This is a genomic window from Kocuria sp. CH-021, from assembly GCF_049716185.1.
GTDB lineage: Bacteria > Actinomycetota > Actinomycetes > Actinomycetales > Micrococcaceae > Kocuria > Kocuria cellulosilytica.
Window position 1 is genome coordinate 35,320 of the sequence record NZ_JBNAFK010000006.1, and the last position, 112,564, is coordinate 147,883.

Consider the following 112,564-nt stretch of genomic DNA (forward strand, 5'->3'; position numbering starts at 1 on the left):
CCAATCACATACCCCCGGTAAAACCTCCGCCCCCTGGTGTCCCCCCACTTTTTCAACCCCCCCCCCACCCCCCGGGGGGGGGGGGGGGGGGCCTGGGGCCCCCCCCGCGGGGGGGGCGGGGGCCCGGGGGGGGGGCCGCGGCCGCACGGTGCGCTATCGGCGGTTGAGGAGGCCGCGCAGCATGCCGCCGAGACCGCGGCCGGACCGGCCCGCGCCCGCCTGGCCGGCGGCGTTCATCCCGCGGGTGCCCCGGCGGCCGCCGGCGGCGCGCCCGGCGGTCGTCCCGCCGGCTCGCCCGGTGAAGCTCCTGATGATGCTGTTCAGTCCCACGGTGGACTCCTTCGTCGTCGGCCTGTCGAGCGACTGTCGTCAGCTCACTGCCGACTCTACGCCCGCAGGACGTCCCGGGCCACGGGTCGTTCAGCGCACCTCGTGGCCGGCCGCGCGCAGCGCGTCCTTGACCTCGGCGATCGCGTGGACGGGACCGAAGTGGAAGATCGAGGCGGCGAGCACGGCGTCGGCGCCCGCGTCCACGGCCGGCGGGAAGTGCTCGGGGGCGCCCGCGCCGCCGGAGGCGATCAGGGGCACGTGCACCCGGGCGCGCACGGCCCGGATCATCTCCAGGTCGAAGCCCTCCTGCGTGCCGTCCGCGTCCATGGAGTTGAGCAGGATCTCCCCCACCCCGCGGTCCTCGGCCTCCCGCGCCCAGTCGAGGGCGTCGAGGCCGGTCAGCGTGCGCCCCCCGTGGGTGGTGACCTCGAAGCCCGAGGCGGTGTTGCCCGTGCGGCGGGCGTCGAGGGACAGGACGAGCACCTGGCTGCCGAAGTGCCCGGTGATCTCGTCGATCACCTCCGGACGGGCGACCGCGGCGGTGTTGATGGAGGCCTTGTCCGCACCGCAGCGCAGCAGCCGGTCCACGTCGGCGACCGCGCGGACGCCGCCGCCCACGGTGAGGGGGATGAAGACCTGCTCCGCGGTGCGGGAGACCACGTCGAAGGTCGTCGCCCGGGCCGCCGAGGACGCCGTGACGTCGAGGAAGGTCAGCTCGTCCGCGCCGGCCTCGTTGTAGCGCTTGGCGAGCTCGACCGGGTCACCGGCGTCGCGCAGGTTCTCGAAGTTCACGCCCTTGACGACTCGACCGGCGTCGACGTCCAGGCACGGGATGACACGTACGGCAACGCCCACGGGCGGCACCTCCTCGGCTGCGGGAACGGGCGGGTGGGCAGGACTCAGATCCGGGCGGCCTGGATCGGGGAGACCAGGATGGCGCGGGCCCCGACGTCGTAGAGGGCGTCCATGACCTTGTTGGTCTCCGACTTGGGGACCATGGCGCGCACGGCCCAGGCGTTGCCGCGGCCGAGCCGGGAGATGGTGGGTCCCTCCATGCCGGGGGTGATCCGGGTCGCGGCCTCGACGTACTCCTCGGCCACGTCGTAGTCCATCAGCACGTACTGCCGGGCCACGAGCACCCCCTGCAGGCGGCGGCGCAGCACGGCCAGGCCCTCGGGCTCGGTGGTGGCACGGCTGCGGATGAGCAGCGCCTCGGAGGTCATGATGGGCTCGCCGAAGACCTGCAGGCCCGCGGCGCGCAGGGTGTTGCCGGTCTCCACGACGTCGGCGATCGCGTCGGCCACGCCCAGCCGGATCGAGGACTCCACGGCCCCGTCGAGACGGACCACGGAGGCGTCCACCCCGCGCTCGGCGAGGTGGTCGCGCAGCAGGCCGTCGTAGCTCGTGGCGATCCGCCGGCCCGCCAGCTCGGCGATCGAGGAGAACTCGCCCGCGGGCCCCGCGAAGCGGAACGTGGACCGGGCGAAGTCCAACCCCAGGTCCTCGTCGGCGTGGGCGCCGGAGTCCAGGAGCAGGTCCCGGCCGGTGATCCCCACGTCGAGGATGCCCCCGCCCACGTACACGGCGATGTCCCGGGGGCGCAGGTAGAAGAACTCGACGTTGTTCTCGGGGTCCACGAGCACCAGCTCGCGGGAGTCCCGGCGCTGCCGGTAGCCGGCCTCCTTGAGCATCGTGACGGAGGATTCGGACAGGGCGCCCTTGTTGGGCACTGCGACACGCAGCATGGGGTTCCTTCTCGGCTTCGGGGCTTCGGTGGGGCGGGGACGCCGGTGCGGCGGGGCGCTCAGAGGTGGCGGTAGACGTCCTCGAGCCGCAGGCCCTTGGCGACCATCATCACCTGCAGGTGGTAGAGCAGCTGCGAGATCTCCTCCGCGGCCTGCTCCGAGGTCTCGTACTCGCAGGCCATCCAGACCTCGGCGGCCTCCTCGACGACCTTCTTGCCGATGCCGTGCACACCGGTGTCGAGCTCGCGGACCGTGCCCGAGCCTTCCGGACGGGTCGCGGCTTTGTCGCTGATCTCGGCGAAGAGGGTCTCGAAGGTTTTCACGACTACCAGGGTAATGGGTCCGCGGGGGCCTCCCGACCGGCAGCGCACCGGACGGCCCGCGGCGCGGGGCTCAGACGCCGAGGGAGCGCAGCAGCAGCGCGGTCCGCACCGCGGCGGCCGTGGCCTCGTAGCCCTTGTCCTCCTGGGAGCCCTCGAGCCCGGCACGGTCCAGGCCCTGCTGCTCGGTGTCGCAGGTGAGCACCCCGAAGCCCACGGGCACGCCGGTGCGCACCGACACGTCCGTGAGTCCCTGCGTGGCCGCCGAGCACACGTAGTCGAAGTGCGGGGTGCCGCCGCGCACCACCACCCCGAGGGCCACCACGGCGTCCAGGCCCGGGGCCAGGCGCGCGGCGGCGACGGGCAGCTCGAAGCTGCCGGGCACGCGCACCACCGGCGCGTCCCGCACGCCGGCGTCGGCCAGCGCGCGGCGGGCGCCGTCGAGCAGCCCGTCCATGATCACCGTGTGCCAGCTCGAGGCGATGACGGCCACGCGCAGGCCGCTCGCGTCGGCGGTGCTGAGGTCGATGTCGGGGGCGCCGTGTCCGCTCATGGGGTGAGGTCTCCTGTGCTGTCGAGATCGTTGTCGAGGGTGCTGTCGAAGGTTCGGTCGAACGTGCTGTGGGCGGTGCCGCCGGTCCGGTCCGCGGGCTCCGGCGCGCCGGGGCGGGGGGCGGTGGTGTCGTCGACGTGGCGCAGGCGGTGCCGCATGCGGTCCCGCTTGGTCACGAGGTAGTCGTGGTTCTCCGGGCGGGCCGGCACCTCGTTGGGCACCATCGCGACGACGTCGATGCCCAGGTCGGCCAGGCGCTCGGCCTTGGCGGGGTTGTTGCTCAGCAGCCGGATCCGGCTCAGCCCGAGCCGGTGCAGGATGGCCGCCGCCGCGGAGTAGTCCCGGGCGTCGGCGGGCAGGCCGAGCAGCTCGTTGGCCTCGACCGTGTCCGCGCCGCCGTCCTGGAGCTTGTAGGCGCGCAGCTTGTTGACCAGGCCGATCCCCCGGCCCTCGTGGTTGCGCAGGTAGAGCAGGGTGCCGCCGTCCTCGGCGATCCGCCGCAGCGCCAGGTGCAGCTGGGGTCCGCAGTCGCAGCGGAAGGAGCCGAAGACGTCCCCCGTCAGGCACTCGGAGTGCAGGCGCACCAGCGGGGGGCGGCCCACGGGCACGCGGCCCGGGGACGGCGCGGTGAGGCTGAGGTGCTCGGCGACCGCGTTCCCGGGTCCGCCCGGCAGCTGCCAGCCGATGACCTCGAACCGGCCCTCGGGCGTGGGCACGACCACGGGCTCCGAGCTGACCAGGGGGGCGTCCGGCCTCATCGGCGGTCCTCCTGCAGCTGCGCCGCCAGGTCCTCGATGCTCACGAGCGGGATGCCGTGCCGGTCGGCGAAGGCGCGCAGGGCGGGCAGGCGCATCATCGAGCCCTCGTCGTGGACGAGCTCGGCGATCACGCCCACCGGCTCGAGGCCCGCGAGGGAGCACAGCTCGACGGCGGCCTCGGTGTGCCCCCGGCGGACGGCGACCCCGCCGTCCGCGGCGCGCAGGGGCAGCACGTGCCCGGGCCGGGTGATGTCCCCCGGCCCGGCCGCGGGGTCGGCGAGCACCCGCGCGGTGAGCGCGCGGTCGGCGGCGCTGATGCCGGTGCTCACCCCGTCGCGGGCGTCGCACGTGACGGTGTAGGCGGTGCCCTTCGAGTCCTCGTTGACGTCGACCATCGGGGGCAGCCGCATCGCGTCCGCCCGGGCCCCGGTCATGGGCACGCACACGACCCCGGAGGTGTGCCGGATCGTGAAGCCCATCAGCGCGGGCGTCGCGTGCTCGGCGGCGAACACGATGTCGCCCTCGTTCTCCCGGTCGGCGTCGTCCACCACGACGACGGGCCGGCCCTGGGCCATGGCCTCGACGGCCGCGCCCACGGGGTCGAGCCGGATCTGCCCGGTCGTCCCGTCCCCGCCGCGGCCCGTTCCCTCGTGGGTGCTGCTGGTCCGCATCATGCTCCTTCTCCTGCCGTGGTCCGGGCCGTCCCCGGCGCCGGGGTGCTGTCGGTCCGGGCGAAGGCCAGCAGGCGCTGGGCGTACTTCGCGAGGACGTCGACCTCGAGGTTGACGGACGCGCCGACGGGGCGGCGTCCGAGGGTGGTCTCCGCCAGGGTCGCCGGGATGAGCCCGACCTCGAACCAGTGCTCCGCGGCCCCGGGCGCGCTGACGGCCGTCACGGTGAGGGACACGCCGTCGACGGCGACCGAGCCCTTCTCGGCGAGGAACGGGGCCAGCTCGGCGGGCACGGCGACCCGGACCCGCTCCCACTCCCCCAGGTCCTCCCGGGCCGAGACGGTGCCCGTGCCGTCCACGTGGCCCTGGACCACGTGCCCGTCGAGCCGCCCCCCGGCGGGCACGCAGCGCTCCAGGTTCACGCTGTCGCCCGCGGCCAGCGCTCCCAGGGTGGTGCGCACGAGCGTCTCGCCGATGACGTCGGCCAGGAACTGCCCGGGGCCGATCTCCGCGGTGCGGGTGGCCGTGAGGCAGACGCCGTTCACGGCGAGGGAGCCGCCGTGCGGCAGGTCCGCGACGAGGGGCCCGGCGTCCACGAGGAGGCGGGCGCTCGTGCCGTCCGGGCCGGGGTCGACCGAGCGCACGGTGCCCTGGCCGGCGACGATTCCTGTGAACATGCGGTGCTTCCTCTGTCTCTCGGTCTGCAGTCCGTCGGTCTGCTGTCTGTCGGTCTTCGGTCTCTTCGTCCCGGGCCCGTGCCCGCGGCGCCCGCGGTACGGTGCGGTGGCCCCGCACCGGGTGCCGCTCAGTCCGGCGGCACGGGCCGCAGGTGGATCCATAGGTCCGGGCCGAGCTGCTGCACGGGCCCTCCGCCGGTGGGGTCGAGCCGCCACCGGGAGGCGTCCGCGAGGGTGCCCACGCCCAGCTCCTCGAAGGCGGGCCGTCCGGCCCCGAGCACGAGGGGCGCCTGGTAGAGGCTCAGCTCGTCGACGAGTCCCGCGCGCAGGAAGCCCGCGGCCACGGTGGCCCCGCCCTCGATCAGCACGTGGCGCACGCCGGCGTCGTAGAGCTCGGCCAGGGCGGAGTGCGGGTCGTGGGTCGTGACGTGCCGGAAGCGCCCGTCGGTCCCGCGGATCGCGGCGTCCGGCGGCACCGGGCGCAGGCCCATGGCGACGCGCAGGGGCTGCCGCGGGACGGCGCCGCCGTCGCCGGTGCGGGCGGTGAGGCGGGGGTCGTCGGCGAGGACCGTGCCGCTGCCCACGAGGACGGCGTCGGCGCGGGCCCGCAGGTCGTGGCCGTGCTCGCGGGCGGAGGAGGACGTGATCCACCGGCTGGTCCCGTCCGCGGCGGCGATCCGGGCGTCGAGGCTCTGGGCGACCTTCAGCGTCACGAACGGCCGCTGGGCGCGCATCGTCTCGCCCCAGCGGTCGTTGAGGGCCTCCGCCTCCCCGGCCAGCACCCCCGGCCGGACCTCGACCCCCGCGGCCCGCAGGGTGGCGGCCCCGCCGGCGGCGGCGAGCGTGCGGTCGGGGGCGCCGTAGACCACCCGGGGCACGCCCGCCGCGATGATCGCCTGGGCGCACGGGCCGGTGCGGCCCCAGTGGTTGCACGGCTCGAGGGTCACGTACATGGTGGTCCCGCGCAGGTCGGTGCCGACGGACGCGGCGCGCTCCAGGACGTCGACCTCGGCGTGGACGGTGCCCGCGCCCCGGTGGTGGCCGACGTGCAGGATCCGGCCCCCGGCGTCGACGAGGACGGCGCCCACGAGCGGATTGGCCCCGCGCGGGCCGCGCGCCGCCGCGTGCAGGGCGGTCCGCATGACCGACCGCTCGGCGTCGTCGCCGCTCCGGTGCTGCGGGTCCATCACGTCGTCCTTTCCCGGGTCGGTTCCAGGGCGCAGGACAACGGTGCGGCCGTCCGGACCCGCGGGTCCGGACGGCGCCGTGGCCGGTGCCGTGGACGGCACGGCACGGAGCCGTTGAACGTGTTGCCTTCCATCCAGACTGTGACTGTCGGTACCGGAGTTCCACCGGTTCGGCCGGGCGACCCGCCGGTGCGGGCGCTGGGCGCCTGCACGGACGTGGTCGTCCGGTTCGCGGACTGTGACCGCCGGTTCGGACTTGCACCGACCCCGGAACACGTTGTTCGTGCCTCGATTATGTCACAGGGGGTGCCGCCGGAGGCCCGCCGGGGCGCGGCGGGGCGCGGCGGGCCGCCGGCTCAGTCCTGGGCGGCGCGGGCCGCCCCGCGCAGCGCGGTGATCGCGGCCTCGGGGTCCCCCGCGCCGTAGACGGCGGAGCCGGCCACGAACGTGTCGGCCCCGGCCTCTGCGGCCCGCACGATGGTCTCCTCCGTGATCCCGCCGTCCACCTGCAGGGCCACCCTGCCCCCGCCCGCCCGGATCGCCTCGGCGGCCCGCCGGATCTTCGGCAGCGTGACGTCGAGGAAGGCCTGCCCGCCGAAGCCCGGCTCCACCGTCATGACCAGCAGCATGTCCAGCTCCGGCAGCAGGTCGAGGTACGGCTCCACGGGGGTCGCGGGGCGCAGGGCCATCCCGGCCCGGGCACCGTGGGCGCGCAGCTCGCGGGCCAGCTTCAGCGGGGCGCGCGCCGCCTCGGCGTGGAAGGTCACCGACTCGCAGCCGAGCTCGGCGTAGCCGGCGGCCCAGCGGTCCGCGTCCTCGATCATCAGGTGCACGTCCAGCGGGAGGGGGCTGACCGCGAGGATCCGCTCCACGAGGGGCATGCCCAGCGTGAGGTTCGGGACGAAGTGGTTGTCCATGACGTCCACGTGCACGGCGTCGGCGGTGCCGATCCGGCCCAGCTCCGCCTCGAGGTTGACGAAGTCGGCGGAGAGGATCGAGGGGTGGATGCAGGTTCGGGACACGGGGACTCCTGGTGGTGGTGGGTCGGTCGGGGCGTCAGCGTTTGCGCAGCAGGGCCAGGAACATCGCGTCCGTGCCGTGCACGTGCGGCCACAGCTGGACGGTCGCCCCGCCGGAGCCGCCCTCCCACGGGCGGGACGGGTCGCGGTCCCCCTCGAGGCTGCCGGGCAGGGCCGCGGCGCGGACCGGTTCCAGGGCGTCGGCCGGCTCGGCGTCCCGGCGCCCGGCCAGCACGTCCTGGACGACGGCGAGGGTCTCGGCGGCGTGCGGGGAGCAGGTGGCGTAGGCGACCAGGCCGCCGGGGCGGGCCACGTCCAGGGCGGCGTGCAGCAGCTCCCGCTGCAGCGGCCCGAGCTCGGCCAGGTCGCGAGGGCTGCGCCGCCAGCGCGCCTCCGGGCGGCGGCGCAGCGCCCCGAGCCCGGTGCACGGGGCGTCGACGAGCACCCGGTCGAAGCCGGCCTGCTCCGCGGTGCGGCCGTCGAGCAGCTCCTCGACGTGGCGGCCGTCCCCCGTGCGCACCGACCAGGCCCGCTCCGGGACCGGTCGCAGGGCCCGGCGCACGAGCTCGGCCCGGTGCGGGGCCACCTCGTTGGCCGTCAGGTGCGCCCCGCGCCGGTCGGCCAGCGCCGCGAGCAGGGCGGCCTTCCCGCCCGGGCCGGCGCACAGGTCCAGCCAGCGCTCGCCCTCCGCGCCGCCGGGACCGCCCCGGTCGCCGCCGGGACCCTGCCCCGCGGCGACCAGGGCGCGGGCCACGAGCTGGGACCCGGCGTCCTGGACGCGGACCCCGCCCCCGCGGACGGACGCCAGCCGGTGCAGGTCACCGCCGCTGCTCAGCGCCGAGTCAGGGACGAGGGTCCCCTGCTCGGCGCCCGCGGCGAGGGCCTCGGTGAGGTCGCCGAGGCCCGGCAGGGCCACGAGGTTGACCACGGGGGCGGCGTTGTCCGCCTCGAGCAGGGCCTCGATCTCGGCGGCGTCCCGCCCGTGGGCGGTCAGCGCCTGGCGCAGCGCCCGGACCACCCACGCGGGGTGGGCGTGGGCCAGGCCGAGGCGGGCGGTCTCGTCCGCGGCGTCGGCGGTCAGCTCCGCGATCCAGGCCGGCAGGTCCCGGGCCGCGACCTTGCGCAGCACGGCGTTGACGAGCCCGCCGGGGCCCGCCCCGACGACGGCCCGGACGAGGCCCACCGTCTGGTCCAGGGCGGCGTGGTCGGGCACGCGCATGGCCAGCAGCTGGTGGGTGCCCAGGCGCAGGGCGTCCAGGACCGCGCCGTCGAGCGCCCCGAGGGGGCGGTCGACGCACCGGGCCAGCACGGCGTCCCAGGTGCCCTGCCAGCGCAGCGCCCCGTAGGCGAGCTCCGTGGCGAAGCCCGCGTCCCGCCGGTCCAGGCGGTGGGCCCGGACGAGCTTCGGCAGCACGAGGTTGCCGTAGGCGCCCTCCTCGGACACCGCGCGCAGGGTCTCGAACGCGGCCAGCCGGGCCGGATCGGCCCGCCGGGTCCGCCGTGCGGGCGCCGCGGCGGAGAAGCTCCGGTCGGCCTGCGCGGGACGGTTGCGCTCGCGTCCCCCGGCGCTGCGCCGTGGGCCCCCGGGCCGCCGGTCGCGCTCGCCCCGCCGGGCGCCGTGCTGCCGGTCCTCGCGCTCGCTCACTCGAACACCACCTCGTCCTCCGTGCTGCGGCCCCGCGCCCAGGCGGTGGCCTCCATGGGCTTCTTCCCCGCCGGCTGCACCCGGGTGAGCTGGACCGCGTACGATCCCGTGCCCACGAGCACGGCGTCCCCGCGCAGCACGCACCGCCCCGGGGCCAGCCCCCGGACGTCGGGCCGCGGCACCACGCGGTCGAGCTTGAGCCTGCGGTCCTCCAGCCGGGTCCACGCCCCGGGCTCGGGGGTCGCCCCGCGCACCCGGTGCGCCACGGCCACGGCGGGCTCCGTCCAGCGGACCCGCCCGTCCTCGGCGGTCAGCTTGGGGGCGTGGGTCACCTCGCCCTGCTGCGGGGCCGGGCGGGCGGAGCCGTCGACCACGGCGCGCAGGGAGTCCGCGAGCAGCGGTGCGGCGGTGCGGGACAGGCGCTCCAGCACCGTCCCGGCGGTGTCCTCGGGGCGGACCACGTCGGTCATGGTGCCGAGGACGGGTCCCGTGTCCAGACCGGCCTCCAGCAGGAAGGTGCTGGCGCCGACCACCGTGTCCCCGGCCATGAGGGCGCGCTGCACGGGCGCGGCGCCGCGCCACTGCGGCAGCAGGGAGAAGTGCAGGTTGATCCAGCCGTGCGGCACGGCGTCCAGGGCGGCCTGCGGGACCAGGGCCCCGTAGGCCACGACGGCGGCGACGTCCGCCCCCAGTCCCCGGATCCGCTCGGTCAGCCCGGCGTCCACCCGGTTGGCCTTGAGCACGGGGATGCCGCGCCGCTCCGCCTCCTCGGCCACGGGCGAGGGCGTGAGCACCTTCTTGCGCCCCACCGGGGCGTCGGTGCGGGTCAGCACGGCCACGACCTCGACGTCGGGCCGCTCGGCCAGGTGGACCAGGGACGGCACGGCGACGGACGGCGTGCCGGCGTAGAGGATCTTCACGGCTCTCCTGACGGGTGGCGGCGGGGCGGGGTTCGGGCGGGGCTCAGGCGGGGCGGGACGGGCCGGCGCCGGGCGAGGAGCCGGCGCCGAAGGAGGAGCCGGCGCCGAACGACGAGCCCACGTGCGCGGCCCGCTGCCCGGCCACGCCGCGCACCACCCCGTCGTAGTCGGCGGCGCGGATGGCCCGCATCGCCTCCTTCTTGGCGGCGCCCACCAGCCGGTCGACGTAGAGCCGCCCGTCCAGGTGGTCGGTCTCGTGCTGCAGGCAGCGCGCCAGCAGGCCGGTGCCCTCGACGGCCACGGGACCGCCGTGCTGGTCGAGGCCGGTGACGCGGGCCCAGTTCCGGCGGGGGGTGTCGAAGCCGAGCCCCGGCACGGACAGGCAGCCCTCGCCGCCCTCCTGGGGCTCCTCGCCCACCTCGAGGACCGGGTTGACCACGTGGCCCTCGCTGCCCTCGACCGCCCAGGTGAACAGCCGCACGCTCACCCCCACCTGGGGCGCGGCGAGGCCCACGCCCCCGACGTCCAGCATCGTCTCGTGCATGTCCGCCACGAGGCGGCGCAGGGCGTCGTCGAACACCGTGACCTCCTCGGCGCGGGTGCGCAGGACGGGATCACCGATGGTGCGGATGGGCAGGACGGACATGGAGGGACCTCGCTCTCGACCCGACAAGTCTACGGGCCGCCCCGTCCCCGCCGGCACGCGGGGCGCGCCGGGCGCTACGGCTGCTCGCGCAGCGGGGGAGGGGGCACGGGCCGCAGGGCGGGGCCCGCCGCGGCGAGGACCGTCTCCTGGGTCCACACCCGGTGCAGCGCGCAGAACTTGTACCAGTGCTGCTCGAGGACCGCCGGGACGGCCTGCACGGGCACGACCTCCGTCTCGCCCACCGCCACGCCCAGCAGCAGGTCGGCGCTGCCGTAGGCCCAGGGCTCCCAGGTGCCGGCGTCCGCGTCCACGAGGGACTCCTCCGCCTTCAGCCCGGCCACGAGCTGGGTCACGACCTTCGGGTCGAGGGACTTCACGCGCCCGTCCCGGTCCGTGCCCTTGGTCTTGTAGTCGATCAAGCACACCTTGCCCGCGATCCGGGCCACGAGGTCGAGGGTGCCCGCGTAGCCCACGGTGGAGTTCCAGACCGTGACCTCCACCGCGAGCGGCTCGGGGGTGTAGAGGTCCCACCACTCGTCGAAGCGGGAGGCGAAGCGCTCCTCGCCGTGCTCCGCCAGGGCGGCCCGTGCCTCGGCCGCCCGGTGGGGCCGGCCGAGGGCGCGCAGGGCGATCTGCTCGGCGTAGGTGTGCACGCGGTCCCCGCGCGCCGCGGCCTCGTCACGGTGCCGTTCGGCGGCCTTGGCCGCGTCGCGCACGACGGCGCGCAGCTGGGCCGGCGAGCCCAGGGCCGCGCGCAGCCGGTCGTCCCGCACCGCGGCCTGCGCGGCGGAGTAGCCGTACCAGCCGTCCAGGTCCGTGGCGGCCCGGGAGAGGACCGTGGTGATGGAGGGGACGGTCGCCTGGTCCGCCACGGACCTCGCGTACATCCGTCCGTACTCGGTCTGTTCCGCCAGCCTGGGCTGTGTCACGCTGCTCGTCGCCTCTCCCTCGCGTCCCCGGCTCCCGGGGCGGGCCCGGTGCTCCGGGCCCTGGTCCGCAGGCTACCGACCGCCTCGGACACGGGACCGGCGGCACCCGCCATGGGTCCCGCGCTCGGCTCCGCCCGGGGGCCGGGCACGACGAAGGCCCCGGCTCGTGGGAGCCGGGGCCTTCCTGGTGGTGCGCGATACTGGGATCGAACCAGTGACCTCTTCCGTGTCAGGGAAGCGCGCTACCGCTGCGCCAATCGCGCTCTACCGGCGGTCTCCGGAGGAGATCGTCGAGCGTGGTGGGTGTGCACCGAGGTGGAGACGGGATTCGAACCCGCGTAGACGGCTTTGCAGGCCGCTGCCTAACCACTCGGCCACCCCACCGGGACCTGGTCCTCACGGACAGGGCCGTCGGTCACGACATCGTTTCATGCCGATCACTGCGAGCGGACGACGGGAGTCGAACCCGCGACATCCACCATGGCAAGGTGGTGCTCTACCAGCTGAGCTACGTCCGCATGTCTTGCTTCGGTCGATCTCTCGATCTTCCGATCAGGAACTCTAGCACAAGCCGTTCCGGTGCTCCTCGCGCCGGTCCGGGGCGTGCCGGGACCGGCGGGATCACGAGCCGTGGCGGCCTGCCGGCCGTTCCGTCCGCAGGAGCCCGTCGGTGTTCCTGACAGGGAAAGACTGTACGGGACGGATTTCCGAAACGCCAAATCCCCCGTGGCGCCGCGGCGGGACGCGGCCGGCGGGCCGCGCCGGGGCCCGAATTGGCCCACGGCGGGGATCTGGGTTATGGTTTTCGAGCAGTGAGCGCGATTGGCGCAGTGGTAGCGCGCTTCGTTCACACCGAAGAGGTCACTGGTTCGAACCCAGTATCGCGCACGAGCAGCACCAGAGAGGGCCCCGGCTGAAGACCAGCCGGGGCCCTCTGTCGTCGTCCTGCCCCTCTGTCGTCGTCCTGCCGCGCCCCCGGCCCGCGCGGGGGCGGAACGCCCACCGGGCGCCGCGGCCCCGGCCGGCGGACGCGCCCGGTCAGACCGCGGAGACGTCCCCGAGGATGCCCTCGCGGGCCAGGGCGGTGAGCCGGGACACGGCACGGAAGTACTTCTTCTGGTAGCCGCCGGCCATCATCTCCTCGGTGAAGACCTCGTCGAAGGGCCGGCCGGAGGCGATGATCGGCAGGTTCTTGTCGTAGAGCCGGTCCGCCAGCACCACGAAGCGCAGGGCCACGGCCTGCTGCTCGATGGTGTGCACGTCCTGCCAGACCACGGCGTCGATCCCCTCGAGGAGCTTGCGGTACCGGGAGGGGTGCACGCCCGCGAGGTGCTCCACGAGGTCGGCGAACCGGTCCGCGGCCACCACCCGGTCCGGGAAGTGCTCCTCCACGGCGCGCTCGAGCTCGGCCTCGGACAGCGGCGCCGGGGCCTGCGGCAGGCCCCGGTGGCGGAAGTCCTCGCCGTCGATGCGCAGCACCTCGAACTGGTCGGCCAGCACCTGGATCTCCCGCTGGAAGTCCTGGGCGGCGAAGCGGCCCTCGCCGAGCGAGCCGGGCAGCGTGTTGGACGTCGCCGCGATCCGCACGCCGGAGTCGGCGAGCTCGCGCATCAGCCGGGACATGAGGACCGTGTCCCCGGGGTCGTCGAGCTCGAACTCGTCGATGCACACCAGGTTGTAGGTGCTCAGGGCGTCGACGGCCTTGCGGAACGTCAGGGCCCCCACGAGGTTGGTGTACTCCACGAAGGTGCCGAACGCCTTGGGCCCGGGCACCGCGTGCCACAGCGAGGCGAGCAGGTGGGTCTTGCCCACGCCGAACCCGCCGTCGAGGTAGATCCCCGTCCGCATCGCGTCCTTGGGCGGGCCCCCGCCGAAGAGCTTGCTGAAGAACCCGCCGCCCGAGCCGGTCGAGCGGTTGACGGAGTCCGCGAACTTCCGCAGCTCCCGCACCGCCTCCGCCTGGGACGGCTGCTGCGGATCGGGACGGTACGTGTCGAACGAGACCTCCCCGAAGCGCTCCGAGGGCCGGAACGCCGCCAGCAGTTCGTCCGCCGACACCTGGGGGCGCCGCTCGGTGAGGTGTTCGATCTGGATGCTCACGTGGGAGACCTCTCTGTCCGCCGTGCCCGGCGGTTCGCTGGTTCGGCGCGCCGAGCGGCGCACGCGCGTGCTCCGGCGATTTTACCGGCTGGCCGCCGCCCGGGGTGCGCCCGCCGCGAAATCCGGCCCCCGGCACGGCCCCGGCGGCGCCCCGGCGGGACCGGGCACCGCCGGGACCACTACCCTGGAGGATGAAGAAGGTCCGGAAGGACCCGTGCCCCGCAACCCCACCCCGGAAGGAGTCCCCATGGGCGTCGCCGTGGAGAACAACCCAGATTTCGCGCAGTACGCGCACCCCGAGCGCCTCGTGTCCACCCAGTGGGTGGCCGAGCACCTGGACGACCCGGGAGTCGTCGTGGTCGAGTCGGACGAGGACGTCCTGCTCTACGAGACCGGCCACGTGCCCGGCGCCGTCAAGATCGACTGGCACACCGACCTCAACCGCCCCGACACCCGCGACTACGTCGACGCGGAGGAGTTCGCCGAGCTGATGGCGCGCAAGGGGATCTCCCGCGACACCACGATCGTGGTCTACGGGGACAAGTCCAACTGGTGGGCCGCCTACGCCCTGTGGGTGTTCGAGCTGTTCGGCCACCCGGACGTCCGGCTCATGAACGGCGGGCGGGACAAGTGGGTCGCCGAGGGGCGGGAGCTGTCCACCGAGAAGGTCGTGCCCGAGCGCGCCGACTACCCCGTGGTCGAGCGCGACGACGCCCCGATCCGGGCCTACCAGGAGGACGTGCTGGCGCACCTGGGCGAGCAGCCGCTGATCGACGTCCGGTCCCTGCCGGAGTACACCGGCGAGCGCACGCACATGCCCGACTACCCGCAGGAGGGCACGCTGCGCGGGGGGCACATCCCCACCGCGGCGTCGGTGCCGTGGGCCCGGGCCGCCGCCGAGGACGCCACGTTCCGCCCGCGCGAGGAGCTCGAGGCGATCTACCGCGACGAGGTCGGGCTCTCCGACGACGACGACATCATCGCGTACTGCCGCATCGGCGAGCGCTCCAGTCACACGTGGTTCGTGCTGAAGCACCTGCTGGGCTTCGAGCGGGTCCGCAACTACGACGGGTCCTGGACCGAGTGGGGCAACTCGGTGCGCGTGCCGATCGTCCTCGGCGAGGCACCCGGCGAGGTCCCGGGGTCGGCCCGATGAGCGGCGCCCTGCCCGCCCAGCTCGAGGAGCTCGTCGCGGACTTCACGGCGGTGCCGCAGGAGGACAAGCTGGAGCTGCTGCTCGACTTCTCCCGCTCCCTGCCGGCGCTGCCGGACCGCCTGGGCGAGCACCCGGAGGAGCTCGAGCAGGTCGTGGAGTGCCAGTCGCCGCTGTTCCTGACGGTCGAGTGGGACGAGGGCGCCTCCCCCGGCCCCGGCGCCCCGGTGCGGCTGTTCTTCTCCGCCCCGGCGGAGGCCCCGACCACCCGCGGCTTCGCCTCGATCCTGCACGAGGGGCTCGACGGTCTCCCGGCCCAGGAGGTCCTCGACGTCCCCGACGACCTGCCGGAGCGCTTCGGGCTGACCCAGCTCGTGTCCCCGCTGCGGATGCGCGGGATGTCCGCGATGCTGGCCCGGATCAAGCGGCGGGTCCGCGAGCTCCAGGACGCCTGAGGGCCCCGGGCACCGGCATGGCCAAGGCGTCCCGCGGCGCGGGCCCCACCGCGGCCGTCGCGCTGCTGGCACGCGAGCGCGTGGCCTTCACGCTGCACGAGTACGCCCACGACCCCGCGGCGGCGTCCTTCGGCCGGGAGGCCGCCGCCGCGCTGGGGCGCGACCCGGAGCAGGTGCTCAAGACCCTGCTGGTCGTGCACGAGCGGGAGTGGGCGGTCGCGGTGCTGCCCGTGTCCGCGCGGCTGTCCCTGCGCGCGGCCGCGGCCGCGCTGGGCTGGAAGCGGGCGGCCCTCGCCGAGCCCCGCTCGGCGGAGCGGCGCACCGGCTACGTGGTGGGCGGGATCTCGCCCCTCGGGCAGCGGACGCCCTCCCCCACCCTGCTCGACGACTCCGCGGCGGCGTGGGCCACGGTCCTCGTCTCCGGCGGGCGGCGGGGGCTCGAGATCGAGCTGCCGCCGGGCGAGCTGCTGCGGCTCACCGGCGGGCGCACCGCCGCGCTGCGGTCCTGAGCGGGCTCAGCGGGCCCGGACCCGAGCGGCCCCGAGGGACCGGGCATCCTGGGCGAGCCGGGCCGGCAGCCAGCGCCGCACCGCGTCCTCCCAGCGCCGCGGGTCCACGTTCCACTCCTTGGTGTGCCGGGCGCGGGCGAAGGGCACGAATTCCACGAGCCGGTTGAGCTCCGCCAGCCGGCGGGAGCTGGCGGCCGGGACGAACTCGTCGTCCACGGAGTGCAGCACCAGGGTGGGCGTGCGCAGGTGCTCGGACCGGGAGAGCCAGTCCAGCGCCCGGAGGTCCACCGGCGCGGCCAGACCCGTCAGCATCCGCCCGGCCGGGTGGGAGATCAGGTTCGTGGCCAGCCGGCCGATCCCGGAGGGGATGCGGCGGGTGCGGGAGTGGTGGGCGATCAGCTCGAACCAGTCCACCACCGGCCCGGTGAGCACGAGGGCGGCGATGTCGTCGCGGTAGAAGGACAGATCCGCCGTCTGGAGCGCGATCGCCCCGCCCATGGACCAGCCGAAGAGCACGATCTGCGTGGCGCCGCGGGACTTCGCGTAGCTGATGGCCGTCTGCACGTCCTTCCACTCCGTGAAGCCCAGCCCGTAGCGGAAGTCGTGCGTGGGCGGCGCCTCCCGGTCGTTGCGGTAGGAGATCAGCAGGGACGTCAGGCCGAGCTCCCGGGCCACCGGCACGGCGCGGACCGTCTCCATCCGGTTGGCGCCGCGCCCGTGCACCATGATCGCCCACGGCCCCGGGAGCACCCGGGGCCGCTCGCCCTCCGGGGTCGGCCCGCCCTCCGCGGGAACCACCCAGCAGGGCGCCGGCCCCACCTCGATCGGGATCTCCACCTCCTCGAACGGCAGGCCCGCCGCCCCGGGGTCCGGGTAGACCGTCCCGGACCAGAAGCCGCGGGTCGCCCGGAGGAGGTCACCCGAGTAGACCTCCTCGACCACCCGGGTCACGGTCCCCTCCTGGGGCGAGTAGGAGCGGATGGCGCCGATCCGGGCGTGCCCGCGGCCCGCGTCGAAGCGCAGGCTGTAGGTCCCCGCGACCGTCGTGTCCACCGTGGCCGGGAGCCGCACGAGCGTCGTCGCGGACGGGTCGCCGTCCTCGCCGGTGCGGGTGACGCCGAGGATCTGCAGGTCCTCGGAGCGGTACTTCGGGGGCACCACCACCTGCCGCGCGAAGTAGGCGGCCGCCGCGCTCGAGAGCCCGAAGGACAGGGACGCCGCCCCCACGGTGACGGCCGCGCCCACCACGGCCCCGCGCGCCCACTGCGTCGCGGACGGGGGCTCGGGGGCGGGGGGGACCGGCGGGGAGCGACGTGGCATGCCCCCAGTCTTCCACGCGGCACGGGCATAACCGGGAGGGACGCGTGGTTGTGCTGGCCGGGCGGTCCGCGCCCCCGCGGCGCCGAGCCGCCCCGTGCGGACCGCCGGGCGGGCCCGCACGGCGCCCGCTCCCGGAGCACCGATACCGACCCGGAGGACGACACCATGAGCGAGACCACCAGCCACGGCGACCACCCCGGCAGCACCGGACGCAGCGAGGAGGACTGGCGCACGATCCTGTCCCCCGAGGAGTACCACGTCCTGCGCGAGGCCGGCACGGAGCGGCCCTTCACCGGCGAGTACTGGGACACGAGGACCGAGGGCGTCTACCAGTGCCGCGCGTGCGGGGCGGAGCTGTTCCGCTCCGAGACCAAGTTCGACGCGCACTGCGGCTGGCCCTCCTTCTACGCCCCGCTGGCCGAGGACCGCGTCCGCTACATCAAGGACACCGCCCTGGGCATGGAGCGGGTGGAGGTCCGGTGCGCCGCCTGCGACTCGCACATGGGCCACGTCTTCGGCGGGGAGGGCTTCCCGACCCCCACCGACCTCCGGTACTGCATCAACTCCGTCTCCGTCCGCCTCGTCCCCGCCGCCTCCTGACCGCTCCCGCCGGGGCGGCGGGCGTGACCCGGACCACGTCGGTCGCGCGCTCGCGGCGTGGCACGGCCGGCCGGGACGCCGGGACGGCCTACCCTTCCAGTGTGAGCGCGGTCAACGGCCTGTCCGAGGTGTACGAGGGGTTCCAGGACGCCCTCGAGCAGCTGCGCCGCACCGGCCGCCGGGAGGGCGTCGAGCTCACCGCGATCCCCGCTCCCACGCACCTCGCCCCGTTCGCCGCCGCGGTGCGCGCCGAGGTGCGGACCCCGCCCGTCCGGCTCCGCGGCGCGCTCCTCCCCGCCGGTCCCGCAGCCCGGCCGACGGGCACCCCGAGCGCGGCGGCCCTGGGCCTGCCGGCCGGCACCGCGGGCGACGAACTGGCCACGGGGCGCTTCGTGCTCCTGCACGACCCGTCCGAGCCCGCGGCCTGGGGCGGGGCGTTCCGGATCGTCACCTGGGCCCGGGCGGCCGCGGACCGTGAGATCGGCTGCGACGACACGGCGGGCACGATCGCCTGGACCTGGCTCCTCGAGGCCCTGGAACGCCACCGGGCCGGATATTCTCGGGAGGGCGGCACCGCGTCCCGGGTCCTCGCCGAGGGCTTCGGCCTGCTCGGCGGCCAGGAGGAGGGAGCCGACGTCGAGCTCAGGGCCTCCTGGACGCCCGAGGGCTCCGACGTGGCTCCGCACCTCGCGGCCTGGGCGGACACGGTCTGCACGTTCGCGGGGCTGCCGCCCTATCCGCCGGGCGTGACCGTGCTGCACCCGCGCCGCTGACCACCGAACCGCACGCGCCCCGCCGGGGCCGACACAGAATCGAAGACGCTCCTTGACCAGCCCAGCCGACCGCCGATCCGCGCCCGACGAGTCCTCGACCCCCGTGGTCGCCGGTTTCGAGGACTTCGAGATCCCCGACAGCGTCCACCTCGCGGCGCCCTTCGACGGGATCCCTCCCGTGATCGACACCGTGGCGGGCCTGCAACGGGCCGCCGCCGCCGTGGCCGAGGGCTCCGGCCCGGCGGCGATCGACACCGAGCGGGCGTCGGGCTTCCGCTACGGGCAGCGCGCGTTCCTCGTGCAGCTGCGGCGCGAGGGCGTGGGCACCGTCCTGATCGACCCGGAGGCCACCGGGTCCCTGGCCGTCCTGGGCGAGGCGCTCTCCGGCGTGGAGTGGGTGCTGCACGCGGCCACCCAGGACCTGCCCTCCCTGCGCGCGCTCGGCATGGAGCCGGACCGGCTCTTCGACACCGAACTGGGCGGCCGCATCGCGGGGCTCCGGCGAGTAGGCCTGGCCGCGGAGACGGAGGAGCTGCTGGGCTACACGCTCGCCAAGGAGCACTCCGCCGTGGACTGGTCGAGACGGCCGCTGCCCAAGGACTGGCTGAACTACGCCGCGCTGGACGTGGAGATGCTCATCCAGCTGCGCTGGGCCATGGAGGAGCTGCTGCGGGAGAAGGGCAAGCTCGAGTGGGCGCTGGAGGAGTTCGAGGCGGTGCGGACCGCCGAGCCGGCCCCGCCGCGCCAGGACCCGTGGCGCAGGACGTCCGGGGTCAACAAGGTGAAGGGCCGGCGCCAGCTCACCGCGCTGCGCGGTCTGTGGGAGGAGCGGGAGCGGCTCGCCCAGCACAAGGACGTCGCCCCCGGCCGGCTGCTGCCCGACGCCGCCCTGGTCGCGGCCGCGACGGCCATGCCGCGCACGGTGCCGCAGCTCCTGGCCACTCCCGGCTTCCACGGCCGGCTCGCGGCGCGGGAGGCCCCCCGGTGGCTGCGGGCGATCGCCGAGGCCCGCAACGCCACCGAGCTGGTCCCCTTCACCGTGAAGTCCGACGCCCTGCCGCCCGTGAAGGCGTGGGAGGTCAAGCGGCCCGAGGCCGCGGCACGGCTGAAGGTCCTGAAGCCGCTGGTGGCGGAGCTCGCCGAGGCGCACGAGCTGCCCACCGAGAACCTGCTCACCCCGGAGCACCTGCGGCGCTTCTGCTGGCAGCCGCCGAAGAGCACCACCGACCAGGCGGTCGCGGACCGGCTGCGGGATCTCGGGGCGCGCCGGTGGCAGGTCGAGCTGACGGCGCCGGTCCTCGGCCCGGCCTGGCGGGAGCTGCGGGCCCGCAAGCGCGCCGCCCGTCAGGCGGAGCGCTTGCCGGCCGGGAGCGAGGACACGCCCGCCGCCTGAGCCGTTCCCGGGTCCGACCCTCCCCGGACCGGCGGGCCCCCGGAGCACGACGACGGGCCCCGGCCGTCCGGCCGGGGCCCGTCGTCGTGGGCGTCCTGGCGCACGGCCCCCTCGGGGGCGGTGCGCCCGGGGGTCAGTTCTGCGGGTCGCCGGGAGCCGGGTGCGGCTCGGCCGGGTCCAGGGGGCTCTCCGGGGTGACCGGCATCGCGTCCTGCAGGTCCGTGTAGCCGGTGCTCGCGGTTCCCGCGCTCGAAGCGGTCGTGCTGGAGGCGGCGCCCCCGGAGGAGCCGGAGACCTTCTCCTTGACGGACGAGGACGCGTCGGAGGCCTTGGTGCCCACGGTGTCGGCCGCCTTCTTCGCGCTGTCGGCCAGCTTGCCGCCGACCACCGGCACCTCGGACTTGACCCAGTCGGTGCCCTCCGAGACCTTCTCCTGGACCTTCGGGTCCTGCCAGGTCTTCACGGCGTTCTGCTTCAGGGCCTCGTAGCTCTTGCGGCCCGAGGCCGAGCCGACCACGAAGCCGACCCCGAAACCGGTGACGAAGATGAGTCGCTTGATCATGGTGCTGTCCTTCCGTCGGTCCCGGCGCGGCGGCCGGGTCCGGGGCGGAGCCGGTGGTGCACGGCTCGTCCCGCTGACTGATGTCTTCATCATCCTACTGACGAACCGGCGCGGCGGACACCGGGGCCGTGCTGCTCCGCTCACAGCGATCACCCGGGGAGCCGCACCGGGGACCGGGCGGGCTCGGGGCCGCGCCGCCTAGACTGGCGGCGGACCCCGAGATCCCCGCCCGGAAGGACCGTCATGGCCGAGCTCCCGCCCCCTCCGTCCGCGCCCTCCCGGCGCACCGTCCTCGGCCTGGCCGGTTCCGGCGCGCTGCTCGCCGGGTGCGCCGGAGAGGACCCGCCGGCGGCCGGCAGCACGGGCGGCACCGGCAGTGCGGCCCCCGTGGACGCGGGCGCCGTCGAGGACCTGCCGGTCGGCTCCGCCGTGAAGGTCGACCGGGACGGCGTGCAGGCCGTGGTGAGCCGGCCGGGACCGGACAGGGTCGTGGCGTTCTCCCCCGTGTGCCCGCACCAGGGCTGCATGGTGACCCCGCGGGAGGAGCTCTACGTCTGCCCGTGCCACTCGTCGCAGTTCGACCTCGCGACGGGCGAGGTGTTGGCCGGTCCCGCCGAGACCGGTCTGGAGCCGTACCCCGCGAGCGTGGAGGACGGCCGCATCCTGCTCGGCTGAGCGGGGCTCAGCCCCGGCGCGAGCGCGGCAGCGACGCCCCGCCGGCGTCCTCGGCGGTCTCCGGCACGGCGTCCTGCGCGGCGGCGGAGTCCTCGCCCGGCACCGGGCGGGCGTAGGGGACGCGGGTCCCCAGCACGGAGGCCAGCGTGTCCTGGGCGACCCGCTGGGCCGTGAGGCCCACCCGCGCCAGGACCTGGGAGCGGGAGCCGTGCAGCAGGAACTCCGTGGGCAGGCCCACCTCGTTGAGGGCGGTGTCGACCCCCGCCGCCCGCATCTCCTGGCGGATCCGGGAGCCGATCCCGCCGGCGCGCACGCCGTCCTCGACGACGACCACGATCCGGTGCTGGGCCGCGAGCTCGATGACCGAGGCCGGCACGGGCAGCACCCACCGGGGGTCGACCACCGTGGCGGAGACGCCGTGGGCCTCGAGCCGTTCGGCCACGTCCAGCGCCAGGCCGCTCATGGCGCCGACGGACACGAGCAGGACGTCCCGGCGGGCGCCGACCGTCCCGCTCTCCCCGCCGCGGCGCGCGAGCACGTCGACCCCGTCCGTCAGCCGCTCGACGGCCGGCACCGGGGCGCCCACGGCGCCCTTGGGGTACCGGATGACGGTGGGGGCGTCGTCGACGGCCACCGCCTCGCGCAGCTCCTCGACGAGGGTCGGCTCGTCGCGCGGGGCGGCCAGGTGGAGCCCGGGGACGATCTGCAGCAGGGCCAGGTCCCACATGCCGTGGTGGCTGGGGCCGTCCGGTCCGGTGACCCCGGCCCGGTCGAGGACCACCGTGACGCCGGCGCGGTGCAGCGCCACGTCCATGAGGAGCTGGTCGAAGCCACGGTTGAGGAACGTGGCGTAGAGGGCCACCACGGGGTGCAGCCCGCCGTAGGCCATGCCGGCGGCCATGGCGATGGCGTGCTGCTCGGCGATGCCCACGTCCACGACGCGGTCGGGGTGGGCCGCCTGCATCTTCTGCAGCCCCACGGGGATGAGCATGGCGCCGGTGATGCCCACGACGTCCTCGCGCTCGTCGGCGATCCGGGCGATCTCGTCGCGGAACACCGCCGTCCAGCTGCGCTCGGAGCTCGTCGCCGTGGATCGGCCGGTGACGGGGTCGATGACGCCCACGGCGTGGAACTGGTCGTCCTCGTTGGCGGTCGCGGGCCCGTAGCCGTGGCCCTTCTCGGTGATCGCGTGCACGATGACCGGCCCGCCGTAGTTCTTGGCGTTGCTCAGGGCCTGCTCGACGGCCTCGAGGTCGTGCCCGTCGACGGGACCGACGTACTTCATGCCCAGGTCCTCGAAGATGCCCTGGGGCACCACGACGTCCTTGATGCCCTGCTTCATCCCGTGCAGGCCCCGGTAGAACATCTCGCCCACCGGGCCGGAGTGCTTCAGCAGGTCCTTCACGGTCTCGAGGGTCTGCTCGTAGCGGCGGTCGGTGCGCACGGCGTCCACGCCCTGCTGCACGCTGGCCTGGAGCTCCGCGAGGTGGTTGGCGAAGCCGCCCACGGTGGGGGCGTAGGACCGGCCGTTGTCGTTGACCACGATGACGACCTTGCGGTCGCGGTCGGAGGCGATGTTGTTGACGGCCTCCCACGCCATCCCGCCGGTCAGCGCCCCGTCCCCCACCAGCACCACCGTGTGCCGGTCGTGCTGACCGGTCATGGCGTAGCCGCGCGAGATGCCGTCGGCCCAGGACAGGGACGAGGAGGCGTGCGAGGACTCGACGATGTCGTGCTCGGACTCCCGGCGGTCCGGATAGCCCGCGAGGCCGCCCTCCTGGCGCAGGGTCTCGAAGTTCCGGCGGCCGGTGAGCAGCTTGTGCACGTAGGACTGGTGCCCGGTGTCGAAGACCACGGAGTCCTTGGGCGAGTCGAAGACCCGGTGCACCCCGAGCGTCAGCTCGACGACCCCCAGGTTCGGCCCCAGGTGACCGCCCGTCGCGGAGACGTGGGTGACGAGGAACTCGCGGATCTCCTCGGCCAGCCGGCCCAGCTCCGCACGGCTCAGCCCCGCGAGGTCCTCGGGCCCGGACACCCGCTCCAGCACGCTCATGGTTTCTCCCGCAGTCCTCGGCGTCGTGGTCGGTGGCGCCGCGTTCCGGGGGACCGGGGCGGCGCGCTTCCCCGATCCTACTCGGTCGTTCCGACAGAGCCGTCAGCGCGCAGGGGCCCGGTCCGTTCCCGGACCGGGCCCCTGCGCGCTGTGCACGCCCTGGGATCAGGAGCCGGCGATCGATCGCCGGCTCCTCCCCGTGCGCGCCGGCGCGCGCACGGGGACCACTACTGGGCGATCTGCCGCAGCACGTACTGCAGGATGCCACCGTTGCGGTAGTAGTCGGCCTCGCCCGGCGTGTCGATGCGCAGGTCGGCGTCGAACTCGACGGTGGAGCCGTCCTCCTTCGTGGCGGTGACCTTGAGCGTCTTCGGGATGCTGCCCTCGTTGAGCCCGGTCACGCCCTGGATGTCGAAGGTCTCCGTGCCGTCCAGGCCGAGGGAGTCCGCGGACTCCCCGGCCGGGAACTGCAGCGGGAGCACGCCCATGCCGATGAGGTTCGAGCGGTGGATGCGCTCGTAGCTCTGGGCGATGACGGCCTTGACGCCCAGCAGGGAGGTGCCCTTCGCGGCCCAGTCGCGCGAGGACCCGGAGCCGTACTCCTTGCCGCCCAGCACGACCAGCGGGACGCCCGCCTCCTGGTAGTTCATCGCGGCGTCGTAGACGGCGGCCTGCGGGCCGCCCTCCTGCGTGAAGTCGCGGGTGTAGCCGCCCTCCACGCCGTCCAGCAGCTGGTTCTTGATCCGGATGTTGGCGAAGGTGCCGCGGATCATGACCTCGTGGTTGCCGCGGCGCGAGCCGTACGAGTTGAAGTCCTTGCGCTGGACCCCGTTCTCGATGAGGTACTTGCCGGCCGGGGTGTCGGACTTGAACGAGCCCGCCGGGGAGATGTGGTCGGTCGTGACCGAGTCGCCCAGCTTCAGCAGCACGCGGGCGCCCGAGATGTCCTCGACCGGGGTCGTCTCCATCGTCATGCCCTCGAAGTACGGGGGCTTGCGGACGTAGGTGGACTGCGGGTTCCACTCGAACGTCTTGCCGGTGGGGGTGTCCAGGTTCTGCCAGCGCTCGTCGCCGTCGAAGATGGTGCCGTACTCGCGGGTGAACATCTCCGTGTCGATGGACGCGTCGATGATCTTCTGCACCTCGGCCGGGTCCGGCCAGATGTCCTTGAGGTACACCTCGTTGCCGTCGGCGTCCTGGCCCAGGGGCTCGCTGTCGAAGTCGAAGTCCATGTTGCCGGCCAGGGCGTAGGCGATGACCAGCGGCGGGGACGCCAGGTAGTTCATCTTCACGTCCGGGTTGATCCGGCCCTCGAAGTTGCGGTTGCCCGAGAGCACCGAGGTCACGGCCAGGTCGTTGTCCTGGATGGCCTGGGAGATCTCGTCCTCGAGGGGACCGGAGTTGCCGATGCAGGTGGTGCAGCCGTAGCCGACGATGAAGAAGCCGAGCTCCTCCAGGGCCGGGACCAGACCGGACTTCTCGTAGTAGTCGGTCACGACCTTCGAGCCCGGGGCGATCGAGGTCTTGACCCACGGCTTGGCCTTGAGCCCCTTCTCGACGGCGTTGCGCGCCAGCACCGCCGCGGCCATCATGACCGACGGGTTCGAGGTGTTGGTGCACGAGGTGATCGAGGCGATCGAGACCGCGCCGTGGTCGAGCTCGAACTCGCGGCCGTCGGGCATGGTCACCGGCACCTGCTTGGCGGGGCGCCCGTCCTCGGCGTAGGCGTGGTGCTCGCGCGGGCGGTCCGCGTCGGACTGGTGGTCGTCCGCGGTGTAGCCGGGGGCGTCCGAGGCCGGGAAGGACTGCGCCGCGACGTCGTCCACGGTGTCGCCGGAGGCGGCGTCGTCGACGTGCGTGGCGTAGTTCTTGATGTCCTCGTGGAACTGCGCCTTCGCGTCGGTGAGCGAGATGCGGTCCTGCGGCCGCTTCGGCCCGGAGATCGAGGGCACCACGGTGGAGAGGTCCAGCTCGAGGTACTCCGAGAAGGTGATCTCCTCGGACGGGTCGTGCCACATGCCCTGTTCCTTGACGTACGCCTCGACGAGGTCGATCTGCTCGTCGGAGCGCCCGGTCAGGCGCAGGTACTCCAGGGTGACGTCGTCGATCGGGAAGATCGCGGCGGTGGAGCCGAACTCCGGGCTCATGTTCCCGATGGTGGCGCGGTTGGCCAGGGGCACGGCTCCGACGCCCTCGCCGTAGAACTCGACGAACTTGCCGACCACGCCGTGGTCGCGGAGCATCTCGGTGATGGTGAGCACCACGTCGGTGGCGGTGGCGCCGGCCGGGATCTGGCCGGTCAGCTTGAAGCCGACCACGCGCGGGATGAGCATGGAGATGGGCTGGCCGAGCATCGCGGCCTCGGCCTCGATGCCGCCCACGCCCCAGCCGAGCACGCCCAGGCCGTTCTCCATGGTCGTGTGCGAGTCGGTGCCCACGCAGGTGTCCGGGTAGGCGCGCAGCGCGCCGTCGACCTCGCGGGTCATGACCACGCGGGCGAGGTTCTCGATGTTGACCTGGTGGACGATGCCCATGCCCGGGGGCACGACCTTGAAGTCGTCGAACGCGGTCTGGCCCCAGCGCAGGAACTGGTAGCGCTCCCCGTTGCGCTCGTACTCGATGTCCATGTTGATCCCGATGGAGTCCGAGGTCCCGAAGGAGTCGATCTGCACGGAGTGGTCGATCACGAGCTCGGCCGGGGCGAGCGGGTTCACGCGGGCGGGGTCGCCGCCGAGGTCCGCGATGGCCTCGCGCATGGTCGCGAGGTCCACGATGCAGGGCACACCGGTGAAGTCCTGCATGATCACCCGGCCCGGGGTGAACTGGATCTCGATGCTGGGCTCGGCCGTGGGATCCCAGTCGGCCAGGGCCTCGATGTGCTCGGAGGTGATGTTGGCGCCGTCCTCGGTGCGCAACAGGTTCTCGAGCAGAACCTTCAGGCTGTACGGGAGCTTCTGCGCGCCCTCCAGCGTGTTCAGTCGGAAAATCTCGTACTCGGTGCCTTTGACGTCGAGAACGCCCTTGGCCCCGAAGCTGTCCACCGTGCTCATATGCGTGGAACTCCTCTCGCCACCGTCATGGAAACGCCCGCGGGAGGACACCGGCGCGTGGCCGGGCGTTCTCCCGTGAACAGTCACTGTCAGTGTAGCCCGTGCGAGCCCTGTGACCCCGAACCTCCCCGGACGCCGCCGTCACGCAGCGGGCGGCGGCCGTCAGGGCTCGAGGACCGCCAGCGTCTCGACGTGGTGGGTGTTCGGGTACATGTCGAACGCGCGCACCTCCCGCACGTGCCACCCGGCGCGGCGGAACCGGCCGAGGTCACGGGCCAGCGTGGCCGGATCGCACGCGAGGTACGCGATCCGGCGCGGCGCGAGCGCCACGAGCCGGTCCACGACGGCCCGCCCGGCGCCCGCCCGGGGCGGGTCCAGGACCACGACGTCGGGGCGGGGCACGGCGCCGCCCCGGGCCGGGCGGCGCCGGCCGCGCGCGGGCGCCGCCTCCGGCCACGTCCGGGCCAGCACCTTGTCGACGCTCCCGCGCTCCACGCGCACCCCCGGCCGGCCGGCGAGGGTGCGCCGGGCGTCCGCGCTGGTGACGGGCGAGCCCTCGACCGCCAGGACGGTGCCCGTCTCCCCCACGGCGTCCGCGAGCGCGGCCGTGAACAGGCCCGCGCCCGCGTAGAGGTCGAGGGCGTGCTCCCCCGGGCGGGCCCCGGCGGCCGCGGGCACCGCACCGTGCAGCAGTCCGGGGGCGGCCCGGTGGATCTGCCAGAACCCCTCCGCGGAGACCTCCCAGCGGTGCGGGCCCGCGTGCTCGACGACGGACGGCCGTCCCGCCCAGGTCTCGGGCCGCCGCTGACCCTCGGCGCGGGCGGTGACGGAGACGTCCCGCTCCGCGGTGAGGCGCGCCAGCTCGTGGCGCAGCCGCTCCCGGTCGGCCCCGGGGGCGAGGCTCAGGTGCACCAGCGGCGTCCCGCCGTCGGCGGGGGCCGCGACGTCGACCCGCTCCGCCCCGCGCAGGTCGAGCCGCCCGAGCCGCAGCCCGTCGATCGCGGGGACGACGAGCGGGAAGGAGTCCACCGGCACCACGGCGGCGCTGCGGTGGGGGTGCATCCCGATCCGGCCCGCGGGGTCGACGGCGAAGTGCGCGCGGGTGCGCCAGCCGCGGCCCTGCGGGTCCTCCCCCGGCATGGCCTCGACGGTGACCCGGGTCTCGAGCCCGGCCAGGCGGGAGAGCTGCTCGGTGACCACGGCGGCCTTGAGGGCGCGCTGGGCCGGCAGCTCGGCGTGGCCGAACTCCGCGCCGCCCACGGGCGGCTCGCCGCGCCGCCAGGTCAGCAGGGGGTCGGCCGGGGCCCACACGTGCTCGGCCCGCCGGTGGGGGTCCGCCTCGAGGACGGCCACGACGTCGCCCCGCCAGAACCGGGCCGCGGGGCCGCTGTCGGTGAGGCGGACGCGGACCAGCTCGCCGGGCAGGCCGTGGCGGACGAAGACCACGCGGCCCTCGCCGGTGCGGGCCACGGTGTGCCCGCCGTGGGCGACGGGGCCCAGGCGCAGCTCGAGCTCGACGGGCTCGGCGGACCCTGCGGATTCTGTGGACCCGGCGGGGACCGGGGGGCGGGACGGGATCACGGCTGGGACGCTCTCTGCTCGGGGGCGGACTCGGGGCCCGTGTCCTCGCCGGAGGCGGAGGACAGGTGCCAGGGCACGGAGGCCGTCATGACCCCGCGCTCCTGGTGCAGGCGGGCCCGCAGCGGCCGGATGGCCTGGTTGTGCAGCAGCCGCTCCCACCGGTGCCGCACCACGTACTCGGGCAGGTACACCACGACCAGGTCCCGGGGGGACTTGCGGCGCACCCCGCGCACGTGGTCGAGGACCGGTCCGATGGTGTCCCGGTAGGGCGCGTGCAGGACCGTGACGGGCACCGGGATCTCGAGGCGCTGCCACTCGGCGAGGATCCGGGCGGTGGCGGACGCGTTCGTGTCCACGACCACGGCCTCGAGGGTCGAGGGCCGGGACGCCCGGGCGTAGGCCAGGGCGCGCATGAGCGGCTTGCGCACGGAGGAGACGTAGATGATGGCGTGCACCCGCGAGGGCAGGGCCCGGACCGGGGAGTCGGGCTGGAGCGCGAGCTCGGCGTCCACGGCGTCGTAGTGCCGGCGCACGCCCGCCATGACCGCGCTGAGGACGGCGATGGCCACGATGGTGATCCACGCGCCCTGGGTGAGCTTCGTCACGAGCACGACGACGAGCACCGCCGCGCACAGGACGAAGGCGATCAGGGCCACGGCCCGGCGGACGAACAGCTCGCGGCGGACCCCCGGGTGCGGGCGCATCCGCCGCACCCGCGCCCAGTGCCGCACCATGCCGGCCTGCGTGAGCGTGAAGGAGACGAACACGCCCACGATGTAGAGCTGGATGAGGCTGTTGACGTTGGCCCCGAACGCCACGGTGAGGACCACGGCGACGAGCAGCAGCAGCAGGATGCCGTTGGTGAACGCGAAGCGGTCCCCGCGCGCCTGCAGCTGCCGGGGCAGGAAGGCGTCCCGCGCCAGCCGGGACGCGAGCGTGGGGAAGCCGGAGAAGGCGGTGTTCGCGGCGAGCACCAGCACGCCCACGGTCGCGGCGACGAGCACGAAGAACCACAGGGAGTCGGTGCCGAAGACGGTCTTGGCGAGCTGGCCCAGCACGGGGTCCTGGAAGAAGTCGGGCCCGGGGAGCCGGCCGTCCACGAGCAGCTGCTCCTCCGGGTCGCCCACGACCACCACGTCCGTGCGGTCCGCGAGGTACATCACGCCGGCCAGCAGGGCGGCCGCGAGCGCGCCGAGCACGCCGAGCGTGGCCGCCGCGTTGGCCGCGCGGGGCTTGCGGAAGTACGGCACCGAGTTGGTGATGGTCTCCACGCCGGTCAGCGCCACGGCCCCGGAGGAGAAGGCCCGCAGCACCACCAGGGCGCCCGCCAGGCCGGCCAGCCCGGCGTCGAAGCCCGCGGCGGGCAGGACCTCCCGGTCCGCGCTGGGGGCGTCGCCGAGGGAGCCGGTGAGGTCCTGGCCCAGGCCCACGAGCAGCAGCGCGGCCAGGACGGCGAGGAAGAAGTAGGTGGGCACGGCCGCGGCCCGGCCCATGAACTTCAGGCCGCGGAGGTTGAGCAGGCCCACGAACAGGATCCCGGCCACGGCCAGCTCCACCCGCCAGCCGATGAGCGCGGGCAGCGCCGCCGAGACGTACTGCGCGGCGGTGGCCATGGACACCGCCACGACGAGGGAGTAGTCGGCCATCAGGGCCGCGCCCACGCCCACCCCCGCGGTGCGGCCGAGGTTCTTGGAGACGATCTCGTAGTCGCCGCCGCCGGATGGGTAGGCGCGCACGTTCTGCCGGTACGCGGTGATCACCACGGCGAGCACCACCAGCACGGCCAGGCCCACCCAGGGGGAGACCGCGACGGCCGTGGTCCCCGCGAGCGCGAGCGTGAGGATGATCTCGTCCGGGGCGTAGGCCACCGAGGAGAGGGCGTCCGCCGAGAAGACCGGCAGCGCCGTGCGCTTGGGCAGCACGGCGTCGACGAACCGCTCGTTGTGGATGGGCTTGCCGACGAGTGCGCGCCGCACGGCCCGGGGAATGCTCTGCACGGCTCCCCACGGTAGTCCGTCCCGCACCGATTGTCCGCCGCACCGGCTGCCCGCCGCGCGCCCGGGCGTGACCTAGGCTGAGGGGCATGGCGCATTTCGTGATCATGGGGGTGGGGCGCGTCGGCACGATGGTCGCCCACACCCTCGAGGACTCCGGGCACACCGTGGCGGTGATCGACCAGGACGACCGCGCCTTCCGGAGGCTGCGCAAGTCCTTCGAGGGCAAGAAGGTCACCGGCCTCGGCTTCGACCAGGAGGTGCTGCGCCGGGCCGGCATCGAGGAGGCCTACGCCTTCGCGGCCGTCTCGAGCGGGGACAACTCCAACATCATCGCGGCCCGGGTGGCGCGCGAGACGTTCAAGGTCCGCCACGTCGTGGCCCGCATCTACGACCCCTCCCGGGCGGAGTTCTACCAGCGGCTGGGGATCCCCACCGTCGCCGCCGTGCGCTGGAGCGCCGACCAGGCGCTGCGCCGGATCCTGCCCGAGCAGACCATCACGGCCGACTTCCGGGAGGCCTCGGGACGGCTGCAGCTGGGCGAGCTGTCCCTGGACGACTCCTGGTCCGGCCTGCACCTGGACGCCATCGAGGAGGCCACGGGGGTGCGGATCGCGTTCGTGACCCGCTTCGGGGAGGGCGTCCTGCCCGGTCCGGACATGAGCTACCAGCAGGGGGACGTGGTGCACGCCATGATGCGCACCGACGACGTCGAGGCCGTGTCCCGCGTGCTGTCCCGCCGGCCCGGACCGGACGTGCTCGACTTCGCCAGCTCCCTGCGCCGGGAGTCCGAGGACGCGACCGGATCCGACGACACCCCGCGGGGAGGAGCCTGATGCGCGTGGTCATCGTGGGCGCGGGCGCCGTGGGCGCCTCGATCGCCCGGGAGCTGCTCTCCCACCAGCACGAGGTCGTGATCTTCGACGAGAAGCCCGAGGTGATCGGCCGCTCGGACCTGCGCGGCGCCCAGTGGATCATCGGGGACGCCTGCGAGCTCTCCACCCTGCGGGAGGGCGGGCTCGAGGACACCGACGTCGTCGTCGCCGCCACGGGCGACGACAAGGCGAACCTCGTGGTCTCCCTCCTGGCGCGCAGCGAGTTCGGCGTGCCCCGCACGGTGGGCCGGGTCAACAACCCCAAGAACGAGTGGCTCTTCGACGACGCCTGGGGCGTGGACGTGGCCGTGTCCACGCCGCGGCTGATGACCGCGCTCGTGGAGGAGGCCGTCGAGGTCGGCGACGTGGTGCGGCTGCTGACCCTGCAGACGGGCGGGGCCACCCTCTCGGCCTACACGGTGCCGCACGAGCACCCGATCATCGCCACGATGGTCTCCCAGGTGCCGTGGCCGCCGGACGTGACGCTCGTGGCCATCCTGCGCGACGGCGTGCCCATCACCCCCTCGGGGGACGACGTGGTCGAGGGCGCCGACCAGCTCTTCTTCGTCTCCACCACGGAGGGCGAGGCGCAGCTGCGCGCGATGTTCACCACCGCGGGCCGGCACGAGCCCCACCGGGACTGAGCCCGGCGGCCGGGCTCAGGGGGTGTCCTGCTCCTCGGCGGCGATCTGCTCCGGGGGCCGGGACACGAGCCACGCGAGCCACAGGGTCAGCGCGTACAGGGGCACGCCCATGACCAGGCGCGCCACGCCGAGCCCGGTGAGGTTCTCCGCCAGGTACAGGGGCACCTGCACGAGCAGACGGGCGGCGAACATGGCCATGAGCATGACCGTGGCCACCTGGTACGCGCGGCGGCGCACCGGGACCTCCCGCCACTGGGTGCCCTCCCCGCGGATGTAGCCGTAGAAGACGCCGAGCAGCGGCCAGCGGGCCAGCAGGGACAGCCCGAGCCCGCCGAACCAGGCCGCGTTGATCCAGAAGCCGGGGACGTAGTAGTCCAGCGCCTCGCCGGTGGCGCGCGCGAACAGCGCGCAGACGCCCACGCCCACGAAGCCGGAGACGGCCTGCACGAGGCTCTGGCGCTGGACGAGGCGCAGCACGGTGAAGAGCGCGGCCGCGCCCAGGGACGCGACGAGCGCCACCCCGAGCGTGTTGCCGACGAGCAGCACGGCGAGGAACACGAAGCCCGGCAGGATCGTCTCGGCGAGCCCGCGCCAGCCGCCGACGGCGTGCAGCACGTCGAGCTGGCCGTTGTCCTTGCGCCGCATCCCCGAGCGCGCGGCGTAGGCGGCCATCGAGCGCTCCACGTCGTCGCGCCGGGGCCCGCCCGCCGTGCTCCCGGGCTCCTGGGGGTCCGTCATCGGCTGACCTGCTTCGCGATGATCTCGTAGCGCGGGTTGAACATGGAGGGGCGCCCGTCCCGGAAGCTGACCACGCCCGCGCAGCGCAGCCGCGTGCCCGCGGTGACGCCCGGCACGGAGCGCTGGCCGTGCCACACGAGGCGCAGGGGCCGGGGGGCCACCGGGCCCTGCTCCCCCTCCGTCCGCGGGCAGTCCGGCACGAGCAGCGCCGTGAAGTTCTGCGCGCCCGTCACCGGCGGCACAGTGACCTCCACCACGAGGCCGGTCGCCATCACCCGGCGGCGTCCCCCGGCCGCGGTCGAGGGATCGAGGTCCCCCGCGCAGACCGGCGCCTCGGCGACCACGTCGATGGCTCCGGTGCCCGGCGCCGGCCGGGTGAGCCCGTTCCCCGTCCTCGTCATGGCTCAGCCGATCTCCGTGATCTCGGGGCCGCGCCGCGGCGGCCGGACGGGCTCCCGGTCCGGCTCCTGCGCCGTCTCCTGCTCCGCGTCCCGCTCCGTCCCCGGGGCGGGGCGGCGCACGGCGTCCTCGGGGACGACCAGCGTCAGCAGCTCCCGGGGCGGCATGGGGCGGTCGCCGCGCACCACCACGAGCTCGCGCACGACCTCGTCGAGGGCGGCGGCCGACTCGGCCGTCACCGCGGCGGTGCCCGTGAAGACCGCGCGCACGAACCAGCGCGGCCCGTCGACGCCCACGAAGCGGGCGAGGCGGAAGCCCTGGGTGCCGTCGGAGGCCGTGGCGGGGAAGCGGGCGACGACCTGGAGACCGAACGGGCCCTCCTCGACCGTCGGCTCGCCGTTGCCCGTGCGCAGCGACTGCACCAGCTCGCGGCGGACCTCGTCCCACAGCCCCTCGGAGCGGGGCGCGGCGAACGCCTGGACCTGGACGGACCCGCCCCCGAGGTCCAGGGCGACCGCGCGGGGGCGCTGCGTGCGCTCGTCGACCTCGAGCCGCACGCCCAGCCCGGAGCGCGGGCGCACGAGAACGGCACCGAGGTCGAGGTAGCCGTCGCGGCCGTCGATCTGCGAGACGTCGAGAGGGCCCTGCGGCTCCCGGCGCCGCGCCGCCGCGGCGTCCTCGGCGCTCGGGACGGCCTCCGGCGGCTGCGGGGCGGCGTCCTGCGCCGGGGGCTGCTTCTTCTTGCGACCGAACATGTTCTCGTTCTCCTCCGCCGGCCCGCGGGCCGGCTCGTGGCGTGAGCTCGTGGGGGGCGGCTCGGGGATCAGGCGGTGCCGCTCGAGCCGAAGCCCGTGCCGCCGCGGGCCGAGCCGGGCAGGACGTCGACGACCTCGAAGACGGCCTGCTCGACGCGCTGGACGACGAGCTGGGCGATGCGGTCCCCGCGGCGGACCGTGAAGGACTCGGTGCCGTCCGTGTTGAGCAGGGTGACCATGATCTCGCCGCGGTAGCCGGAGTCGACGGTGCCCGGGGCGTTGACCACCGTGATGCCGTGCCGGGCGGCCAGACCCGACCGGGGGTGCACGAATGCCGCGTACCCCTCGGGCAGCGCGATCGCCACGCCCGTGGGCACGAGGGCCCGCTGCCCGGGGCCGAGGACCACGTCCTCGCGGGAGCGCAGGTCCGCGCCGGCGTCCCCGGGCTTGGCGTACACGGGCGGCGGGAGGTCCGGGTCGAGGGCCTGCAGCGCGATGCTGAGCGGGCGCCCGTGGCCCGACGGCGGCCGGTGGCCTGTCGACTGGTCGTTCACAGTGCCCCACTCTAACGCGCCGGACCACGGGCGCGGTCGTGAGACGCTAGAGCCATGTCCGACCCTGCTTCCTCCAGTGCGTCCCCGGCCGACGGCCCCCGCCGGTCCTCCTCCGAGCGGCCCGGCGCCGAGATCCTCTACGAGGAGAAGCTCACCCCCGCGTGGTGGATGTGGCTCCTCGTGCTCTTCGCGGGCCTCGTCGCCCTGATCGCGCTCGCCCCCATCGACCTGTGGGTGGCCGGCGCCGCGGCCCTCGTGGTCGGCGGCGGCACCGCCGTGGCCCTCGTCGCCTCCAGCACCAGGATCGTCGTGACCGACGAGTTCCTGCAGGTCGGCCGGGCCCGCATCGAGCGCCGGTTCGTGGGCGAGGCCGAGGCCTTCCGCGGCGACGACGTCCGCCGGGTCCGGGGGCCCGAGCTCGACGGACGGGCCTACATGAACTTCCGGGCGTCCGTGGGGCCGGTGGTGCGGATCCGGATCACCGACCCCGTCGACCCCACCCCCTACTGGCTCACCTCCACCCGGCACCCCGAGCGCGTCGTCGAGGTGCTGTCCGGGCGCCCGTGAGCACGGCCCGGGAACGGAGGAACCCCGCCGCGACGGACGTCGCGGCGGGGTTCCTCGCACTGCTCGGACGAGCTCGGACCGGCGGGGCTCAGCCCACGCACTCGACGCAGTGCTTGACGCCGTTGCGCTCCTCGGCGATCTGGGAGCGGTGGCGCACCAGGAAGCAGGAGCCGCAGGTGAACTCGTCCTCCTGGGCCGGCAGCACGACGACGGACAGCTCCTCGTTGGAGAGGTCCGCGCCCGGCAGCTCGAAGCTCTCCGCCGCGGCCGCCTCGTCCTCGTCCACGGCACCGGACTGCGGGTCGCTGCGACGCGTCTGCAGCTCCTCGATCGAGTCCTCCTTGAGCTCGTCGTCCTGCTTGCGCGGCGCGTCGTAATCAGTGGCCATGTCGGGTCTTCGCTCCCATGGGGTCCGAGGGCGGGCTCGGGCACGGCTCGCCGCCGCCCACCGGGCTCTGTGTCGCGTAGATTGTTCACCATCCGGGGGCAAAAATCCAACCGTGCACGGGCCCGCGAACACGCGGCGGAGGCCCTCCGCGGACGGCCTCCGGCCGGGGTCGTGCGACGGCCAGTAGGATTGGGGGGCGGGACCGGGCCGGCACGTCGGACGCGACCGACGGACCCGCCCCGCAGCGCCCGCTCGACGACCCCGAGCGCACCCGAGAACCATCCCGGAGGAATGACAGCATGGAGCAGTTGCGCCTGGCAGGTGTGCACGACGACGGTGAGCACCTGGTCGTCGAGGACGAGGCAGGCACCCGCCACCTGTTGCGGATCGACCAGGAGCTGCGCCTGGCCGTCCAGCGCGCCCGGCGCCTGCCCGGCGCCCGCCAGCGCGGCTCGGGCCAGTTCGGGCCCCGCGAGATCCAGGCCCGGTTCCGCGCCGGGGCCACGGTCGAGGAGATCGTGGCCGAGAGCGGCTGGGAGTCCGCGCGCGTCCGCCGCTACGAGTGGCCGATCCTCGCCGAGCGGGCCCACGTCGCCGCCGAGGCGCAGAAGGTCGAGATCGAGGACCGCTCCGCCCACCGCGGCTACCACTCCGTCTTCGAGGGCGAGCCCCTGACCCTCGGCCGTGCCGTCGCCCACCGGGCCGCCGACCTCGGCGTGGACCCCTCGTCCCTCGAGTGGGACTCGTGGCAGCGGGAGGACCACCTGTGGGCAGTGGTCGCCCGGTTCTCGGTGGTGGACCCCTCGGCCGCCCCCGCCCACGACGAGCCGCTGGCCGAGTGGCTGTACAACCCCGCGAACCAGAGCGTGCGGCCGGCGAACCCGTGGGCGGAGTCCCTCACCGAGCCCGGCCCCCCGGACACGCCCCTCGGCACGGGGCTCGGCGTCCTGGACGGCGGCCTCGACCCCGAGCTCACGCAGCTGCGCCGCTCGGCCGTGGAGGCCGACGACCTGCTCGACGTGCTGCAGGCCCGCCGCGGGCAGCGCATCGGCGAGGACGCCGACGGGGACGACGCCCTCGCCGAGATCCTGGGCCGTGGCATGGGCCACGTGGAGCGGCGGCCGCGCCCGCTCGCCGCTCCCGAGGACAGCTCCGTCTTCGACCGGCCCTTCCAGCCCGCCACGCAGTTCCCCGAGCCCGGCGCCGCCACGGAGCCCGCCCCGGGCCGGGCCGGGGCGCCCGCCGCCGGCACGGACGAGCAGTGGGCGGAGGCGGCCACCGGCGCGCCGGCCGAGCCCGTCGAGCACTCCCCCGCCCGGGACGGCGCGCCCGCGAGCACCCCGGAACGGGCGCAGCAGCCCGGGCCGGAGCGCACCGGGGGCGACGACGGGGCCGCGCCCGCCGCGGACTCCTCCGCTGCCGAGGCATCCGGGACGGGGACCTCCGAGACCGGGACGCCCGGCACCGGGACGCCCGCAAGCGTGACACCCCGGTCCGGGGCCGACGGAACCGGGAAGTCCCCGTCCGAGGACCCGCCGGGCGAGGACCCCGCCGACAGTACCGCTCCGGCCGCGCGAGAGGGCGCCGAGGACTCCACCGCCGAGGAGGAGTCCGCACCGGAACGGCCCCGTCCGCGCAACAAGACGGCGAAGGCACGGCGCTCCGCGCGGTCCTCGGTGCCCAGCTGGGACGAGATCGTCTTCGGCAGCTCCTCCGACTGAGCCCCGGTGCGTGCCGTCCGGCACCCGCCGCCCGGCACGGGTTAGAGTGCACGCAGCAGGGGACGGCTCCGCGCCGTTCCTCCGGGTCCGCGCGCTCCCCCATCCCGCGCTCGGCCCGGACGGACGACACCACGTCAGGGGCAGCACGACATGGGCAATTCCATCGAGGACGATCTCTTCGGGGACGACGAGCGCGACGCCGCCACCGCGGACGCCGCCACCCCCGGCGGCACCTCCGCCGCGCCGGCGGGACCGGCCGAGCTCGTCCAGGGCTCCGGACCGGGCCGGTTCGTGGCCGGCCTGGTCCTCGGCGCAGTCGTGCTCGTGGTGCTCGCCGGCGTCGGGGCGCTCTATCTGGGCGGGGTGGGGCGCAGTCTCTTCGGCAGCGGTCAGCAGGCGGAGTTCATCCCCGCCCCCTCGATGACCACGTCACCGTCGGCCACCGCCTCGCCGACGCCCACCCGCACCCGCACGCCCTCCCCCACACCCTCCCCGACGCCGAGCCCCTCGGCCGAGGCCCCCGCCCCGCCGCCGCCCGCCCCGGAGCCGGTGCCGCCGGCCCCCGTGGTCCCCGCGCCGGCGCCCGTGCCTCCCGCCCCGGTCGCGCCCGAGCCGGTCGTCCCCGCGCCCGTCCCGCCGCAGCCGGGGGTGCCCGCCCCGGCACCCGCTCCGCCCGCTCCCCCCGCGCCGCAGCCGGCCCCGCCCGAGCCCGGACCCGCGTCGCCCGGGACGCCCGTGGAGGACGAGGGAGGCCCGGTCGAGGAAGACCCGGCCGAGGAGGGTCCGGACGAGGAGGACCCCGTCGACGAGGAGCTCGCCGAACCCGCCGCCGCCGGGGAGGAATCCGCCGAGGGGGGATCCGCCGAGGACGGAACTGCCGACGAGGCCGGCGGGGAGACCCCGGCGGTGCCGTGAGCGAGGAGACCCCGGCGGCGCCCTGAGCGGGGAGACCCCGGCGGTGCCGTGAGCACGGGGAGACCGGGCCGGGCCCGCCAGCGGGCGCTCAGGCGAGGCGCAGCAGCGGGACCTCCCGCTCGGCGCGGGTGAGCGAACCGTGCTGACCCACCATGGACAGGACGCTGGGCCGGAGCCGGCCCAGGTCGAACAGTGCGATCGGGTCCCGGGCCAGCACCAGGAGGTCGCCGATCCGCCCGCGCACCGCCTCGCGCACGAGCTCCGGCGGCCCGAAGTAGCCGGCCTCGAGAGCGGCCTCCCGGGAGAGCAGCCACACCCGGGAGCCGAACTGCCCGCGCCAGGCGGCCACGAGCGCCCTGACGTCCCCGGCCGTGGCGTCCTGCTCCAGGTGCAGCTGCACCGTCCGCGGCTCCCCCGCCGTGTGCCGGACGCCGTCCAGCAGACCCGGAAGCCCGGAGAAGTCGACGCGGGCGTCCCGGGGGACGTCCACCATGCCGTGGTCACCGGTCACCAGCACGGTGGTGCCGGCCGGGACCCGGGCGACCAGCCGGCGCAGGGCCGCGTCGAGCTCCTCGAGCTGGGCCGTCCACTCCCAGGACTCCCAGCCCCGCGCGTGCCCGGTGCGGTCGAGCTCGTCCCAGTAGAAGTACATGAGGGCGTCCCGGCCCGCGGCGAGCTGGTCGAGCGCGGTGCTGACGCGCGCCGCCGGTCCCTCCGCGGCGACGAACCGGCTTCCGCGCAGGGCGGCCTCGGTGAGCCCGGAGCCGGCGAACTTGCCCCGGCTGACCGTGATCACGTCGAGGTGCTCGGCGGCGCGCTCGAACACCGTGGGCAGCGGCTGCCACGTGCGCGGGTCCACGGCGGCGTCCCAGCCCCCGAGCTGGTTCACGACCCGGTCCCGGGCGGGGTCCAGCACGTCGTAGCCCACCAGGCCGTGCGCTCCGGGGGCGGCGCCGGTGCCGAGGGACGCCAGTGAGGCCGCCGTCGTCGTGGGGAACGCGGCGTCCAGGGTGGCCAGGCTCCGGGCCCCGGCCAGGACGGGGGCGTGCCCGGCGCGGGCCCGCAGCTGCGCACGCCCCAGCCCGTCCACCATGACGACGACGACCCGGCGGGCGGCGGGCAGGCCCAGCACGTCCCGGAAGCCGGGCACGCCCAGGGACGCCGCGGCCGAGGACATGACCTCCGCGACCGATCGGCTGCCGTAGCGGGGCGGGCCCGGCAGGTCGGCGGGCAGCGCGGGGAGGACTTCCTGCACCGCCCTCATCGGGCGGCGCCGCCGTCCCGGCCGGTGAACCGGTCGGTGAACCGGGTGCGCGGGGTGGCCGCGGCCGTCCGCCGCGGGGCGGGCGTGCGGCCGTGAACCGGCTGGGCGATCTGCGCGCCGTCGGTCAGGGGGGAGAGGTTGGCCCGGCGCAGCGTGCGCGCGAACTCCCGCGCCCCCTCGACGGCGGCCGGGCCGTCGGCCTCCGCGCTGATCCGCAGCACGATGTCCTCGCGGGCCGCGGTGCCGGTGTAGCCGTGGTCGGCCTGGCACTGGGGGTCCTCGCACAGCGCGGGCGCCAGGTCCACGTGCAGGGTGCCCGTCCACGCGATGGCGAGCGTCACCTCGGAGATGGGGCTGTCCGGCCGGTAGTTGGCCGGCTGGTAGTAGGAGTAGCTGAGCGTCACGGAGCGGATCTGCGAGATCCCCACCGTCTCGGTGGAGACGCGGGCCACCACGTCCCGGCCGCTCTCGTCGAACTCCTCGTCGTCCACGTGCGTCACGTGGAGCACGTCCTCGGCGAGCACCAGCACGGTGGTGTGGCGGTGCACCTCCGTCCGGTCGATGTGGGTCTCCAGCTGCACGAGGTGGGACACCGGGGACCGGCCGTCCAAGGAGTCCTGGACCACGTCGATCACCAGCTGCGGATAGAAGCCGGCCTTGTTGATGTCCTCGACCAGCCGCTGGCCGCGCTCACCTGAATACGTCATGGAGGACATTTTCCCCCACGCGCGCGCCCGCGCCCAACACGGGCCCTCAGGGCACGCGGAAGTAGCAGCGCTCCTCCCCGCCGCCCTGGTCCTCGCAGACCCGTTCCAGCACCACGGGGGTCTCCTCCGGCGCCGGGCCGGGGGGTGTCGGCGCGCTGCGGGTGGCCGTGGGCGTCGGACCGGGAGCGGGGACCTGCTCCGCGGAGCCCAGCGGGTCGAGCAGCAGGTAGCCGCTCAGCAGCGCCGTCATTCCCACCAGGACCACGAACACGCCCCGCACGGCGCTGCCGCGGCGCCGGCGCCCGGTCCGCGCCGTCGGGGTGAACGTCCCCGTCCGCCGTCCCGCGGCCGGCCGGTGGCCCGCGCCGTCCCGGCCCGGAACCGGGACGGGTGCTCCGGCGCCGGCGGGCCCCGGCGTGCCCCGCCCGGGCCCGGACCCGCCGTCCCCGGGCCCCGTGTCGCCCGGACCGGTCGCTCCCGGGTCCCCGGGCCTGCCGCCGTTCGCCCCGGTGCTGCTCGGCCCGCTGTCGCCCTCGCCGGCGTCGTTGCTCCCGGAGCCGGCCGCCGCGGGGCCGTCCTTCCCGGCGCCGGCACTCCCCGCGCCGGCACTCCCGGCGCCGGCATGCCCGGTGCCGCCGCTCCCGGTGCCGGCCGCCCAGGTCCCCGAGGCCCCGGCACCGGCGCCACCGGTGTCCACCGTGTCGGGTCCGTCCGGGAACGGGTCGCCGGTGCGCTCCCCCCGTGTTCCGCCCGCTCCGGAGCCGGGCCCCGCACCGGCCGGGTCCGCCGTGCGCTCCGGGGCGTCCGTGCCGTCCCATCCGGTCAGCACCCGGCTCGCCCACGGCTCGGGCAGGGGGTCGAGGACGTCGAAGACCTCGAACGGCTCCCCGTCCCGCGTGCGGGCCGGGTCGAAGCGCCGCCGTGCCGCGCCCGCGGTGAGCTCGTGCAGCACGGCCACGGCCGCGTCCCGGCGCAGCGCGGGGTCCGGGGTGAGCAGCGCCGCGAGGTGCTCGGCGAGGTCGCCCTGCTCCCCCACCACCGCCCGCGCGTCGTTGGGCCCGAGGCTCTCCTGGGGCTCCAGCGAGGGGTCCAGCATCCGCAGCGCGGTGATCCCCGCGGCGTAGAGGTCCTGCGCGGGGCTCGGGTCGGTGAGCGCGTAGGCCTCCGGGGGCAGGTAGCCGGGGGTGCCCACCACCGTGCCCGTCCGGGTCAGCCGGGCGTCCTGGACACGCACGGCGATGCCGAAGTCGGAGAGGAAGACGTGGGGCCGGCTGGTCCCGGTGCTGTCCAGCATGAGGTTGCCCGGCTTCACGTCCCGGTGCACCCAGCCCTGGGCGTGCACGAACTGCAGCGCCTGGAGCAGCTGGGCCAGGACCTCCTCCGTCAGCTCCGCCGAGGCCGCCCCGTTGTCCAGCAGCGCGGACTCCAGGGTCCCCCCGTGGACGAGCGGCATCGCGATGACCACGTGCGCGTCCTCCGCGGCCCAGCCGTACGGGGCGAGCACGTGCGGGTGCTCCAGCTTCACCGACTGCTCCCGCGCGAAGCGCAGCAGGTCCGCGGAGTCGCGCTGGCGCAGCACCTTGGCCGCGCACAGCTGCTGGAGCCGGCCGTCCCAGGCCCGCCACACGGACCCGCTGCCGCCGCGGGCGATGGGGTCGATGAGGGTGTACCGACCGGCTATGGTGTCCGCCACGAGGTCCGGGCCCGCCTAGCTGCGCATGGCCCGGCGCGCGCTGTCCGTCCGCTGCCGGGCGTTGCCGATCCCGACCGAGGCCCCGAGCACGGTCAGGGAGCCGCTGGAGACGAGCACCGGGTTCAGCTCCACGCGGGCGATCTCCGGGTGCCGGTCCTTGAGCAGCGCCACCCGGGAGACCAGGTCCTCCAGCCGGTCCACGTCCGCGGCCGGGACCCCCTGGTGGCCGAACAGCTTGCGGGAGGCCTTGGGCTCCCGGACCATCCGCCGCACGTCCTGGTCGGTCAGCGGCGGGACCCGGTGGGCCCAGTCCTCGAGGAGGTTCACCGCGTCCCCCGCCATCCCGAACGAGAGCACGGGGCCGATGAGCGGGTCCTCGATGGCCCGGAGCACCACGGCCTGGCCGGTGGGCGCCATGGACTGCACCTCGAGGTCGAAGGTGCCGAAGGGGGCGAGCGCGCGGTGCATGGTCTCGATGGCCGTGCGCAGCTGCGCGTCGTCCTGGATGTTGAGCTGCACGCCGCCCAGGTCGAGGCGGTGCCGGAGGTTGGGGTCCGTGGTCTTCAGGGCCACCGGGTAGCCGAGCCGCTCGGCGGCGGCCGGCGCGTCCGCAGGATCCGTGAACCGCTCGCTGGGCAGCAGGCCGATGCCGTAGGTCGCCAGCAGCGTCCTCGCCTGGTCGGCGTCCAGCTCGAGCAGCTCGTCGCCGGAGACCCGGGGCAGCACCGTCTCCACGAAGGTCTCGGCCGCCTCCGCGTCGATGCCCTTCGGCTCGGCGTGCCGGCCCTGGTCCTGGGCGCGCCACCGGGTGTAGTCCACCACCTTGGCGAGCGCGCGCAGGGCCGCGCCCGGGGAGTCGAAGCAGGGCACGTCCAGGCCGTCGTCGGCGTGGTGCAGGGCGGAGACCGCGCCGGGCTCGGTGCTGCCCGTGAAGACGACCACCACGGTCTTGCCGTGCTCGCGCCCCACGCGGCCCACGAGCTCGGCGACCTCCTCCGGCGTGGTGTCCGGGACCGGCATCAGCGTGACCACGGCGGTGTCGACGCCCTCGGCGCCGAGGCAGCTGTCGACGGCCGCCCGCAGCTGCCCGAGGGCCTCCCGTCCGCCGTCCGCGGTCCGGACGCCCGCCTGGGTCACCGCGACCTCCAGCCCCAGCTGCATGCACCGGTCCTCCATGAGCTGGCCCAGGGCCAGTGCGTTGGAGACGAGGGCCGTGCGGCCGCCCGCGGGCAGGGGCTGGCCGGCGAGGATCCCGGCCACGTCCATCAGGTGCTCGCTCGTGTCCGCGCGGATCACCCCGGCCTGGCGGAACATCGCGTCCAGGGCCCCGGGCGGCGCCTGCGTGGTGCGCCCGGTGTGGCCGGGCGGCAGCCGCAGCCCGGTGACCTCGCTCTTGGCCACGATCACGGGCTTGTTCAGGGACAGCCGGCGCGCGATGCGGGAGAACTTGCGGGGGTTGCCCACGGACTGCAGGTAGAGCCCGCACGCGCGGGTCGCGGCGTCGTCCTCCCAGTACTGCATCATGTCGTTGCCGGAGACGTCGGCGCGGTTGCCGGCGGAGAGGTACGTGGACACCCCCACGTTGTGGCGCAGCGCGGCGGCGTTGAGCATCATGCCGATGGCGCCCGACTGGCTGAACAGCCCCAGGGGGCCCTCGCGCGGCACCGCCGGCAGGATCGAGGCGTTGAAGCGGGACTCCGGGGCCGTGCTGTAAAGCCCGAGGCTCGCGGGGCCGACCACGCGCATCCCGTGCGAGCGGGCACGGCGGACGAGCTCGGTCTGCCGGGCCCGGCCCGCCGCGCCCGCCTCGGCGTAGCCGCCCGTGACGACGACGACGGCGCGCACGCCCGCCGCGCCGCACTGGTCCACGACGTCGGCCACCAGGTCCACGGGCACGGCGACCACGGCGAGGTCCACGCGCTCGGGGACCTCGCCGATCGAGGTGGCGTGGGTCATGCCCTCCCGCTCGAACGGGGTGGGGCTCACGCCGCTGAGCCGGCCGGCGAACCCGGAGGCGACGAGGTGCTCGACCAGCGCGTGCCCGGCGTGGCCGGGGTCCCGCGACGCCCCGATCACGGCGATGGAGGACGGGGAGAGGAGGTCGGCCATGGACAGGGCCTCGGCCCGGTGCTCCCGCGCGGCCATCACGGCCAGCGACTTCTCGGTCGGGTCGATGTCGAAGCCCACCACCACCACGCCGTCGTCGAACTTGCGGGTGAGCTCGTAGCCGGCCTCGGCGAACACGCGCAGCATCTTGCGGTTCTCGGGCAGCACCTCGGCGGAGAAGTGGTCGATCCCGTTCTCCCGCGCCGCGGCGGCGAGGTGCTCGAGCAGGATCGAGCCGATCCCCCGCCCCTGATGGGCGTCGGAGATCATGAACGCGACCTCGGCGTCCTGCGGGTCGTCCGTGCGGTCGTAGCGGCCGACCCCGATGATCTGCTCGCCCAGCAAAAGCACGAAGCACACGCGGTCCCGGTGATCCACCCGGGTGAACCGGTCCAGCTCGCGGGCGGAGAGCGTGGGCTTGTAGGAGAAGAAGCGCAGGTAGATGGAGTTCTCGGACTGCGACCGGTGGAAGGCCAGGAGCGCGTCCCGGTCCTGCGGGGAGATGGGGCGCAGCTGCGCCGTGGCGCCGTCGCGCAGGATCACGTCGGCCTCCCAGTACTCGGGGTACTGTCCGGCTTCGTCCGTGTCCGCGGTCTCTGGAACCATAGACTTCAGGCTAGTAGACAAACCCGCACCGTCAACGGTGCCTCCCGGTGCGTCCCCCGACGTTCTGCAACGCCGAGCGGCGGGGGCCGCACCGGACCGACCCACGACCGAAGGACCCCCCGCTGTGATGGCTCGCCGCCGTGCGCCCTCCCGTCCGTCCGCCGAGGACGAGCTGCCCGCCGACTTCCGGGAGAACATCGTCGACATCGACGTGACCTCCGAGATGGAGACGAGCTTCCTCGAGTACTCGTACTCCGTCATCTACTCCCGCGCCCTGCCCGACGCCCGGGACGGGCTCAAGCCCGTGCAGCGCCGCATCCTGTTCATGATGAACCAGATGGGGCTGCGCCCCGACCGCGGTCACGTCAAGAGCGCGCGCGTCGTCGGCGAGGTGATGGGCAAGCTGCACCCGCACGGCGACTCCGCGATCTACGACGCGATGGTCCGCCTCGCCCAGTCCTTCGCGATGCGCCTGCCGCTCGTGGACGGGCACGGCAACTTCGGCTCCCTCGACGACGGCCCCGCGGCCTCCCGCTACACCGAGGCCCGGATGGCCCCGGCCGCCCTGGCGCTCACGGCCGACCTCGACGAGGACGTCGTCGACTTCGTGCCCAACTACGACAACCAGTTCACCCAGCCGGGCGTGCTGCCCGCGGCGTTCCCGAACCTGCTGGTCAACGGCTCCTCCGGGATCGCGGTGGGAATGGCCACGAACATGGCCCCGCACAACCTGCGGGAGGTCGTCGCGGGCGCCCGCCACCTCGTGGAGCACCCCGAGGCCACGCTCGAGGAGCTCATGCGCTTCGTCCCCGGCCCGGACCTGCCCTCGGGCGGGCGGATCGTGGGCCTCGACGGGATCCGGGACGCCTACCGCACCGGGCGCGGCTCGTTCAAGACCCGCGCGAAGGTCTCGATCGAGCAGGTCTCCCCGCGCAAGCAGGGCATCGTCGTCACCCAGCTGCCCTACATGGTGGGGCCCGAGAAGGTCACCGAGAAGATCAAGGAGGCGGCGCAGGCGAAGAAGCTCCAGGGCGTCTCCGACGTCGTGGACCTGACCGACCGCAAGAACGGCATGCGCCTCGTCATCGAGGTCAAGAACGGCTTCAACCCGCAGGCGGTCCTGCAGCAGCTGTACAAGTACACGCCCATGGAGGACTCCTTCGGGATCAACAACGTGGCGCTCGTGGACGGACGGCCCCGCACCATGGGCCTGCTCGAGCTGCTGCGGGTGTACGTGGAGCACCGGCTGTCGGTGGTCCGGCGGCGCACCGGGTTCCGCCTGGGCAGGCGGCGCGACCGGCTGCACCTGGTCGAGGGCCTGCTCGTGGCCATCGTCGACATCGACGAGGTCATCCAGATCATCCGCTCGTCCGACGAGACGGCCGTGGCCCGGGAACGGCTCATGGCCGTCTACGACCTCAGCCGCGTGCAGGCCGACCACATCCTCGAGCTGCGCCTGCGCCAGCTGACCAAGTACTCGCGGATCGAGCTCGAGAAGGAGCAGGAGGAGCTGCGCCGGGAGATCGCCGAGCTAGAGGAGACCCTCGCCTCCGACGCCCGGCTGCGGGCCCTGGTCTCGGCGGAGCTCGCGGAGATCGCCGAGGTCCACGGCGACGACCGGCGCACCGAGCTGCTCGAGTCGGAGGCGCTGCCGGCGCCGGCCGCCGCGGCGGCGGCCCCCGCCCCGGGGAAGGCCCCGGGGGGCGGGCTCTCCCTCGAGATCGCCGACGACCCGTGCTGGGTCTTCCTGTCCACCTCGGGCCAGCTCGCCCGGACCCCCTCCCAGGTGCCGCTGGTGGATCCGCCGCGGCGGATCAAGCACGACGCCCTGGTCTCGGCGGTGCGGGCCACCGCCCGCGGGGAGATCGGCGCGGTCACGTCGACCGGTCGCATGCTGCGCGTCCAGGTGATGGACGTGCCCGTGCTGACCGCCTTCGAGGGCACCCCCAAGCTGGGCGACGGGGTCCCGGTCAAGGATTTCCTCACCCTCGGCCGCGGGGAGCGGCTCGTGGGGCTCGCGCCGCTCAACGCCGTGCTGGCCCTGGGCACCCGCAACGGTGTGGTCAAGCGCGTCAGCCCGGAGTACCCCCTCAACCGGGAGGACTGGGAGGTCATCACCCTCAAGGACGGCGACGAGGTGGTCGGCCTCGCCGAGTCCGCCGCCGAGGACGAGCTGGTGTTCGTGACCCGGGACGGCAAGCTGCTGCACTTCGAGGCTGGCGCCGTGCGGCCCCAGGGGCGCACCGCCGGCGGCGTCGCGGGGATCAAGCTGGTCCCGGGGGACGCCGTGGCGTTCTTCGGGGCCGTGCGCGATGCGGACGAGACGCCCGTGGTCGTGACCCTCGCCCGGGCGGACGAGGTGCTGCCCGGCATGTCGCAGTACTCGGTGAAGGTCACCCCGTTCTCGGAGTACCCGCCCAAGGGCAGGGCCACCGGCGGCGTGCGCGCGCACCGCTTCCTCAAGGGGGAGACCGGGCTGGCGCTGGCCTGGGTCGGGCACGGTCCGGCCAAGGCCGTCTCGGCCTCGGGCGTGGCCCGGGCCCTGCCCACCGAGCACGGACGCCGGGACGGCTCGGGCGTGCCCACCGACCAGGTGATCGACGCCGTGGGCCCCGCCTACGGCTGAGCCTCAGCGGCGGGGGCCGAGCAGCCCCATCTGCGTCACGGCCGCGCGCTCCTCCTCGAGCTCGCGGACGGAGCGGTCGATGCGGGAGCGCGAGAACCCGCCGAGCTCGAGGTCCGGGACGATGCCGGCGCGCCCGTCCCGGCAGACGACCGGGAAGGAGCTGACGAGCCCCTCCGGCACGCCGTAGGACCCGTCGGAGGCCACGGCCATGGACGTCCACCCGCCCTCGGCGGTCCCCAGGACCCAGTCGCGGACGTGGCACAGGGCCGCGTGCGCCGCCGAGGCCACCGAGGAGCCGCCGCGCACGTCGATGATCTCGGCGCCGCGGCGGGCGACCCGGGGGATGAAGGTGCTGTCCACCCAGTCCAGGTCCAGGCCCTTCTCCGCGAGCGCCTCGAGCGCCGGCCGGCCCCCGACCGTGGCGTGGGTCAGGTCGGGGTACTGGCTCGCGGAGTGGTTGCCCCACACGGCCACGCCCTCGATCTCGTCGACGCGCGCCCCGGTGGCCGCGGCCAGCTGCGCGAGCGCGCGGTGGTGGTCGAGCCGGGTCAGGGCGGTGAACCGCTCGCGCGGGACGTCCGGGGCGTGCGAGGCGGCGATGTACGCGTTGGTGTTGGCGGGGTTGCCCACCACGACGGCCCGGAAGTCCTCGGCCGCGCCCCGGTTGACGGCCCGCCCCTGGACCGAGAAGATCCCGGCGTTGGCCTCGAGCAGGTCCGCGCGCTCCATGCCCTGGGACCGGGGGCGGGCCCCGATCAGCAGCCCCACCGAGGCGCCGTCGAAGGCGGCGTCCGCGTCCTCGAAGACCTCCACGCCGTCGAGCAGGGGGAACGCCCCGTCCTGCAGCTCCAGGGCCGTGCCCTCCGCGGCCCGCCGCGCCTGCGGCAGCTCGAGCAGGTGCAGCCGGACCGGCGTGCCGGGCCCGAGGAGGTCGCCCGCCGCGGCCCGGAAGACGGTGGCGTAGCCGATCTGGCCCGCGGCGCCCGTCACGGTGACGGTGACCGGCCGGGGCCGGGCGGGTGCGGTGGACGGGGTGTGCGGGCCGGTGGCGGTCATGCGGGGTCCTTCCTGGGGGACGGTCGCTCGTCCCTGCCCAGCGTAGCGGCCGGGCCGCCGGGCGGGGCCCGGCCGCTCCCGGGCTCCCGCGCCGGGCCCCTCAGGCGTCGATGCGCTCCTGGTCCAGCTGCGCGGCGCCCTCGATGATGAAGTCCTTGCGCGGGGCCACCTCGGAGCCCATGAGCAGGGAGAAGGCGTGCTCGGCCGCCTCGGCGTCCTCGACCCGGATCCGGCGCAGCATCCGGTGCCGGACGTCCATGGTCGTCTCCGCGAGCTGGTCCGCGTCCATCTCGCCCAGGCCCTTGTAGCGCTGGATGGGCTCCTTGTAGCGCCGCCCCTCCGCCTCCAGCCGGGCGAGCAGGTCCTCGAGCTCGCGCTCGGAGTACGTGTAGACCATCTCGTTGGCCTTGCCGCCGGCGTTGACGATCTCCACCCGGTGCAGCGGGGGCACCGCCGCGTAGACCCGCCCCGCCTCCACGAGCGGGCGCATGTAGCGGTAGAACAGCGTGAGCAGCAGGGTGCGGATGTGCGCGCCGTCGACGTCGGCGTCCGTCATCATGATGACCTTGCCGTAGCGGGCCGCGGCGAGGTCGAAGGTGCGCCCCGAGCCGGCCCCGATGACCTGGATGAGCGCGGCGCACTCCGTGTTGGCGAGCATGTCCGTGATGGACGCCTTCTGCACGTTGAGGATCTTGCCGCGGATCGGCAGCAGCGCCTGGTGGTTCGAGGACCGGGCCAGCCGCGCCGTGCCGAGGGCGGAGTCGCCCTCCACGATGAACAGCTCGGAGCGCTCCACGTCGTTCGAGCGGCACTCGACGAGCTTGGCCGGCATCGAGGAGGTCTCCAGGGCGTTCTTGCGCCGCTGGGTCTCCTTGTGCACCCGCGCGGAGATGCGGGACTTCATCTCCGCCACGACCTTCTCCAGCAGCTGCCCGGCCTGCTGCTTGTCGTGCCGCCCGGTGGACGTGAGCTTGGCGGTCAGCTCCTTCTCGATCACCCGGCTCACGATCTGGCGCACGGCCGGGGTGCCCAGGACCTCCTTGGTCTGGCCCTCGAACTGCGGCTCGGCCAGCCGCACCGTGAGCACGGCCGTGAGCCCGGCCAGGACGTCGTCCTTCTCGACCTTGTCGCTGCCGGCCTTGAGCTTGCGGGCGTTCGCCTCGATCTGCTTCCGGAACGTCTTCAGCAGGGCCGCCTCGAAACCGGCCTGGTGGGTGCCGCCCTTGGGGGTCGCGATGATGTTCACGAACGAGCGCAGGGACGTGTCGTAGCCGATGCCCCACCGCAGGGCGACGTCGACCTCGCACGTGCGCTCCAGCTCCGTCAGCTTGGAACGGCCGTTCTCGTCCAGGACCGGGACGTTCTCCGTGAACCGGCCCTCCCCCTGGAAGCGCCACACGTCCGTGACCGAGCTGTCCGCGGCGAGGTACTCGACGAACTCGGAGATCCCGCCGTCGTGCTGGAACACCTCCTCGTGGGTCCCGAACTCCCCCGGCGTGCCGGGCAGGCCCCGCTGGTCGCGCACGGTGATGCGCAGCCCCGGGATCAGGAACGAGGTCTGCCGGGCACGCTTGGCCAGCTCCTCGTAGCTGAACCTGGCGTCCGTCGTGAAGATCTGCTCGTCCGCCCAGTACCGGATCCGGGTCCCGGTGACCCCGCGCTTGGCCTTGCCGACGACGTCGAGCACCGACCCCTCCACGAACGGCTCGAAGCGCGCGTGCGGGGAGGGCCGGCCCTGGTCGACGAAGCGTCCCGGCTCGCCGTGCCGGAAGGACATCTGGTAGGTCTTCCCGCCGCGGTCCACCTGGACGTCGAGGCGCGCGGAGAGCGCGTTGACCACGGAGGCGCCCACGCCGTGCAGGCCGCCGGAGGCGCTGTAGGAGCCGCCGCCGAACTTCCCGCCGGCGTGCAGCTTGGTGAAGACGACCTCCACGCCGGTCAGCCCGGTCCGCGGCTCGAGGTCGATGGGGATGCCGCGGCCGTCGTCGTGGACCTCCACGGCGCCGTCGGCGTGCAGGACCACCGTGATCTGGTGGCCGAAGCCGGCGAGCGCCTCGTCCACGGAGTTGTCGATGATCTCCCACAGGCAGTGCATCAGGCCGCGGGAGTCGGTGGAGCCGATGTACATGCCCGGCCGCTTCCGGACGGCTTCGAGGCCCTCGAGGACGGAGAGGTGGCGGGCGTTGTACTCGGAACGGGACGGTGTCACGGGGATACGACTCCTGGGGGACGGCGGGATTCCCCACCACTGTAGTCGGGGCGGCGGACACGGCCCTCCCGGGGCCGCGGTCCGCCGGCGGACGGCCCGACCTACGCCCGGGGCGAAAATCGGCTGCCGCCGGGATCGAATGTCCGACGGCCGTGGTTGTATGTAGCAGTACCCCGAAGCGTCCACGAGACCCCGGGTACCCGCACCGGCGGCCCCGTGCCCCGTGCAACGCGTACGACACAGGAGGAGGATCCCGTGAACGCAACATTGGAGAGCCGAGAACTCAATGCGACCGACCGCTGCGACGCGTGCGGCGCCCAGGCCTACGTCCGAGTGATCCTCGAGTCGACGGGCGGTGAGCTGCTCTTCTGCGCTCACCACGCGCGCAAGAACGAGCAGAAGCTGCGGCCCCTGGCCGCCACCTGGCAGGACGAGACCGAGCGCATCGGTTCCTGACCCGTACGCCCGCGACGGGCGGTCGACGCAAGGGATGCAAGGAGGGCCCCGACACCTGGTGTCGGGGCCCTCCTGCGTTCCCGGTGGCGCGGACGCTCCCGGCGGCCCGCCCCGACCGCCGGAGCGGACAGCGGGTCAGGCACGGGCAGCGGCTCCGGCCGTGGGCGTCCCGCGCCCGGACGGCGTCCGGGCGCGGGACGGACCGCTCAGTCGAGGTAGTCGCGCAGCACCTGCGAGCGGGACGGGTGGCGCAGCTTGGACATCGTCTTGGACTCTATCTGCCGGATGCGCTCACGGGTCACGCCGTAGACCTTGCCGATCTCGTCGAGGGTCTTGGGCTGGCCGTCGGTCAGGCCGAAGCGCATCGCCACGACGCCCGCCTCCCGCTCGGAGAGCGTGTCCAGGACCGAGTGCAGCTGCTCCTGCAGGAGCGTGAAGCTCACGGCGTCCGCGGGGACCACGGCCTCCGAGTCCTCGATCAGGTCGCCGAACTCCGAGTCGCCGTCCTCGCCCAGCGGGGTGTGCAGGGAGATCGGCTCCCGGCCGTACTTCTGCACCTCGACGACCTTCTCGGGCGTCATGTCGAGCTCGTTGGCCAGCTCCTCCGGGGTGGGCTCCCGGCCCAGGTCCTGCAGCATCTGACGCTGCACTCGGGCGAGCTTGTTGATGACCTCGACCATGTGCACCGGGATGCGGATGGTGCGGGCCTGGTCGGCCATGGCGCGGGTGATGGCCTGGCGGATCCACCACGTGGCGTACGTGGAGAACTTGAAGCCCTTGGTGTAGTCGAACTTCTCGACCGCGCGGATCAGGCCGAGGTTGCCCTCCTGGATGAGGTCCAGGAACAGCATGCCGCGGCCGGTGTAGCGCTTGGCCAGGGAGACGACCAGGCGCAGGTTGGCCTCGAGCAGGTGGTTCTTGGCGCGCTTCCCGTCATGGATGACCCAGCGCAGCTCCTTGCGGGTCTGCGGGTCCAGGGAGTCCTTCCCGTCCGCGAGCTTGTGCTCGGCGTACAGGCCGGCCTCGATCCGCAGCGCCAGGTCCACCTCCTGCTCGGCGTTCAGCAGCGCGACCTTGCCGATCTGCTTGAGGTAGTCCTTGACCGGGTCGGCGGTGGCCCCCGCGGAGACCACCTGCTGGGCCGGGGCGTCGTCGTCGTCGTTCGCGGTGATGACGAAGCCGGAGGTCTTCTCGTCCTTGGGCGCGGGCGCGGCGGCCGGGTCCTCGGGCGCGGCCTCCTCCTCGGTCTCCTCGTCCTCGTCCACCTCCGGGTCGACCACTCCGGCCTCGTCGGTCAGGCCCGTCTCGAGGTCGGCGTCGTCGGTGACGACGGCGTCCTCGTCGGGTGCCCCGGCGACGTCCTGGGCCTCCTTGGCCGTGGACGCCGCGGCCTTCTGGCGGCCCGTGGCCTTCGGCGCGGCCGGGGCCTTCTCCGCGGACCTGGTCGCCGTGGGCGCCTTGCTCGCGGCGGTCCTGGTCGCGGTCGACTTGCCGGCCGTGGACTTCGTGGAGCCGGCCGCGGCGCTCTTGGCCGCGCCGGAGCGCGCGGCGGTGGACTTCGCCGCCGTGGTCTTCTTGGCGGCCACGGTCTTCTTGGCGGCGGTCGACTTCGCAGCGGCGGTCTTCGCCCGCGGCGACGCGCCCGTGGTGCCGGACGGCGACCGAGCGTCCCCGGTGGCCGGGGCCTCGGCGGCGGTGTCCGTCGTCTTCTTGCTGGCGGCAGGTGACACTGAGAGCCTTTCGTTGAGCGGTCACGGCGTCCGCCCTCGGGGCAACACGCCTATGACCCTGTCAAGTCCGTGCGCCGGGCAGAGTCCGGTGCGGCGGGCTTGAAGGGTCCTGACAGCCGGAACCACGCGTGCGCGGGATTTGTTCCCGTTCTGCCATCGGATCCGAAAAAGCCACGGACCCGGGGCGTCACGAGTGCCAGGCGGTGGTGCGGTCCCGCGCCCAGAGCGGCACGGGACGGGCGTCGGCGAGGCGCAGGACCCGCAGTGCCGACGGGTGGCCCGGGACCAGGGCCGTGGCCCGGCGGACGAAGTGCGCGGTGTGGGAACCGCGCGCCCGGAAGCGGTTGAGCTGCGCGAGCTCGACGAGCACGCCCGCGAGCACGACCCGCTCCAGCGCTGCGTCCGCCCCGTCCCGCCCGGGATGCTCGGTCGGCCCGCCGGGCCCGGCGGGCTCCAGGAGCCAGCCGAGCACCTGCAGCACCCGGTACAGGGTGTCGAGCAGCGGCCAGTGCGGGGCGTCCGCCCACTCGCCCGTGAGCACGCGGGACAGCCGGACGAGCTCCCCCGCGTCGGGCCCGGGCAGCGGGGCGGGACCCGGACCGGGCTCCTCCCCGGCCTGCGGCCGCCGGGGCACGGTCGGCAGCCGCGCGGGCGCCGGTGCGAGGGTGGGCCCGATCGGCACGCCCTCGGCGCCGGCCTGCGGGTCGTCGACGTCGTCGCACAGCTCGGCCCACATCGCGGCGGCCGCCAGGACGCCGTCGAGGTCGTCCGTGGCGCAGGCCACGAGGAGCAGGTCGGCGAGCACGGGGTCCGTCAGGCTCGCCGCCAGGAAGCCGAGCAGCTCGTCGTCGTTGCCGAGCACCGCGGGCACGGGGCCCCCGGGCGAGCCCAGGACACCGGCGAGGACGTCGGCCCAGACGGACAGGGCCGGCACGAGGCGGTCGAGGTGGTGCCAGGCGCCGCCCCCGGCCCGCGCCCAGCGGAGCGCGGCGCGCCCGGCGCCCCGGTCGGTGCCGGCCGGCAGGGCCCCGTACTCGTGGTCCATCGCGAGCCGCGGAGCGGCCGCGTACGAGCTGCCGGAGGCCACGAGCGCGGCGTTGACGGCGCTGTCCTCGATCCCGGCGACGTCCTGGACGTCGGCCGGGTCATCGGCCGGCCACCACCGGTCGCCGGCCACGATCCAGCGCCCCGCCACGGCCCGCCCGGCGCGCCGGGCGGCCTCGTCCACGAGCGCGAGCAGCCCGTCCACCCCGACGGGCCGGCCCCCGGCGGCGGACGTCGTGTACACGATCACGAAGACCCGGTCGCTCAGGGCGTCGTGGCCCACGAGGTCGGCGAGATCGGCGACGAAGGCCGCGCGGAGGCCCTGGTCGGACGGACTGCCCGGGAGGTCCACGCGCACGCACGCCCCCGCCGTCCCGCCTCCGGCGGCGAACAGGACGAGGGAGTCGGCGGGCCAGTAGCCGAGGGTGTGCGGCACGACGGCGAGCAGGTCGGCCGCGCACCGGACGACGGGGACGAAGGGGTCTCGGATGGGGTGCTGTCTCATGGGCCCAGCGTGGGCGCGGCCGGGTCCGGGCGCGCCGGTCCGCGCCCGGGCTGTGGACCGGGAGCGGGGCCCGGCCCCCGTTGCCGGCGCGGTGCAGTGCCGACGGGCCCGTGCGGCCGGTCAGGCGGCGTCGTGACCGTGCCGCCGGCGCACCTTCCGGGCGGTGGCCAGCACGCCCGCTGTGCCCGCCGCCGCGATCAGGAACTGCGCGGCGATCGCGATCCGGAAGGCGTCGGGGGCGTACAGCTCGTCGCGGAAGCCGGCGGCGTGCAGCACGTCGAGGACGAAGCCGGTGACGAAGATGGCCAGCACGGAGGCGGTGAAGCCGCCCACGTTGACGATGCCCGTGGCGGTGCCCGAGCGCTGTGCCGGGTTGAAGCTGCGGGTGATGTCGAAGGCGATCATGGATGCCGGCATGCTGATCGCGATGACGCACACGGCGGCCAGCACGACCGGGACGGGCGCCGTCCCCGGCCAGACCAGCAGCACGGCCCACGCCGAGAAGATGACGGCGGTGACGCCCAGGGACAGGCGCACCCGGCGGTGCGGGCGGCGGGCGGTGAGCCCGCCGAGGCCGAGGGCCACGGCCAGGTTGGTGAGCACGAAGGAGGTCATCACGAGGGAGACCGTGGTGTCGGACAGGCCCTGCGCGTACTCGAGATAGGGGTACCCCCACATGAGCACGAACGTGTTGCCCGCGAACTGGGTGGTGAAGTGCACCCAGAAGCCGAGCCGGGTCCCGGGCTCGGCCACGCTCTGCCGGAGCACCTGGCCGGTGCGCCGCAGGCCCAGCTCCCGGTTCAGGACGTCCACCCCGGGGGGCGCGTTGCGCAGCAGGGCCGCGGCGAGCACGGCGGCGAGCAGCGCGAGCGAGGCCAGGGCCACGAAGGACGGGAACCACCCGGTGAGCTCGAGCAGCCAGGCGAACGGGATGACGGAGACGAGCTGGCCGAGGTTGCCGACCACGCCCAGGAACTGGGTCAGCGGCGGTACGCGCAGCGCGGAGAACCACGCCGGGATCAGGCGCATCACGCACACGAACGTGGCCGCGTCCCCCGCGCCGACGAGCACCCGGGCGGCCACGCCCTCGCCGACCGTGTCGGCGAGCGCCAGCTGGATCTGCCCCGCCGTCATGAGCAGCGCCCCGGCGGCGACCATGACGCGGGAGCCGAACCGGTCCACGAGCACGCCCACGGGGATCTGCAGCCCCGCGTAGACGAGGACCTGCATGAGCGAGAACAGCGACAGCGCGGAGGCCGCTGTGCCGAAGCGCTCCGCCGCGTCGACCGACGCGACGCCGAAGCTGGTGCGCTGGGCCACGGCACTGAAGTAGGCGAAGGTGCCGATCGCGAAGACCAGGTGGGCGCGGCGTGAGTCCTTGCCGGGCTCGTGGGCTCGGTACCGGTCGGACTGCATGCACTTCGCTCTCGGGGACGGGACCGGGCCGGGACCCGGGACGGCGGCGCCGCCCCGGACGACACCGGGCCGGCCGCGCGCCGGGCGGGCTCAGTCCTGCTCGTCCTCCTGGGCGGCGAGGAAGGCCTCGGCCGCGGCGCCGATCTCGTCGGCGTCGGGGAGCTCGGACTCGTCCCCGACCAGCAGGGAGCGCGGCACCGAGGCGTCGACGACGTCATCGTAGCGCTGTTCCAGACCGGCCACGACCGCCTGCACCTCGGGCGAGGCGCCGACCTGCTGGTCGATCTGCTGCTCGATCTCGCGGGCCGCCTCGCGCAGCTCGTCCGAGGGCAGGTTCAGCGAGGTCACGGCGCTGATGTGCTCGAGGGCGGCCACGGCGGCGTGCGGCAGGTGCGCCTCGGCCAGGTACTGCGGGACGTGGACGGTGAAGCCGATGTTGTCGATCCCGGCCTCGCCCAGCCGGATCTCGAGGAGCTGGGCGGCCGACGAGCTCATCTCCACGACGGGCTTCCAGGCGTGCTCGGCGGGCAGCAGGTCGGCCCGGTTGCCGTGCACCGAGACGATGAACGGCCGGGTGTGCGGGACCGGCATCGGGATCCCGGAGACGATCGCCACGAGCGAGACGTCCATCCGGCGGGCCAGGCCTACGACGGCCTCCGTGAACCGGTTCCACTGCAGGTCCGGCTCGGGCCCCGTGAGCAGCGCGAAGCTGCGCCCCAGGCCGTCCGTGACCAGCCGCAGGGACAGCTCCGGGTTCTGGAAGCCCTCGAAGTGGTCCTCCCGGAAGGTCACGTGCGGGCGGCGGGCGCGGTAGTCGTAGAGCTGGTCCAGGTCGAAACGGGCCACGACCTCGTGCGGCAGGGCCTCCGTGATGGTGTGCTCGATCTGCACGGCCACGTGCCCCGCCTCCGCGTAGCCGGACAGGGCGACGATCAGCGGCAGGCCACGAACCCGGGCGTCCTCGAGCAGAGCGGGATTGCTCAGGTACAGCGAGGTGGGGTCCAGCACAGCTCTTCCTCCTGGGGTGGGTCGGTTCCGGGCGTCCGTGGGGAGACCGGTGGGGCACGCCGGCGGTGGCGGCCCGGATCATGTCAACCATCCGCGGGCACCGCGTTATTCCCCGCCGCGCCGGGGGGACGCCCGCACCGCGCTGCCGCCCCGGCGCCGCGGCGGGGCGGGGATAGGATCGAGAGCACGCCTGCCGGCCGGGCTGGGCCGCCGGGAGCGGTCCGGACCGGCCGGCCCGGACCTCAGCGAAAGGACGATCCATGCCCGACGTACAGGACCTGCTCGAGCCACGGGGCATCGAGCTCACCGCCACGCACAAGGCCCTGGGCCGGACCGCGGCCCACGCGATCGTGCTCGCCGTGGAGAAGGGGCAGGAGGGCGAGGCCTCGGGCCGGGTCGTGCTCCCCGCCGGGGAGCAGCGCAGGCTCGCCCCCGTGGTGGACGCCGCGGCGGCGCTGCGCGTGAAGGGCGCCGCCGACGAGGTGACCGTGGTGCCGGCCCCGTCGGGGCTGCCCTTCACCGTGGTGGTCCTCACCGGCATCGGCGCCCTGCCCGAGGAGACCGCCGAGCGCGCCGAATCGCTGCGCCGGGCCACCGGCGCGGCCGTGCGGCGGCTCGCCGGGACCGACTCCGCGGTGCTCGCGCTGCCCGTCACGTCCGAGGAGGACGCCGCCGCGGTCGCCGAGGGCGCCGCCCTGGGCGCCTTCGCCTTCGCCCACCAGCGCGCGGCGACCGCCGCCGGCGTGCAGGCCCCGCTGGCCTCCGCCGTGGTGCACGCCCCCGGGGTGGCGCGTGCCGCGCTGGGCCGGTGCCTCGACCGGGCCGCCGCCCTCGGGCGCGGCGTCCGGGCCGCCCGCACCCTCGTGGACCTCTCCCCCAACGTCATGTTCCCGGAGGCCGTCGCGGACTACGCCCGCCGCGCCGCCAAGGGCACCAAGGTCTCCGTGAGCGTGCTCGCCGAGAAGGAGCTCGCCAAGGGCGGCTACGGAGGGCTCCTGGGCGTGGGACAGGGCTCCGTGCACGGTCCGCGCCTCGTCAAGCTGGAGTACGCCCCGGCGCGCGCCGCCAAGCACTACGCCTACGTGGGCAAGGGCATCACCTTCGACTCGGGCGGGCTCTCCCTCAAGCCCCCGGCCTCGATGATGACCATGAAGTCGGACATGGCCGGCGCCGCCGCCGTCCTCGCCGCGGTGCTCACCGCCGCCGAGCTCGAGCTGCCGGTGAAGGTCACCGGGTGGCTGTGCCTGGCCGAGAACCTGCCCTCCTCCACGGCCACCCGTCCCGGCGACGTCATCACCATCCGCGGCGGACGCACCGTCGAGGTGCTCAACACCGACGCCGAGGGACGCCTCGTGCTGGCCGACGGTCTCGTGGCCGCGTGCGAGGAGGGCCCGGACGCCGTCGTCGACATCGCCACCCTGACCGGTGCGCAGATGGTGGCCCTGGGCGCCCGGACGTTCGGGATCATGGGCGACGACGCCCTGCGCACCGCCGTGGCCGAGGCCGCCCGCGGCGCCGGGGAGGCCGGCTGGCCCATGCCGCTGCCCGAGCACCTGCGCCCGTCCCTGGACTCGAAGGTCGCCGACCTCAAGAACATCGGGGACAAGAACGGCGGGATGCTCGTCGCCGGGATCTTCCTGCGCGAGTTCGTCGGCGGCGAGGACGGCGCCCGGGTGCCGTGGGCGCACGTGGACATCGCCGGCCCCTCCTTCAACGAGGGCTCGCCCTACGGCTACACCCCGGCCGAGGGCACGGGAGCGGGCGTGCGCACGCTCGTGCGGCTGCTCGAGGACGCGGTCGCCGGGGGCCGCTGAGCTCCTGCGACACCCCCGCGCCGGAGGGAGCGCCCGCCTGGTCGCTCCCTCCGGCGTAGGGCTAAGGTATGTACGAAACGAACCCGTCACGGGACGGGAGCGACCCACCCGGAACGACGTCAACGCGCAAGGGAGCCAAACACGTGGCCGACAACGAATTCGACATCCTCGTCCTCGGCGGAGGGAGCGCCGGCTACGCGGCCGCACTGCGGGCCGTCCAGCTCGGCTTCACCGTGGCGCTGGTCGAGAAGAACAAGCTCGGGGGCACGTGTCTCCACTGGGGCTGCATCCCGACCAAGGCCTACCTGCACTCCGCCGAGCTCGCCGAGGACGCCCGGGAGAGCTCCAAGTACGGCATCCACACCACGCTGGACTCCATCGACATGGCCGCGGTGCGGGAGTACAAGGACAAGATCGTCGCCGGCAAGTTCAAGGGCCTCACGGGCCTGATGAAGATGCGCAAGATCACGGTCGTCGAGGGCGTCGGCAAGCTCACGGGCGAGAACACCGTCGAGGTCGACGGCACCACCTACACCGGCAAGCACATCGTGCTGGCCTCCGGCTCGGTCTCCAAGACCCTGGGCGTCGAGATCGGCGGGCGGGTCATGACCTCGACCGAGGCGCTGGAGATCGACTTCGTGCCCAAGAGCGCGATCGTCCTCGGCGGCGGCGTGATCGGCTGCGAGTTCGCCTCCATGTGGAAGTCCTTCGGCGTGGACGTCACCGTCATCGAGGGCCTGCCCCACCTGGTCGCCAACGAGGACCCGGCGATCGTGAAGGCGCTCGAGCGGGAGTTCAAGAAGCGCGGCATCAAGTCGAACCTCGGCACCTTCTTCGAGAAGGTCGAGCAGGACGACGACGGCGCGAAGGTCACCCTGGCCGACGGCAAGGTCTTCGAGGCCGACATCGTCCTGGTGGCCGTGGGCCGTGGCCCGAACACCGCCGACATGGGCTACGAGGAGCAGGGCATCCCCATGGACCGCGGCTTCGTCACCCCGGACGAGCGCCTGCACACCGGCGTCGGCAGCATCTACGCGATCGGCGACATCGTCCCCGGCGTGCAGCTCGCCCACCGCGGCTACCAGCAGGGACGGTTCGTGGCCGAGGAGATCGCCGGGCTGAACCCGGCCGTCGTCGAGGACGTCAACATCCCCAAGGTCACGTTCACCGAGCCCGAGATCGCCTCCGTGGGATACAACGAGCCGCAGGCCAAGGAGAAGTTCGGCGAGGACAACGTCGAGGTCGCCGAGTACAACCTCGCCGGCAACGGCAAGAGCTCGATCCTGGGCACCGGCGGCATGATCAAGCTCGTGCGCGAGAAGGACGGGCCGATCATCGGCTTCCACGCCATCGGCAAGCGCATCAGCGAGCAGATCGGCGAGGGCCAGCTCATCGTCAACTGGGAGGCCTACCCGGAGGACGTCGCCGCGTTCGTGCACGCCCACCCCACCCAGAACGAGGCCATCGGCGAGGCGGCCATGGCCCTCGCCGGGACGCCGCTGCACGGCTGAGCGCGCCGTGGCCCCGCCCGGCCGGGCGGGGCCTCCCCAGCACCCCGGCACCGGGCCGCCACCCGGAGCGCACCACCGAAGGCACCATCGAAGGCACCGAAAGAGAGACGGTCGGACCATGTCAGAAACCGTAAACCTGCCCGCACTGGGCGAATCCGTGACCGAGGGCACCGTGACCCGGTGGCTCAAGCAGGTCGGTGACGAGGTCGCCGTCGACGAGCCCCTGGTGGAGGTCTCCACCGACAAGGTCGACACCGAGATCCCCTCCCCCGTGGCCGGCGTGATCGAGGAGATCCTCGTCGACGAGGACGAGGACGTCGAGGTCGGCGCGCCGCTGGTCGTCATCGGGGACGGCTCGGGCTCCGGTTCCGAGGGCGGCTCCGGCCAGGACGAGTCCTCCGCCGAGGACACCTCCGGGCAGGAGGCCGAGGACGCCGCGACCGAGGCGGAGACCCCGGAGGCGACCGACGAGGCCGCCGAGCCGGAGCCCTCCGGTGACGAGTCCTCCGGTGCGGAGCAGGCACCCAAGGCCGAGGCCCAGCAGACGGGCGAGGGCAGCGAGATCACCCTGCCCGCACTGGGCGAGTCCGTGACCGAGGGCACCGTGACCCGGTGGCTCAAGCAGGTCGGTGACGAGGTCGCCGTCGACGAGCCGCTGCTGGAGGTCTCCACCGACAAGGTCGACACCGAGGTCCCCTCCCCCGTGGCCGGGACCCTGCTGGAGATCCGGGTGCAGGAGGACGAGGACGCCGAGGTCGGCCAGGTCCTGGCGATCATCGGCTCCGGCTCCGCCCCCTCCGGGGACGAGCCCGCCGAGAAGCCCGCCGAGGACACCTCCGGGCAGGAGGCCGAGGACGCCGCGACCGAGGCGGAGACCCCGGAGGCGACCGACGAGGCCGCCGAGCCGGAGCCCTCCGGTGACGAGTCCTCCGGTGCGGAGCAGGCACCCAAGGCCGAGGCCCAGCAGACGGGCGAGGGCAGCGAGATCACCCTGCCCGCACTGGGCGAGTCCGTGACCGAGGGCACCGTGACCCGGTGGCTCAAGCAGGTCGGTGACGAGGTCGCCGTCGACGAGCCGCTGCTGGAGGTCTCCACCGACAAGGTCGACACCGAGGTCCCCTCCCCCGTGGCCGGGACCCTGCTGGAGATCCGGGTGCAGGAGGACGAGGACGCCGAGGTCGGCCAGGTCCTGGCGATCATCGGCTCCGGCTCCGCCCCCTCCGGGGACGAGCCCGCCGAGAAGCCCGCCGAGAAGTCTGCGGAGAAGCCCGCCGAGAAGTCTGCCGAGAAGCAGCCGGCGAAGCAGTCCACCGACGGCGGCGAGGGCTACGAGGGCGCCTCGTCCGGGAAGCAGGAGAAGGCGCCGTCCCGCGACGAGGCCCTGGTCGAGACCGAGGAGCCCGTGCTGGCCGACACCTCCGGGGACGAGCAGCAGGACGCGGCGCAGCGCGACGGCGCCCGCACCGAGAAGGCGGAGACCCCGACCGGTGACAACTCGTCCTACGTGACCCCGCTGGTGCGCAAGCTCGCCAAGAAGGAGGGCGTGGACCTCTCCACGCTCACCGGCACCGGTGTGGGCGGACGCATCCGCAAGCAGGACGTGCTGGCCGCCGCCGAGCAGCAGAAGGGCGGCGAGGCTGCCGCCGAACCGGCCGCCGCCGCACCGGCGCAGGAGGCCGCCCCGGCCGCGCCGAAGGCGGACGCCAAGCGCGGGACCACGGAGAAGGCTCCGCGGATCCGGATGACGATCGCCCAGCGCATGCGCGAGTCGCTGCAGGAGGCCGCCCAGCTGACCCAGGTGACCGAGGTCGACATGACCCGGGTGGCCGTGCTGCGCGACCGGGCGAAGGCGAAGTTCCAGCAGCGGGAGGGCGCCAAGCTCACCTACCTGCCGTTCTTCGCCAAGGCGGTGGCCGAGGCGCTGCAGGCCCACCCCAAGCTCAACGCCACCTTCAAGGAGGCCGAGAAGGAGATCGTCTACAACGGCTCGGAGAACATCGCCATCGCGGTGGACACCCCGAAGGGTCTGCTGGTGCCGGTCATCAAGAACGCCGGCGACCTCAACCTCGGCGGCCTGGCCAAGCAGATCGCCGACCTCGGCTCCCGGGCCAAGGACGGCAACATCACGCCGGACGACCTCACCGGGGGCACGTTCACGATCACGAACCTCGGCTCCTTCGGGGCCCTGTTCGACACCCCGATCATCAACCAGCCGCAGGTCGCCATCCTCGGCACGGGGTCGATCGTGAAGCGCCCGATGGTCGTCTCCGACGCGGACGGCAACGACACCATCGCCATCCGCCAGATGTGCTACCTGTCGCTGACCTACGACCACCGCCTGGTCGACGGCGCGGACGCGGGCCGCTTCCTCCAGGCGCTCAAGGCGCGCCTGGAGGAGGGCCGCTTCGAGTCCGAGGTCGGTCTCTGACCGGGCCGGCCGTGGTCCCCGGCCCCCGCTGAGCACCGGCGGAGGGCGCGGCACCCCGGGAGGGCGTGTTCCTGATCACAGGGAGCACGCCCTCCCGGCGTGCGCGGGCGGGCCTCCGATAGGCTCGGATGCATGACCTTCCTGACCGGACTCCTCGTCTTCCTGCACCTCGTCGGCGCCGCGATCATCGTGGGCACCTGGATCTACACCATGAAGCGCCCCACGGTGTCCCCGGGGCAGTTCCACGCCTCGCTGCTGAGCCTGGTGACCGGGCTCCTGCTCGTGGCGATCTACGAGATGGGGGACGGCGACGTCAACCACGTCAAGGTCGCCGTGAAGCTGCTCGTCGCTCTGGCGGTGGCGGTCGCCGCCTTCGTGGGGCAGCGGAGGACCAAGCGCGGGGAGACGGTCTCGACCGGCCTGGCCCACGCCGTGGGCGGGCTGGCGCTGATCAACATGGCGGTCGCCACGCTCTGGTGACCCTCGTCCCCCACCACCGGACCCCCGGCGCTGCCCGTCAGCCCCGGGGGTCCTGTCGTGCCGGGTCCCGCCGAGCCGACGCCTGCCGTGCAGGGTCCCGCCGAGCCGACGCCTGCCGTGCAGGGTCCCGCCGTGCCGGCTCCGGCTGCTCCGGACCCGGCGGCACCGTCGGGCCGGCCACGGCCTCCACCCCGGCCAGCCGCCAGCCCTGCTCGCCCTGGGCCAGGACGGCGAGGACCGTCTGCACCCATCCGTCCCCCGCCGGCACCACGGACGGTGCCGCTCCCGGCTCGCCCGGGTAGCCCTCCACCCGCACCTCGGCGACCAGCGCGACCGTGCCCGGCCCCGAGGACCCCGCGGGGGCCTCGCGGATGCTCCCGACCTCGAGCTCGAGCTCGGAGAAGATCCCTGCGCCCCGGGCGATGGTGTCCCGGTCCGCCGCCGCCGTCTCGCTCCCCGCCGCGTACACCTCCTCCAGCAGACGCGCGTCCCCCGTGCGCAGGGCCTCGCCGCGCCGCGCCACCAGGACCCGCAGCGCCTTCCGGGGATCCGCGACGTCGGCAGGATCCTGTCGCGTCCCGTCCCCGGGCCCGGTGCCCGGACCGGCCCTGCCCGTCGGCCCGGACGCGACGGGCCCGGGCGCGAGGGAACCGGGTGCGAGGGGCCCGGGACCGAGGGAGCGCAGCGGGACCGACCACTCCGCGCGGCCCGACGAGGCGACCGGATCCGGCACGACCGCAGGGCCCGCCGTCGTCGCCGGGAACGGGTCGCCGTCCCCGGGCAGGAGCAGGGCGGCGCTGCCGGCGGCCAGCAGCAGTGCCACCGCGAGCACCGCCCGGCGCCTGCCGGTCCGGGGCCGCGCCGGGCCGGCAGGCGGGCTCCCCGGTCCGCGCGGGGTCGGCTCTCCGTCCCGCACGAGCAGGCCGGCCAGGTCCGCGGCGGTCGGCCGGGCGGCCGGATCGGTCTGCAGGGCGGCCTCGACCGCCCGGACGAGTCCGGCGGGGGCGCCGGGGCACAGCAGCGCCAGGGGCACGTGCCGTGCCTGCCGTGCCGGGGCCCGCCCGGTGAGCGCCGCCCACCCCATCGCGCCGAGCGCCCGGACGTCCTCCGCCGGACTGCCGTCCCCCGTGCCGGCCCGCACGGCGGCCCGGAGCCCGGCCCCGTCCGTGGCCGCCGTGGCGCGGAGCAGGACCTGGCGGGCGGAGAGCTCTCCGTGGCACCGGTCCAGGGCGTGCAGCGCCGCCAGGCCGGTCGCGGCGTCCCGGAGCACCGCGGCCGCCTCGGCGGGCTCCAGCCGGCCGCGCTCGGCCAGCCGGTCGGCGAGCGAACCGCCCGCGACGAAGTCCTCGACCAGCCCCACGGGTGCCGCCGCCGGGCCCAGCAGTCCGCGCACGGCCACGAGACAGGGGTCCTCCCGGCCCGCCAGGGCGACCGCGAGCGAGAGGGCCGCGGCCCGCGACCGGTCGCGCTCCGGGCCTGGCTCCTCCGGGCAGGGACGCAGGACGAAGTGCTCCCCGGACCGAGCCTCCCGCACCAGCCACGAGCGTGCGCCCAGGCGTCGCACCGGCTCCAGCCCGTCCTCGGGCGGCAGCCGCGGAGGCGTGTCCTCCGCCGGCGCGCCCTCGGACGGGCCGGGGCGGCCGTGCGCACGGTCGTCCCGGACGACCGCGGCGAGCCGTGCCCGGGCGGAGGAGGGCGGGCCCGGGGTGATCTCGTGGTGGCCGCCGTGCGCGGCGGGGCGCTGGTCCATGGCCCCAGCATGCCCGCCGGCGCCCGGGGCCGCGGGCGCCGTCCACAGCCCCCCTGCCCGGTCCCTCCGGCGCGCGCAGGTCCGGTCGCGCGATAGGCTGGGGACATGTCCCTCTGCTTCGAACGGCTCGGCTTCGATCCGCACCTCGTCGACTACCGCTCGGCGCTGGAGCTGCAGAAGAACGTGCACCGCGAGGTCGTCGCGGGCGAGCGGGCCAACACCGTGCTGCTGCTGGAGCACCCCCCGGTCTACACGGCCGGTCGTCGCACCGAGCCCCACGAGCACCCCACCGACGGGACCGAGGTCGTGGAGATCGGCCGCGGGGGCAAGCTCACCTACCACGGCCCCGGGATGCTCGTGGGCTACCCCATCGTCCGGCTGACCACGCCCATCGACGTCGTGCGCTTCGTGCGCCTGCTCGAGGAGATCATCCTGGCCGTGGTCGCGGACTTCGGGGTGCAGGCCACGACCGTGGCGGGCCGCTCCGGGGCGTGGGTGCTCGCGGACGAGCGCGGGCCGGACCGCAAGATCGCCGCCATCGGCGTGCAGGTCTCCAAGCGGGCCACCATGCACGGCTTCGCCCTGAACTGCTCCAACGACCTGCGGCCGTTCGGCAAGATCATCCCGTGCGGCATCACCGACGCCTCCGTCACGAGCCTCTCGCAGGAGACGGGCCGGCTCGTGACCCCGGAGGCGGTGGTCGCGCGCATGGAGCAGGAAATATCCGCCCGCCGGGACGAGTTGTGCGAACAGTTCGTCCCTTCGGGGACCCCGGGTCCGCTGCCCTGGCCCACCGCCGTCAGCTGACCTGCGCCGCCCCCGGGACCGCCGGGACCGTGAGCGCACCACCGTCGACATCTCGACAAGGAGACCGACCATGACCGTTGCCCCCGAGGGCCGCCGCCTGCTGCGCGTCGAGGCGCGCAACGCCGAGACGCCCATCGAGAAGAAGCCGTCCTGGCTGAAGAACACGGCGCGGATGGGCCCCGAGTTCCAGGAGCTGAAGTCCCTCGCCCGCGGCAAGGGCCTGCACACCGTGTGCGAGGAGGCCGGCTGCCCCAACATCTACGAGTGCTGGGAGGACCGGGAGGCCACCTTCCTCATCGGCGGCTCCAAGTGCACCCGCCGCTGCGACTTCTGCGACATCGCCACCGGCAAGCCCGACCTGCTGGACGTCACCGAGCCCCGCAAGGTGGCCGAGTCCGTCAAGGAGCTCGGACTGCGCTACGCGACCGTCACCGGCGTGGCCCGCGACGACCTCGACGACGGCGGCGCCTGGCTGTACGCGGAGACCATCCGCGCGATCCACACGCTGAACCCGAACACCGGCGTGGAGATCCTCATCCCGGACTTCCAGGGCGTGCCCGACCGGCTGCAGCAGGTCATCGACGCCGAGCCCGAGGTCTTCGCCCACAACGTGGAGACGGTCCCGCGCATCTTCCGTCAGATCCGGCCCGCCTTCACCTACGAGCGCTCCCTGGACGTCATCACCCAGGGCAAGGACGCCGGGATGATCACCAAGTCCAACCTCATCCTCGGGATGGGCGAGACGAACCAGGAGATCTACGAGGCGCTGTGCGACCTCAACGACGCCGGGTGCGACATCATCACGCTCACCCAGTACCTGCGCCCCTCCCCGCTGTTCCACCCGATCGACCGGTGGGTCAAGCCCGAGGAGTTCGTGGAGCTCTCCGAGATGGCCGAGGAGATCGGCTTCCTGGGCGTCATGGCGGGCCCGATGGTCCGGTCCTCGTACCGCGCCGGCCGGCTGTGGGCCCGCGCCATGGAGAAGTCGGGCCGGCCGATCCCGTCCCACCTGGCGCACATCGAGGACACCGGCAGCGCCTCCCAGGAGGCGTCCTCGCTCGTCCAGCGCCTCCGCTGAGGACCGGCGGGCGCGGCCCCGCCCACCCGCTAAACTGGAGGACGGACCGCGGCCGGGCGCTCTCGCGCGCCGGCACCGCGGGTCCGCCGGAACACCGCCATCGCACCACAGGACGAGGTCTCACCGTGTCACCTTCCCACGCCAAGTCGCGCCCGACGTCGCGATCCTCCTCCCCCGGGAAACCCGCGGGGAAGCCGACCGGGAAGCCCACCCGGGCGCAGAAGCGCGAGGCGAAGCAGCAGCGGAAGGCGACCAAGGGGCCGGGCTTCCTCAGCCAGATCAAGCAGGTCTTCAAGATGACCCGCGAGGTCGAGCCCAACATCGGCTGGTGGATGCTGCTGATCGGCCTCGGCGTCCTCCTCGTCTTCCTGCTCGTCGGCGTCCTGCTCGGCAACTGGATCACCGGGCTGCTCATCGGCCTGCCGTTCGCGCTGCTCGCCGCCTCGTTCTACCTCTCCCGGCGGGCCGAGCGCGCCGCGTTCGCCCGGATCGAGGACCAGCCCGGGGCCGCCGGCGCCGCGCTGTCCGCGCTGCGCCGCGGCTGGATCGTCGAGGACCAGCCCGCGGCCATGGATCCCCGCACCCGCGACCTCATCTTCCGCGCCATCGGCCGCCCCGGCGTGGTCCTCGTGACCGAGGGCCCCGCAGGGCGGGTCGACAAGCTCGTCGCCAAGGAGCGCCGCCGGATCGGCCCCGTGATCCAGAACGTGCCGATCCACGTCATCAAGACCGGCAAGGGCGAGGGGCAGGTGCCGCTTCGCGAGCTGTCCAAGCAGATGAAGAAGCTCGACAAGAAGCTCACGCAGCAGGAGGTGCAGACCGTGCACAAGCGGATCAGCACCCTGGGCAACCGGCTGCCGATCCCCAAGGGCGTGGACCCGATGCGCGCCCGCCCGGACCGCAGGGCCATGCGCGGCCGCTGAGCCGCGGGCCCGCCCCACGACGACGGAGCCCCTCGCCTTCCGCGGAAGGCGAGGGGCTCCGTCGTCGTCGGGCGCCGTGCCGGTGCCTCAGCGGGTGCGGACCAGGACCGTGTCCGCCGCCCGGTCGTGCAGGCCGCGCTGGTCCGGGTCGAACACGACCGCCGGGATCACTAGGCACAGCAGCAGGGAGCGGACCACGGCCCGGGCGAAGCCCGCGGGCCGCCCGGACAGCGTCTGCACCTGCAGGCCCAGCAGCAGGTGCCCCGGGGTGTGGCCGGTCGCGCCGACCAGCAGCACGTTGAGCAGGAACAGGAACGCCAGGGTCATCAGTCCCTGCTCGTTCCACTGGGGCACGAGCCACTGGGCCAGGGCCCAGCACAGGTACCAGTCCAGCACCAGGGCCACGATCCGCCGCCCCACGCGTCCCACGGAGCCCGGGCCCTGCTCCGGGCGCCCGAGGCGCTGCCCCGGGTACTCCTGCCGGCCGGTCCCCGGCCCCTCGAGCCACGAGCCCACATCACGTCTGTCGATCATCCCCCCAGGGTATCGGGGAGGGACTCCCCTAGACTGGCGGGAGACCGTGGCTCCCCCGGGCCCTCCTGCGTAACACCGAGGAAACACCCGGGACACGGAGCCTTAATGCCCGGTCCGTAGCGTTGTCCCCGGAAACGGACGCCGACCCAGCGCACCTGGCACGGCGGGCCAGCCCACCTAACAAGGAGAACAGCACATGTTCCAGACACCCGAGGAAGTCCTCGCCTTCATCAAGGACGAGGAGATCGTCTTCGTCGACGTCCGGTTCACGGACATGCCCGGCGTGCAGCAGCACTTCAACCTCCCCGCCAAGTCGGTGGACGACGACTTCTTCGTGCACGGGCAGCTGTTCGACGGCTCCTCCATCCGCGGCTTCCAGGGCATCGCCGAGTCCGACATGCAGCTCATCCCGGACCCCACCTCGGCGTTCGTGGACCCCTTCCGCGTCGAGAAGACCCTCGTGGTCACCTGCTCGATCGTGAACCCCCGCACCGGTGAGCCCTACCACCGCGACCCCCGCGGCGTGGCCGAGCGCGCCGAGGCCTACATGGCGTCGACCGGCATCGCCGACGTGGCCAACTTCGCCTCCGAGGCCGAGTTCTTCATCTTCGAGGACGTCCGCTACGACATCCAGCCGCAGGGCTCCTTCTACGCCATCGACTCCGACGAGGCCGCCTGGAACACCGGCCGCAAGGAGGAGGGCGGGAACCTGGGCAACAAGACCGCCACCAAGGGCGGCTACTTCCCCGTCTCCCCGGTCGACAAGCAGGCCGACCTGCGCGACGCCATGTGCGTGGCCCTGGACGAGGTGGGCCTCGAGGTCGAGCGCTCCCACCACGAGGTGGGCGCCCCCGGTCAGGCCGAGATCAACTACCGGTTCAACACGCTGACCAAGGCCGCCGACGACCTGCAGAAGTTCAAGTACGTCATCAAGAACACCGCGGACGCCTTCGGGAAGTCGGCCACGTTCATGCCCAAGCCCGTCTTCAACGACAACGGCTCCGGCATGCACTGCCACCAGTCCCTGTGGAAGGGCAGCGAGCCGCTGTTCTACGACGAGAAGGGCTACGCGGGCCTGTCCGACCTCGCCCGCTGGTACATCGGCGGCCTGCTCCAGCACTCCTCGGCCGTGCTGGCCTTCACCAACCCGACGGTCAACTCCTACCGCCGCCTGGTCAAGGGCTTCGAGGCCCCCGTCAACATGGTGTACTCGCAGGGCAACCGCTCCGCCGGCATCCGCATCCCGATCACGGGCACCAACCCGAAGGCCAAGCGCCTCGAGTTCCGCGCCCCGGACCCCTCCTGCAACCCGTACCTGGCGTTCGCCGCCCAGCTGATGGCGGGCCTCGACGGCATCCGCAACCGCATCGAGCCGGCCGACCCGATCGACAAGGACCTCTACGAGCTGCCCGCCGAGGAGGCCAAGGACATCAAGAAGGCCCCGGCCTCGCTCGAGGAGGCCCTGCTGGCCCTGGAGGAGGACCACGAGTTCCTGCTCGCCGGCGACGTCTTCACCGAGGACACCATCCAGTCCTGGATCGAGTACAAGCGCGAGTTCGAGCTCAAGCCGCTGTCCGTGGTACCGCACCCGCTGGAGTTCTCGATGTACTACGGCGTCTGAGCCGCACCGTTCCACCGCCGCACCGGGAAGGCCCCGGACCCCTATGAGGGGTCCGGGGCCTTCCCCGTGTCGTTGTCGGCCCGGAGTCGTCAGTGCCCGTAGAAGAGGCGCTCGAAGACGGCGCGGGCCTTGCGGGTGGTCCGCAGGTAGTCCTCCTCGAGCCGCCCGGCGCCCCCGTGCTCGTAGCCGCACCAGCGGGCCACCGCCTCGAGGTCGGCCCGCTTCGAGGGCAGGGCGTCGGAGCGGCGCCCGGTGCGCAGGACGTTGCCGTTGCGCACCGCGGTGGCGAGCCGCCACGCGGCGGACAGGGCCGTGGCGTCCTCGGCCGTGACCAGGCCCGCCTCCTCCGCGGCGTGCAGGGCCAGCAGGGTGCTCGTGGTCCGCAGTCCCTGGACGCGGTGCCCGTGCTGGAGCTGCAGCGTCTGGACGAGCCACTCGACGTCCGAGAGACCGCCCCGCCCCAGCTTCACGTGCCGGGACGGGTCCGCGCCGCGCGGCATCCGCTCGTTCTCGACGCGGGCCTTCATCCGCCGGATCTCGAGCAGCTGGCGCTCGGTGAACTCCTCCGGGTAGCGGCGCGGGTCGATGACGCGCCGGAAGGAGTCGGCCAGCTCGTCGTTGCCGGCCACGGGCAGGGCCCGGGTGAGGGCCTGGAACTCCCAGGTCTGCGCCCACCGGGCGTAGTACTCGGCGTAGGAGTCGACGGAGCGCACCATGGGCCCCTGCTTGCCCTCGGGGCGCAGGTCGTTGTCGATCTCCAGCACCCGTTCCGCCACGATGGGCGGCGTGCAGGGCGCCTTGAGCAGCTGCACCATCCGCTGCAGCAGCCTCTCGGCCTGCTCCCGGGCCGCCGCGGGGTCCGCGTCCCCCACCGGGGCGTAGACGTACATGACGTCGGCGTCGGAGCCGTAGCCGATCTCCCGCCCGCCCTGCCGGCCCATGGCCACGACCAGGACGTCGGCGAGCCGCCCGTCCCGCTCGTAGATTTCCCGCTCCGCCACGTGCAGGGCGCCCAGGATGCAGGCCCGGTCGATGTCGGACAGCGCCTCCACGACCTGCTCGACCTCGAGCAGCCCGGAGGTGTCCGCGAGCGCCACGCGCAGCTCCTCGCGGCGGCGGATCAGCCGGATCATCCGCACGGCCTCCCCGGGGTCGGGGTGGCGGGCCATCTGGGCGCGGATCTCGCTCCACAGCGTCTCGAAGGGCACCGGGCAGAGCTCGTCGTCCTGGCCGAGCCAGGCGGTCGCCTCCGGGGAGTTCTCCAGCAGGTCGGTGACGTACCGGGAGCTCGAGAGGATCTGGCACAGCCGCTCCGCGGCGGCGTTCGAGTCGCGCAGCAGCCGCAGGAACCACGGGGTGGTGCCGAGGGACTCGGAGAGCCGCCGGAAGCCCAGCAGACCGGCGTCGGCGTCGACCCCGTCGGCCAGCCACTGCAGGAGCACGGGCAGCAGGGTGCGCAGGATCTCGGCCCGCCGGCTGACGCCGCGGGTGAGCGCCTCGATGTGCCGCACCGCGGCCTTCGGGTCCCGGTAGCCGAGCGCGGCCAGCCGGTCCCGCACCGACTCCGGCGAGAGCTGGGTGTCGGTGTCGGGCAGGTGCGCGAGGGCCGCGAGCAGCGGCCGGTAGAAGATCCGCTCGTGCATTCCCCGCACGCTGCGCTTGATCCTGCGCCACTCCTCGAGCAGCGAGTCTCCGGAGGGGCGGGCGGTGTCGGCGGCGCCGCGCAGCGACCGGGCGATGACCGTGAGCTCCCGCTCCGCGCGCGGCATGAGGTGGGTGCGGCGCAGGCGGAACAGCTGGATGCGGTGCTCGAGCAGGCGCAGCCAGCGGTAGTGGGCGGAGAACTGCTCGCTGTCCTGGCGGCCGATGTAGCCGCCCTCGGAGAGCGCGGTGAGGGACTCGGTCGTGGCCTGCGTCCGGACCCGCTCGTCCGTGCGCCCGTGCACCAGCTGGAGGAGCTGGACGGTGAACTCGACGTCGCGCAGACCGCCGGGGCCCAGCTTGATCTGGCGCTCGCCCTCAGCGGCCGGGATGTTGTCGGTGACCCTGCGCCGCATGGCCTGCACGGACTCGACGAAGCCCTCGCGCGCGGAGCTGCGCCACACGAACGGCTCGATGGCCTCCCGGTAGGCCGCCCCGAGCTCCGGGTCCCCGGCGACGGGGCGGGCCTTGAGGAGGGCCTGGAACTCCCAGGACTCGGCCCACCGTTCGTAGTAGCGCACGTGCGAGTCCAGGGTGCGCACGAGCGGGCCGTCCTTGCCCTCGGGCCGGAGGTTGGCGTCCACCTCCCAGAGGGGCGGTTCGGTGCCGCGGGACATGAGCGCACGGGCGGTGCCGGTGGCGAGGGCCGTGCCGATGACGGTGGCCTCCGCCCCGTCCAGGGGCTCGGCGCCCTCCGGGTCCTCGACGGCCATGACGTGCACGACGTCGACGTCGGAGATGTAGTTCAGCTCCCGCGCGCCGCACTTGCCCATCCCGATCACGGCGACCCGCACCCGGTCGACGGTCTCGGGGGCCCAGGTGCCGGCCGCCTCCGCACGGGACACGGCGAGCGCCGCCTCGAGGGCCGCGGCGGCGAGGTCGGCCAGCTGACGGCCGACGGCGGGCATGTGGTCGGCGGGGTAGAGCGCCCCGACGTCGCGGATGGCGATGCGCGCGAGCTCCCGCCGGTAGGCGACGCGCAGGGCGCTGCAGGCGGTGTCACCGGTCTCCGCCGCCACCGGGGTGCGTGCGGCGGGGTCCGCGCCGACCGACGTGAGCAGCGCGGCGCGGAACTGCTCCGCGGGGATCTCCTCGGGCTCGGCGGCGGCGGGCTCGGCGAGCAGGTCCAGGTGCTCGGGGCGCCGGAGCAGGAACTCCCCGAGCGCCTCGGAGGCCCCCAGCAGCCGGAACATGGTCTCGGAGGCCTCCGGGCCGGCGTTGATCCGCTCGGCGAGCTCCGGGGAGCCCTCGAGGAGGCGGACGGTGAGCTGCAGGGCGACGTCGGGCGACGCCGCCAGCGAGAGCCCCTCCAGGAGCCGGTCCAGGTCGACCTCGGCGAGCTCGGGGAAGCCGAGCCAGCGCTGGGCGTTGCCCGTGTCGGCGAAGCCGACCTTGATGAGCCGCCCGGACGCGACGGGATCCGTGGCGGCGGCCGACTGGGGAGGGTGTGTCATGGGACGGTCCGTCCGGGTCAGAGGATGCCGAGGTTGTTCTTGAGCTCGAAGTGGGTGACGACCCGGCGGTAGTCGTTCCAGTCGCGGCGCTTGTTGCGCAGGAAGTAGTCGTAGACCTGCTCCCCGAGCAGCTCGGCCATGAACTCCGACTCCTCGGTCTCCCGGATGGCGTCGTACAGGCTCGAGGGCAGCGGGTTGTGGCCGAGGGCGCGACGCTCCGCGGAGCTCATCGCCGCGACGTCGTCGAGCTCGACCGGCGGGAGCTCGTACTCGTTCTCGATGCCCCGCAGGCCCGCGGCCAGCAGGGCGGCGTAGGAGAGGTAGGGGTTCGTGGCGGAGTCGATGCCGCGGTACTCGATCCGCGCGGCCTGCACCTTGTCCGGCTTGGACAGCGGCACCCGCACGAGGGCGGAGCGGTTGTTGTGCCCCCAGGACTGGTAGGACGGCGCCTCTCCCCCGCCCCACAGCCGCTTGTAGGAGTTGACGAACTGGTTGGTCACCGACGTGAACTCGGGGGCGTGCCGCAGGATGCCGGCGATGAAGTGCCCGGCGGTGCGGGAGAGCCGGAACTCGGAGCCGGCCTCGAAGAAGGCGTTGGTGTCCCCCTCGAACAGCGAGAAGTGGGTGTGCATGCCCGAGCCGGGGTGCTCCGTGAACGGCTTCGGCATGAAGGTCGCGTAGAGGCCCTGCGAGAGCGCGACCTCCTTGATCACCGTGCGGAACGTCATGATGTTGTCGGCGGTCTGCAGGGCGTCGGCGTAGCGCAGGTCGATCTCGTTCTGCCCGGGGCCCGCCTCGTGGTGGGAGAACTCGACGGAGATCCCGACGGCCTCCAGCATGCTCACGGCCTTGCGGCGGAAGTCCTGCACCACGCCGCCCGGCACGTGGTCGAAGTAGCCCTCGTGGTCCACGGGGGTGGGCTGGCCCTCGGCGTCGAGGTCCGCGGACTTCAGCAGGTAGAACTCGATCTCCGGCGCCGTGTAGCAGGTGAATCCCATGTCCGAGGCCTTCTCCAGGACGCGCTTGAGCACGCCGCGCGGGTCCGAGGAGGAGGGCTCGCCGTCCGGGGTGAGGATGTTGCAGAACATCCGCGCGGTGGGCTCCGTCTCACCGCGCCAGGGCAGGATCTGGAAGGTGGAGGGGTCCGGCTGCAGGAGCATGTCCGCCTCGGAGACCCGCGACAGTCCCTCGATGGAGGACCCGTCGAAGCCCAGTCCCTCCTCGAAGGCCGCCTCGACCTCGGCGGGGGCCAGGGCCACCGACTTGAGGCTCCCGACGACGTCCGTGAACCACATGCGCACGAAGCGGACGTCGCGCTCCTCGATGGTCCTGAGGACGAACTCCTGCTGACGGTCCATGGTTGCCTTCCTCGTCTTCCTGCCCGCGGCTCCGGCCGCCCGCGCGTGCTGTGCCGGCCGGGCACGACTGCTGTCCCGCCCACTCTAACGCGCGGCCCCGCCGCGTCCGCCGGGCGGGACGGGCGGGGCCGGACGCGCCCGATAGGGTGGGGCCATGACCCAGGAGACACCCCGCCCGTCACCGGGCGCGCTGGACGTGCGCCGGGTGCGCACGCACCACCTGCGCGAGGCGAAGCGCCGCGGCGAGAAGTTCACGATGCTCACGTGCTACGACGCCCTGACGGCCGGGATCTTCGACGCGGCCGGGGTCGACTCGCTGCTGGTGGGCGACTCCGCGGGCAACAACGTCCTGGGCCACTCCAGCACCCTGCCCGTCACGGTGGACGAGCTGCTGCCGCTGTGCCGGGCCGTGTCCGGGGCCGCCGAGCGCGCCTTCGTGGTGGTGGACCTGCCCTTCGGCTCCTACGAGGCCTCCCCCGAGCAGGCGGTGTCCACCGCGGTGCGCTTCCTCAAGGAGGGCGGCGCGCACGCGGTGAAGCTCGAGGGCGGGGCGTGGTTCGCCCCGCACGTCGAGGCCATGGTCCAGGCGGGGGTGCCCGTGGTGGCGCACATCGGCTTCACCCCGCAGAGCGAGCACGCCCTGGGCGGGTACCGGGTGCAGGGCCGCGGCGACGCCGCGGACGCGCTCGTCGAGGACGCCCGTGCCCTCGAGGCCGCCGGGGCCTTCTGCGTGCTCATGGAGATGGTCCCCGCCGAGGCCGCCGCGACCGTGGACGCCGCGCTCGAGGTCCCGACCATCGGCATCGGCGCCGGCGCCGCCACCACCGGGCAGGTGCTGGTGTGGCAGGACATGCTGGGCCTGCGCCGGGGTCGGATGCCGCGCTTCGTCCGGCAGTACGCGGACCTCCACGGCGTGGTCTCCGAGGCCGTGGGCCGCTACGTCGAGGACGTCCGCTCGGGGACCTTCCCGGGCCCGGAGCACGGTTTCTGAGCGGCCCCAGCGGACGCGGTGCCCCCGGCGCCCGGCCGCTCAGCCCTCGTCGAAGGCGCGGTCCTCCTCGTCCCACTGCCGAGTGCGCTCCGCGGCGAGCTTCAGGGCGTTCTGCGCCTCCTCGCGCGTGGCGTAGGGCCCGAGCAGCTTGCGGTAGTCCGACTGCGGGCCCTCCTCCACCTGGTGGGTGTAGACGTTGAACCAGTACTCGCTCATGACCTCTCCTCTCGTCGGCCGCCGGGCCGGACGACCGGGCCGGCTCCGTGCCCGGGGCGCTAGGGTAGATCCTAGGCCCGGACCGGCCCGGACGGGGCCGGCACACCCGATCCAGGAGGTCCAGACCCCCGTGCCCACGCACAACCTCACCGCGCCCGCCCCCGGCGGCACCGCTCCCGTCGGGACGCTCGTGCCCGGCTCCGTGACTCCCGGCCGGCCCGTGCCGGCCGCCATCCCCCGCCCGGAGTACGTCGGCCGGGCGGAGCCGGACGAGGGCCGCGGCGGGAACGTCTACACCCCGGACGAGATCGAGCTCATCCGCGAGGCGGGCCGGATCGCGGCCCGCGCCCTGCAGGAGGCCGGCCGGGCCGCCGTGCCCGGCACCACCACGGACGAGCTCGACCGGATCGCCCACGAGTACATGTGCGACCACGGGGCCTACCCCTCGTGCCTGGGCTACCGGGGCTTCCCCAAGTCCATCTGCACGTCCCTCAACGAGGTGATCTGCCACGGCATCCCCGACTCCACGGTGCTGGAGGACGGCGACATCATCAACCTGGACGTCACGGCCTACAAGAACGGCTTCCACGGCGACACCAACCGGATGTTCCTGGTGGGCGAGGTCGACGAGGAGTCCCGGCTGCTGGTCGAGCGCACCGAGGAGGCCCTGAACCGGGCCGTCAAGGCGGTCCGCCCGGGCCGCGAGATCAACGTCATCGGCCGGGTCATCGAGAAGTACGCCCGGCGCTTCGACTACGGCGTGGTGCGGGACTTCACGGGACACGGAGTGGGCCGGGAGTTCCACTCCGGGCTGATCGTCCCGCACTACGACGCCGCGCCCTCCTACGCCACCCCCATGGTCCCCGGCATGGTCTTCACGATCGAGCCCATGCTGACTCTGGGCACGATCCAGTGGGAGCAGTGGGACGACGACTGGACCGTGACGACCCGCGACCGGCGGCGCACCGCGCAGTTCGAGCACACCCTGGCGGTCACGGAGGACGGGGTGGACGTCCTCACGCTTCCGTAGCCCCTGCCGTAGACTGCCCCCTGATCATCCGACCACGGCCCCACGAGAGGACCGCTCCATGACCACACCAGACCGCGACGCCGCCGCCGTCCCGAACCGCCGCGTGATCGGCATCGACTTCGGCGGCACCGGGACCAAGGGCGGGATCGTGGACCTCGACACGGGCGAGCTCGTCGGCGAGCGCTTCCGGATCCCCACGCCCCGCCCCGCCACGCCGGAGAAGGTCGCCGAGGTGGTGGAGCAGATCGTCGCGGAGCTGCAGTCCCGCCCCGAGGCCCCCGCCCCGGACTCGCCGGTGGGCATCGTCTTCCCGGCGATCATCAAGGAGGGCGTCGCGCTGTCCGCGGCGAACATCGACAAGTCCTGGATCGGCACGAACGTCGACGCGCTCATGACCGAGCGGCTCGGCCGCCCGGTCGAGGCGCTCAACGACGCCGACGCCGCGGGGCTGGCCGAGGCCGTCTACGGCGCCGGGCAGGGGGTCAAGGGTCTGGTCATCGTGATCACGCTGGGCACGGGGATCGGTTCCGCGCTGATCCTCAACGGGAAGCTCGTGCCCAACGCCGAGCTGGGCCACCTGGAGATCGACGGCCACGACGCCGAGACCAAGGCGTCCGCCGCCGCGCGCGAGCGCGAGGACATGCCGTGGAAGAAGTGGGCGACCACCCGGCTGCAGCGCTACTTCAGCCACGTGGAGTTCCTGTTCTCGCCCAACCTCTTCGTCGTCGGCGGCGGGGTGTCGAAGAAGGCGGAGAAGTTCCTCCCCTTCCTCGAGCTGCGCACGCCCGTGAAGGTCGCCGAGCTCCGCAACAACGCCGGCATCGTGGGCGCGGCCCTGTGGGCCGGCATCCCGCACGAGCCGGAGAGCTGAGCCCGGTCCCGACGACGACGCCCGGTCACCTCCACGTGGAGGTGACCGGGCGTCGTCGTCGAAACCGGAAGGTCCTGCGGGCACGAAAAAACCCGCCGGGAGCCGCGGCTTCCCCTCCGCGACTCCCGGCGGGAGCTTGTGGTCCTACTCTACGGCTCCGCCGCGGCCTGCGGCAAGAGACACGCCGGGACGGGCCGGACGGAGCCGGGGCGGCCCGAGCGGGGGTCAGAGCAGCCGCGGCTGGGAGACGCCCTCGACCCCCTTGCCGCGCGGACGCCGGCCGGGGCGCCGCTTGGCGGCGCCGATCGGCTCCACGGTGGCGGGGATGGTCTGCTGCCCGGACTGCTCGGCCTGCTGCCGGCGCAGGAGGTCGATGGCCTCCTCGAAGTCCCCCAGGCCGTCGAAGGCCTGGTAGACGCTGGCGAAGCGCAGATAGGCCACCACGTCCAGCCGGCGCAGCGGGGCCAGGATCGCGAGCCCCACCTCGTGGGCCTCGATCTCCGCGGCGCCCAGCGCCCGGATCGTCTCCTCGACCTCCTGGGCCAGCATCGCGAGGTCGTCCTCGCTCACCGGCCGGCCCTGGCAGGCCTTGCGCACCCCGTTGACGATCTTCTGCCGGTCGAAGGGCTCGGTGACGCCCGAGCGCTTGATCACCGAGATGGTGGTGGTCTCGAGCGTGGTGAACCGCCGGCCGCACTCGGAGCACTGGCGGCGGCGGCGGATCGCCGTCCCGTCGTCCGTGGTGCGGCTGTCCACGACGCGGGAGTCGGTGTGACGGCAGAACGGGCAGTGCACGGTCGGATCAGCTCCCGGTGCGGATCGTGATGGCCGTGCCGTGCGCGGGCAGGTCCTCGGAGCGGGCGACGGCCACGATGTCCTCCCCGATCCGGGACAGCGCGTCCTGGGTGTACTCGACGATCTGCACGGCCTTCATGAACGCGGTGGTGGACAGGCCCTGGGCGTGCACAGCCGTCCCGCCCGTGGGCAGCACGTGGTTCGAGCCCGCCGCGTAGTCGCCGAGCGGGACGGGGCTGTAGGGGCCCAGGAAGATGGCCCCCGCGTTGCGCACGCGGGCCGCGACCTCCTGCGGGTCGGCGGTGTGGATCTCGAGGTGCTCGGCGGCGTAGGCGTCGGCCACGGCGATCGAGGCGTCGAGGTCGTCGGTGAGCACGATCCCGGACTGCGGGCCGGACAGGGCGGTGCTGATCCGCTCCCGGTGCTTCGCCCCGGGCACCTGCCCGGCGAGCTCCGCCGCGACCCGCTCGGCGAGCTCCGGCGAGTGGGTGATCAGGACGGCCCCGGCGGCGGGGTCGTGCTCGGCCTGGGAGATCAGGTCGGCGGCCACGTAGGCCGGCACGGCGGTGTCGTCGGCCAGCACCGCGATCTCCGTGGTCCCCGCCTCGGCGTCCACGCCGACCACGGAGCGGAGCAGGCGCTTGGCCGTGGCCACGTAGACGTTGCCCGGGCCGGTCACGGTGTCGACCGGCTCGAGGACGTCCTCGCCGTCCGTGACCCCGTAGGCCATGGCGGCCAGCGACTGGGCGCCGCCGATGGCCCAGACCTCGTCCACGCCGAGCAGCCCGGCCGCGGCGAGGATCGTGGGGTGCGGCAGGCCGCCGAACTCCTTCTGCGGCGGGCTGCACAGCACCACCGAGCCGACCCCGGCGGCCTGGGCCGGGACGACGTTCATGACCACGGACGAGGGGTACACGGCCAGCCCGCCGGGCACGTACAGGCCCGCCCGGCGCAGGGGCGTCCACCGGTGCACGAGCACGGCGCCCGGAGCGACCTCGACCCGGGCGTCGGCCGGGCGCTGCGCCCGCGCGAAGGCCCGGGTCCGCTCGATCGCGGTCTCCAGGCCCCGGCGCACGGCGGGGTCCAGCTCCTCGACGGCCCGGCGGATCTCGGCGGGGTCGACGCGCAGGGAGGCCTGCTCCACCCCGTCGAAGCGCTGCGCGTAGCGGCGCAGGGCCACGGCGCCCTCGGTGCGGACCGCGGCGAGGATCTCCTCCACGGCCTGCTGCGCCGAGGCGAGCGACGTGGAGCTCTGCCGGGGCACGGCCGCCCGCAGCTCGGACCAGGACAGGTGCCGGCCGCGCAGGTCGATCGTTCGCAGGGCGGGAGTCGTGGTCGTCTCAGCAGTAGTCACGCCTCCCATGGTATTCCACCGCGCCGCCCGGCCGCGGGCGCCGGGTCCAGCGCTCGGCCGCCCGGTGGCTCAGACCTCCAGGCAGGTCGGGCCGAGCAGGACCTTGAGGTCCCCGAACAGGGCGGGCGAGGGGTTCACCCGCAGGTCCGGGCCCAGGCGCAGCACCTGCACCTTCTGCCGCGTCTCGAGGTGGATGCGCACCTCGGAGTCCCCGCGGTGGTTGCGCAGCACCGCGCCGATCTCCTTGACCGTCTCCTCCGTGGCGCGGAACTCGGGCAGGGCGATGAGCACGGGTCCGCTGTGCCCGTCCGCGGAGAGCTCCGGCACGGTGAGCTCCTGCGCGGAGATCGTCACCGAGCCGTCGTCCCGGCGCTGCAGCCGGCCCTTGATCACGCAGATCAGGTCCTCGGCGAGCACGCCCGCGATGGGGGCGTAGGCCTTGCCGAAGAACATGACCTCGATCGAGCCCGTCCGGTCCTCGAGCTCCACCCGCGCGTAGGCGTTGCCCGAGGTCTTGGCGATCCGCCGCGACAGGGAGGTGATCATGCCCGCCACGGTCACGACCGCGCCGTCGGGCCGGCCGTCCTCGCCCAGCAGCGGCTGGATCGAGGTGTCGGCGTACTGCCCGAGCGCCTCGTCGAGGCCGCGCAGCGGGTGGTCGGAGACGTAGAGGCCGAGCATCTCGCGCTCGAAGGCCAGCAGGTCCTTGCGCTCCCACTCGGGCACGTCCGGCACCGCGACGGTCAGCGACGTGGTGGGGTCCTCGTCGTCCAGGCCCATGCCGCCGAAGAGGTCGAACTGTCCGGCCGCCTCCTGGCGCTTGACGGCCACCGTGGCGTCCACGGCCTCCTCGTGGCAGAGCACGAGCCCGCGCCGGGTGTGGCCCAGCCGGTCGAAGGCGCCCGCCTTGACCAGGGACTCGATGGTGCGCTTGTTGCACACCACGGCGGGGACCTTGGCGAGGAAGTCGTTGAAGGAGGTGAAGGCGCCGTGCTCCTCCCGGGCCTCGACCATCGCGCTGACCACGTTGGCGCCCACGTTGCGCACCGCGCCCATGCCGAAGCGGATGTCGGTGCCCACCGGGGTGAAGTTCAGCGCGGACTCGTTGACGTCCGGGGGCAGCACGGTGATGCCCATCCGGCGGCACTCCGTGAGGTACAGGGCGAGCTTGTCCTTGTCGTCGCCCACCGAGGTGAGCAGCGCGGCCATGTACTCGGCCGGGTAGTGCGCCTTGAGGTACGCCGTCCAGTAGGACACGAGACCGTAGGCCGCGGAGTGGGCCTTGTTGAACGCGTAGTCCGAGAACGGGAGCAGGATGTCCCACAGGGCCTTGATGGCGGCCTCGGAGTAGCCGCGCTCGGCCATGCCGCCGTGGAAGCCCTCGTACTGCTTGTCCAGCTCCGACTTCTTCTTCTTGCCCATGGCGCGGCGGAGGATGTCCGCCTGGCCGAGCGAGAAGCCCGCGACCTTCTGGGCGATCGCCATGACCTGCTCCTGGTAGACGATCAGGCCGTAGGTGGTGTTGAGGATCTCCGCGAGCGGCTCCTCGAGCTCCGGGTGGATCGGGGTGATCTCCTGCTGGCCGGTCTTGCGCAGCGCGTAGTTCGTGTGCGAGTTCGCGCCCATGGGACCCGGGCGGTACAGCGCGATGACCGCGGAGATGTCCTCGAAGTTGTCGGGGCGCATGAGCTTGAGCAGCTGGCGCATGGGCCCGCCGTCGAGCTGGAACACCCCGAGGGTGTCGCCGCGGGCCAGCAGCTCGTAGGACTCGGCGTCCTCGAGCCCGAGGTTCTCGAGGTCGAGGACGAAGCCGTCCTGGTTGAGGGTGATGTTCTCGAGGGCGTCGGAGATGATCGTGAGGTTGCGCAGGCCCAGGAAGTCCATCTTGATCAGCCCGAGCCCCTCGCACGTGGGGTAGTCGAACTGGGTGATGACCTGCCCGTCCTGCTCGCGGCGCATGATCGGGATGATGTCGATCAGCGGGTGCGAGGACATGATCACGCCGGCCGCGTGCACCCCCCACTGGCGCTTGAGCCCCTCGAGGCCCTCGGCGGTCTCGAAGATCTTCTTCGCCTCGGGGTCCTGCGCGAGCACCTCGCGCAGCTCGTCGGCCTCGCCGTGGCGCTTGGCGGAGTCGTCGTAGACGTCCTTGAGGGAGATGCCCTTGCCCATGACGTCCGGCGGCATGGCCTTGGTGAGCTTCTCCCCCATCGAGAAGGGATAGCCGAGCACGCGCGAGGAGTCCTTGAGCGCCTGCTTGGCCTTGATGGTGCCGTAGGTCACGATCATGGCCACGCGCTCGTCGCCGTACTTCTCGGTGACGTAGTGGATCACCTCGGAGCGGCGGCGGTCGTCGAAGTCGACGTCGAAGTCGGGCATGGACACGCGGTCCGGGTTGAGGAAGCGCTCGAAGATCAGCCCGTGCTCCAGCGGGTTCAGCTCGGTGATGCGCATGGCGTAGGCGACCATGGAGCCGGCCCCGGAGCCACGGCCCGGGCCCACCCGGATCCCGTTGTTCTTGGCCCAGTTGATGAAGTCGGCCACCACCAGGAAGTACCCGGGGAAGCCCATCTGCAGGATGATGCCCTTCTCGTAGTCCGCCTGCCGCTGGACGTCCTCGGGGATCCCGCCGGGGAAGCGGTGGTGCAGGCCCCGCTGCACCTCCTCGACGAACCAGGACTCCTCGTCGTGGCCCTCGGGGGTCGGGAAGCGGGGCATGTAGTTCGCCGAGGTGTCGAACTCCACGTTGCACCGCTCCGCGATCTCCAGGGTGTTGTCGCAGGCCTCCGGGAAGTCGCGGAAGAGCTCCCGCATCTCCGCCGGGGACTTCAGGTAGAACTCGTCGGCGTCGAACTTGAACCGCTTCGGGTCCGCCAGGGTCGAGCCGGACTGCACGCACAGCAGGGCCGCGTGGGACTTCGCGTCCTCGGCGTGGGTGTAGTGCAGGTCGTTGGTGGCCACGAGCGGCAGCTGCAGGTCCTTGGCGAGCCTGAGCAGGTCCCCGGTGACCTGCTTCTCGATCCCCAGGCCGTGGTCCATGAGCTCGCAGTAGAAGTTCTCGGCGCCGAAGATGTCGCGGAACTCCGCCGCGGCCTGCCGGGCCTCCTGGTACTGGCCCAGGCGCAGCCGGGTCTGGACCTCCCCGGAGGGGCAGCCGGTGGTGGCGATCAGTCCCTTGCCGTAGGTGCTGAGCAGCTCCCGGTCCATGCGCGGCTTGTACAGCTGGCCCTCGAGCGACGCGAGGGACGAGGCGCGGAACAGGTTCTGCATGCCCTGGGTGGTCTCCGCGAGCAGCGTCATGTGCGTGTAGGCGCCGCCGCCCGAGACGTCGTCCCGGCCGCCGTCGGCGAACTTCACGCGGGTGCGGTCGGAGCGGGCGGTGCCCGGCGTCAGGTACGCCTCCACGCCGATGATGGGCTTGATCCCCGCGTTGCGGGCCTTGTTCCAGAAGTCGAAGGCGCCGAAGACGAAGCCGTGGTCGGTCGTCGCGAGGGAGGTCATCCCCTGTTCGTGGCAGGCCTCGAAGAGGTCGTCGAGCCGTGCCGCACCGTCGAGCATGGAGTACTCGGTGTGCACGTGCAGGTGGGTGAAGCTGTTCTTGCCGGTCGCCGTCGTCACCCGACCAGTGTAGTGGCCCGCACCGATCCCGCCGCCCCGCCGGCAGGGGCCCGGCGGGACGGCGCGACCGGGCCCGGAGCGGCGGCGCCCCGGACGGCGGCGGCGCCCCGGACGGCGGCGGTGCCCCGGACGGCGGCGGTGCCCCGGACGGGGGGCGGCCGCACCGGGACGTCCCGGCCCCCGTCCGGGAGGCGGGCTCAGGCGGGCCCGCCGTCGCGCAGCGTCTCGAGGGCGAAGGAGAGGTCCGGCGGGTACGGGCTCCCGTACTCGACGAGCTCGCCCGTCCCGGGGTGCTCGAAGCCCAGCCGCACGGCGTGCAGCCACTGCCGGGTGAGCCCGAGGCCGGCCGACAGCGCGGGGTCCGCGCCGTAGGTGAGGTCGCCGCAGCACGGGTGGCGCAGCGCCGAGAAGTGCACCCGGATCTGGTGGGTGCGGCCGGTCTCCAGGTGCACCTCCACGAGCGCCGCCCGACCGAAGGCCTCCAGCACCTCGTAGTGGGTGATCGACGTCCGGCCGCCCTCGACCACGGCGAAGCGCCAGTCGTAGCCGGGGTGGCGGCCGATCGGGGCGTCGACCGTCCCGCGCAGGGGGTCCGGCAGGCCCTGGACCACGGTGTGGTAGACCTTCGTGACCGTCCGCTCCTTGAACGCGCGCTTGAGCGCGGTGTACGCGCGCTCCGTGCGGGCCACGACCATCAGCCCGGACGTGCCGACGTCGAGCCGGTGCACCACGCCGGCCCGCTCGGGGGCCCCGGAGGTGCTCACGGTGACGCCCGCGCCCGCGAGCGCGCCGACCACGGTCGGCCCCTTCCAGCCCGGCGAGGGGTGCGCGGCGACGCCGGGGGGCTTGTCGATCACCACGATGTCGTCGTCCAGGTGCACCACGCGGAAGTCCTCGACGAGCTGGGGCACGATCCGTGCCGGGTCCTCGGGCACGGGCACGTGCACGGTGAGCGTCTGGGAGGCCTCGACCCGGAAGGACTTGGCGACCGGCCGGTCGCGGTGCAGCACCCGGCCCTCCGCGCAGAGGCCGGCGGCCGCGGAGCGCGAGAGTCCCGTCAGGGCGGCCACGGCGGCGTCCGCGCGGTGGCCCTCGAGCTCGGGCGGGACGGTGAAGCGCTCCGGCACGTGCTCCCCGGGATCAGCCACGGGGACCCTCCTCCGGCGAGGCCTCGAGCCGCTGCGCGTCCGGGCCGGGCGAGCCCGTGCGGGTGCCGTCGAGCTCCCGCCCGAGCAGGGTCAGGAGCACCACGAGGGACACGCCCACGACCACTCCGCAGTCGGCGATGTTGAAGATCGCGAAGCGCGGCACGGCGATGAAGTCCACGACGTGCCCCACCCCGAAGCCCGGCTCCCGCAGCAGCCGGTCGGTCAGGTTGCCCAGTGCCCCGCCGAGGACCAGGCCCAGGGCGAGGGCCCAGGCGCTCGAGCGGACGCGGCGGAGGGTGAGCACGATGAGGACCGAGACGACCACCATGACCAGGGTGAACACCCAGGTGATGTCCTCGCCCAGGGAGAACGCGGCGCCGGGGTTGCGGATGAACTGCCACCACAGCAGGCCCTCGACCACGGGGGTGCGCTCGCCCAGCGTCAGGTGGGAGACCACCCACCACTTGGTCAGCTGGTCCGCGGTGTAGACGAGCAGCGCGGCGAGGGCCGCGAGGAGCAGGACGCCCCGCGGCACCCCGGGCTCGGGTGCGCCGGCGGGGACTTCGGGCGGCTCGCTCATGCTCTCCTCGGGTGACGGTTCGGGGTTTTGGGTCCGGCCCGCGGAGCCGGCCGGCGGGACCGCGGTCCCGCTCCATGGTGCCACGTCCGCCCGGGGACGCCCCGGGACGGGCGACGACGGAGGGACCGGCACGTGGCCGGTCCCTCCGTCGGTGCTGCGCCGCGGCCCGGTGGTCAGGCCTGCTCGGTCCGGACCGCGCCGGTGGCGCCGTCCGCCGTCGGCGCGGGCTCGAGCGACGGGGTGGTGTCCAGGTCCTGCAGCTGGTCCTGGATGTAGGTCTTGAGGTTGGTGCGGTAGTCCTGCTCGAAGGTGCGCAGGCCCGAGACCCGGGACTGCAGCTCGGCCTGCTCCTCCTTCAGCGCGGTGAGGGTCTCCTCGCGCGTGCGCTGGGCGTCGGTGACGAGCTCCTCGGCCCGGTCGCGGGCCTCGCCGATGATCCGGTCGCGCTCGGCCGTGCCCTCGGCGACGTACTCGTCGTGCAGCTTCTGGGCCATCGCCAGGACGCCGGCCGCGGACTGCGCCGCGCCGGAGGCGGGCGCGGTCTCCGCCGGGGCGGTCTCCGCCGGGGCTGTCCCGGCGGCACCGGTCGCCGGCAGCTCGGTTTCGGCGGGCGCGGCCGGCCCGGCCGCCTCCTGCGGGGCGCCGCCGGCGGCCTCACCGGTGGACGGCGCGCCGGCGGTGTCCTCCGCGCCGGGGAGGCCGGGCTCGGAGACGGGCGAGGGCGTGGAGTCCTTGGGGGCGACGGGCTGCCCGGCGGCCTCGAGCTGCTGCTTGAGGTCCGTGTTCTCCTGGTTCAGCCGGCGCAGCTCCACGACGATCTCGTCGAGGAAGTCGTCGACCTCGTCCTGGTCGTAGCCCTCCCGGAACTTGGTGGGCTGGAACCGCTTGTTGATGACGTCTTCGGGCGTCAGGGCCATGAGTGCATTCCTTCGTGGGCGGGGCGCGGGCGCGGCCCGCGGCGGGGGATCCGTCCGACCGGGGCCGGGGCGGCACGGTGGCCGGCACCGGGTGGTCGTGCGGTTACAGCGTACAGGCCGGTCCTCGGCCGGACCGGCGGGACGTCCGGCGGAGCGCCGGGTCAGATCAGCATCGAGCCGATGATGCCCTGGACGATGCTGACGGCGAAGATGAGGATGAGGAACCCGAGGTCCAGCGACACCCCGCCGAAGCGCAGGGGCGGCACGATCCGGCGCAGCCACCGCATCGGCGGGTCGGTCACGGTGTACACGGCCGAGGCCCCGACGAGGGCGGCTCCGCGGGGCCGCCAGTTGCGGGCGAACATCTGCACCCAGTCGAGGACGAGGCGCGCGAGCAGCGCGACGTACACGAGGTGCAGCGCCAGGTACAGCACGGAGAGCAGAAGGTCCATCGGTCCGCCTCAGTCCTCCTGCTGGTCGTCGGTCTCGTCCTCGCCGCCGGCGGGGTGCCCGACGACCTCCACGTAGGACGGGGTGAGCAGGAAGACCTTGCCGGTCACCCGTTCGATGGAGCCGTGCAGGGCGAAGACCAGGCCGGCGGAGAAGTCCACCAGGCGCTTGGCCTCGGCGTCGCCCATGTCGCTGACGTTCATGATGACGGGCGTGCCCTCGCGGAAGGCCTCCCCGATGGACTTGGCGTCGTTGTAGGAGCGGGGGTGGACCGTGGTGATGGTGCGCAAGGTCGAGCTGTCCTCTCGAGAGCTGGAGGGGGCGCGTTTGATGGGGGTGACCGGCGCCCGGTACTCGGCCGACCGGCGCGGCACGGCCACCGCGGTGGACTCGTGGGCGCGGGCCTCGCGCGGCTCCTCGCGGACCGCGACGGCGGACTGGTGCTCCTGGCGGGACGGCGTCGGGTCGTCGTAGTCCTCGTCCGTCTCGGCGAGGCCGAGATAGATCATGGTGCGGCGCAACGCTCCGGCCATGGTGCTCTCCTTGACTGTCTGTGCGGATATCGGCGGTGGGGGGAGTTCCGGGATCCTGGGACCGCCTGCGCCCGTCGTGCTGCCCGGAACGCGGTACGGCCCCGGCCCCGCAGGGCCGTCCTCCAAGCTATCCTACGGGCGCCCGGGGGCCGAGGATATCGGAGCCGACGCGCACGTGCGTGGCTCCCCGGGCGATCGCCTCCTCGAGGTCCTGGCTCATGCCCGCGGACACCGCCGTGGCCTCCGGCAGCGTCCGCCGCAGCTGCTGCGAGAGCTCCCGGAGCCGGTCGAAGGCGGGCCCCGGCGGCGCCCCCAGCGGGGCGACGGCCATGATCCCGCCGGCGCGCAGCCCCTCGGTCCCGGCGATCTGCTCGGCGAGCCCGACGACGTCCTCGGGGCGGGCTCCCCCACGGCGCTCCTCCGCGTCCAGGGAGACCTGGACGAGGCACGTGAGGTCCTGGTCCGCGCACGGCCCGGGCGCCGCGTCACCGGCCGCCACGGCCTCCCGGTGCCGCTGGACCGCCTTGCCGAGGGCCGTGACCAGGGAGGCCCGGTCCACGGAGTGCACCCAGGACGCGTAGCGCACGACCGACTTCGCCTTGTTGGACTGGAGCTGGCCCACGAAGTGCCAGGTGAGGGGACCGTCCACGAGCCCGGCCACCTCCCGCGCCTTCGCGGCGGCCTCCTGGTCCCGGTTCTCGCCGACGTCCCGGACGCCGAGCCGGTGCAGCCGGGCCACGTCCGCGGCGGGGAAGAACTTCGTGACGGCGACCAGCACGGGCTTCTCGGCCGCCCCGCCGCGCTGCGCCGCGGCGGTGATCCGTGCGCGCACCCGCTCGAGGGAGCGGGAGAGCTCGAGGGTCCGCGGGTCGTTCGCGCCGCCGGCGGCGGCCGGGTCCGCGCTCACGCCGCGTCCCGTCGGCGGGGACCGGCGCCCCAGACGAGACCGACGATGCGGCCGGATCCGGGGTCCCGCCGGTGCGAGGACAGGTGCTCGTTCTCGAGGGTGCAGGAGGAGCCCGCGGCCCCCGTCGGCTCGACGACGCCGACCCCGAGGGCGGACAGCCGCTCCCGGGCCCCGCCGCGGAGGTCGAGGGCCGGGGTGCCCCAGGACGTCGTGGCGGCGACCGCGGGGATCCGCGCGGCGGCCTCCTCGCGCATGGCCGCGGGCACCTCGTAGCAGCTCCCGCAGATCGACGGGCCGAGCCAGGCCGAGAGCCCGCGCGCGCCGCGGCCCCGCAGCTGCTCGACCGCGCGCTCGAGCACGCCGTCGAGCAGGCCGCGGCGGCCGGCGTGCGCCACGCCGGTGACCGGGCCCCGCGGGCCATCCCCCACCAGGACCACGGGCACGCAGTCGGCGACCATCACGGCCAGCGGCACGCCCGTCGCCGTGACGGCGGCGTCCGCGGTCGGCACGGCCGGGCGGTCCTGCCGGTCGGCGTCCAGGACGGCGGTGCCGTGCACCTGGTCGAGGAACACGAGGGCCCCGCCGGCCACGCCGATCGTCCGCTCGAGCGCGGCGCGGCGGGAGCGCACCGCGTCCGGGTCGTCGCCCGTGTGCAGCGCGAGATTGCCCGCGCCGCGGTCCGTGAACGCCACCCGGACGCCCTGCGCGACCTCGTCCTGCCACCAGAACACCGGGGCCTCCTGCCGTGTCTCGTCGTGCCGCCGCCGGGGACCGGCGGCGCGGTTAAAGCGCCCGGGGGCGGACGCGGGTGCTCCGCGTCCGCCCCCGGGGCGCGGAACTCACTTCAGGAAGTCGGGGAAGTCCAGGGAGTCCTTGCGCGCGGAGCCCGCCCCGGCGCCGGCTTCGGCCTCGGCGGGCAGGTCGACGTCGAAGCCGGCGTCGTCGGGCACGTCGTCGTTCTGCACCGGCTGCGCCCACCGCTGCGCGGTGGAGGGCTGGCCGAAGGACGGGGCGCCGCCGCGCTGGGGCGCGCGCCCCAGGCCGGCGGGCTGGCCCGCGCCGGAGCCGAAGGCCGCGCGCGTGGTCGCGGCCTGCTGGGCGGCCGCGTTGGTGTTGTTGGCGTTGGTCTCGGGGCTCACCGAGTCGAAGCCCGCGGCGATGACCGTGACGCGGGCCTGGTCGCCCAGCGCGTCGTCGATGACCGCGCCGAAGATGATGTTCGCCTCCGGGTGGGCGACCTCCTGGACCAGGCGGGCGGCCTCGTTGATCTCGAACAGGCCGAGGTCGGAGCCGCCCTGGATGGACAGCAGCACGCCGTGGGCGCCGTCGATGGAGGCCTCCAGCAGCGGGGACGCGATCGCGAGCTCGGCGGCCTTCACCGCGCGGTCCTCGCCCTGTGCGGCGCCGATGCCCATGAGCGCGGAGCCGGCGCCCTGCATCACCGACTTCACGTCCGCGAAGTCGAGGTTGATCAGGCCCGGGGTGGTGATCAGGTCGGTGATGCCCTGCACGCCCGAGAGGAGCACCTGGTCCGCGGACTTGAAGGCGTCCAGCATGGACACGTTCCGGTCCGAGATGGAGAGCAGCCGGTCGTTGGGGATCACGATGAGGGTGTCGACCTCGTCGCGCAGCGTCTCGATGCCGTTCTCCGCCTGGTTGGACCGGCGCCGGCCCTCGAAGGTGAACGGGCGGGTGACGACGCCGATGGTCAGGGCCCCCAGGGAGCGCGCGATCCGGGCGACCACGGGGGCGCCGCCGGTGCCGGTGCCGCCGCCCTCGCCGGCGGTCACGAAGACCATGTCGGCGCCCTTGAGGACCTCCTCGATCTCCTCGTGGTGGTCCTCCGCCGCCTGGCGCCCCACGTCGGGGTTGGCGCCGGCGCCCAGGCCGCGCGTGAGCTCGCGCCCGACGTCGAGCTTGACGTCGGCGTCGCTCATCAGCAGGGCCTGCGCGTCCGTGTTGATCGCGATGAACTCGACGCCGCGCAGCCCCTCCTCGATCATCCGGTTGACGGCGTTGACGCCGCCGCCGCCGATTCCGACGACCTTGATGACGGCCAAGTAGTTCTGGGGGGTGGAGGAGTCCATGGGTACCTAACTTGAGATGGTTCGGGTCCGGAAACGCATGCTGTTCCTCGACCTTCGATCGAAGGTCGAACATCAGGCCGTCAGCTGCTGTCCCGGGAGGTTCGATGTCGAGGTCAAGCCTAACAACCACGGGGAGCACCTGCACGACAAGCCATACCGCTTTCGACACTTTTCGCCAAAACCGCACGTCGCACGGCCCTGGGGCGCTTCCTTCGACCTCTGGTCGAACCTGAGGCCGGGGGCGAGCACGGACGTGGTCCGTCAGCGCACCACCGGCCGCGTCGGACTCGACACGTCGTAGGTCTCGACCCCGCTGCCGGCGCCGCGCGCCTCGACGAGCTCCCGCAGCACCTGCGACTTGAGCTCGCTGTCCTCGGCGGTGCCCCAGACGACCGTGCGGCCGTCGGTGAAGGCCAGCTCCACCGAGGACAGGGACTCCGCCGAGGCGGTGCGCAGCTGGGCGAGCACGGACTCCGGCAGGGCGGCCAGCACGTCGGCGATGGCGTCGAAGCGCTCGCTCTCGAGCACGTCGCGGCCGCCCGTGACGACGGGGACGCCCGCCTCCTGCGCCGAGCCGGCGGTCATCAGCTCCACGCCCTCCGAGTCGACGACCACGAACTCGTCGCCGTCCTCGACGGCCGCCACGGGCACGCGCTCGTGCAGGGCCACCACGAGGTGGTGCGGGGGCTCGAGCAGGACCTCGATGGAGCGGACCTGCGGGATCCGGCCCACCCGGTCCCGCACCTCGTCCTTGGAGATCCGGGTCAGCGGGACGCCCCGGTAGGCCTCCAGCGCGGACTCGACGCGGGCGGGGTCCGTCAGCTCGGCGCCTCGCACCGAGACCTCCCGGACGGCCAGTGCCGGGGAGAGGAACAGGACTCCGGCCAGCACCGCGAGCGCGGCGAGGACGCCGAGGACCGCGCCGATCCGCCGGCGCCGGCGCCGCGCCCCCGGAGAGGCGGGAAAGGCCACGACCGTGGCACCGGCCGAGCTGGCGCCGACCGCCGTGGAGCCGGACGAGGCGGGACCGGCCGAAGTGGAGCCCGCGGAGATGGAGCCCGCTGAGGTGGGACCGGCCGACGTGGGGCCCGCCGAGGCGGGGCCGGCCGCCGTGGCGCCGACCGCGGTGGAGCCGGCCCGTGGCGGCTCGTCCGCCGGGGGGACCCGGGAGGCGGTGAGCGTGCGGGACGCGGTCCGCTCCTGCCGGTGCCGCCGCCAGGCGCTGAACCGGCCGCCGGCGGCCGGGACCTCCTCGAGGTCGTCGTCGTCGGCCAGGGGCGTGACCTTGGTGCCGTCGTTCACGCGCACGCGCCCGGCCCGCGGGGAGTCCGTCCCGGGAGCGCCGGCTGCGCCGGGATCCGTGCTCCCGGCCGCGGGGCGGTCCCCGGGCCCGTCCGGCGCGGCCGGGAGACGCTCCGGGGCGGTCCCCTCCCCCGGCGCGGGGGCCGCGCCGGCGCCGTCCCCGGCCGCGTCCCCCAGCCGCGGCTGGTGCGGTCGGCCGTGCCGGCTCATCAGCGGGCTCCGAGCCGGTCCACGAGCCGGGGGCCGAGGGCGGTGACGTCCCCGGCGCCCACCGTGAGCACCAGGTCCCCGGGCCGAGCGGCCCGCACGGCCTGCTCGACGGCGTCGGCGCCGTCCGGCACGTAGCGGACGTGCGCGGGGGCGCGCTCGGTGACGATCTCGCTCGTGAGGCCCGCGACGGGCTGCTCCCGCGCGGCGTAGATGTCGATGACCAGGGCCTCGTCGGCCAGCGCGAGGGCGTCGGCGAACTCGGCCGCGAACTCGCGCGTGCGGGAGAACAGGTGCGGCTGGAAGATCGCGAGCACCCGGTGCCCGGCCGCGACCTCGCGGGCCGCCGTGAGGGCCGCGACCACCTCGGTGGGGTGGTGGGCGTAGTCGTCGAAGACCCGGATCCCGTCGATCTCGCCCCGCAGCTCGAAGCGCCGGGCGGAGCCGTGGAAGCCGGCCAGCCCGCGCACCGCGTCCGCCGGCGGGACGCCGGCCTCGAGGGCCACGCAGAAGGCGGCGGTGGCGTTGAGGACGTTGTGCCGGCCCGGCACCGCGAGCTCGAGCTGCTCCTCGCGGCGGTCCGCGCCCTCCCCCAGCAGCAGCGTGCTGCGGGTGCGCAGCCCGTCCGCCGCCCCGGGGAGCACCCGGACGTCGGAGCCCGGGTCCGTGCCGTAGCTGACGACGCGCCCGCCGGCGGCCCGGTGGCGCTCCGCGAGCGCCCGCGAGCCGGGGTCGTCCTGGCAGGCCACGAGCAGCCCGTCCCGGGGCAGCGTGGCCGCGAACTCGTCGAAGGCCCGGAAGAAGGCCTCGCGGGAGGCGTAGTGGTCGAGGTGGTCGGGCTCGATGTTGGTGACCACGGCGATCCGCGGCGCGTACGCCAGGAAGGAGCCGTCCGACTCGTCGGCCTCCGCCACGAACCACCGGCCCGGGCCGAGGGCCGCGTTGGAGCCGAGGTCCGCCACGTGCGCGCCGATGGCCCAGGAGGGCCCGAGCCCGGCGGCGTGCAGCGTGAGCGCGGCCATCGCACTGGTGGTGGTCTTGCCGTGGGTGCCGGCCACGGCCACGACGTCGCGGCCGTGCATCGCGGCGGCGAGCGCCGCGGAGCGGTGGAGCACGCGCAGCCCGGCGGCCCGGGCGGCGGCGTACTCGGGGTCCTCGGGCGGGATCGCGGTCGACACGACCACGGTCTGCGCCCCCTCGACGTGGCGGGCGTGCTGGCCCACGTGCACGGTGGCGCCCAGGTCCTGGAGCTGGCGCAGGCCCGACGAGTCCTGCCGGTCCGAGCCGCTGACGGGCACCCCGCGGGCGAGCATGAGCTTCGCGACGGCGGACATCCCCGCCCCGCCCATGCCGATGAAGTGCACCCGGCCCAGCCGGGCGGGGTCGGTCTCGTGCTCAGCGTCCACGGGGGACCTCCTCGAGGATCAGCCGTGCCAGCACGGTGTCGGCGTCGCGCACGCCGTGGCCGCGGCTCGCGGCGGCCATCGCGGCGAGCCGGCCGGGGTCGGCCAGCAGCGGGTGGACGTGCCGGCGGTACCAGTCGGGGGTGAACGCGTCGTCGGCCACGAGCTGCGCCGCGCCGGCCGCCACGAGGGAGGCGGCGTTGAGGGCCTGCTCGCCGTTGCCGACGGGCAGCGGGACGAACACGGCGGGCAGCCCGACGGCCGCGACCTCCGAGACGGTCGCGGCGCCGGCGCGGGCCACCAGCAGGTCCGCGGCGGCGTAGACGCGCTCCATCCCGTCCACGTACTCCACCTGCACGTAGCCGGGGGCGCTCAGCGGCGCGCCGTCGTCCCGGGTGAGCTGCTTGCCCCGGCCGGTGACGTGCAGGAGCTGGTGGCCGTGCTCGGCGACCTCCTCGGCCACGCCGGCCACGGTCCGGTTCATGGCGAGGGCGCCCGAGGAGCCGCCGGTGACCACCACGGTGGGCAGGTCGGGGTCGAGCCCGAAGGAGCGGCGCGCCTCGGCGCGCAGCGCCTCGCGGTCCAGGCGCGAGATCTCCCGGCGCATGGGCATGCCGACGGTCACGGCCCCGCGCAACGGGGTGCCGGGGAACGCGACGGCCACGGTCCGGGCCCAGCGCGCGCCCACCCGGTTGGCCAGTCCCGGCCGGGCGTTGGCCTCGTGGACCACGATGGGCAGGCCCCGCCGGGCGGCGGCGAGGTAGACGGGGGTGCAGACGTACCCGCCGACGCCGAGCACCACGTCGGGCCGGACGCGGTCCAGGATCTCCCCCGCCTGGCGCACGGCGCCGAGGAGGCGCCCCGGCAGCCGGACGAGGTCCACGGAGGGCCGGCGGGGCAGCGGCACGCGGTCGACGAGCTCGAGCTCGAGTCCGGCCTGCGGGACGAGCCGCGTCTCCATCCCGGACGCGGTGCCCACCGCCGTGAGCCGGGCCTGCGGGGCCTGCTCCCGCAGGGCGGCGGCCACGGCGAGGAGCGGGCTGACGTGCCCGGCGGTGCCCCCGCCGGCCAGCAGGACCGACGGCGCGGGGCCTCCGGTGGTGGGTTCGGACGGTGTCATGCGCGATCCTCGTTCGGGGTGCGGGGGCGGGGGGTGCGGGTGGGGACCTGGATCCGGCGCGGCAGCCGGGTGAAGGACATCACCACGCCGACGGCCGCGAGGCTCATCAGCAGCGACGACCCACCGTAGCTGATGAACGGGAGGGGGATGCCGATCACGGGCAGCACGCCCGTGACCATGCCGATGTTGATGAACGCCTGGCCGACGAGCCAGGTGACGATGCAGGCGGTGGCGATCCGGACGAAGCCGCTGCGGGCGCGCAGGATCACGCGGGCCATCGCCAGGGCCATGACCGCGAACAGGGCCAGGATCAGCACCGTGCCCAGCAGGCCCAGCTCCTCGCCGATGATCGAGAAGATGTAGTCGTTGTGCGCCTCGGGGACGTAGTTGTACTTGAGCCGGGACTGGCCCAGGCCCACGCCCCACCAGCCGCCGGAGGCGAGGGCGTTGAGCCCCTGCTCGGCCTGGTAGCAGGCGTCGGTGGCCCCGCACTCGCCGAACAGCCAGCCGGTGATCCGGTCCACGCGGTGCGGCGCGGTGACGATCGCCAGCGTGCCGGCCAGCGCGGCCCCGGCCGCCGCGAGCACGAACAGGCGCAGCGGCGCCCCGGCGAAGAACAGCGCGGCCGCGTAGATGAGGACGAAGACCAGGGCCGTGCCCACGTCGTCGCCGAGCACGATCATCAGGGCGGGCACCCCGATGCCCAGGGCCGAGGGCCACAGGGCCTGGCGCCAGTCCCGCACGGCGTCGCCCTGCCGGGCCAGGACCGCCGCCAGCCAGAGGGCGACGGCGAGCTTGGCCGCCTCGGACGGCTGGAAGGACTGCCCGCCCACCACGATCCAGTTCCGGTTGCCGTTGATCTCCTGCCCCAGCGGGGTGAAGACGAGCAGCAGCAGCAGCACGGCGAGGACGAGGAGCCCGGTGGCGCCCCGGCGGTACCAGGAGGTGGGCACGAAGGAGAGCCCGAACATCAGGAGCACGCCCAGCCCCCCGTAGGTGGCCTGCTTGACGAAGTACGAGTAGGCGGACTCCTGCGCGGAGATCGACTCCACCGCCGAGGCGGAGAGCACCATCATGATGCCGATGGCCGTGAGCAGCAGCACGGATCCGGCCAGCGCGTAGTAGGAGTGGACGAGCGGGCCGTCCACCAGGGCCCGCCAGAAGCGGCGGGCCCCGCCGAGGGAGCCGCGGGCCGTCTCCGCGAGCCCCGGGCGGTCCCGCACCTCGGTCACGAGAGCCGTCCCACGAGGTCGGCGACCTCCCGGACGAACGCGTCGCCGCGGTGGGCGTAGGAGCTGAACTGGTCCATCGAGGCGGACGCCGGGGCCATCAGCACCGTGTCGCCCTGCTGGGCGACCTCGTGGGCGAGCCGGACGGCCTCGCCCATCACGGCGTCGCCCGCCCCGGCGCCGGGCCGCTCAGCCGTGCGCAGGACGGGGACCTGCGGGGCGTGGGCGGCGAGCGCGGCGAGCAGCGAGTCGTTGTCCGTGCCGATGAGCACCACGGTGCGCAGCCGCCCGGCGTGCCGGGCGACGAGCCGGTCGTAGGAGACGCCCTTGGACAGGCCGCCGGCGATCCACACCACGGAGTCGAACGCGGACAGCGCGGCGTCGGCCGCGTGCGGGTTGGTGGCCTTGGAGTCGTTGATCCACAGCACGCCGTGGGTCGTGGCGACGGCCTGGATCCGGTGGTCGCCGGGCTCCCAGTCGCGCAGCCCGTCCCGCACGGCCTCCGGCGGCGCGCCGGCCGCCCGGGCCAGCGCCGCGGCGGCCAGGGCGTTGGCCACGCCGTGGGGCGTGGGGAGGGGGCCGGTGTCGGTGATCGAGGCGAGCTCGAGGGCGGAGCCGCGGCGGTCGTCGAGGAAGGCCCGGTCCACGAGCAGGTCCTCCACGACGCCGAGCATGCTGACGTCGGGGGTCTCGAGGGTGAAGCCCACCGCGCGGCAGCCCTCCACGACGTCGGCCTCCTCGACCATGCGCACGGTCTCGGCCTGCTGGGCGTTGTAGACGCAGGCCACCCGGGTGTGCTCGTAGATCCGGGACTTGTCCGCCACGTAGTTGTCGTAGCCGCCGTGCCAGTCCACGTGGTCCTCGGCCACGTTGAGCACCACGGAGGCCAGCGGCGACATCGAGGACGTCCAGTGCAGCTGGAAGCTGGAGAGCTCCACGGCCAGGACGTCGTGCTCGACCGGCTCGCGCAGCGCGTCCAGGATCGGGGTGCCCACGTTGCCGACGGCGGCCGCGGTGAGCCCGGCGGCCCGCAGCATCGCCGCGGTCATCCCGACCGTGGTGGTCTTGCCGTTCGTGCCGGTGATGCAGACCCACTCGGCGGTCCTGCGCCCGGCGCGCTCGCGGACCCGCCAGGCGAGCTCCACGTCGCCCCAGATCTGGATGCCCTCGGCGGCCGCGGCGGCGAGCAGGGGGTGGTCGGGCCGCAGCCCCGGGGAGGTGACGACCAGGTCGGGGCGGGCGCCCTCGACGTCGGGCACGGCCTCCTGGTGGCTCTCCCCCAGCAGGACCTCGGCGGCGCCCACGATGCGCAGGGTGTCGGCCTTCGCCCGGGTCCCGGGGGTGTCCGCCCCGTCGACGACGACGACGCGGGCGCCGAGCTCGATCAGGGTGTCCGCGGCGGCGAAGCCCGAGACGCCGATCCCGGCCACGACCACGCGCAGCCCGGCCCAGTCCGCGTCCCAGCTGGTGAGCCCGGCGAGCCGGGGGCGGTCCAGGACGGGGTTGTCGTTGCTCGCGTGGATCATTGGATCATTCCTCCGTGGGAGAGCAGCCAGTCGCCGTAGAAGACGCCGAGCGCGGCCGCGACGAACAGCCCGGCGATGATCCAGAAGCGGACCACGATGGTCACCTCGTTCCAGCCCTTGAGCTCGAAGTGGTGCTGCAGCGGCGCCATCTTGAAGATGCGCTTGCCGCCGGAGAGCTTGAAGTAGCCGACCTGCAGGATGACGGAGACCGTGATCACCACGAACAGCCCGGCGATGAGCACGAGCAGCAGCTCGGTGCGGGTGAGCACCGCGAACGCGGCGAGCGCGCCGCCGAGGCCGAGGGAGCCCGTGTCGCCCATGAAGATCTTCGCCGGGGAGGTGTTCCACCACAGGAACCCCACGAGGGCCCCGACCAGGGCGGCGGCGGTGAGGGCGAGGTCGGCGGCGTCGCGCACCTCGTAGCAGACCCCCTGGGCCACGGACCCGCAGAGGTGGGTGTTCTGCCACATGGCGATCAGCAGGTAGCCGCTGAACACGAGGATGGACGCTCCGGTGGCGAGGCCGTCGAGGCCGTCGGTGAGGTTGACGGCGTTGGTGGTGGCGGTGGCGATCAGGTTCACCCAGATCACGAACAGCACGGCGCCCACCACCGTGCCCGCGAACGCGAGGTCGAGGGAGGTGTCCCGGGTCACGGAGATCGCGGAGGACGCCGGGGTGGCGCCCTGCGGACCGGGCACGAGCAGCACGAGCAGCGCGAACGCGGAGCCGATGAGGCCCTGCAGGACGATCTTCCCCACGGGGCTGAGCCCGAGGTTCTGCTTCTTGGCGATCTTCTTGTAGTCGTCGATGAAGCCGACGAAGCCCATGCCCAGCATCAGCAGCAGTGCGGAGAGCCCGGAGAGGGTGACGCCGCCGTAGGCCGGCCACACGAGCCCGGAGATCAGGTGGGTCAGCCCGTAGGCGAGCACCACGGAGCCGAGGATCGCGACCCCGCCCATGGTGGGCGTCCCGCGCTTGGTGTGGTGGCTCGTGGGCCCGTCGTCCCGGATGAACTGGCCGTAGCCGCGCCGGGCGAGGAACTTGATGAAGGCCGGGGTGCCGAAGAGGGACAGCACCAGCGCGAAGCAGGCCGCCATGAGGATCTGGATCATGCCGGCTCGTTCCCCTCCGCGGGCGTTCCCGGGGCGGTGGGCCTCCCGCTCGGGTCGAGGGAGGCGTTGACGAAGGGGCCGGCCGAGAGCCAGTGGTCGCCGCGCGCCGGGGCGTCGTTGCCGGGGGCGGGCCCGCCGGCGCCGCTGCCCGCGCCGGCCGCCACCCGGTCCCCCAGGATCCGCAGTCCGGCGGCGTTGGAGGACTTGAAGAGCACGACGTCACCGGGTGCGAGCTCCTCGCGCAGGATCTCCTCGGCGTCCTCCGGGGTGGCCGCCCAGGTCGCCTCGTTGCCCCACGAGCCCTCGAGCTGGGCGGCGTCGTACACGGGGCGGGCGAGGTCGCCGACGGCGATCAGCTTGGAGATGTTCAGCCGCACGACCATCCGGCCCAGGGCGTCGTGCTCCTCCACGGTGCTGTCGCCGAGCTCCAGCATGCCGCCGAGCACCGCCCAGGTGCGCCGGGGTGCCGAGCCGCCGGAGCCGCGGCCCAGCTGGGCCAGGGTCTGCAGCGCGGCGCGCATCGACTGGGGGTTGGCGTTGTAGGCGTCGTTGATCACCGTCACCCCGTCGGCCCGCTCGGTGCGCTCCATCCGCCACCGGCTCGCGGCGCCCTGGGCGTTGAGCGAGGCCGCGATCCGCTCCGGGGCCACCCCGGCCACGAAGGCGGCGGAGGCCGCCGCGAGCAGGTTGGTGACGTGGTGCTCCCCGATGAGCCGGGAGACGATCCGGTGCTCGGAGCCGTCCGGGAAGTGCAGGCGGAACTCCGGGCTGCCCCCGGGTCCGAGCCGGACCTCGGAGGCGTGCACCCGGGCGGCCGGGACCTCGGGCAGCACGTTCGCCGGGGACTCCCCGAAGAACAGCACGGGCGCGGCGGTGCGGCGGTGCATCTGGCGGACCAGGACGTCGTCGTCGTTGAGGACCGCCACGCCGTCGGCGCGCAGGGACTCGACGAGCTCGCCCTTGGCGCGGGCGATGTTGGCGACGCCGCCGAACTCGCCGGCGTGGGCGGAGCCGACGCACAGGACCACCCCGACGTCGGGGCGGACCATCCGGCACAGGTAGTCGATGTTGCCGATCTTCGTGGCGCCCATCTCGATGATGAGGAACCGGGTGTCCGGCTCGGCCTCGAACACGGTCAGCGGCACGCCGACCTCCCCGTTGTACGACCCGCGGGGCGCGACCGTGGGACCCTCCGCGGAGAAGATGCCCCGCAGGAGGTCCTTGGTGGTGGTCTTGCCGACGGAGCCGGTGACGGCGATGACCTTCACCTCGTGGTCGGCGCGCAGCTGGGCCACGACCCAGGAGGCGAGCCGGCCCATCGCCTCGACCACGTCGGGGACCAGCACGGCCGGGTAGGCGACGCCCGCGGCGTCGGGCACCTCGCGCTCGACGAGGGCGAGCACGGCACCGGCGGCGAAGGCGGCGCCCACGTACTCGTGGCCGTCGGTGACCTCGCCCGGCTTGGCGACGAACAGGGTCCCGGGACGGGCCTCCCGGGAGTCGGTGGCGACGTGCTGGACGGCGGGCGCCTCGGCGGCGGCGCCGACGGGGCGGCCCCCCGTGATCTGCGCGAGCTGTGCGGCGGTGAGTGCGATCATCGGTTCTCCCAACGGTCCTGCTGCCCGTCGGCCAGCGCGGCCCGCAGCTCTTCCCTGTCGTCCAGCGGGTGGTCCACGCCCCGGATCTCCTGGACCGTCTCGTGCCCGCGGCCGGCCACGAGGACCGAGTCGTCGGGTCCGGCCATGGCCACCGCGGCGCGGATGGCCACGGCGCGGGGCTCGAGCACGAGCACCTCCTGGGCCCTGGCCCCGGCGTCGCGGGCCGCGAACGCTCCCGCGGCGACCTCGGCGCGGATCTGCCCGAGGTCCTCGTCGTGCGGGTCGTCGTCCGTGACGATCACGACGTCGGCGTGCCGGGCGGCGATCTCGCCCATGACGGGGCGCTTGGACCGGTCCCGTTCGCCCGTGGCCCCGAAGACCACGATGACGCGGCCGTCCTCGTCGGGGGGCTCGACGGCGGCGAGTGCGCGGCGCAGGGCGTCCGGGTTGTGCGCGAAGTCGACGACGGCGGTCGGCTGCGTGCCGACGAGCTGCATCCGCCCGGGCACGTCCGTGGTGAGGGGGTCCGCCTCGTCGAGCACGCGCTGCACGTCGGCGGCGTCGACCCCGGAGGCCACGACCATGACCACGGCGAGCGCGGCGTTGGCCACGTTGAAGTCGCCCGGCAGGCCCGTGGACACGCGCAGCGTCCGGCCGTCCCGGTGCCGCAGCGTGAAGGAGTGGCCGATCCCGCGGCGGGTCAGGGTGCTCAGGGTCCAGTCCGCGCCGGTCCGGTCCGCTCCGGCGTCCCGGTCCCCCGGCACACCGCCGCGCAGGGCGATGGTGTCCACCAGCTCCGGGCCGAGCTGCTCCCGGGCGTGCTCGGCCATCCGCAGGCCCCAGACGTCGTCCTCGTCCTGGACCACCACCACGGCCCTGCGGGTCCGCTCCGGGGTGAGCAGCTGGGCCTTCACCGCGAAGTACTCGTCCATCGAGCCGTGCAGGTCGAGGTGGTCCTGGGTCAGGTTGGTGAACCCGGCGACGTCGAAGCGGACCCCGTCCACCCGGTGGAACTGCAGGGCGTGGGAGGAGACCTCCATGGACGCCGCCGTGATGCCGCGCTCGCGCATGAGCGCGAGCAGCGCGTGCACGTGCGGGGCCTCCGGGGTGGTGAGCCGGGAGGGGATCGACTCGTCGCCGGCGAGGATCTCGATCGTCCCGATCAGACCCGTGCGGTGGCCGAGCGCCCGGAGCACCGAGTTGGTGAAGTAGGTCGTGGTCGTCTTGCCGTTGGTGCCGGTCACCGCGAACAGGGCCGGGGCGGTCCCGTCCTCCGGCCGGGAGCCGTAGACGCGCGCGGCGATCGCGCCCACGGACCGGCGCGGGTCCGGGGCCTCGACCACGGGCAGCCGGATGCCGGCGTCCCGCAGGATCCCGGCGCCCTCGGCGTCGGTGAGCACCGCGGCGGCGCCCGAGCGCTCGGCGGCCGCGGCGAACCGGGCGCCGTGGGTGCGGGCCCCGGGCAGGGCCGCGTAGAGGTCGCCGGGACGCAGCTGCCGGGAGTCCAGGGAGATGCCGGTGACCTCCACGGCGCGGGACGGGGCGGTGCCGCCGGAGAGCCGGGCGGTCTCCGCGAGGCTCAGCGGCCGGGGCCGGGCGGGGCGCATCGTCTGCGCGTCGTGTCCCTGCTGGGCTGTCGCGTCCATCAACGTCCTTCGTGGTCTGGGTCGGCGGGTGGGTGGTCCGCCGGGTGCGGGGGGTGCGGACCCGGGGGTGGCCGGGCACGGCGATATGGAAGTCTAGTCGCCCTCGTCGGCCCGCCGGGACGCGGCCGGGGCGGGAGCACCGGCCGCGGCGGCCGCGGGTTCGGCTTCGGCGCCGGGCTCCGCGCCGGGCTCGGCGGCGCCGTCCTCCGGCGTCTCGGCGGCGCCGTCCTCCGGTGCCTCGACGCCCGGTGGGGTGTCCACCGGCGCCGTCTCCTCGGCCTCGTCCTCCTCCGGGTCGTCCGTGCGCAGCGGGATCTCCACGGGCTCGGTCGTCGAGGGCGGGACGTCGTAGTGGCGCAGCACCTGCCCCATGATCTTGCTGAAGGTGGGGGTGGTGCCGATCGAGCGGACGTCGCCCTGGGGCCGCTGGAGCGTGACCGCCACGAGGTACTGGGGGTCCTCGACGGGGGCGACGCCCACGAAGGAGGTGGTGTAGCCGTCGTAGCCGCCCTCGGGGCTCGGCGCCTCCGCGGTGCCGGTCTTGCCGCCCACGCGGTAGCCCTCCACGGCCGCCTCCTTGGCGCCGCCCTGGGTGACGGTGACCTCCATCATGTCGAGCACCTGCTCCGCCGTCTCCTCGGAGACGACCCGTTCGCCCTCGGGCCGCTCGACCGGGGTGCTGGTGCCGTCGGGGTCGATCACGGACTCGACCACCCGCGGCTCCACCTGGACCCCGCCGTTGCCGATCGCCTGGAAGATCGTGGCGGTGCGCAGCGGGGTCTGGGCGACGCCCTGGCCGAAGAGCACCGTGTACTGCTGGCGCACGTCCCACTGGTCCGCGCTCGTGAGGATGCCGGGCGACTCCCCCGGCAGCTCGATCCCCGTGGTCTCGCCGACGCCGAAGCGCTGCATCCACTCGTGGCGCTGCTCCGGGGTGAGCTTGCCCCCGACCAGGACGGTGCCCGTGTTCATCGAGTCGGCGATGATCCCGGCGAACGTGCGCTGCTGCTCGCCGTGGTCGAAGGCGTCGGTGATCTTCTGCCCCTCGATCTCCAGGAACGGGGGCACGGTGATCTCGGTGCGCGGCGTCACCACGCCCTCCTCCACGGCGGCCGCCGCCGTGAGGATCTTCTGGGTGGAGCCCGGCTCCACGGCGTTCTGCACGGAGCGCACGCCGAGGTCCTCGGGGGCCGCGGAGCCGATGTCGTTGGGGTCCACCGTCGAGGAGTCGGCGAGCGCGAGCACCGCGCCGTCCTCGATCCGCATCACCACGGCCGTGCCCCACTCGGCGTCGAGCTCCTCGGCGCGCTCCATGACGGCCTGCTGGGCGAAGAACTGGACGTCGCTGTCGATCGACAGCTGCACCGAGGAGCCGTCCTCCACCGGGCTCTCCTCCTGCGGGGCCACCGGGATCCGCACGCCGTCGGCGCTGATCTCGAAGGTCCGGCTCCCGTCCGTGCCGCGCAGCAGCTCGTCCTGGGTCTGCTCGATCCCGCCGAGCGCCTCGTCGTCCCCGCCCATGAAGCCGACCACGCTGCCGGCCACCGGCCCGTTGGGGTAGATGCGGTCGGAGGACGGCTGCCCGTACACGTAGGGCAGGCCGAGCTCGCGCACGGTGTTCCACTGCTCGGGCGTGACCCCGCGGGCCACGTACTCGAACTGCTTGTCGCCGTCCAGGGCGTCCTTGACCTCGGCGTCCTCGAGCTCGAGGGCGTCGGCGAGCTGGTAGACCGCCTGCGTGGGGGTCACGGTCTCCGTGGTGCCGTCGGCCAGGGGGCGCGCGAACTCGCGCACCAGGGACTGGTCGACCGTGACGTCGTAGCGCTGAAGCGTGCGGGCGAGGACGTTGCCGTGCGTGTCCCGGATCTCCCCGCGCAGCGCGGGCACGACCTCGGTGCGGGACCGTTCCCCCGCGGCGGCCTCGGCCCGGCCCGCGGCGTCGAAGCCCTGCACCCACACGAGCCGGAGCCCGAGGACCACCAGCAGGCCGAGCACGAGGACGACGCCGATGTGGCTGCGGCCGATGCCTCGGGCGCCGGGGGCGTCACCGGTGGACGTCGAGCGTGCGCGTGCCACGTGTCTGCCTCGTTCCTGGTTGCGACTGGGGGATGTCCGGGGAGCTGCTGCCGGCGGGTGCGGGGGCCGGTGCCCCCGTCACTCCCCGGGCGTGCGCTGCGGCGGCGCCGGGAGGGAACCGCCCTCCGCCTCCGGACCGCCGGCCGGTGCGGCGTCCTCGCGGGCCCGCCGCTCGGCGTCCTCGCGCTCCTGCTCCGCCTTCTCCTGCTCGCGGTCCTCGGCGCGCTCGGCCGCGCGGTCCGCGGCCTCCGAGCCGGTCTGGTGGGCGTGCTCGACCAGGATCTCGTGGTTCTCCTGCGGCTGCGCGGGCAGCGGGTCGCCCTCGACGGTCCCGTCCGTGAGGTCGACCGTGCCCGAGTCCCGGGCGGGGACCATGCCGAGGTCCGTCGCCATCACCGCGAGGTTCTGCGGGGCGTTGTAGAACTCGAGGTCCTGGGTGAGCGCCTCGTTCTGCTGGCTGAGCGCCTGCTCCTGGGCCCGCAGCTCCACGAGCCGGTACTGGCCGCCGGAGATCTGGATGTTCAGGACCAGGATGGAGGCCAGCGCCACCACGAGGGCCACGAGGCTGAGCACCACGGTGGAGAACCGCTGCCGCCGTGCCCGCCCCGGGACCACGGACAACGGGGCCCTGCTGGACCCGGACGACTCCTCCGGGTGCGGAGCGGGACTGCTCAGCTGCCGGGCGGAGCTGCCCTCCACCGGCGGGCGCTGCCCGCGCCGCCCGGCCCAGGCACCGACGCCCGTGCGCGCGGCGGCCGTCCGTGCGGGGCGTCGCTGGAGTCCGGTTCCGCTCATGCCGTGTACCTCTGCGCGTTCTGTGCTGTGGGGGGAGTGTTCTCTCTGATCCGCTCCACCGCGCGCAGTCGCGCGGAGGCCGCCCGGGGGTTCTCGTCGATCTCCCGGGGGGTCGGGGTCTCCGTCCCGCGGGTCAGCACCCGCAGGGTGGGCTTGTGCTGGTCCAGCTCCACGGGGAAGCCCTTCGGCGCCGTGGACGTGGCGCCGCGGGCGAAGGCCTGCTTGACGATCCGGTCCTCGAGGGAGTGGTAGCTCATGGCCACGACGCGCCCGCCGACGGGCACGGCGTCCAGCGCGGCCGGGACCGCCCGGCGCAGGACGTCGAGCTCCTCGTTGACCTCGATCCGCAGCGCCTGGAACGTCTGCTTCGCCGGGTGCCCCTTGCGGTGCTGGGCCGCCTGGGGCACGGCGCCCCGGACGACCTCGACGAGCTCTCCCGTGGTGCGCAGCGGGGTCCTGGCCCGCTGCTCCACGATCGCGCGGGCGATGCGGCCGGCGAAGCGCTCCTCGCCCCAGTCCCGCAGGATCCGGCGCAGGTCCGCCTCGCTGTAGTCGTTGACCACGTCCTGGGCCGTGACCGTCGCCGTGGCGTCCATCCGCATGTCCAGGGGCGCGTCGTAGGAGTAGGCGAAGCCGCGCTCGCGCTCGTCGAGCTGCAGGGACGAGACCCCGAGGTCGAACAGCACCGCGTCCGCGTGGTCGAACCCGTGCCGGCCGAGGGCCTCCGGGATCCGGTCGTACGTCGTGTGCACGGGGTGGAAGCGGTCTCCGAACGGGGCCAGCCGGGCCCCGGCCAGCGCGTGCGCCTGGGGGTCCCGGTCGATGGCCACCAGCTGCAGGCCGGGGAAGCGCCGCAGCAGCGCCTCGGAGTGACCGCCCATGCCCATCGTCGCGTCGACCGCCACGGCGCTGTCCTCGCCGAGCGCGGGAGCCATCAGGTCGAGGCACCGCTCGAGCAGCACGGGGACGTGGAGCTGCTCGGCTGGGCGTTGCGCCATGGGCCCTCTCTTCGGCGGTCGACGGTGGTGCGGTCTGCGGTGTCCGGCGCCGGGTCGACGCCGTGGTGCGGCGGCGGGCCTTCCAGGATCAGAACCCCATCCGCTGGCCGTCCCTCGAATCCGGCCTGGCTCAGGGGAAGGTGAGTCAGGACGGTGACGGCTGTGCGGCTGGAGATCTCATCCGGGAAGCGGCTCCGCGTGCTCCGCGGGTGGTCTCGGCGGCCCTGCGCTCAGAAGAGCCCGGGCACCACTTCCTCCTCGGTCTCGGAGAAGACGGCCTCCTTCTCGTTCAGGTACTCGTTCCAGGCCTGGGCGTCCCAGATCTCCGCCCGGGTGCCCGCGCCGATGACGGCGAGCTCCCGGTCCAGCCCGGCGTAGTCCCGCAACGGCGGCGGTATGGTGACTCGGCCCTGCTTGTCCGGGACCTCGTCCGAGGCGCCCGAGAGAAAGACCCGGATGTAGTCCCGGGCCTGCTTCGAGGACAGCGGCGCCGCCCTCAGCTGCTCGTGGACCCGTTCGAACTCACGGACGCTGAACACGTAGAGGCACCGCTCCTGACCACGGGTCAGGACGAGTCCCTCCGCCAGCTCCTCCCGGTACTTCGCCGGCAGGATCAGGCGGCCCTTCTCGTCGAGACGGGGTGAGTACGTTCCGAGAAACATGCTCACCGCCTCTCCAGCCCGAGAGTTCTCCCAGATCCATCTCTTCGCCCCACTTTACTCCACTTCACTCCCCGGTCAACGAACGCGGGGCCCGGGCCCCGCGGCGTGGCGCGGCGCCCGGGGCCCGCGGCGGGCGTCGCCCCAGGTGGGCGCGGGTGGAGGGCTGTGGTGGGCCGCGCGGGGCGGCGCGGCGGGGGCGGTCCGGCGCCGGCGGGGAGCGTCGCGGCGGGCCGCGGACGGACCGTGCTGGAGCGCGGTGGAGGACGCCGTGGCGAACGGCGGGGAGGACAGTGGAGGACGGCGGGCGGGCCGTTCCCCGGGCACCAAAAAGCTCCCCGGTGGCGCACCGGGGAGCTGTCGCAGGCCGCGCTTCCGGGCGCGGGGCGGTGGTGGGAGGTGGAGGGATCGGGCGGAGCGGTCCGCCGTGGCGGAACCATACGGACGGCGTTCCACGGACGGCTCCGCGAGCCGGTGGAGCCGGTCCGGGCCGGTCAGGAGGACGGGCCCCCGGAGTTGCGCTGGTCCCAGCGCTGCTCGAGGTTCTGCAGGAAGGGGGACGAACGGCGCGGCGGGCCGCCCTTGCCTGCCTCGCCGCCGGGGCCGGGCTTGCCGGAGCGCATCGTGGCGACGTAGACACCGGCGCCCATCACGACGAAGCCCAGGACCCCGACCAGGATGGAGTCGATGACCACCCCGCCCAGGAGGACGAGCAGGCCGACGACGGCGATCACGATCCCGAGGACGATGTTGCGGGTGGAGGCACCCCTGACGGCACGGGAGCCCATGCTCGTCACGAACCTCGGGTCGTCCGCGTGGAGCTGCTTCTCCAGCTGGGCCAGGAGCTGTTGCTCGTGCTCGGACAGTGGCACGGTAGGCCTCCTCATCCTTCGGGTGCGGATTCCCCGGCTGTTCCGGCGCCGCCTGTTACCAGGATAGACCGTCGGGTGCGGATTTGGCACCGCGCACACGGCTGTCAACAGCCTCCGAATTGGCTTGCTGATTCCGTGGTGCGGGCGACAGGAGGCGGGCCGGTCCCAGGCGCTCGGCGCCGAAGCGGGCGTGCACCCGGTCCATGGCCTGCTCGGCGGCCCCCCACTCCTCCTCGCGGCCGTCCAGGCTCAGCTGCAGGGCGTCCGTGGCGGGCTCCAGCCCCTCGGCCCGGACGCCGATGAGCCGGACCGCCTGCGGCCGGCTCCCGAGCTCGCCGAGCAGGCCCGTGCCGTGCTCGAACAGGTCGTGGGCGGAGGTGAAGGGGTGCTGCAGCGTCCGCGAGCGGGTGATGGTCGTGAAGTCCGCCCAGCGCACCTTGAGCCCCACCCGGCGGGCGCGCAGCCCCTGACGGCGCAGCCGTGAGGCGGTCCGGTGGCTCAGCCGCAGCAGGGCCTCGTGCAGCACCCGGTCGTCGGCGACGTCACGGGGGAAGGTCTCCTCCGCGCCCACGCTCTTCTCCTCGCGGACCGGCTCGACCGGACGGGGGTCGCGCCCGTTGGCGAGCTCGTGCAGGTGGTGGCCGGCGGCCCGGCCCACCAGGCGCGCCAGCATCGGGACCGGGGCGGCCGCGAGGTCCCCGACGCTGCGCAGCCCCGCGCCGGTGAGCACCTCGGCCGTGCGCCCGCCGACGCCCCAGAGGGCCGAGACCGGCAGCTCCGCCAGGAACGCGACGGTGTCCTCGGGCTGGACGAGCAGGAGACCGTCCGGCTTGGAGCGGGTGGAGGCGATCTTCGCGACGGTCTTGTTGGCCCCGATCCCCACGGAGGCGGTGAGCCCCAGCTCGGCCCGCACCCGGGCGCGCAGGGCGCGGGCGATGCCCACCGGCGGGCCGAGCCGCCGGACGGCTCCGGCGACGTCCAGGAAGGCCTCGTCCACGCTGATCTGCTCCACCCGGTCGGTGATCTCCCAGAACATCGCCATGACCCGCCGGGAGTAGGTCTCGTAGGCGTCGCGGTGGGGTTCGAGCAGCACGGCCCGGGGGCACATGGCCCGGGCCCTCGCCAGGGGCATGCCGGAGCGGACGCCGAACTCCCTGGCCTCGTAGGAGGCGGAGAGCACGACGGAGCGGTGGCCGGCCCCCGCCACGATGACCGGCCGGCCCCGCAGCCGGGGGGCGGCGAGCAGCTCCACGCCGACGTAGAACATGTCCATGTCGACGTGCAGCACGGCGCACGAGCGCCAGCGGTCCAGCCGGTCCTTCGGCGTCTCGTCCACCGCGTCCTCCTCCCGGGTCCGGCACAGCATAGCCCTCGGCGCGGACATCGCCGCCGCCGTGCGGGCGCCCTTCCGGGCACGGGGTCCCGGGCCCGTCCGCCGGGCCTTCGATAGGCTGGGCCGGACATCCCGGAGGCCCGTCAGCGGCCGTCCGCCGCCGTTCCGAGACCGAGGTCGAGCCACCCATGACGTGCCCGCCGCTCCCGCACCACCCCGACGTGTCCTCCGGCACCGCGCCGCAGGCCGGGCCCGAGGACGCCTTCCGCGCCGAGGACGAGCAGTTCACGGCCCGGCTGCACGCGGAGCTGGACGAGTTCTTCGGGCGGCAGCGGGCGGTCCTGGGCGGGATCTCGGCGGAGGCCCTCCCGCTGCTGGAGGCCGTGGCCGCGCTCTCCGCCGGCGGCAAGCGGCTGCGCGCGCGGCTGTGCTACTGGGGCTGGCGAGCGGCGGGCGGCGATCCGGAGGACCCGGCCGTGGTGCGGGCCGGTGCCGCGCTGGAGCTCTTCCAGTCCGCCGCGCTCATCCACGACGACGTCATCGACCGCTCCGACACCCGCCGGGGAGCTCCCAGCGTGCACCGGCGGTTCGAGTCCGCGCACGCGGACCGGGGCTGGGCCCTGGACGGCGCCGCCTTCGGCGTGGCCGCCGCGATCCTCTCGGGGGACCTGTGCCTGTCCTGGAGCGAGCAGCTGTTCGCCGCGGCCACCACCACGGCGCACGGCGGCCGGCGCGCCCGGGCCGTCTTCGACCTCATGCGCACGGAGGTGATGGCCGGGCAGTACCTGGACGTGCAGGGCGAGGTCGCCGGCGGGGGCCAGGACCGCGCCGGCGCGGTGCAGCGGGCCCTGGACGTCATCCGGTACAAGTCGGCGAAGTACTCGGTGGAGCACCCGGTGGTGCTCGGCGCCGCCCTGGCCGGGGCACCGGAGGCGGTGCTGGAGCGCTGCTCCGCCTTCGCTCTGCCCCTCGGCGAGGCGTTCCAGCTCCGCGACGACGTCCTGGGCGTGTTCGGCGACCCGGCGGCCACGGGCAAGCCCGCCGGCGACGACCTGCGCGAGGGCAAGCGGACGGTGCTCGTGGGCTACGTGCGCACGCGCGGCAGCGAGGCGCAGGTCGCGCGGCTCGAGGCGGCCCTGGGCCGGCCGGACCTCACGGAGGAGGACGTCGCGGAGCTGCGTGCGCTGATCACGGCGTGCGGCGCCCTGGGCTCCACGGAGGCGCTCATCGACGGGCTCAGCCGCGAGGCGTTCGCGGCGCTGGACCGGCTCGGGGCCGGCACCGTGCCCATGGCCGCGCTGCGCGCTCTCGCGACGGCCGCGGTCCGGCGCTCGTCCTGAGCCCCGCGCGACGGCCCACCGGCGGGCACGGCGCACCGGTCAGGGGCGGGTCACCAGGCGAGGGCCTGCGCGCGGCGGCGGATCTCCGTCTTGCGCCCGTCCCGCAGCGCGTCCACGGGGCGGCCCGGCAGGGACTCGTCCTCGGTGAACAGCCACGCGATCGCCTCGACGTCGGTGAAGCCGGAGTCCCGCAGGACCGCCACCGTGCCCTTCAGCGAGTCGACCACGGCGCCGTCCAGCAGGAACGCGGCCGGCACCCGGCGGATGCCGTCGTGCGGATTGCGGACGGCGAGCAGCGTCCCGTCGTCGACGAGACCGTGGACGCGGGTGACCACGAGGCCGAGCTGCTCGGCGACGTCGGGCAGGGGCAACCACTCCTGGACGAGGCCGTCCAGGCGGTCGAACTCCTCGGTGCTGATTCCGGATGTGTTCTTCACGCCCCCAGAGTGCCACGTCCGCCGGTGCCCGTGCCACGCGGGCCCGCCACGGTATGCTCGACCCGCGGAGCCGGCTGAGACCTCCGCACCTTCCCCGATCAGCGTCAGAGAGCCCCTTCATGCCGTTTCCCCCCGACAGCGACACGACCGACCCGAACGACGCACCGCGCTGCAGCACCACCGAGTCCCCCGCCGAGTCCACCGGCGGGTCCTCCGGCGCGCAGGACGACCGCTCCCCCGGCTGGGCCCGCCGCGCCCGCACGGGCTCGGCGGTCACCGCCGTCGCCGCCCTGGCCGCCCTGGGCGGGGGGACCGTGGCCCACGCCGCCCCCGCGCAGACGGCCCAGGTGGCCGCGGCGCCCCTGCTCGCGGAGCAGTCGACGACGAAGACCCCGGTGCACACCGTGTCCCCCGGGGACTCCCTGTGGGCGGTCGCCCAGCGCCACGGCGTCGCGGTGGACGAGCTCATGCGGTGGAACGACCTCTCGGGCGCGGCGCTGCTGATGCCCGGGCAGAAGCTGCGCCTCTCCGACGGCGCGCCCGCCGCCGCCGGGCCCCCGGAGAAGGCCGCCCCGCCGGCGGAGGATCCGCCCCGCACGCACCACGTGGTCCGCTCCGGGGACTCCCTGTGGAGCATCTCCCAGGAGCGCGGGGTGTCGGTCCAGGAGCTCCTCGAGGACAACGACCTGACGGTGAACTCCCTGCTGCGCCCGGGACAGCGGCTGTCGGTCGCCGCGCCGGCCCCGGCCGCCGTGCGGACCGCCGCGGCCCCGGAGCCGGCCGGGGCACCGCGCCCGGAGCGGGAGCGCGCCGTCGGCGACACGTTCCTGGGCCGCACCTACGAGGGCGGCGTGGTGGACTCCGCCAACCGCCACCACGAGCAGCTCGCCTCCCGCCCGGCGCCCTCCCGGGAGGAGATGCGCGGACTGGTCCACGACACCGCCGTCCGGATGGGCGTGGACCCGGCTCTCGCCCTGGCGCACGCCTACCAGGAGTCGGGCTTCGACCACCGGGCCGTCTCCCCCGCGGACGCCGTGGGCGCCATGCAGGTCATCCCGGCCGCCGGGGACTGGGCCTCGGGCCTCGTGGGCCGGGAGCTCGACCTGCTCGACCCGCAGGACAACGTCACCGCCGGCGTGGCCATCATCCGGCAGCTGGGCCGCGCCGCCCCCAGCACCGACGTGGCCATCGCCGCGTACTACCAGGGCCTGCACGGGGTGAAGAAGTACGGGATGTACGACGACACGAAGCAGTACGTCAAGAACGTCAAGTCCCACCGCAAGCGGTTCGGTCCGTGACCTCCGACCCAGCCGGCGCACAGCGCCCCGCCCTAGGCTGAGCCCGTGCAGCACGCGCTCCCCGACCACCTGACCGGGACCCTCCTCGAGGGCCGCTACGAGCTGGGTCCGCGCATCGCCCGGGGCGGCACCGCCACCGTGTACCGGGCGGTGGACACCCGCCTGCAGCGCGTCGTGGCGGTCAAGCTCATGCACGCCCACCTCGCGGAGGACCCGGCGGCCGCGGACCGGTTCGTGCGGGAGGCCCGGGCCGCGGCACGGCTCTCCCACCCCCACGTCGTCTCCGTGCTCGACCAGGGGCACGCCCCGGACGGGGTGCCCTACCTGGTGATGGAGCACGTGGCGGGCTCGACGCTGCGGGACCTCCTGCGCCGGCGCGGAGCCCTCCCCCCGGGCGAGGCACTGGCGCTGCTGGAGCCGGTCCTCGACGGGCTCGCGGCGGCCCACCGGGCCGGTCTGGTGCACCGTGACGTGAAGCCGGAGAACGTGCTGATCGACGGCACGGGCCGGGTGACGGTCGCGGACTTCGGGCTCACGCGCGCCGTGGACCAGCACACGGCGACCGGAACGGTGCTGGGCACGGTGGGCTACGCCTCGCCGGAGCTCGTGACCGGGCAGCGGGTGGACACCCGGGCGGACGTGTACTCGGCCGGGATCGTGCTCTTCGAGCTCCTGGCCGGCCGCCGGCCCTTCGAGGGCGCCCCGCTGGCCGTGGCCCGCGCCCACGCGGAGGGCGCCGTCCCGGACCTGCGCGCCCTGGACCCCGGTCTCCCGGCGGGCCCGGCGCGGCTCGTCGCCCGCGCCACGGCCCGGGACCCGGGGCAGCGCCCGGCGGACGCCGGCAGGTTCCTCGAGGAGCTGCGGGCGGTCCGGGCGGGGCTGCGGCCCGACGAGCTCGCCCGGCGCCCCGCACTAGGTGCCGGGCCCGTCCCGGGCAGCGGCTCCCCGGCCGCACCGGCCCCGGGGCAGCGGGCCGCGTCCGCCCCGGCCGGCGGGAGCACGGCGGTGCTGGGCCCCGGCGACGGGACCACCACCGTGCTGGACCCCGCGGGCGCGCCCACCGAGGCCCTCGGCCCGGCGACCGCGGCCACGGAGGCCCTCGGCCCGGCGGCCTCCCGGGCCCGGCCGGCGGGGACGCCGGGCGCCCCCGCGGCGAGCCCCGGGAGGCCGCCGGGCCCGGGCGGGCCGGCCGCGCCCGCGCGCGGCTCCACCGACCCGTGGCACCCCGAGATCGAGCTGCGCCCCTCCCGCCCCCTGCACGCGGCGGGGACGCTGGCCCTGGTCGCGCTCGCGGTGGCCGCCGCGGCGTTCCTGGGCTGGCTCCTGGGCTCCGGCCCCGGCGGGACCGTGAGCGTGCCGGACGTGCGGGGCGCGGGTCCCGAGCTCGCCGAGCAGTACCTGGCCGGTGCCGGTCTGGACAACGTCGCCGTGCACGAGACCGAGGACCCGGTGGCCCCCTCCGGCACCGTGCTCGGCACCGACCCGCCGGCCGGGTCCACCGTGCGGGCCGCGGAGCAGGTCGTCCTGCTGGTCTCGACCGGCCCCGAGCGCACGACCGCGCCCGACGTCGCCGGGATGACGGAGGAGCAGGCCCGGGCGCGGCTCGAGGACGCCGGGCTGGAGGCCGGCACCCGGACCGCGGTGCCCGACGACGCCGCGCCCGGGACCGTCGTGGGCCAGCACCCCGACGCGGGCACGGTGGTGACCGTGGGCACGGCGGTGGACCTGGCGGTCTCCGGGGGCCCGCGCACCGACACCGCCCCCGGGGTCCTGGGACGGCCCGTGGACGAGGCGGTGCAGGTCCTCGCGGAGGCGGGGTGGACGTCGCGGGTCGAGGAGCGCCTCGGCGCCCCCTTCGGCTACGTGGTGGCCCAGACGACGGACGGGGCCGAGGTCGTCCTGACCGTCCTGTAGCGGACGGCCGGTCCGGCCCCGGCCCCGTCGGCCCGGCCCTGCGCTCAGCGGCGGGAGAGGTAGCCCGCCACGAGGAACGCGATCTCCAGGGACTGCATGTGGTTCAGGCGCGGGTCGCACAGCGACTCGTAGCGGTCCTGGAAGGAGGACTCGTCGACGGGATCGGCGCCGCCGAGGCACTCCGCGACGTCGTCGCCCGTCATCTCCACGTGGATGCCGCCGGGGAACGAGCCGATGGCCTCGTGCACCTCGAAGAAGCCGCGGACCTCGTCCACGACGTCGTCGAAGTTGCGGGTCTTGTAGCCGGACGGCAGGGACACGGTGTTGCCGTGCATGGGGTCGGTGACCCACACGACCTTGGCGCCGGAGCGCTCCACGGCCTCGACGAGCGGGGGCAGCTTCTCCCGGATGTTCTTCGCGCCCATCCGGGTGATGAAGGTCAGCCGCCCGGGCTCGCGCTGCGGATCGAGCTTGTCGATGAGCGCGAGCGCGTCGTCGCCGGTGGTCTTCGGGCCGAGCTTGACGCCGATCGGGTTGCGCAGCCGGGAGAGCAGGTCCACGTGGGCGCCGTCGAGCTCCCGGGTGCGCTCCCCGATCCACAGGAAGTGCCCGGACGTCCCGTACGGGAGGTGGGTGCGGGAGTCGATGCGGCTCAGGGCCCGCTCGTAGTCCAGCAGGAGGGCCTCGTGGCCGGCGTAGAACTCCGTGGTCCGCAGGGCGTCGAAGTCGGCGCCGCACGCGTCCATGAACTTCACGGCGCGGTCGATCTCGCGGGCCAGCGACTCGTACCGGGCGTGGGCCGGGTTCGTGGTGAAGCCCATGTTCCAGGCGTGCACGAGGCGCAGGTCGGCGAACCCGCCCGTGGTGAAGGCGCGGATCAGGTTCAGGGTGGAGGCGGAGGTGTGGTAGCCGCGCACCATCCGCCGCGGGTCGTGGGCCCGGGACTCCTCGGTGAAGTCGAAGCCGTTGACCATCTCGCCGCGGAACGTCGGCAGGGTCGTGCCGTCGCGGGTCTCGTCGTTGGACGAGCGGGGCTTCGAGAACTGCCCGGCCATCCGGCCCATCTTCACGACGGGCATGGACGCGCCGTAGGTGAGCACCACGGCCATCTGCAGGAGCGTCTTGACCCGGGCGCTGATCCGG

At 74.3% G+C, this 112,564-nt stretch carries 96 protein-coding genes, 4 tRNA genes and 1 riboswitch (1 of these 101 cut by a window edge); of the genes, 29 read left to right on the forward strand and 71 right to left on the reverse strand.

All coding sequences use genetic code 11. The features are described from left to right. Window positions 1–153: 153 nt before the first annotated feature. From ACPYN7_RS06035 to ACPYN7_RS06115, 17 genes are all read right to left on the reverse strand, one after another. The gene (locus ACPYN7_RS06035) at window positions 154–330 is read right to left on the reverse strand and encodes a hypothetical protein (protein ID WP_424347036.1); all 177 of its coding nucleotides are present in this window, start codon (window positions 328–330) and stop codon (window positions 154–156) included. A gap of 90 nt (window positions 331–420) precedes the next feature. Further along, entirely contained in the window at window positions 421–1,185 is a 765-nt protein-coding gene (hisF, locus tag ACPYN7_RS06040; RefSeq protein ID WP_058873645.1) for an imidazole glycerol phosphate synthase subunit HisF, read from the reverse strand. Window positions 1,186–1,229: 44 nt separating this feature from the next. Continuing rightward, complete coding sequence (gene hisG, locus ACPYN7_RS06045) at window positions 1,230–2,075, reverse strand: ATP phosphoribosyltransferase (RefSeq protein WP_058873646.1); 846 nt, start codon at window positions 2,073–2,075, stop codon at window positions 1,230–1,232. A gap of 59 nt (window positions 2,076–2,134) precedes the next feature. After that, window positions 2,135–2,398 carry a phosphoribosyl-ATP diphosphatase gene (locus tag ACPYN7_RS06050; RefSeq protein WP_058873647.1) on the reverse strand — a complete coding sequence of 88 codons (264 nt, stop codon included), beginning with the start codon at window positions 2,396–2,398 and terminating at the stop codon, window positions 2,135–2,137. Between the two features lie 70 nt (window positions 2,399–2,468). Further along, on the reverse strand, window positions 2,469–2,948 hold the full coding sequence (gene ribH, locus ACPYN7_RS06055; RefSeq protein WP_058873648.1) for a 6,7-dimethyl-8-ribityllumazine synthase: 480 nt from the start codon (window positions 2,946–2,948) through the stop codon (window positions 2,469–2,471). Continuing rightward, window positions 2,945–3,706, reverse strand: a complete 762-nt coding sequence (locus ACPYN7_RS06060; protein WP_058873649.1) for a GTP cyclohydrolase II — start codon at window positions 3,704–3,706, stop codon at window positions 2,945–2,947. The genes ribH and ACPYN7_RS06060 overlap by 4 nt, the downstream gene beginning before the upstream one ends. Next, the gene (ribB, locus tag ACPYN7_RS06065; RefSeq protein ID WP_082697015.1) at window positions 3,703–4,377 is read right to left on the reverse strand and encodes a 3,4-dihydroxy-2-butanone-4-phosphate synthase; all 675 of its coding nucleotides are present in this window, start codon (window positions 4,375–4,377) and stop codon (window positions 3,703–3,705) included. The genes ACPYN7_RS06060 and ribB overlap by 4 nt, the downstream gene beginning before the upstream one ends. Next, a complete protein-coding gene (locus tag ACPYN7_RS06070; protein ID WP_058873650.1) occupies window positions 4,377–5,054 on the reverse strand; it encodes a riboflavin synthase in 678 nt (225 codons plus the stop codon). Before ACPYN7_RS06070 ends, ribB begins: the two co-directional genes overlap by 1 nt. Before the next feature lie 128 nt (window positions 5,055–5,182). Beyond that, the gene (ribD, locus tag ACPYN7_RS06075) at window positions 5,183–6,241 is read right to left on the reverse strand and encodes a bifunctional diaminohydroxyphosphoribosylaminopyrimidine deaminase/5-amino-6-(5-phosphoribosylamino)uracil reductase RibD (protein ID WP_058873651.1); all 1,059 of its coding nucleotides are present in this window, start codon (window positions 6,239–6,241) and stop codon (window positions 5,183–5,185) included. A 116-nt stretch (window positions 6,242–6,357) separates the two neighbouring features. Continuing rightward, a riboswitch (FMN riboswitch) is annotated at window positions 6,358–6,521 on the reverse strand. Window positions 6,522–6,597: 76 nt separating this feature from the next. Next, window positions 6,598–7,263, reverse strand: a complete 666-nt coding sequence (gene rpe / locus ACPYN7_RS06080) for a ribulose-phosphate 3-epimerase (RefSeq protein WP_058873652.1) — start codon at window positions 7,261–7,263, stop codon at window positions 6,598–6,600. Between the two features lie 34 nt (window positions 7,264–7,297). Next, window positions 7,298–8,905: an RsmB/NOP family class I SAM-dependent RNA methyltransferase gene (locus ACPYN7_RS06085; protein ID WP_058873653.1), complete on the reverse strand. Its 1,608-nt coding sequence runs from the start codon at window positions 8,903–8,905 to the stop codon at window positions 7,298–7,300. After that, the gene (gene fmt / locus ACPYN7_RS06090; RefSeq protein WP_058873654.1) at window positions 8,902–9,825 is read right to left on the reverse strand and encodes a methionyl-tRNA formyltransferase; all 924 of its coding nucleotides are present in this window, start codon (window positions 9,823–9,825) and stop codon (window positions 8,902–8,904) included. Before fmt ends, ACPYN7_RS06085 begins: the two co-directional genes overlap by 4 nt. Before the next feature lie 43 nt (window positions 9,826–9,868). Further along, window positions 9,869–10,471 (reverse strand): peptide deformylase, encoded by a 603-nt coding sequence (gene def / locus ACPYN7_RS06095; RefSeq protein ID WP_058873655.1) that lies wholly within the window; start codon window positions 10,469–10,471, stop codon window positions 9,869–9,871. A gap of 74 nt (window positions 10,472–10,545) precedes the next feature. Further along, entirely contained in the window at window positions 10,546–11,400 is an 855-nt protein-coding gene (locus ACPYN7_RS06100) for a cytochrome (RefSeq protein WP_058873656.1), read from the reverse strand. A gap of 188 nt (window positions 11,401–11,588) precedes the next feature. Then, a tRNA-Val gene (locus ACPYN7_RS06105) sits at window positions 11,589–11,663 on the reverse strand. Between the two features lie 50 nt (window positions 11,664–11,713). After that, window positions 11,714–11,784 (reverse strand) — tRNA-Cys (locus tag ACPYN7_RS06110). Between the two features lie 61 nt (window positions 11,785–11,845). Then, window positions 11,846–11,918 (reverse strand) — tRNA-Gly (locus ACPYN7_RS06115). Between the two features lie 298 nt (window positions 11,919–12,216). Between ACPYN7_RS06115 and ACPYN7_RS06120 the strand changes: the two genes are divergently transcribed. Continuing rightward, window positions 12,217–12,288: transfer RNA gene (locus tag ACPYN7_RS06120), tRNA-Val, on the forward strand. A 150-nt stretch (window positions 12,289–12,438) separates the two neighbouring features. On the opposite strand, the gene zapE is transcribed toward ACPYN7_RS06120, so the two are convergent. Then, window positions 12,439–13,500: a cell division protein ZapE gene (zapE, locus tag ACPYN7_RS06125; protein WP_058873657.1), complete on the reverse strand. Its 1,062-nt coding sequence runs from the start codon at window positions 13,498–13,500 to the stop codon at window positions 12,439–12,441. 247 nt (window positions 13,501–13,747) lie between these two features. Here zapE and ACPYN7_RS06130 point away from each other — a divergent pair, with 247 nt between their 5' ends. The 3 genes from ACPYN7_RS06130 to ybaK are packed head-to-tail and all read left to right on the forward strand — an operon-like array spanning window position 13,748 to window position 15,617. Then, complete coding sequence (locus ACPYN7_RS06130) at window positions 13,748–14,656, forward strand: sulfurtransferase (RefSeq protein WP_058873658.1); 909 nt, start codon at window positions 13,748–13,750, stop codon at window positions 14,654–14,656. Next, a complete protein-coding gene (locus tag ACPYN7_RS06135) occupies window positions 14,653–15,108 on the forward strand; it encodes a SufE family protein (protein WP_058873659.1) in 456 nt (151 codons plus the stop codon). Before ACPYN7_RS06130 ends, ACPYN7_RS06135 begins: the two co-directional genes overlap by 4 nt. Window positions 15,109–15,125: 17 nt before the next feature. Then, complete coding sequence (gene ybaK, locus ACPYN7_RS06140) at window positions 15,126–15,617, forward strand: Cys-tRNA(Pro) deacylase (RefSeq protein ID WP_058873660.1); 492 nt, start codon at window positions 15,126–15,128, stop codon at window positions 15,615–15,617. Between the two features lie 6 nt (window positions 15,618–15,623). On the opposite strand, the gene ACPYN7_RS06145 is transcribed toward ybaK, so the two are convergent. Beyond that, entirely contained in the window at window positions 15,624–16,937 is a 1,314-nt protein-coding gene (locus tag ACPYN7_RS06145; RefSeq protein WP_058873661.1) for an alpha/beta hydrolase family protein, read from the reverse strand. A gap of 165 nt (window positions 16,938–17,102) precedes the next feature. On the opposite strand from ACPYN7_RS06145, the gene msrB reads away from it, so the two are divergent. The 3 genes from msrB to ACPYN7_RS06160 all read left to right on the forward strand — a co-directional run bounded on the left by msrB (window position 17,103) and on the right by ACPYN7_RS06160 (window position 19,703). Further along, on the forward strand, window positions 17,103–17,537 hold the full coding sequence (gene msrB / locus ACPYN7_RS06150) for a peptide-methionine (R)-S-oxide reductase MsrB (protein ID WP_368826486.1): 435 nt from the start codon (window positions 17,103–17,105) through the stop codon (window positions 17,535–17,537). Between the two features lie 101 nt (window positions 17,538–17,638). Then, on the forward strand, window positions 17,639–18,310 hold the full coding sequence (locus ACPYN7_RS06155; RefSeq protein ID WP_424347037.1) for a DUF3000 family protein: 672 nt from the start codon (window positions 17,639–17,641) through the stop codon (window positions 18,308–18,310). Between the two features lie 52 nt (window positions 18,311–18,362). After that, a complete protein-coding gene (locus tag ACPYN7_RS06160) occupies window positions 18,363–19,703 on the forward strand; it encodes an HRDC domain-containing protein (protein ID WP_424347038.1) in 1,341 nt (446 codons plus the stop codon). 133 nt (window positions 19,704–19,836) lie between these two features. Here the strand turns inward: ACPYN7_RS06160 and ACPYN7_RS06165 are convergent, their stop codons facing one another. Then, window positions 19,837–20,265: a hypothetical protein gene (locus ACPYN7_RS06165; protein WP_424347039.1), complete on the reverse strand. Its 429-nt coding sequence runs from the start codon at window positions 20,263–20,265 to the stop codon at window positions 19,837–19,839. Window positions 20,266–20,508: 243 nt separating this feature from the next. Between ACPYN7_RS06165 and ACPYN7_RS06170 the strand changes: the two genes are divergently transcribed. After that, a complete protein-coding gene (locus tag ACPYN7_RS06170) occupies window positions 20,509–20,940 on the forward strand; it encodes a Rieske (2Fe-2S) protein (protein WP_424347040.1) in 432 nt (143 codons plus the stop codon). Between the two features lie 7 nt (window positions 20,941–20,947). Here the strand turns inward: ACPYN7_RS06170 and dxs are convergent, their stop codons facing one another. The 4 genes from dxs to ACPYN7_RS06190 form a co-directional block, all read right to left on the reverse strand. Further along, entirely contained in the window at window positions 20,948–22,993 is a 2,046-nt protein-coding gene (gene dxs, locus ACPYN7_RS06175; protein WP_424347041.1) for a 1-deoxy-D-xylulose-5-phosphate synthase, read from the reverse strand. A gap of 227 nt (window positions 22,994–23,220) precedes the next feature. Then, window positions 23,221–26,043 (reverse strand): aconitate hydratase, encoded by a 2,823-nt coding sequence (locus ACPYN7_RS06180; protein ID WP_058873668.1) that lies wholly within the window; start codon window positions 26,041–26,043, stop codon window positions 23,221–23,223. A 162-nt stretch (window positions 26,044–26,205) separates the two neighbouring features. Next, window positions 26,206–27,624: a class I SAM-dependent RNA methyltransferase gene (locus ACPYN7_RS06185; RefSeq protein WP_424347042.1), complete on the reverse strand. Its 1,419-nt coding sequence runs from the start codon at window positions 27,622–27,624 to the stop codon at window positions 26,206–26,208. Next, a complete protein-coding gene (locus ACPYN7_RS06190; RefSeq protein ID WP_424347043.1) occupies window positions 27,621–29,621 on the reverse strand; it encodes an APC family permease in 2,001 nt (666 codons plus the stop codon). The genes ACPYN7_RS06185 and ACPYN7_RS06190 overlap by 4 nt, the downstream gene beginning before the upstream one ends. Window positions 29,622–29,707: 86 nt before the next feature. Between ACPYN7_RS06190 and ACPYN7_RS06195 the strand changes: the two genes are divergently transcribed. Together ACPYN7_RS06195 and ACPYN7_RS06200 are read left to right on the forward strand one after the other, a co-directional pair. Continuing rightward, a complete protein-coding gene (locus tag ACPYN7_RS06195) occupies window positions 29,708–30,454 on the forward strand; it encodes a potassium channel family protein (protein ID WP_424347044.1) in 747 nt (248 codons plus the stop codon). Beyond that, on the forward strand, window positions 30,454–31,137 hold the full coding sequence (locus ACPYN7_RS06200; RefSeq protein ID WP_424347045.1) for a potassium channel family protein: 684 nt from the start codon (window positions 30,454–30,456) through the stop codon (window positions 31,135–31,137). Before ACPYN7_RS06195 ends, ACPYN7_RS06200 begins: the two co-directional genes overlap by 1 nt. 15 nt (window positions 31,138–31,152) lie before the next feature. Here the strand turns inward: ACPYN7_RS06200 and ACPYN7_RS06205 are convergent, their stop codons facing one another. From ACPYN7_RS06205 to dut, 4 genes are all read right to left on the reverse strand, one after another. Continuing rightward, window positions 31,153–31,875: a DUF3159 domain-containing protein gene (locus tag ACPYN7_RS06205; RefSeq protein WP_058873672.1), complete on the reverse strand. Its 723-nt coding sequence runs from the start codon at window positions 31,873–31,875 to the stop codon at window positions 31,153–31,155. Then, window positions 31,872–32,276 (reverse strand): hypothetical protein, encoded by a 405-nt coding sequence (locus tag ACPYN7_RS06210; protein ID WP_424347046.1) that lies wholly within the window; start codon window positions 32,274–32,276, stop codon window positions 31,872–31,874. The genes ACPYN7_RS06205 and ACPYN7_RS06210 overlap by 4 nt, the downstream gene beginning before the upstream one ends. Window positions 32,277–32,279: 3 nt before the next feature. Next, window positions 32,280–33,029 carry a DUF3710 domain-containing protein gene (locus tag ACPYN7_RS06215; RefSeq protein WP_424347047.1) on the reverse strand — a complete coding sequence of 250 codons (750 nt, stop codon included), beginning with the start codon at window positions 33,027–33,029 and terminating at the stop codon, window positions 32,280–32,282. Between the two features lie 68 nt (window positions 33,030–33,097). Further along, entirely contained in the window at window positions 33,098–33,526 is a 429-nt protein-coding gene (gene dut / locus ACPYN7_RS06220) for a dUTP diphosphatase (protein ID WP_424347117.1), read from the reverse strand. Between the two features lie 111 nt (window positions 33,527–33,637). Here dut and ACPYN7_RS06225 point away from each other — a divergent pair, with 111 nt between their 5' ends. After that, window positions 33,638–34,150, forward strand: a complete 513-nt coding sequence (locus ACPYN7_RS06225; RefSeq protein WP_424347048.1) for a DUF3093 domain-containing protein — start codon at window positions 33,638–33,640, stop codon at window positions 34,148–34,150. Window positions 34,151–34,238: 88 nt separating this feature from the next. Here ACPYN7_RS06225 and ACPYN7_RS06230 read toward each other — a convergent pair whose 3' ends face one another. Next, window positions 34,239–34,538, reverse strand: a complete 300-nt coding sequence (locus tag ACPYN7_RS06230) for a DUF4193 domain-containing protein (protein WP_058873676.1) — start codon at window positions 34,536–34,538, stop codon at window positions 34,239–34,241. Between the two features lie 299 nt (window positions 34,539–34,837). On the opposite strand from ACPYN7_RS06230, the gene sepH reads away from it, so the two are divergent. Together sepH and ACPYN7_RS06240 are read left to right on the forward strand one after the other, a co-directional pair. Next, entirely contained in the window at window positions 34,838–36,259 is a 1,422-nt protein-coding gene (gene sepH / locus ACPYN7_RS06235; protein WP_424347049.1) for a septation protein SepH, read from the forward strand. A gap of 150 nt (window positions 36,260–36,409) precedes the next feature. After that, a complete protein-coding gene (locus ACPYN7_RS06240) occupies window positions 36,410–37,174 on the forward strand; it encodes a hypothetical protein (protein ID WP_424347050.1) in 765 nt (254 codons plus the stop codon). 88 nt (window positions 37,175–37,262) lie between these two features. Here ACPYN7_RS06240 and ACPYN7_RS06245 read toward each other — a convergent pair whose 3' ends face one another. The 4 genes from ACPYN7_RS06245 to ACPYN7_RS06260 are packed head-to-tail and all read right to left on the reverse strand — an operon-like array spanning window position 37,263 to window position 43,550. Beyond that, entirely contained in the window at window positions 37,263–38,438 is a 1,176-nt protein-coding gene (locus tag ACPYN7_RS06245; RefSeq protein WP_424347051.1) for an alkaline phosphatase family protein, read from the reverse strand. Further along, window positions 38,435–39,145, reverse strand: coding sequence for a DUF5998 family protein (locus tag ACPYN7_RS06250; protein ID WP_058873751.1), 711 nt, complete (start codon window positions 39,143–39,145; stop codon window positions 38,435–38,437). The genes ACPYN7_RS06245 and ACPYN7_RS06250 overlap by 4 nt, the downstream gene beginning before the upstream one ends. 46 nt (window positions 39,146–39,191) lie before the next feature. Then, window positions 39,192–40,838: a protein kinase domain-containing protein gene (locus tag ACPYN7_RS06255; RefSeq protein WP_424347052.1), complete on the reverse strand. Its 1,647-nt coding sequence runs from the start codon at window positions 40,836–40,838 to the stop codon at window positions 39,192–39,194. Between the two features lie 15 nt (window positions 40,839–40,853). After that, complete coding sequence (locus ACPYN7_RS06260) at window positions 40,854–43,550, reverse strand: GNAT family N-acetyltransferase (RefSeq protein ID WP_424347053.1); 2,697 nt, start codon at window positions 43,548–43,550, stop codon at window positions 40,854–40,856. Window positions 43,551–43,677: 127 nt separating this feature from the next. On the opposite strand from ACPYN7_RS06260, the gene ACPYN7_RS06265 reads away from it, so the two are divergent. Continuing rightward, a complete protein-coding gene (locus ACPYN7_RS06265) occupies window positions 43,678–46,176 on the forward strand; it encodes a DNA gyrase/topoisomerase IV subunit A (protein ID WP_424347118.1) in 2,499 nt (832 codons plus the stop codon). 3 nt (window positions 46,177–46,179) lie between these two features. Here ACPYN7_RS06265 and ACPYN7_RS06270 read toward each other — a convergent pair whose 3' ends face one another. Both ACPYN7_RS06270 and ACPYN7_RS06275 read right to left on the reverse strand, forming a co-directional pair. Continuing rightward, on the reverse strand, window positions 46,180–47,232 hold the full coding sequence (locus ACPYN7_RS06270) for a malate dehydrogenase (protein WP_424347054.1): 1,053 nt from the start codon (window positions 47,230–47,232) through the stop codon (window positions 46,180–46,182). A gap of 100 nt (window positions 47,233–47,332) precedes the next feature. Next, window positions 47,333–49,441 carry a DNA gyrase/topoisomerase IV subunit B gene (locus tag ACPYN7_RS06275; protein ID WP_424347055.1) on the reverse strand — a complete coding sequence of 703 codons (2,109 nt, stop codon included), beginning with the start codon at window positions 49,439–49,441 and terminating at the stop codon, window positions 47,333–47,335. 255 nt (window positions 49,442–49,696) lie between these two features. On the opposite strand from ACPYN7_RS06275, the gene ACPYN7_RS06280 reads away from it, so the two are divergent. Further along, entirely contained in the window at window positions 49,697–49,897 is a 201-nt protein-coding gene (locus tag ACPYN7_RS06280; RefSeq protein ID WP_017834164.1) for a DUF7455 domain-containing protein, read from the forward strand. 206 nt (window positions 49,898–50,103) lie between these two features. Here ACPYN7_RS06280 and ACPYN7_RS06285 read toward each other — a convergent pair whose 3' ends face one another. The 4 genes from ACPYN7_RS06285 to ACPYN7_RS06300 all read right to left on the reverse strand — a co-directional run bounded on the left by ACPYN7_RS06285 (window position 50,104) and on the right by ACPYN7_RS06300 (window position 55,600). Further along, window positions 50,104–51,627, reverse strand: coding sequence for an RNA polymerase sigma factor (locus tag ACPYN7_RS06285; RefSeq protein WP_424347056.1), 1,524 nt, complete (start codon window positions 51,625–51,627; stop codon window positions 50,104–50,106). Between the two features lie 187 nt (window positions 51,628–51,814). Then, window positions 51,815–53,176 carry a DUF4192 family protein gene (locus tag ACPYN7_RS06290; protein ID WP_424347057.1) on the reverse strand — a complete coding sequence of 454 codons (1,362 nt, stop codon included), beginning with the start codon at window positions 53,174–53,176 and terminating at the stop codon, window positions 51,815–51,817. Window positions 53,177–53,296: 120 nt separating this feature from the next. After that, entirely contained in the window at window positions 53,297–54,592 is a 1,296-nt protein-coding gene (locus ACPYN7_RS06295; protein WP_424347058.1) for an MFS transporter, read from the reverse strand. 90 nt (window positions 54,593–54,682) lie between these two features. Beyond that, window positions 54,683–55,600 carry a proteasome assembly chaperone family protein gene (locus ACPYN7_RS06300; protein WP_058873689.1) on the reverse strand — a complete coding sequence of 306 codons (918 nt, stop codon included), beginning with the start codon at window positions 55,598–55,600 and terminating at the stop codon, window positions 54,683–54,685. 260 nt (window positions 55,601–55,860) lie between these two features. On the opposite strand from ACPYN7_RS06300, the gene ACPYN7_RS06305 reads away from it, so the two are divergent. The 4 genes from ACPYN7_RS06305 to ACPYN7_RS06320 all read left to right on the forward strand — a co-directional run bounded on the left by ACPYN7_RS06305 (window position 55,861) and on the right by ACPYN7_RS06320 (window position 61,833). Further along, window positions 55,861–57,414, forward strand: a complete 1,554-nt coding sequence (locus ACPYN7_RS06305) for a leucyl aminopeptidase (protein WP_424347059.1) — start codon at window positions 55,861–55,863, stop codon at window positions 57,412–57,414. 143 nt (window positions 57,415–57,557) lie between these two features. Further along, window positions 57,558–58,925, forward strand: a complete 1,368-nt coding sequence (gene lpdA, locus ACPYN7_RS06310) for a dihydrolipoyl dehydrogenase (protein ID WP_424347060.1) — start codon at window positions 57,558–57,560, stop codon at window positions 58,923–58,925. Between the two features lie 118 nt (window positions 58,926–59,043). Continuing rightward, window positions 59,044–61,353, forward strand: a complete 2,310-nt coding sequence (sucB, locus tag ACPYN7_RS06315) for a 2-oxoglutarate dehydrogenase, E2 component, dihydrolipoamide succinyltransferase (RefSeq protein WP_424347061.1) — start codon at window positions 59,044–59,046, stop codon at window positions 61,351–61,353. Between the two features lie 132 nt (window positions 61,354–61,485). Continuing rightward, entirely contained in the window at window positions 61,486–61,833 is a 348-nt protein-coding gene (locus ACPYN7_RS06320; protein ID WP_058873693.1) for a hypothetical protein, read from the forward strand. A gap of 37 nt (window positions 61,834–61,870) precedes the next feature. Here ACPYN7_RS06320 and ACPYN7_RS06325 read toward each other — a convergent pair whose 3' ends face one another. Next, on the reverse strand, window positions 61,871–63,583 hold the full coding sequence (locus ACPYN7_RS06325) for a protein kinase (RefSeq protein WP_424347062.1): 1,713 nt from the start codon (window positions 63,581–63,583) through the stop codon (window positions 61,871–61,873). Window positions 63,584–63,688: 105 nt separating this feature from the next. Here ACPYN7_RS06325 and lipB point away from each other — a divergent pair, with 105 nt between their 5' ends. The 3 genes from lipB to ACPYN7_RS06340 all read left to right on the forward strand — a co-directional run bounded on the left by lipB (window position 63,689) and on the right by ACPYN7_RS06340 (window position 66,391). Beyond that, window positions 63,689–64,390 (forward strand): lipoyl(octanoyl) transferase LipB, encoded by a 702-nt coding sequence (gene lipB, locus ACPYN7_RS06330; protein ID WP_424347063.1) that lies wholly within the window; start codon window positions 63,689–63,691, stop codon window positions 64,388–64,390. Between the two features lie 70 nt (window positions 64,391–64,460). Next, entirely contained in the window at window positions 64,461–65,468 is a 1,008-nt protein-coding gene (gene lipA / locus ACPYN7_RS06335; protein WP_058873696.1) for a lipoyl synthase, read from the forward strand. Window positions 65,469–65,593: 125 nt separating this feature from the next. Then, entirely contained in the window at window positions 65,594–66,391 is a 798-nt protein-coding gene (locus ACPYN7_RS06340) for a DUF4191 domain-containing protein (protein ID WP_424347064.1), read from the forward strand. Window positions 66,392–66,478: 87 nt separating this feature from the next. On the opposite strand, the gene ACPYN7_RS06345 is transcribed toward ACPYN7_RS06340, so the two are convergent. Continuing rightward, complete coding sequence (locus tag ACPYN7_RS06345; RefSeq protein WP_424347065.1) at window positions 66,479–66,925, reverse strand: RDD family protein; 447 nt, start codon at window positions 66,923–66,925, stop codon at window positions 66,479–66,481. A gap of 196 nt (window positions 66,926–67,121) precedes the next feature. Here ACPYN7_RS06345 and glnA (ACPYN7_RS06350) point away from each other — a divergent pair, with 196 nt between their 5' ends. Then, on the forward strand, window positions 67,122–68,546 hold the full coding sequence (gene glnA / locus ACPYN7_RS06350; RefSeq protein ID WP_368826425.1) for a type I glutamate--ammonia ligase: 1,425 nt from the start codon (window positions 67,122–67,124) through the stop codon (window positions 68,544–68,546). A gap of 89 nt (window positions 68,547–68,635) precedes the next feature. Here glnA (ACPYN7_RS06350) and ACPYN7_RS06355 read toward each other — a convergent pair whose 3' ends face one another. Next, window positions 68,636–71,701 carry a bifunctional [glutamine synthetase] adenylyltransferase/[glutamine synthetase]-adenylyl-L-tyrosine phosphorylase gene (locus ACPYN7_RS06355; RefSeq protein WP_424347066.1) on the reverse strand — a complete coding sequence of 1,022 codons (3,066 nt, stop codon included), beginning with the start codon at window positions 71,699–71,701 and terminating at the stop codon, window positions 68,636–68,638. A gap of 17 nt (window positions 71,702–71,718) precedes the next feature. Then, the gene (glnA, locus tag ACPYN7_RS06360) at window positions 71,719–73,059 is read right to left on the reverse strand and encodes a type I glutamate--ammonia ligase (RefSeq protein ID WP_058873701.1); all 1,341 of its coding nucleotides are present in this window, start codon (window positions 73,057–73,059) and stop codon (window positions 71,719–71,721) included. 154 nt (window positions 73,060–73,213) lie between these two features. On the opposite strand from glnA (ACPYN7_RS06360), the gene panB reads away from it, so the two are divergent. Continuing rightward, window positions 73,214–74,050 carry a 3-methyl-2-oxobutanoate hydroxymethyltransferase gene (gene panB / locus ACPYN7_RS06365; protein WP_424347067.1) on the forward strand — a complete coding sequence of 279 codons (837 nt, stop codon included), beginning with the start codon at window positions 73,214–73,216 and terminating at the stop codon, window positions 74,048–74,050. A gap of 39 nt (window positions 74,051–74,089) precedes the next feature. Here panB and ACPYN7_RS06370 read toward each other — a convergent pair whose 3' ends face one another. Continuing rightward, complete coding sequence (locus ACPYN7_RS06370) at window positions 74,090–74,266, reverse strand: SPOR domain-containing protein (protein WP_157571329.1); 177 nt, start codon at window positions 74,264–74,266, stop codon at window positions 74,090–74,092. A gap of 130 nt (window positions 74,267–74,396) precedes the next feature. Between ACPYN7_RS06370 and map the strand changes: the two genes are divergently transcribed. After that, on the forward strand, window positions 74,397–75,296 hold the full coding sequence (gene map, locus ACPYN7_RS06375; protein WP_424347068.1) for a type I methionyl aminopeptidase: 900 nt from the start codon (window positions 74,397–74,399) through the stop codon (window positions 75,294–75,296). Between the two features lie 58 nt (window positions 75,297–75,354). Further along, complete coding sequence (gene ppgK, locus ACPYN7_RS06380) at window positions 75,355–76,167, forward strand: polyphosphate--glucose phosphotransferase (protein ID WP_058873704.1); 813 nt, start codon at window positions 75,355–75,357, stop codon at window positions 76,165–76,167. Between the two features lie 225 nt (window positions 76,168–76,392). Here the strand turns inward: ppgK and nrdR are convergent, their stop codons facing one another. The 25 genes from nrdR to dinB all read right to left on the reverse strand — a co-directional run bounded on the left by nrdR (window position 76,393) and on the right by dinB (window position 106,435). Further along, the gene (gene nrdR, locus ACPYN7_RS06385) at window positions 76,393–76,962 is read right to left on the reverse strand and encodes a transcriptional regulator NrdR (RefSeq protein WP_082697017.1); all 570 of its coding nucleotides are present in this window, start codon (window positions 76,960–76,962) and stop codon (window positions 76,393–76,395) included. A 7-nt stretch (window positions 76,963–76,969) separates the two neighbouring features. Further along, the gene (gene hisD, locus ACPYN7_RS06390) at window positions 76,970–78,325 is read right to left on the reverse strand and encodes a histidinol dehydrogenase (protein ID WP_424347069.1); all 1,356 of its coding nucleotides are present in this window, start codon (window positions 78,323–78,325) and stop codon (window positions 76,970–76,972) included. A 60-nt stretch (window positions 78,326–78,385) separates the two neighbouring features. Next, window positions 78,386–81,934, reverse strand: coding sequence for a DNA polymerase III subunit alpha (dnaE, locus tag ACPYN7_RS06395; protein WP_058873706.1), 3,549 nt, complete (start codon window positions 81,932–81,934; stop codon window positions 78,386–78,388). Between the two features lie 197 nt (window positions 81,935–82,131). Then, a complete protein-coding gene (locus tag ACPYN7_RS06400) occupies window positions 82,132–83,061 on the reverse strand; it encodes an RluA family pseudouridine synthase (protein WP_058873752.1) in 930 nt (309 codons plus the stop codon). Between the two features lie 13 nt (window positions 83,062–83,074). Further along, window positions 83,075–83,662: a signal peptidase II gene (lspA, locus tag ACPYN7_RS06405; protein WP_424347070.1), complete on the reverse strand. Its 588-nt coding sequence runs from the start codon at window positions 83,660–83,662 to the stop codon at window positions 83,075–83,077. Window positions 83,663–83,835: 173 nt separating this feature from the next. Then, window positions 83,836–84,579, reverse strand: coding sequence for a DivIVA domain-containing protein (locus ACPYN7_RS06410; protein WP_424347071.1), 744 nt, complete (start codon window positions 84,577–84,579; stop codon window positions 83,836–83,838). Between the two features lie 161 nt (window positions 84,580–84,740). Beyond that, window positions 84,741–85,031 carry a YggT family protein gene (locus ACPYN7_RS06415; protein WP_058873709.1) on the reverse strand — a complete coding sequence of 97 codons (291 nt, stop codon included), beginning with the start codon at window positions 85,029–85,031 and terminating at the stop codon, window positions 84,741–84,743. Window positions 85,032–85,040: 9 nt separating this feature from the next. Beyond that, window positions 85,041–85,562 carry a cell division protein SepF gene (locus tag ACPYN7_RS06420; protein WP_298586808.1) on the reverse strand — a complete coding sequence of 174 codons (522 nt, stop codon included), beginning with the start codon at window positions 85,560–85,562 and terminating at the stop codon, window positions 85,041–85,043. Window positions 85,563–85,689: 127 nt separating this feature from the next. Further along, window positions 85,690–86,469 (reverse strand): YggS family pyridoxal phosphate-dependent enzyme, encoded by a 780-nt coding sequence (locus ACPYN7_RS06425; RefSeq protein WP_424347072.1) that lies wholly within the window; start codon window positions 86,467–86,469, stop codon window positions 85,690–85,692. Then, window positions 86,466–87,200 (reverse strand): polyphenol oxidase family protein, encoded by a 735-nt coding sequence (locus ACPYN7_RS06430; RefSeq protein ID WP_058873712.1) that lies wholly within the window; start codon window positions 87,198–87,200, stop codon window positions 86,466–86,468. Before ACPYN7_RS06430 ends, ACPYN7_RS06425 begins: the two co-directional genes overlap by 4 nt. A 108-nt stretch (window positions 87,201–87,308) precedes the next feature. Next, window positions 87,309–88,556 (reverse strand): cell division protein FtsZ, encoded by a 1,248-nt coding sequence (ftsZ, locus tag ACPYN7_RS06435; RefSeq protein ID WP_058873713.1) that lies wholly within the window; start codon window positions 88,554–88,556, stop codon window positions 87,309–87,311. Between the two features lie 261 nt (window positions 88,557–88,817). Further along, the gene (locus tag ACPYN7_RS06440) at window positions 88,818–90,068 is read right to left on the reverse strand and encodes an FtsQ-type POTRA domain-containing protein (RefSeq protein ID WP_424347073.1); all 1,251 of its coding nucleotides are present in this window, start codon (window positions 90,066–90,068) and stop codon (window positions 88,818–88,820) included. Beyond that, entirely contained in the window at window positions 90,068–91,471 is a 1,404-nt protein-coding gene (murC, locus tag ACPYN7_RS06445) for a UDP-N-acetylmuramate--L-alanine ligase (protein ID WP_424347074.1), read from the reverse strand. The genes ACPYN7_RS06440 and murC overlap by 1 nt, the downstream gene beginning before the upstream one ends. Beyond that, window positions 91,461–92,588 carry an undecaprenyldiphospho-muramoylpentapeptide beta-N-acetylglucosaminyltransferase gene (gene murG / locus ACPYN7_RS06450; protein WP_424347075.1) on the reverse strand — a complete coding sequence of 376 codons (1,128 nt, stop codon included), beginning with the start codon at window positions 92,586–92,588 and terminating at the stop codon, window positions 91,461–91,463. The genes murC and murG overlap by 11 nt, the downstream gene beginning before the upstream one ends. Further along, window positions 92,585–93,820, reverse strand: a complete 1,236-nt coding sequence (ftsW, locus tag ACPYN7_RS06455) for a putative lipid II flippase FtsW (protein ID WP_058873717.1) — start codon at window positions 93,818–93,820, stop codon at window positions 92,585–92,587. The genes murG and ftsW overlap by 4 nt, the downstream gene beginning before the upstream one ends. Further along, window positions 93,817–95,343, reverse strand: a complete 1,527-nt coding sequence (gene murD / locus ACPYN7_RS06460; RefSeq protein ID WP_424347076.1) for a UDP-N-acetylmuramoyl-L-alanine--D-glutamate ligase — start codon at window positions 95,341–95,343, stop codon at window positions 93,817–93,819. The genes ftsW and murD overlap by 4 nt, the downstream gene beginning before the upstream one ends. After that, window positions 95,340–96,455 carry a phospho-N-acetylmuramoyl-pentapeptide-transferase gene (gene mraY, locus ACPYN7_RS06465; protein ID WP_058873719.1) on the reverse strand — a complete coding sequence of 372 codons (1,116 nt, stop codon included), beginning with the start codon at window positions 96,453–96,455 and terminating at the stop codon, window positions 95,340–95,342. The genes murD and mraY overlap by 4 nt, the downstream gene beginning before the upstream one ends. Next, window positions 96,452–98,053 (reverse strand): UDP-N-acetylmuramoyl-tripeptide--D-alanyl-D-alanine ligase, encoded by a 1,602-nt coding sequence (locus ACPYN7_RS06470; protein ID WP_058873720.1) that lies wholly within the window; start codon window positions 98,051–98,053, stop codon window positions 96,452–96,454. Before ACPYN7_RS06470 ends, mraY begins: the two co-directional genes overlap by 4 nt. After that, entirely contained in the window at window positions 98,050–99,699 is a 1,650-nt protein-coding gene (locus ACPYN7_RS06475; RefSeq protein ID WP_424347077.1) for a UDP-N-acetylmuramoyl-L-alanyl-D-glutamate--2,6-diaminopimelate ligase, read from the reverse strand. Before ACPYN7_RS06475 ends, ACPYN7_RS06470 begins: the two co-directional genes overlap by 4 nt. A 93-nt stretch (window positions 99,700–99,792) precedes the next feature. After that, entirely contained in the window at window positions 99,793–101,775 is a 1,983-nt protein-coding gene (locus ACPYN7_RS06480) for a peptidoglycan D,D-transpeptidase FtsI family protein (RefSeq protein WP_424347078.1), read from the reverse strand. Between the two features lie 78 nt (window positions 101,776–101,853). Further along, complete coding sequence (locus ACPYN7_RS06485) at window positions 101,854–102,570, reverse strand: hypothetical protein (RefSeq protein WP_424347079.1); 717 nt, start codon at window positions 102,568–102,570, stop codon at window positions 101,854–101,856. Then, window positions 102,567–103,568 carry a 16S rRNA (cytosine(1402)-N(4))-methyltransferase RsmH gene (rsmH, locus tag ACPYN7_RS06490; protein ID WP_424347080.1) on the reverse strand — a complete coding sequence of 334 codons (1,002 nt, stop codon included), beginning with the start codon at window positions 103,566–103,568 and terminating at the stop codon, window positions 102,567–102,569. Before rsmH ends, ACPYN7_RS06485 begins: the two co-directional genes overlap by 4 nt. 230 nt (window positions 103,569–103,798) lie before the next feature. Continuing rightward, window positions 103,799–104,230 carry a division/cell wall cluster transcriptional repressor MraZ gene (gene mraZ, locus ACPYN7_RS06495; protein WP_058873724.1) on the reverse strand — a complete coding sequence of 144 codons (432 nt, stop codon included), beginning with the start codon at window positions 104,228–104,230 and terminating at the stop codon, window positions 103,799–103,801. A 491-nt stretch (window positions 104,231–104,721) separates the two neighbouring features. Next, window positions 104,722–105,099, reverse strand: coding sequence for a DUF3040 domain-containing protein (locus tag ACPYN7_RS06500; RefSeq protein WP_058873725.1), 378 nt, complete (start codon window positions 105,097–105,099; stop codon window positions 104,722–104,724). Window positions 105,100–105,154: 55 nt separating this feature from the next. Further along, the gene (gene dinB / locus ACPYN7_RS06505; RefSeq protein ID WP_197412662.1) at window positions 105,155–106,435 is read right to left on the reverse strand and encodes a DNA polymerase IV; all 1,281 of its coding nucleotides are present in this window, start codon (window positions 106,433–106,435) and stop codon (window positions 105,155–105,157) included. Between the two features lie 185 nt (window positions 106,436–106,620). On the opposite strand from dinB, the gene ACPYN7_RS06510 reads away from it, so the two are divergent. Further along, window positions 106,621–107,772 (forward strand): polyprenyl synthetase family protein, encoded by a 1,152-nt coding sequence (locus tag ACPYN7_RS06510; protein ID WP_424347081.1) that lies wholly within the window; start codon window positions 106,621–106,623, stop codon window positions 107,770–107,772. 50 nt (window positions 107,773–107,822) lie between these two features. On the opposite strand, the gene ACPYN7_RS06515 is transcribed toward ACPYN7_RS06510, so the two are convergent. Continuing rightward, window positions 107,823–108,209 carry an Rv2175c family DNA-binding protein gene (locus ACPYN7_RS06515; protein WP_082697018.1) on the reverse strand — a complete coding sequence of 129 codons (387 nt, stop codon included), beginning with the start codon at window positions 108,207–108,209 and terminating at the stop codon, window positions 107,823–107,825. A 119-nt stretch (window positions 108,210–108,328) separates the two neighbouring features. Here ACPYN7_RS06515 and ACPYN7_RS06520 point away from each other — a divergent pair, with 119 nt between their 5' ends. Both ACPYN7_RS06520 and ACPYN7_RS06525 read left to right on the forward strand, forming a co-directional pair. Beyond that, complete coding sequence (locus ACPYN7_RS06520) at window positions 108,329–109,507, forward strand: LysM peptidoglycan-binding domain-containing protein (RefSeq protein ID WP_424347082.1); 1,179 nt, start codon at window positions 108,329–108,331, stop codon at window positions 109,505–109,507. 45 nt (window positions 109,508–109,552) lie between these two features. After that, window positions 109,553–111,421 carry a protein kinase domain-containing protein gene (locus ACPYN7_RS06525; protein ID WP_424347083.1) on the forward strand — a complete coding sequence of 623 codons (1,869 nt, stop codon included), beginning with the start codon at window positions 109,553–109,555 and terminating at the stop codon, window positions 111,419–111,421. 44 nt (window positions 111,422–111,465) lie between these two features. On the opposite strand, the gene ACPYN7_RS06530 is transcribed toward ACPYN7_RS06525, so the two are convergent. Further along, on the reverse strand, window positions 111,466–112,564 hold the 3' portion of the coding sequence (locus ACPYN7_RS06530) for a class II 3-deoxy-7-phosphoheptulonate synthase (protein ID WP_424347084.1). It continues 296 nt past the right edge of the window; only the last 1,099 of its 1,395 coding nucleotides appear in the window; the start codon falls outside the window, past its right edge; the stop codon is at window positions 111,466–111,468.

Coding starts and splice junctions, on each gene's coding strand:
- ACPYN7_RS06510 (WP_424347081.1), top strand. CDS start 106,621: ATGACGTGCCCGCCGCTCCCGCACCACCCCGACGTGTCCTCCGGCACC.
- hisD (WP_424347069.1), bottom strand. CDS start 78,325: ATGGGAGGCGTGACTACTGCTGAGACGACCACGACTCCCGCCCTGCGA.
- ACPYN7_RS06270 (WP_424347054.1), bottom strand. CDS start 47,232: ATGACCGCCACCGGCCCGCACACCCCGTCCACCGCACCCGCCCGGCCC.
- ACPYN7_RS06135 (WP_058873659.1), top strand. CDS start 14,653: ATGAGCGGCGCCCTGCCCGCCCAGCTCGAGGAGCTCGTCGCGGACTTC.
- ACPYN7_RS06415 (WP_058873709.1), bottom strand. CDS start 85,031: ATGGACCTTCTGCTCTCCGTGCTGTACCTGGCGCTGCACCTCGTGTAC.
- def (WP_058873655.1), bottom strand. CDS start 10,471: ATGTCCGTCCTGCCCATCCGCACCATCGGTGATCCCGTCCTGCGCACC.
- ACPYN7_RS06145 (WP_058873661.1), bottom strand. CDS start 16,937: ATGCCACGTCGCTCCCCGCCGGTCCCCCCCGCCCCCGAGCCCCCGTCC.
- ACPYN7_RS06355 (WP_424347066.1), bottom strand. CDS start 71,701: ATGACACACCCTCCCCAGTCGGCCGCCGCCACGGATCCCGTCGCGTCC.
- ACPYN7_RS06420 (WP_298586808.1), bottom strand. CDS start 85,562: ATGGCCGGAGCGTTGCGCCGCACCATGATCTATCTCGGCCTCGCCGAG.
- ACPYN7_RS06410 (WP_424347071.1), bottom strand. CDS start 84,579: ATGGCCCTGACGCCCGAAGACGTCATCAACAAGCGGTTCCAGCCCACC.
- ACPYN7_RS06180 (WP_058873668.1), bottom strand. CDS start 26,043: ATGAGCACGGTGGACAGCTTCGGGGCCAAGGGCGTTCTCGACGTCAAA.
- ACPYN7_RS06210 (WP_424347046.1), bottom strand. CDS start 32,276: ATGACGAGGACGGGGAACGGGCTCACCCGGCCGGCGCCGGGCACCGGA.
- ribH (WP_058873648.1), bottom strand. CDS start 2,948: ATGAGCGGACACGGCGCCCCCGACATCGACCTCAGCACCGCCGACGCG.
- murD (WP_424347076.1), bottom strand. CDS start 95,343: ATGATCCACGCGAGCAACGACAACCCCGTCCTGGACCGCCCCCGGCTC.
- rsmH (WP_424347080.1), bottom strand. CDS start 103,568: ATGGCGCAACGCCCAGCCGAGCAGCTCCACGTCCCCGTGCTGCTCGAG.
- glnA (WP_368826425.1), top strand. CDS start 67,122: ATGTTCCAGACACCCGAGGAAGTCCTCGCCTTCATCAAGGACGAGGAG.
- ACPYN7_RS06470 (WP_058873720.1), bottom strand. CDS start 98,053: ATGATCGCACTCACCGCCGCACAGCTCGCGCAGATCACGGGGGGCCGC.
- ACPYN7_RS06295 (WP_424347058.1), bottom strand. CDS start 54,592: ATGCAGTCCGACCGGTACCGAGCCCACGAGCCCGGCAAGGACTCACGC.
- sepH (WP_424347049.1), top strand. CDS start 34,838: ATGGAGCAGTTGCGCCTGGCAGGTGTGCACGACGACGGTGAGCACCTG.
- ACPYN7_RS06245 (WP_424347051.1), bottom strand. CDS start 38,438: ATGAGGGCGGTGCAGGAAGTCCTCCCCGCGCTGCCCGCCGACCTGCCG.
- ACPYN7_RS06290 (WP_424347057.1), bottom strand. CDS start 53,176: ATGAGACAGCACCCCATCCGAGACCCCTTCGTCCCCGTCGTCCGGTGC.
- mraZ (WP_058873724.1), bottom strand. CDS start 104,230: ATGTTTCTCGGAACGTACTCACCCCGTCTCGACGAGAAGGGCCGCCTG.
- ACPYN7_RS06370 (WP_157571329.1), bottom strand. CDS start 74,266: ATGAGCGAGTACTGGTTCAACGTCTACACCCACCAGGTGGAGGAGGGC.
- ppgK (WP_058873704.1), top strand. CDS start 75,355: ATGACCACACCAGACCGCGACGCCGCCGCCGTCCCGAACCGCCGCGTG.
- ftsZ (WP_058873713.1), bottom strand. CDS start 88,556: ATGGACTCCTCCACCCCCCAGAACTACTTGGCCGTCATCAAGGTCGTC.
- ACPYN7_RS06320 (WP_058873693.1), top strand. CDS start 61,486: ATGACCTTCCTGACCGGACTCCTCGTCTTCCTGCACCTCGTCGGCGCC.
- ACPYN7_RS06225 (WP_424347048.1), top strand. CDS start 33,638: ATGTCCGACCCTGCTTCCTCCAGTGCGTCCCCGGCCGACGGCCCCCGC.
- ACPYN7_RS06260 (WP_424347053.1), bottom strand. CDS start 43,550: ATGGTTCCAGAGACCGCGGACACGGACGAAGCCGGACAGTACCCCGAG.
- ACPYN7_RS06305 (WP_424347059.1), top strand. CDS start 55,861: ATGCCCGACGTACAGGACCTGCTCGAGCCACGGGGCATCGAGCTCACC.
- msrB (WP_368826486.1), top strand. CDS start 17,103: ATGAGCGAGACCACCAGCCACGGCGACCACCCCGGCAGCACCGGACGC.
- murG (WP_424347075.1), bottom strand. CDS start 92,588: ATGACACCGTCCGAACCCACCACCGGAGGCCCCGCGCCGTCGGTCCTG.
- mraY (WP_058873719.1), bottom strand. CDS start 96,455: ATGATCCAGATCCTCATGGCGGCCTGCTTCGCGCTGGTGCTGTCCCTC.
- ACPYN7_RS06325 (WP_424347062.1), bottom strand. CDS start 63,583: ATGGACCAGCGCCCCGCCGCGCACGGCGGCCACCACGAGATCACCCCG.
- lipB (WP_424347063.1), top strand. CDS start 63,689: ATGTCCCTCTGCTTCGAACGGCTCGGCTTCGATCCGCACCTCGTCGAC.
- ACPYN7_RS06345 (WP_424347065.1), bottom strand. CDS start 66,925: ATGATCGACAGACGTGATGTGGGCTCGTGGCTCGAGGGGCCGGGGACC.
- ACPYN7_RS06215 (WP_424347047.1), bottom strand. CDS start 33,029: ATGTTCGGTCGCAAGAAGAAGCAGCCCCCGGCGCAGGACGCCGCCCCG.
- ACPYN7_RS06485 (WP_424347079.1), bottom strand. CDS start 102,570: ATGAGCGGAACCGGACTCCAGCGACGCCCCGCACGGACGGCCGCCGCG.
- hisG (WP_058873646.1), bottom strand. CDS start 2,075: ATGCTGCGTGTCGCAGTGCCCAACAAGGGCGCCCTGTCCGAATCCTCC.
- ACPYN7_RS06200 (WP_424347045.1), top strand. CDS start 30,454: ATGCGCGTGGTCATCGTGGGCGCGGGCGCCGTGGGCGCCTCGATCGCC.
- ACPYN7_RS06070 (WP_058873650.1), bottom strand. CDS start 5,054: ATGTTCACAGGAATCGTCGCCGGCCAGGGCACCGTGCGCTCGGTCGAC.
- ACPYN7_RS06475 (WP_424347077.1), bottom strand. CDS start 99,699: ATGGACGCGACAGCCCAGCAGGGACACGACGCGCAGACGATGCGCCCC.
- ACPYN7_RS06230 (WP_058873676.1), bottom strand. CDS start 34,538: ATGGCCACTGATTACGACGCGCCGCGCAAGCAGGACGACGAGCTCAAG.
- ACPYN7_RS06250 (WP_058873751.1), bottom strand. CDS start 39,145: ATGACGTATTCAGGTGAGCGCGGCCAGCGGCTGGTCGAGGACATCAAC.
- ACPYN7_RS06265 (WP_424347118.1), top strand. CDS start 43,678: ATGGCTCGCCGCCGTGCGCCCTCCCGTCCGTCCGCCGAGGACGAGCTG.
- ACPYN7_RS06195 (WP_424347044.1), top strand. CDS start 29,708: ATGGCGCATTTCGTGATCATGGGGGTGGGGCGCGTCGGCACGATGGTC.
- ACPYN7_RS06170 (WP_424347040.1), top strand. CDS start 20,509: ATGGCCGAGCTCCCGCCCCCTCCGTCCGCGCCCTCCCGGCGCACCGTC.
- ACPYN7_RS06240 (WP_424347050.1), top strand. CDS start 36,410: ATGGGCAATTCCATCGAGGACGATCTCTTCGGGGACGACGAGCGCGAC.
- glnA (WP_058873701.1), bottom strand. CDS start 73,059: ATGGACCGTCAGCAGGAGTTCGTCCTCAGGACCATCGAGGAGCGCGAC.
- ribD (WP_058873651.1), bottom strand. CDS start 6,241: ATGGACCCGCAGCACCGGAGCGGCGACGACGCCGAGCGGTCGGTCATG.
- ACPYN7_RS06440 (WP_424347073.1), bottom strand. CDS start 90,068: ATGAGCCGGCACGGCCGACCGCACCAGCCGCGGCTGGGGGACGCGGCC.
- ybaK (WP_058873660.1), top strand. CDS start 15,126: ATGGCCAAGGCGTCCCGCGGCGCGGGCCCCACCGCGGCCGTCGCGCTG.
- ACPYN7_RS06520 (WP_424347082.1), top strand. CDS start 108,329: ATGCCGTTTCCCCCCGACAGCGACACGACCGACCCGAACGACGCACCG.
- panB (WP_424347067.1), top strand. CDS start 73,214: ATGACCCAGGAGACACCCCGCCCGTCACCGGGCGCGCTGGACGTGCGC.
- ACPYN7_RS06205 (WP_058873672.1), bottom strand. CDS start 31,875: ATGACGGACCCCCAGGAGCCCGGGAGCACGGCGGGCGGGCCCCGGCGC.
- ACPYN7_RS06165 (WP_424347039.1), bottom strand. CDS start 20,265: ATGATCAAGCGACTCATCTTCGTCACCGGTTTCGGGGTCGGCTTCGTG.
- lspA (WP_424347070.1), bottom strand. CDS start 83,662: ATGAGCGAGCCGCCCGAAGTCCCCGCCGGCGCACCCGAGCCCGGGGTG.
- ACPYN7_RS06130 (WP_058873658.1), top strand. CDS start 13,748: ATGGGCGTCGCCGTGGAGAACAACCCAGATTTCGCGCAGTACGCGCAC.
- lipA (WP_058873696.1), top strand. CDS start 64,461: ATGACCGTTGCCCCCGAGGGCCGCCGCCTGCTGCGCGTCGAGGCGCGC.
- ribB (WP_082697015.1), bottom strand. CDS start 4,377: ATGCGGACCAGCAGCACCCACGAGGGAACGGGCCGCGGCGGGGACGGG.
- dxs (WP_424347041.1), bottom strand. CDS start 22,993: ATGAGCGTGCTGGAGCGGGTGTCCGGGCCCGAGGACCTCGCGGGGCTG.
- sucB (WP_424347061.1), top strand. CDS start 59,044: ATGTCAGAAACCGTAAACCTGCCCGCACTGGGCGAATCCGTGACCGAG.
- ACPYN7_RS06060 (WP_058873649.1), bottom strand. CDS start 3,706: ATGAGGCCGGACGCCCCCCTGGTCAGCTCGGAGCCCGTGGTCGTGCCC.